Here is a 95,113-nt window from a genome sequence, read left to right on the forward strand (position 1 = left end):
GGCCAACGCCGGACCCACCCCCCGGCTCTACTTCTTCCTCGAGTCACCCGCCGGCCGGACCCTCACCGACTCCGTGCGGGTGATCAACCGCACCGACACCGAGCGCACCTTCACCGTGTACGGCGCGGATGCCTACAACACCGCCCGCGACGGCGGGTTCGCGCTGCGCCAGCTCACCGAGAAGCAGTCGGACATCGGGGTGTGGACGGTGGTCGGCGCCGGCACCGTGGTGCTCCCGCCCAAGGCGCAGGCCGACATCCCGTTCACCATCACCATCCCGACGAACGCCAGCCCCGGCGACCACATCGGCGGCATCGTCGCGATGGAGTCCGTTCCGGGCGGTCGGAGCGAGCAGAACGGCGTCGCCGTCGCGGTGCAGCGGGCCGTCGGCGCCCGCATCTACCTGCGGGTGGCCGGGCCGGAGACGCCCGGCCTCAACCTCGCCGACCTGGATCTGGACCACCCGACGCCCTGGCTGCCCACGCCGGTCGACGGTGCCCTGGAATACACCCTGGCCAACACCGGCAACCTGCGCCTCGCCCCCACCATCACGGTCACCGCCTCCGGCATGTTCGGACACCGGATCCACCAGCGTGGCGCCACCCCACAACTCGACCTGGTTCCGGGCGCCGAGTCGCGGATGCGTACCCGGTTCACCGGGCTGTGGCCGGTCGACCTCGTCACCGCCACCGTGACGGCGAAGGCCGACGGTGGCGTGCTCACGGTGCGGACCACCCGTACCGTCGTCGTCTCCTGGACCGGCGTCGCCGCACTCGCCGCGCTGATCGCCGCCGCAGTCGTGGCCTGGCGCAGGCGCCGCCGCGCCCAGGTGGCCCGGCCCCGGGGCGTCCGACGCGTCCGCGCGCACGCGGAGGTCGGATGACGAGGATCGGACGCACCCTGACCGCCGTCGTGTGCGGGTTGGTCATCGGGCTGGCACTGCCCACCGGGCCGGCGTGGGCAGCCGAGGGACTGACCCTCGACGCCCCGGCGGCGGCACCGGGCGACCGGCTCGGGGTGAACGGCACCGGCTGGCCCGGCGGCGCACTGGTCCAGCTCGTCACCTGCGGGCAACTCGCCGTCGGCGGTTCGGCCTCCTGCGACACACGGGCCGCCCTGGCCGTTCCGGTGCGCCCGGACGGCACCTTCGCGGTGCAACTCGTGCTCGGCACCCCGCCGGTGCCCTGCCCGTGCGTCGTGCACGCCACGCTCGTCGGCGGCACCGCGCGCGGCCAGGTCGACGCGCCGCTGGAACTCACCGGGCACACCATGGGGGAGACCCCCACCGTCTCGACCGCCCCGGTCCGCCTCGACCTGGTCGAGGCGAGGATCGCCGGCCGACCGGGCTGGCGGAGCCTCTTCGGCGCCGCCGCGACCCGGACCCTCGTCTACACCGTGCACAACCCCGGGCCGCACCCGCTGCCCAACCCGCCCCTCAACGTCCGGATCGGCCGCGACGGCGGCGGCGACCGGATCAGCACGCCCGGCACCGGCGGCATCCGGCCGGGCGAGACACGCACCTACCGGATACCCGTCACCACCCCGTTCGCCGCGTTCGGCCGGTACACCGTGCAGGCCGACCTGGGCGGGTTCGGACCGGCCGAGGCGACGCTCCGGACGTACCCATGGGGCCTGTTCCTGGTGCACCTGCTCGGCGGGACGCTGATCATCGTGGGCGTCGCCCGCCGCATCGCCAACCGCCGCGACCGCCCGCCGCTGCCCGCGATGGCCGCCGCCCCGACCGGCACGCTGCTGCCGTCCGTCGTGCGGGTCGGCTCACTCGGGGCGTACCTCGTCTTCGACGACGCTCCCGGCGCCGGCCGGCTACGTCGACGGGCCAACGCCCACCTGAGCGTTGCCGCGCTGCGGGACCTGCTCGGCGACGCCGGACTGCCGAACAGATCCGGCACCGAGGCCGCCGGCACCGCGGTCATCGACCTCACCGCCCTCGACGCGGTGCTCGCCGCCCGCCCAGGCGCGGCCACGCCGGCCGGAGCACGCGCCGGCAACCAGAGCGCCGCCGCCGTGATCGATCTGGCCGCGCTCGACACCTACCTCGGGAGCCCTCGATGAGCCGCGATCCTGGCACCCACACCACCGGCTGGGACCGGGCCCTGACGGTACGGGCGGCCGTCGCCACCGTCGCCGCGCTGCTCGCCTTCGTCGGCTGCGGCGCGGTGCTGCCCGGAGTGGGCGGCGCCGACGGCACCGGCGTCGGGCCCGGCGTCACCGCCGACGCGGTCACCGTCGTGTTCGTCGGCACCGACCTGACCAGGACAGCGAACCTGACCGGGTTCAACACCGCCTCAACCGGCGACCCGGTACGCCAGATGCGGGCGCTGGAAAGCCACGTCAACGCCAACGGCGGCATCGCCGGCCGGCGGATGCGAGCGATCTTCCGCAACTACGAGGCGAGCGACGACTCACCGGCCGCCGAGGAGAAGCTCTGCAACCAGATCACCCAGGACGACCGCGCGTTCGCGGTCGTGCTCACCGGCCAGTTGCAGGCCAACGCCCGCCCCTGCTACGCACAGCGGCACACCCTGGTGCTCGACGCCACCCTGATCACCATCGACCAGGCGACGAACGAGCGCCTCGCGCCATACCTGTTCGCCCCGGCCTATCCCGCGTACGACGACTTCGTACGCGCGTACCTGCCGGCGCTGGCCGCGCAGGGCTTCTTCGACGGTGCCCGGCAGGCGGGCATCGTCGCGGTCGACGCACCGGCCAACCGGGCGATGTACGAGCAGCACGTGGTGCCGTACCTGAAGCAGCGGGAAATCACCCCGACCGTGGCCTGGATCGACTCCACCGACCTGGGCACCCTCAACACGGGGCTCAACCAGGCCGCCGTCGACCTGCGGGCCAAGCGTGTCGAGCGGGTCTTCTTCCTCGGCGGGACCCGGCTGGCCTCCTTCTTCCTCACCTCCGCCTCCGCCCAGGGCTTCACCGCCCGGTACGGCATCTCCAGCTACGACAATCCCAGCTTCCTGATCGGCAACCCGGACATCATTCCGCGCGAGGCACTGACCGGGGCGGTGGGAATCGGCTTCAACCCCAGCCAGGACGTCGCCGACCGGGAGTACGCCTTCCCCGCCACCGACCCCGAACGAGCCTGCCTGGGCATCTTCGCCGCAGCGGGGGAGTCGTTCGGCACCCGCGAGAACGCCCGCGTGGCCTTCCCGTACTGCGACGCGGTTCTGCTGCTGCAGACCGGCGCGAAGGACCTCGGCGCGGACCTCAACGCGCACCGGTGGCTGGCGGCCGTGGGCAGGCTCGACACGCAGTTCCAGCCGGCCACCGGATTCTCCGGGCGGCTCGGCCCGGGCCGGTTCGCCGCCTCGAACGGCTACCGGGCGTTCGGCTACGACAGCGGCTGCGCCTGCTTCACCTACCGCGGGGAGGACGTGTCCTTTGCGACCCGATGACAACACCGGCCCCGGTGTCGCGCCGGGCACCGCCCGCGACGGTTCGAGGGCATGGCGTTCCCGTAGCGCGGGCTGGGGAGCGGGTACGGCCGGCGGCTTGCTGACCGGGGTGCCGCTGCTCGGCGCCGCGGGACTCGCCCGGAGTCTCGATGTCGACCTGACCAGCGTGCTGACCGCGGTGATCGCCTCCGCGGTGGTCGGCGCGGCCGCGACCGTCGCGGTCGTGCAGCGGGTACCGCACCGCCATTCGGTACGCGCCGCGCTGCTCGCCGGCGCCGGGCTGGGCGCCGCGCTGCTGCTGGTGGTCAACGTAGCCGCCCCGCTGCCGGGGCTGCTCGCGCTCACCGCGCTCGGACTGCCCTGGGCGGTCCTGGTGGTGTCCGGCCGCGCGATCGCCGCCGCGACGGCCGCCCTGCGCTACTGGCACGTGGGCCTGCTGAACGGGCTCGGCCTGGCCGCACTGCTCGCCAGCGGCACCGCGGGCGGATCCGGGTACCACTGGGCGGCAGCGGGCGTCCTCGCGGCGCTCGGCGTGCTGGCCGGGGCGACCGCCGCGGAACTGCCGGGCGATGCCGGCTGGCCACCGGCGCTCCGCACCCTGTTCGACAACGCCACCCGCCCACCCACCGCGCGTACCGCCGTGCTGGCCCAGGCCGGCCTCGGCATGATCGTGCCCGGCGCGCTGATCTTCGCCGCCGACGTGCTGCGCACCGGGTTCGGCCTCGGTCCGCGCGGCGCCGTCGGAGTCGTCGGCGACGCGCTGCTCGCCGGGGCCGCGCTTGCGGTGCTCCTGCGCGGCGAGCGGGCGCTGCGCCTCGCCGTCGCCGCAGCCCCGGCCGGGTTGCTCGTCGCCGCCGGTGCCCTGTTCGTCGAGGCCACCCCCGCCACGGTCGGCGTCGTGCTGTTCGCATCCGGCCTGGCCGTCGCCGTCGGTGCGCTGGTCGCGCTTGCCGTCTCGGGCGAACGCATCGCCGCCGAGGTGCTCCACCCCGACGCCCGCCCCGCGTTCGTGGCGGCGACATCGGTGTTGTCCCTGGCCGGTGGCCTGGGCGGCGCCGGCCTGCTCACCCTGCTCAATTCCCGGTACGGCGCAGGTCCGGCGTTGGCGGTGGCCGCGGCGGCGGTGCTGGTCGGCGCCGGCTACGCCCGACGGGTCCGGCGCACCGCCGCCGCCGACGCCGAACGGTTGGCCCGGGTGCTCGCCGACGAGGCGGAGGTCGCCCGGCTACGGCACAGCGGCGCACGTCCGGCCGCTCTCTCCTGCTCCGGCATCGACGCGGCGTACGGTCCGGTCCAGGTGCTCTACGACGCGGCCGTACGCGTCGGCGACGGCGAGATGGTGGCGATCTGCGGCCCGAACGGGGTCGGCAAGACCACGTTCCTGCGGGTGCTCTCCGGCCTGCACCGCCCCGGCGCCGGGGTGGTCCGGCTCGGCGGGGTCGACGTGACCGCGTTGACCGCGCCCCGCCGGATCGAGCTCGGATTGTCCACGGTGGTCGGCCAGGCGGTGTTCGGCTCGCTCACCGTCACCGAGAACCTGCGCATGCACGGCTACGCGCTGGGCCGGCGCAGCGACGCGGTGCACCGGGGGGTCGACGCGTCGTTCGCCGTCTTCCCCCGCCTCTACGAGCGGCGCGACCAGGTCGCCGCCACCCTGTCGGGCGGTGAGCGGCAACTGCTCGTGCTCGCCAAGACGCTGATCCAGCGCCCCCGGATGCTGCTGGTCGACGAGTTGTCGCTCGGCCTGGCCCCGGTCGTCGTCGGCGGCCTGCTGGAGATGCTGCGCCGACTCAACGCGTTGGGCACCTCGGTGCTGGTGGTGGAGCAGTCCGTCAATGTGGCGCTGTCGCTGGCCGACCGGATCTACTTCATGGAGAAGGGTGCGATGGTCGCCGAGCACACCGCGGGCGAACTGGCCGGTCAACCGGACCTGGTCCGGGCCCTGATGCTCGGCGGCCACGCGCCAGCCGAGGACACCGAGCCCGCGCCCCAGGCGCAGGCCGCAGAGCCCGCGCCCCAGGCGCAGGCCGCCGAGCCCGCGCCCCAGGCGCAGGACGCGCCCGCGTCGGAGGTCACCCCGGTGGACGGGGCGGTGATCCGATGATCGGCGGTTTCGACGTCGGCCCGGACCGCATCGTGCTGGGCCTGTTCACCGGCCTCACGTACGGGCTGCTGGCGGTCGGGCTGGTGCTGGTCTACCGGTCCAGCCGGTTCGTCAACTTCGCACACGGCGCGGTCGGGGTGTTCGGCGCCGCCGTGCTCGGCCGGCTGGTCGGTGACGGGGTGCTGCCGTACTGGCTCGCCCTGCCGGTCGGGATGCTCGCCGCCGCCGCGGTCTCCGGCGCGATCGAGCTGAGCGTGGTGCGCCGGCTGCGGCACCGGCCCCGGGTGATCGGCATGATCGCCACCCTCGGGCTGTCCCAGTTCGTGCTCGTGCTCGCCCTGCTGGTGAACAGCTCGGGGGCCAGCGGCCCGGCGTTCCCGGCGCCGCCCGGCATGCCGTCGTTCACCATCGGCAACACCCCGGTCGGCCCGGCGTTCACCGCGATGCTGCTGCTCACTCCGGTGCTGCTGGTCGGGCTCGCCATGTTTCTCAAGCGCAGCCGGTTCGGGCTGGCGATCCGGGCCGCCGCCGACGCCCCCGACGCGGCCACCCTCAACGGCGTCACCGCGGCCCGGATGGCGACCCTGGCCTGGTCGATCGCCGGTGCTGTGGCCGCCTTCTCGGCGATCCTCATGGCGCCAACCCAGGGCACCCAGTCGATTGAGTCGCTCGGCCCGGCCCTGCTGGTGCGGGGCCTCGCTGGCGCGGTGATCGCCCGGTTCTCCTCCGTCCCGATCGCGTTCGGCGCCTCGCTGGGCATCGGGGTGGGGGAGCAGATCCTGCTGTCCGGTCAGTCCAGCGGGGGCCTCGTCGAGCTGGCCCTGGTCGCGGTCATCCTGGTCGCGCTGCTGGCCCAGCCGGCCCGCGCGCGCCGCGACGGCGAGGACGGCGGCTGGGGCCGGATCGGCGCGCCGCCACTGCCCGCCGCGCACCAGCGGGTCTGGCTGCTGCGCAACCTGGGCCGGGTCGTCGCCGGGGTGGGCTTCGCCGTCGCCGCCGTGCTGGCCTTCGTGATCAGCAATGAGACCGCCTCGGTGCTCATCGCGATCATCGGCTTCACCCTGGTCGGCCTGTCGATCGGGCTGGTCACCGGCGTGGCCGGCGAGCTGTCCCTGGGCCAGTTCGCGTTCGCCGGCATCGGCGCCGCGGTGTCGGTGCAGGTCTCCGTGCGGACCGGCAACCTGTTCCTGGGGATCCTCGCCGGCTGCGCGGCGGCGGCGCTGGCCGCAGTCGCGGTCGGCGTGCCGGCGCTGCGCCTGCGCGGGCTCGCCCTCGCCGTCACCACGCTCGCCTTCGCGCTGGCCACCAGCACGTTCCTGCTGCGGCAGGGCTGGCTGCTCGGCGATGGCGCGCAGGTGCCCAAGCCGCGCATCCTCGGCCACACCTTCGACCTGGCCACCGACTACTACCTGTTCGCGCTGGTGGCGCTGCTGCTCGGCCTGTGGGTCACCGCCAACCTGCGCGCCGGTGCCTTCGGGCGGATCCTGGTGGCGCTGCGCGACAACGCCGACGCCGCCCGCGCGTTCACCGTCGCGGTGCCGGTGCGGGTCCTGCAGGCGTACGCGGTCGCGGGCGCGCTCGCCGGTCTCGGCGGGGCGGTGATCGGCCACGGGCAGACCCAGCTCACAGTGAACACGTTCCCGGCCTCGGCCAGCATCGACGTCGTCGCCACCGTGGTGGTCGGCGGGATCACGCTGCTGGGCGGCCCGCTGCTCGGGGCGTTCCTGATCGTCGGCGTACCCGGATTCCTGGAACTGGACATCATCGGCCAGGCCGCGCTGACCCTGGTCTGGCTGGTCGTGGTGATCGCGTTGCCGGCCGGACTCGGCGGGCCGGTGCTGTGGCTGCGTGACCGGATCGCCGCGCTGATCGCCCGCGGCCGCGACGCACCGGTACCGTCCGCCACCGATGAGATGGCCGGGCCGACGCAGGCCGCCAGCTCCGGTGGCCCGATCACGCTGCCGCCGCGCACCGTCCCGCTGCGGCCGGCGGCGACCGGCGAGCCGCTGCTCTCGGTACGGGAGGTGGCCCGCTCCTTCGGCGGCGTGCGGGCCGTCGCCGGGGCCAGCCTGGACGTCGCCGCCGGCGAGGTGGTCGGCATCATCGGCCCGAACGGCGCCGGCAAGACCACCCTGTTCGAAATCATTGCCGGCTTCACCCGCCCGGACCGGGGCGCGGTCCTGTTCGCCGGCCGCCCGGTCACCGGGCTGTCGCCGCAGCGGCGGGCCGGTCTCGGGCTGGTGCGCTCGTTCCAGGACGCCCGGCTCTTCGCCACCATGACGGTGCTGGAGACCGTCATGGTGGCCGGTGAACGGACCGCGCCGACCAGCCTCGTCGCCGCAGCTCTTGGTGCCACCGCCCCGGACCAGGCCAAACGCCGCCGGGCCGAGGAACTCGTCACGCTGATGGGCCTGGCCCCGCTCGCCGATCGGTTGGTCGGGGAACTGTCCACCGGTACCCGCCGGATCGTCGAGATCACCTGCCTGTTGGCGCTGGAGCCGGCGCTGCTGCTGCTCGACGAGCCCTCGTCGGGAGTGTCCCAGACCGACGGCGTCGCGCTGGGCGAGGTGCTGCGCCGGATCCACGACGAACTCGGGGTCACCATGGTCATCATCGAGCACGACCTGCCGCTGCTCGCCCGGCTCGCCGACCGGCTGGTCGCGATGGACGGCGGCCGGGTCATCGCCGACGGCACCCCGCAGGAGGTCCGCACCCACCCCGACGTGGTCCGCTCCTACCTCGGTACCGACCACGCCGCCGTCAACCGCTCCGGCGTGCCCGCTCAACGTACGACGGTGCCGTCGTGAGCCCGCTCCGCGTCGCCCCGCCACTTGCCCGTGCCGGCCTGCGCCGAACCTGTCAGGAGATCGCCGTGCGAACCTTCCGCCGCCGGGCGCTCACGCTCGCCGCCCTGCTCGCCACCAGCAGCGGCCTTGCCGTCGTGGCGGCACCCCCGGCCGCGTTCGCCGCGCCGACCCTCACCGTCAGCGCGACCACCGGGCTGACGGACAAGCAGCAGGTCATCGTCAACGGTTCGGGTTTCACCCCGAACCTGAAGCAGATCGCAGTCGGTCAGTGCGTCGCCGGTTTCAAGGGACCGACCGACTGCAACCTGTCCGGCGGGGCCGCGTTCGTCAACGCCGACGGCAGCGGGAAGCTGCCCACGGTCACCCTGAAGCTGGCCCAGAAGTTCGGCGCGTTCGACTGCACCAAGCGCGAGTGCGTGGTCGCGGCGCAGATCCTGCCCACGAGCGGCAACGCCGACCAGGTCGAGGCCAACAAGGTCTCGGTGTCGTTGACGTTCGGCAAGAAGCCCGCGCAGAAGCCCGCACCGGCAACCCCGTCCGCGACCCCACCCGCGCCGGCGGCACCCTCGGCCACGCCGGCCGCCACCACCTCACCCTCGACCGGGCCGGCGGGCGCCGCCGGCACGTCGGCCCCGACGCTGGTCAACGCCAACCCGGTGAACGCCGGTCCGGACCGGTACGCGGTCACCGTGCTGGTCGGCTCCGGCCTGCTGTTGCTCTGCATCGGCCTGCTCGTGCTGATGCCCTACCGGAACCGGAGGTCCTCATGACCCGACGTCGTTTCCCCGTCCGGATGGCAGCGCCCGCGCTCGTCCTGGCCCCGCTGCTGCTGACGATCCCGGCGGCGGTCCCCGCCCGGGCGGCACCACCGGCCGCGGCGATCGGTCCCACGGCCGCGACGCTGGGCTGCCGGCTGTACTTCAACGACGCCGGTACCGGCAGCTCGCCGACGGTCTGGCAGGACACCTTCACCCTGACCCAGTCCCCGGCTGAGCCGAAGGTCGGCGACACGGTGACCGTCACGCTCACCGCGCCCACCGGCCCCGACAACGGGCCGGTGGGGCTGAACGCCGGTGACGTTCCGGTGAACGTCACGCTGGCCCTGGGCGGCTCGCTCTCCGGCAGCGCGACGCTGCGGATGTCCTCGTACCCCGCGCGGGCCGTCGCCCCGGCGGAACCGCTCGGCCCGATCACCGCGACCGGCACCTACTTCGCCGCCGCCGCCGGAGCGGCGACGCTCACCGTCGGGCGGGTCACCTTCGCCAACGCCTCGGCCACGACGCACTGCTCGGCTGCCGGCGACCGCGACCACAAGGCCGCACCGGTGCCGACCTCCATCGTGGAGGACTTCACCGTCGGCGGTACCGGCACCGCGACCCCACCGCCGAGCCCGTCCGCCTCCGCAACGCCGTCGCCCTCCGCAAAACCGTCGCCGTCGCTCCCGCCGCCGGCGACGGACGACCCGCCGACGGCAACCGACGAGGTCGACACGCCGGCGCAACCGTTCGGCCCGAAGAGCGTGAAGCTGAACTGCAAGACGCTGAGCAGCCTCTCGGCGTGGACCGCCACGCACACGCTGAGCATGTCGCCCAGCAACCCCGGGCGGGGCGCCAAGGTGACGGTGAGCCTGAAGTTCTCGGCCGGCCCGAAGAGCGGACCGGTGCCCGTCGGCGCCGGTGATCTGGTGCCCAAGGCGACCGTCAAGGTCGGCGGGGTGGGCAGCGGCACGGTGAACCTGAGGGGCCCGGCGTACGGCGCGATCGACGCCTACGCCGCCCTGCCCGGCGCGACGCTGACCGGGACCTACACCACCGCGCGGGCGGGCCTGGTCAGTCTGACGGTCAGCAACATCGTCTTCGATCACCCGCAGGTCGACACCGAGTGCAACGCCGGCGCCGACCCGGTCACCGGCCCGAAGGAGACGTCGATCGTCGCCAAGTTCACGGTGAAGTCGCGGGCCGCGACCGACGACGAGGGCGAAGGCGGTGGCGGTGGCAACGGCGACGGTGGTGGGTCGTTGCCGACCACGGGCGAGGGGGGCGTGACGACGCTGATGCTGCTCTGGTCGAGCGCGGCGCTCCTGCTCGGTGTCGGTCTGGTCGTGGTGCTGCCGAGGCGACGCGGCATTCTGCGCAGCTGAGCCCGCAAATGGCGTGGGCCGGGGAGGTATTTCCGGCCCACGCCGTTGCGTATCGCCCGACAGCGCCGGTGTCTCTCCGCACGTCTGATTGGCGACTTCCCGCTGACGCATCGCAACAGTCATGCCTAGCGTTACGGAGTGCAGCCGAACGAGCCATCCCCCGCACAGGCCCTGACCGCGCGCCTGGCGCACAGGTACGCAGCCGACCAGGTGGTCGCCGATGTGGTGAAGGCCCTCAACACCGCGCACGGCACGCCGCTGACCGTGGCACTTCTCGACACGCCCGTCGGCAGCGACCACCTGCGGGAAACCAACACGATCGTCCTGTCCACGAAGTACGCCGAGCCAGGGCTCGCCACCGTCGCCGACAAGCTGATCCTGTACCGGTTGGCCACGGCATTCGCGCACCTCACTGTGGACACGCGCGATGCGGAGGCACTCCAGACATACAACGTGCGCCAGCTACGGCTGTGGCGGTTGGCGAACCCGCCCCAGGGCCCGCCGCCCGCGGAGGTGTACCGGTTCTACCACGGCACAAACCGTTGCAATTTCTACGGCGGCGGCATCCAGCTCACGGGCCTGACGCCGGGTAAGGCCGGCAGCGGCATCGGCTGCAAACGCTGGGAGAGACACGACATTGGCAGCGAGAGCAAGGACCAGGGCTGGAACACTGTCACCCGCGACTTCGACATGGCGCTCTCCTACGCCCGGCAGCACACCGAATGGGCCATGGGGAGAAAACGCAACGAGCCGACCCTGCGCGACGTTGCCGGAGAGGGCGGGCTCGTCCTCGCCTTCGACATGCCGAAGAAGGCCGTCGACGGCAACGACCGGTGGCGCCAGGACAAGAGCGGAGACCCGAACAACTTCCAGACCGAGGAAGCGATACCAGCGGAGTGGATTCGGGTGGTAGAGGAGCTGGGCATCCCAGGGCCCTTGACGGCTGTGGCGCCACCCCCGGAAACCACCGAGGCCCCGGCCAAGGCGAACCCGACGCCGAGCAACAGGCGACGTGTCTACCCGACATCGACACCTTGAGGATCGTGACCTCCTTCTCAGTGTTCGCGCAGCAGGGAACCGGCGCCGTACACCTTGTCGGTGATCCCGTTCTCGCGCAGCGCCATCCACCAGGTCGCCGCGTTGATGGCGATCACCGGCTTGCCGAGCCAGCGTTCGGCCTCGTCGGCCAGCCCGACCATCGACAGGTTGGTGCCGCACTGGACCAGGGCGTCCACGTCCGGGCCGTCCACGGCCAGCAGCGCCCGGCGCAACTCGTCCTCCGGAACGTGGGCGATGGAGACCGCGGTCGGGCACTTGAGCCCCTCGATCGCGGCCACCTCGAAGCCGATCTCGGAGAAGAACTGCACGACGTTCGTGTCGCCGATCGGTTGGTACGGCGTCACCACGCCGATCCGGCGCGCGCCGTGGAGGCGCAGTGCCCGCTCGCACGCCTCCGCCCCGGTCGCCACCTCCAGCCCGGTGGCCGCCCTGATCTGGGCGACAAATTCCCGGTTGCCCTCGACACCGCCCCAGAACGTCTCGGCGGACATCCCCATCACCATGTAGTCGGGCTCGCAGGTCAGCACCCGCTCGCAGGCCGCGCCGATCTCACCGCGGATCTGCGTCAGGAGGTTCTCGAAGTTGCTGTCGCTGGACAGGTCCTGGTTACGGATGTGGATGCGGGAGAAGTGCGCGGTCACCCCGGGCACCGTCATCCGGTAGAAGTCCGGCTCCACGATGGTGTTGGTCGACGGGGCGATGACGCCGAACTTGCGGCGCCAGCCGAGCGCGTCGGTCATGACCTCACGGCTCCTTCCTGGGCGGGGGTCGGGTGGGGACTGGCCGGGGCCAGCGTGCGGGCGCGCGCGGTCAGCCACGCCGCGGCCAGCAGCGCCGCCTGACCGAGGGTGTTGGTGCCCTGTTCCACCCACTGCATGACCAGCGTCTCGTGATCGGGATGGTTGCGCAGCGGCACCAGCAGCAGTACGCAGGCCAGCCCGGAGACGTAGAGCGCCACTGCGCCCCAGGCGCGCCGTCGGCCGGCGATGACCGCGGCCAGAACGCTGATGGCGGTCACGCCCGTGGTGGCGAGGGCGAAGATGGGGGCGAAGATGGCGTACGCGGCGGCCACGCCGGCGGTCACGGCCAGCACGGCGGCGAACGGCCACCACGGCACGCTGCGCCCGCGCAGCGCGCTTGCCAGGCCCCAGACCAGACCGACCGCGCCGACCGCCATCAGCGGGAACAGCGCCGCCTCCAGCCAGGGCAGGTCGATCGAGAACCCGGCCAGCAGCAGCTTCCAGGTCGACTTGGCCAGGCCGCCGAGGCCGATCAGGACGGCGCTGACGCGGGCGACCGGGCCCACTCGCGGCACGACCCGGGCGGTCACGCCGGCCAGGATCCAGAACCCGACCAGCGCCAGACCGGTCGGCACGAAGTCCTCCAGCGCGAGGACGACTGTGTAGTCGCTGCCGTTCACGACAGGTGCTCGCGCCCGGTCACGGCGGGGCCGCCGACGGACTCGCCGAAGAGGTCGCGCTTGCGGAAGCCGGCGACGGCGAACCGAGCGGCGGCCTTGCGGCTGGTCAGCCAGGCGGCCCGGCTGCCGTTGCGGCCCCCGGCGAGGACCCGGTCGGCCAGCCACGGGGTGACCGTCTCGACCCGGTCACCGAGGATGTTGAAGACCTTCTTGGCCTTCGCCAGCTCGTCCGGCGGGTAGTCGTGGGTGAGCAGGTCGGTCACGACGATGCCGGGGGAGAGGTGGTGCACGGTGACCCTGTCGGCGACCCCGGCTGCGGCGAGCTCCTTGGCCAGCCCGTCGGTCAGGTAGGTGACCGCGCGCTTGGATGCCCCGTACCCGGTAAGCCCCGGCCGGGCCTGCCCGTTGGAGCCGAAGCCCTCCATGTTCCACAGCGCGCCGCGACCCTGCTCGATCATCGCGGCGAGCACCACCGCGCTGGCCCGGGCCACCCCGCCGAGGTTCGCCGCGAGCACTCCGTCCAGCTCTGCCGGCGGCAGCTCCCACAGTGGGCGGCGGGCATGGTTCGTGCCCGCGTTGTTGATCCAGATGTCGACCCCGCCGAACGCCTCGGCGGCCGTCGACCAGAGCACGGACACGTCGTCGCGGTCGGTGACGTCCGCACGTACCCCGAGCACCTCGGCTCCGGCCGGCACCGAGGCTTCGGAACGCAGTGTGGCAAGCGCCGTTGCCACCGACTCCGCGCTGCGTCCGCAGAACGCGACCCGGGCGCCGCGGGCCAGCAGCGCGCGTACCAGGCCGGCACCGATCCCGCGGGTGCCGCCGGTCACCACCACCGCGGTCATCCGGCCGGCTCCCAGGCGAGCAGCCCGTGCAGGACGCTGTCCAGTACGTTGCCCCGGAACAGCTCGTACACCACGGCGAGGCGCCCGCCGGCGGACATGCCCGGTTCGGCGTCGATGGCGAACTCGCGGCCCTTGACCTTCCACACGTCGCCGCCGTCGGCGTGAAAGTGCCAGGACGGGTAGCTGGCCCGGCCGAAGCCCTGTGCGTTGCCCCAGGCGTCGGGGCCCTCGAAGAACAGCCGGTCACCGTCGCGGCGCTGCTCGACCACGTACCGCCGGTCCAGGCCAGCACCGGCCCAGCTGACCACCCGCCGGGTGCGCAGCAGGTCGATCGGCTCCAGGCCGAGGCGCACCGCGACCTCGCCGCGCAGCTGCTGGTCGGCGCCCCACAGCGCGCAGCTACCGGTGAACGCGCCGGCCTGCTTGGTCGGCAGGATGTACGGCACCGGACCGCGCCGCTCCTCGGCGGACAGGAACCGCGCCACCCGCTCGCGGGTGGCCGGGTTGGTGTCGTAGTCGAAGCTTCGGGTGTAGACGCCGTTGAAGCAGCCCACCACCGTCCAGCCCTGGTAGAGCATCGACGAGTAGACCTGGGTCTCGCCGTCGGGCAGCACCTGATTCCAGGTGTTCAGGTCGACCTGCCAGCCGGGGCCGTAGTAGTGCGAGTCCACGAAGGAGCCGTACGGCTGGCCGGTGCCGAAGAAGTCGGGGCCGGTGTAGACCCGGTCGGCGTCGGAGTCGATGACGCCGAAGGCGAACGGCGCGCCCAGCCGGTAGCGCCCGGCCAGCTCGCCCCCGCCGACCAGCCCGCCGTCCATGAAGTACGTGGTGACGCCGTCGGCGAAGACCGACGAGCGGCGGATCTTCTCGAAGCCCTGCCAGACGCCGGTGGCGGTGAACAGCGACGGCCGGCCGTGCCACTCGCCGGCGATCCGCTGCTGCCACTCGCTCGGTTCGGCGGCCGCCGGTGCGGGGGCCGGTGCGGTCGGTTCACCCATTGCCGATCAGCTCCGCCCGGATCCGGTCGGTCGCCGGCTCGCCGATCAGCCGGGTGACCCGGGCCCAGACCGGGTCGACGTCGGGACTGAACAGGTTGACCCGCACGGCGGCGTCCCGGGCGGCCAAATCGGTGTCGGCCAGGCCGGCCACGACGTCGGCCGGTAGGCCGTCGGTGACCAGCGCGGACCAGTGCTCGGCGTACGCGGAGACGGCGGCTCCGATCTTCCGGAACGCCTCCTCGGTGGCCCGGCCGACCAGCATCCACGGCGACATCAGCGCGCACTGGCGGGGCCCGATGTCGGCCCGGCTCAGCCCGTCCATCGCGCTGGCCTCGGTGAAGACCGGGGTGAGCGGCTGGTACGCCGCGTCCAGGTAGGGCAGGTGGCTGCTCAGCTCGGCCCGGGGAATCAGGTCGAGGTGGTAGGCGTAGTAGTCGCCGCCGTACACCGAGTCCAGGGTGAAGTGCGGGACCGCGCTGTCGGCGGCGGTGAAGGCGAAGACCATGTGGCTGTCGAGGCGGATCATCGGAACGACCAGCCCGACGTAGACCACCTTGGCCACCGGCTGGCCGGGTGCGCCCTGCCAGACCCGCAGCGCACCCACCGGGTCGGGCGACATCGGGCTGCTCAGCGGCTCGTCGATGACCGCGGTGAGCGGGTGCCGGGCGGTCAGGTGGGCCACCGCGTTCTCGCAGAGTTCCAGCGGGAGACTCATGCCTGCTCCTTCGTATTCGCGCTGCTGGTGGGCCCCGCCTGCGCCTCGGCTCCTGCGGCGGCGTCGGCGCCCTCTTCCTCGGTGATGCGCTTGAGCCCGATCCGCTGCGACTCCACCACGGTCGGGTGGTCGCCCTTGGCCTTGTGCACCCAGGCGCGGGCCAGCTCCGGGTTCTCCCGGCGGGCCGGCGAGGGGATGACGGTCGCCTCCCGGCGCGGCACGTCGCCCGTGATCCGGTCGGCGTCGGAGAGCATCCAGCCTCGTTCGGCCAGCTCCTGGCGGCGTCGCCGGTAGTGCACCGCGATGAGGTCGCTCTTGACGTGCAGTTCCGCGCCGAGGTCGAACGGGAGCAGCTCGGGGCGGACGTTGTTCACCACCTCGGCGTCCTGATAGAAGATCTTGAGGACGCGCTGTACGGCGTTGCGGTTGGCCCACGTCCCGGTGAAGAAGGTGCGTAGCGCGACCCACTTGACCAGCGTGGTCGTCTCGTCCACCGGGATGTTGGTGTCGTAGATGATCAGCTCACCGATCGGCAGCCGGACGTGCAGCTTGATCATGTTGGGCAGCATCCAACCGGCCGAGGTGACCACCGGCGGGCGGTTGGCCAGGTCCGCGTTGTTGCGGTTGACCAGCGACCAGAGGCCCTTGGAGCGCGGCGGGTGCAGGCTGACCGTGGCGAACGCCGACCACTCGTCGGGCATTTCAAGCTCGTACTCGGGAACCTCGGGCTTCTGCGGGTTGCCGAATGCGCCGCCGTGCACGAAGGGCGCGTGCGCGATGTCGCAGCCGTTCTCCAGGATCCGCTCGTAGTTGGCCTTCCACAGGAACTCGCCGGTCACCGCGCGGAACTTGCCACCGTTCTCCACAAGGTTGTCGAACTCCGGCCAGACCGGGATCGGCGGTCGCTCGGCCTCGGGCAGGTCGCCCATGAAGACCCAGACGAAGCCATAGCGCTCCTGCACGGGGTACGAGTCGACCCGGGCCTTGTTCGGGATGCCCCGGCCGGGCTGGTTCGCCGGGATCTTCGTGCACGCCCCACCCGGCTCGAACTCCCAGCCGTGATACGGGCAGACGATGTTCTCGCCGGCCGTCGAGCCGCCGGAGAGCGCCGCGCCCCGGTGCACGCACAGGTCGGACAGAGCCACCACGCGCCCGCGCGGGGTGCGGTAGAGGGCCAGGTACTGGCCGAGCACGGTGATCCGGGCTGGCTTGGTGGTGACCCGGTCGGAGAACTCGACCGCGTACCAGAAGTTCTTGAGCATGGTGGCTTACCTCCGACGGAACGAGGCGATCGAAGAGGTGGTGGCGAGCTGTGCCAGCAATCGGTCGAAGCCGTCGACCGGTTCGCCGCGAAGGTGGACGGCGAGGAACCCGGACAGCAGGTCGACCAGGAGCGCGCGGGTGGCTTCCGGCTCGGCGGTCGCCTCCTCGTCGAGGAAGGCGCGCGCCGAGGTGGGATCGAGCGGGTGCACGATGCCGAAGTGGTTGGCGCCGGCCAGCCGCACCAGCAGGTTGGCGCCGCCCGCGTCGGGCAGCGCCTCGTCGAAGGTGCGGGTGATCGGGTCGGCGCGGGTGGCCGCGTCCTCGCCGTACCGGTCGGCCGAGCCGTTGATCACGCCGTCGTGGGTGCCGGCGAGCAGCATGACCGGGCAGTCCACCTGGGCCGGCAGCACGGTGCCTGCCGGCCAACCGAGCATGGTCGCCACCATGGTGTGCGCCCCGTAGCTGGCCACCGCACGGACCTCGGGCAGGAACCGCGCCGACTGCAGGGCGACCGTACCTCCGGCCGAGTGACCCACCAGCGCCACCCGGTCGAGGTCGAGCAACCCGTCGAGCGGCCCGGTGAGCTGTGCCAGCGCGTCGAGCACCGGGCGCAGCGACGGGCTGGTCGGTCGGCTGCCGTAGCCGTCCGGCCGGGCCGCGTCCAGGTCGACGCCAGGAGTGATCCCGTGCAGGCCGGCGAAGAGCACTCCGACCCAGTCGTAGGTCACCGCGACGACGCCCCGGGCGGCCAGTTCCACCGCCAGCCAGCGGTAGGCGTCCTGCCCGACGTTGACGCCGGAGACCAGCAGGACCACCGGGTACGGGGCACCGGCCGGGTCGGCCGCCAGCACCCCGCTGAGCCGCTCGGCGTCCGAGCCGGTGGGCCGGGCCGGGTAGTAGACCCGCAGGTGCGCGGTGTCGAACGGTGCCGGCGCGCCGGGGACGCGTACGGCCGACCAGACCGACCGGACACCGCCTTCCTGCCCACCGCTCATACCGACGGCCGGGGGAGTTCGCGGTCGCCGCCCCAGAGTGCGCGGACGAGCTGATTGGTGGTCTCCTCGCCGAAGTAGCGCACGCCCATCACGTTCGCCGGGTCGCGGTCGGCGATGTTGCGGCGGATCCGCAGATCGGTCTCGGCGAGCGCGGCCCGCTCCTCGGCCGGCACCGGCTCGGCCTCGTCGACCCAGCGCAGCCAGCGGTCGACGTGGGCGTGGGTCACCTGGCTGACCTTCTCGATGTTCTCCGGGCTGCGGTCGAAGGAGTAGCAGTACGCCGTCGGCGACAGGCTGGCCCGGATGAACCCGGCCCGGCTGACGAAGTAGTCGAACGCCGGGTCGTTGCGCAGTTGCAGCCACTCTTCGTTGGCCGGCTCGTAGTACCGGTCGTAGTAGTCGCCGTGCTCGACCATGTTGACCCGGGGCACCGAGTCGACGTAGAACCAGCCGCCGGGCCAGACCAGCAGGGCCAACCCCAGGTGCGGCACCCTGACCTGCGGGCCCAGCCAGCACGTCAGGTGCAGGTTGGCGAAGCTGGCACCCGGGTTGCCCAGCCAGGAGTGCACGAGCCAGTCGACCTCGGGCCCGGTGTACGCGGCGAGCGAACCGCCCGGTCCGTTCGGGTAGTCCCCGTAGTTCTCCAGCGGCTCGGTGGACGGGTCGCGGGTCAGCGCGAACCGTGCGGTGATCTTGGCCTTCAGCTCACCCAGGAGTGCCTGGTACCGGTGGAACGTCTCGTGGACGTCGACAGTGGGGGAGTCGTCGAGCATCTCCTCGACGTGTTTCAAGGTGTCGGCCACGGGTCAGCGCCTTTCGGTAAGGGCCTGGACGAGCCGCCACGGGCGGCCGTCGACGAGGTCGGTTCGGCGGGAGACGAGCCGGTTCGCCGCCTGCGCCGGGGCCACGACGGCATGCGTGACGGACCGGTCGGCGGCGATGTCGGTGCGCAGCGGGCTGCTGATCCGGCCGGTGAACGGCCCGGCCCAGGTGGTCCAGAGGGTGAAGTCGGCGCTGAGGGCGAAGACCGCTGCGCCTGTGCCGAGGGGCCCGGCGGCGATCACGTTGAGCCGGTTCTCCGCGGCCCGCTCCGGCAGGCCCAGCGCCAGCTCCCAGGGCTCGCGCGGGGTGAACGGCACGGCGACCACATCGGCGTCGGCGAGCGCGGCGAGCCGGAACGTCTCCGGGAAGATCGCGTCGTCGCCGACCACGATCGCCAGCCGCCCCCAGGGCAGGTCGAAGGTGCGCAGCGCCCCGCCGGGCCGCGCGGCGTCGCGGGCCGCGCCGGCCCGATGCAGTTGTGGCTGCTCGCCGACCACGCCGTCGGGGCCGATGAGCAGCCCGACCGGGCCGTCGGCGCTGCGAGCGGTGGCCACGGCGTACCCGTCGGTGCCGCGCAGCGCCGGTGCCAGCGTCGCGGCCACCTCGGCCGGCCCGACGTGGGCGCCGAGGGCGTCCTCGGCGAGCACGGCGAGCAGAGCGCCTTCGGTGACCGACGTGCCGAGCAGGTCGGCCGCCTGGCCCGGGTCCCGCGGACGGACCACGGCGACCGGCAGGCTCGGCGCGCTGGGCGGCCGGCGGCGGCCGGTCGGCACGTCCCCGAGCGGGCCGTAGAGTTCCGGCCGGCGGGCCGCGAGGATGTCGGTGCCGTCCGGGCGGTGCTTGTCGTCGGCGCGCTCCGGAGCGATGTCGGCGATGACGACGGCCTCACCGGTACGCGGCCCCTTGGCCAGCACCGTGCCGTCCGGTGCGACGATCTGCGACTCGCCGGCCCCGTGCAGCCACTGCTCCGGCACGCCCAGACCGCGGCTCATGGCCGGCAGATGCTCGGCGGGCAGGAGCGGGCCGACCTTGTTGGCGGCGATCACCCAGGCCCGGTTCTCCGCGGCCCGCACCGGAATGTGCAGCGCGGCCTCATCGGTGGCGAACGAGTTCAGGCTGTTGAGCAGCACCTGCGCGCCGCGCAGCGTGAGCCCGCGGGTGGTCTCGGGAATGACGCCCTCCATGCAGGCGTACATGCCGAGCCGGCCGATCGGGGTGTCGAGCACCGGTCCGACCTCGGTCGCCGGGTCGAGGTGGTCGTTCTCGGCGCCCATCAGGACCTGCTTGTCGCAGCTGCCGAGCAGCGCCCCGTCCGGGCCGAAGAGGAAGTTGGTGCCGCCGGTGCGGCCATCGGGATAGGCGTGCGTGACATTGATCTTGAGGTACACCCGATGCTCGGCGGCGCTCGCGGAGATCGCGGTGAGGAAATCGTCGCCCGGCCGGGTGGCCAGGGCGTGCGCCTGGGCGCGGTCGGTGTACCAGGCCAGATGGTTGCAGAACTCGGGTAGCACCACGAGCTGTGCGCCCTGTCGGGCGGCGTCGGTGACCAGGCGCAGGCAGGTGGCCAGATTGGCCCCGATGTCCTGGCCGGCCTCGAACTGTACGGCGGCAACCCTTATGGTCATTCCCGCTCCGGTTCCCCTGGCGAAACGCTGTTTCCAGAACATACACTCGGGCGACGCCGGGGAACAGGGGGAAGAACAGGTGTTTACGCACGTGGTACTCATGAAGTTCGACGATGCGGCCGATGCTGCCAAGGCGAGGTCGCTGCTGGAAGGCCTGGCCAGCACAATTGATGAGATCGCGACGCTGACCGTCGCCCTGGACACGCTGCGGACCCCGGTCTCCTACGACCTGTGCATGATCAGCACACACACCGATGTGGACGCGTTGCGCGCCTACCAGTCCCACCCCGCCCACCTGGAGGTGGCGGGCTGGCTCAAGCCGCGCCTCGCGGCCCGCGTCGTCGTCGACTACTGACGGCAGCGCTCGACCGACGCGGCCCGGCCTCAGCCCGGGTACGCGTTGGCGGGCAGCCCGGCGCCACCGGGCCGGAACGGGCCGGGCGCGTGCACGACGCAGGTCTGCGCGTACTCGGCCAGCCCCTCCTCGGCGTACTCACGGCCGTAGCCGGAGCGCTTCACCCCACCGAACGGCGCCCGCAGCGACAGCCCGGTGCGGTTGTGCGTGTTGACGAAGACGAAGCCCGCCTCGACCCGACGGGCCAGCGCGAACGCCCGCTCCTCGTCGGCCGACCAGACCGAGCCGCCAAGGCCCAGCTCGTCGGCGTTGACCCGGGCCAGCAGTTCCTCCTCGTCGTCGTAGAGCAGCAGCGGCACCGTCGGCCCGAACTGCTCCCCGGTGATGACCTCGGCATCGTCCGGTGCGTTCAGCACGAGCGTCGGGGCCACGAAGTACCCGCCGGCCAGGTCGGTGCCACCGTCGACAGTGCCCAGCGGCAGCGCCGTGGCACCCCGGGCGACGGCTGCCGCGACGATCCGCTCGATCCGGGCGACGGCACCGGCCGAGATGACCGGGCCCATGCTCACCCCCGGCGTGAGCGCGTCACCGACGCGCAGCACCTCCGCCGCGGCGGCCCGGTACGCCGCCACGAACTCGTCGCGGCGGCTGCGGTGCACGTACAGGCGCTTGGCAGCCATGCACACCTGGCCGCTGGTGGCGAAACTCGCCAGGACCAGCCGGCGCATCGGCTCGGTGCCCAGGTCGGCGTCCGGAAGGAAGATCGCCGCGTCGTTGCCGCCCAGCTCCAGCACGACCGGTGTGGTCTGGGTGGCAGCGGTCGCCGCCACCTGCCGGGCCGCCACGCCGCCGCCGGTGAACGCCACCTTGCGCACCAGCGGGTGCCCGACCAACGCCGCACCGGCGGCGGCGTCGCCGTGGACGACCGCCAGCGTCCCGTCGGGCAGCGCCCCGGCGAGCAGGCGCAGCACCTCCGAGACCGCCAGCGGGGCCAGCGGCGAGGGCTTGACCACCATCGCGTTGCCAGCGGCGAGGGCCGGGGCCACCTTGAGCAGGGTGAGGATGATCGGCGCGTTCCACGGCGTGATCGCAGCAACCACACCGTACGGCCGGGGCAGCCGCAGCAGCCGACCGGCCGCGTCGTCGATCTCCCGATCCGCGTACGCCGCCGGGGCGTGCTCGACGACCCAGCGCAGGTACGTGCCGGCGAACCCGACCTCACCACGGCAGTCGGCGAGCACCTTGCCCGACTCCCGGGCCAGCAGCTCGGCCAACGGTTCGAGTCGCCCGGCGATTGCGTCGGCGCCAGCGGCCAGCGCCGCGAGCCGCCGCGCGATGCCGGTGGCCGCCCAGCTCCGCTGCGCGGCGTCGGCCCGCCGGACCAGGGCGTCCACCCGCTCAGGCCCGTCGACCCCGACCGTGCCGACCAGCTCGCTGGTCCTGGACGGGTTCTCCCGCTCGATCACCGTGCCGTGCCGGCCCACGCCAGGTGTCGTCATGCCCGTGCCACCGACTGCCCGGCGTCGGGCCGCAGGGCTGCGATCATCGAGCTGCGCAGCAGATACGCGCGGGCCGCCTTCGGATCCTCGGTCATCGCGCGCAGGCCGGCCAGATGCGCGGACCGCAACTGCGGATCGGTGGCCCGCATCCGGCGGTAGTTCTGGTCGGAGACCTCCTGCACGTAGGTCAGTGCGATCCGGCGCCGCTCGTCGGCCACCGCCGTCACCGCCCGGTCCAGCTCCCCGCCGTCCGGTGCCGGGCGGCCCGAGGCCAGCACCTGCGCGTAGGCGACCGCGTCGTGGATGCCCGAGTTCATGCCCAGCCCACCGAGCGGGTTGTTGACGTGCGCGGCGTCGCCGGCCAGCAGCACCCGCCCCTGCCGGAACGTCGCGGCGACCCGCTGGTGCACCCGGTACAAACTGGCGTGCGCCACCCGCCACGGCCGGCCCGGGTCGGCGATCGCCCGCAGCCGCCCGTCGAGCCGGCCCAGCTCGTGCGCGTCAGGGGTGCCCTCGGGGGTGGGCAGCAGCACCCGCCAGTGGTCCGGCGTGCGCAGCAGCACCGACCACTCGACCGGGTCGAAGACATAGTTGACGTACGCCAACGGGCCGAGCAACGCGGGCAGGTCCTCGTCGGTGGAAGCCACCAGGAACCGTTCCGGATAGGTGATCCCGTCGAACGGCAACTCCAGCGCCCGCCGTACGGCCGAACTGGCGCCGTCGGCCGCGATCAACCAGTCCCCGATCACTTCCCGGCCGTCCTCGGCGACCGCGACCACGCCGCCGTCGACCCGGTCCCCGGCCTGCCGTACCGAATCGACCGGCCAGCCAAAGTGGACCCGCGCCGCCGGATGCCGCGCCAGGTGGGCCAGCAGGATCACGCACAGCTTGGACTGCTCGCACTGCACCCGGTACGGGTACGGGGTGTCCTCGGCGAGCACCGAGAGGTCCAGCTCCGCGATCAGTCCCTCCCGGCGATCCCGGTAGGCGAACGTCGGCGCCACCAGCCCGCGCGCCAACAGGTCCGCGCCGACCCCCAACGCGTCGAGCATCTCCAGCGTCGGCGGGTGGAACGTGGAGGCACGGGACTCGGCGGCGAGGTCGTCACCGGCCTCCAGCACGGTCACCTCGCAGCCCCGGCGGGCCAGCGCGAGCGCCGCGGTCAGCCCGACCGGCCCCGCTCCGGCGATCAGCACGTGCATCAGGCGTATCTCCGATCGAGAGTCAGCGCATCGTCCTGGCCGACCAACGCGGTGAACGACGACCAGGCGAGCCGGGGCACCGCGTCGGCGTGACCGTCCCGGCCGATCGCGGCGTAGGCGGCGGCAGCCGCGCGCAGCGCGGCCAGCATCGGCGCGACCGGGTGCAGCACGACCCGGACCCCGAGCGCGCCGAGCGCGTCGTCGGGCGGGAAGGCGCGCACACCAGCCGCCTCCGAGCGATTCACCACCAGGGGTACGCCGGGCAGCGCGGTACGCACCGCCGCCAACTCCTCGGCGGTGTCCACACCCTCCAGGAAGACCGCGTCGGCACCGGCGTCGGCGAACCGGCCGGCCCGCTCGATCGCCTCGTCGAGGCCGGCCACCGAGTAGGCGTCGGTGCGGGCGATCAGCACCAGGCCGGTGCCCGCCTCGGCGATCGCCCGGATCTTCGCCGTCGCACCCGCGATGTCCAACAGCTCCTTGCCGGCCAGGTGGCCGCAGCGCTTCGGGCTGACCTGGTCCTCCAGGTGCAGCCCGGCGACTCCGGCCGCCGCGTACCGCTGGGCGGTCCAGACCGCGTGCAGCGGATTGCCGTAGCCGGTGTCCGCGTCGGCGATCAGCGGCACGCCGCCCAGTGCGGGGACCAGCCGCGCGGCCCGCTCCGCGACGTGTGTGCCGTGCAGGTATCCCAGGTCGGGAAGGCCCAGCTCGACCGCGGCGCAGACCGCGCCGGACAGGTGCACGACGCGGTGCCCGGCCCCGGCGGCCAGCGCGGCGGTGAGCGGGTCGTGTACGCCGGGGGCGTGCACCGGCGATGCGCCGCCCAGCAGCGCCCGCAGCACGTCGGCCGGGCGTGCGGTCACCGCGCCGCCGGCCGTGTTCGGGGGCGAAGCCTGCGCCGGGGCGGTCTCACCCGGGGTCATGACCGGCCGTGCAGCGCGAAGCCGCCCTCGACGCCGACGACCCGCGGGTTGGTGAAGAACCGCAGGGTCTCGGCGGTGCCCTCCTCGCCGTACCCGGACAGCCCGAACGCCGGGCGCGGGCTGAACAGGTGCAGGCTGAGCACCGAGGAGCCGTTGACCTTGACCTCACCGGCCCGGATCCGGCGGGCCACGGCCAGCGCGGCCTCCTCGTCCGCGCCGAGCACGTACGCCTCCAGCCCGTACGACGTGCCGTTGGCCAGCGCCACCGCCTCGTCGACGGTGGCGTACGGGTGCACCGCTGCCACGGGCCCGAAGATCTCGTCGCCGGTGTGCGCGGCGGCGACGCCGGTGACCAGCGTCGGGGCGAGGAAGTTCCCGCCGGCCAGCGGCCCGGCCGCCGGCAGCGTGGTGCCGGTGACCGCGGTTCCGCCGTGGGCCAGCAGGTCGTCGCGGGCGGCCACCACCCGGGCCAGGTGCCGGGAGTGCACCAGCGGACCGAGGTCGGTCGCGGGGTCCAACGGCGCGCCGGCGACCAGGCCGGCGAGCCGGTCGGCGATCGCTGCGACGATCTCGTCGTGCCGGTCGGCGGGCACGATCAGCCGACCGAGCGCCCGGCACCACTGCCCGTTGAGGGTGCTGAGCAGGTCGACCGCGGCCCGGGCGACATCGGCGACGTCGGCGTCGGGGAGCACGACCAGCGGGTTGTTGCCGCCGAGCTCGAGCTGCACCGGCTTGATGTCGTAGGCGCAGGCCGCCGCGACCGCCCGACCGGCGGCGAGCCCGCCGGTGAAGGAGACCGCCCGGATGCGGGGATCGCCGACCAGGGCCGCACCGGCCTCGGCCCCGCCGTGCACGAGCTGGAACACCCCGGCCGGCACGCCGGAGGCGGCGAGCGTGGCCCCGACGACGGCGGCGAGCCGTTGGCTGCCGTGCGGGGCGTACTCGCTGGGCTTGAGGATCGTGGGGCAGCCCGCGGCGAGCGCGTTCGCGACCTTGTGCGCGGCCATCGGCGCGGGCGCGTTCCACGGCACCACACAGGCGGCCGGACCCCAGGGCAGTCGTTCGGCGTACGCGATCCGGCCGTCCTCGCGCTGGAACTCCTGGCTCTGCGGGCCCTGCCGTAGCTGAGCGGCGGCCAGCCGGAACGAGCCGCCGAGGATCACGCCCAGCGGTGTGGTCTGCCGGATCGGCACGCCGGTGGTCGCCGACTCCAGCGCGCAGATCTCGGCCGCGACGCCCTCGACCGCCTCGGCGACGGCGTCCAGTACGTCGGCACGATCAGGGGCCGGTAGCGCGGCCCAGCTCCCGGCCTCGTGCGCCGCCGACGCGGCGGCGACGGCGGCCTCGATCCGGTGCGGCGGCGTGCCGGCAGCGGGTCGCCGCACCGCCCCGGTCGCCGGATCCTCCAGGTCGAACCCGAGCGGTGTGTCGCTGGGCGTCCAGACCCCGTCGACCAGGTCGGCGAGATCGGGCAGGTCCGGCTGGGTCACCCGGCCACCGCCGCGAACAGGTTGTTGGACCGGTCGCTGGTCACCGAACCGGCCGCCTCCAACCGGCCGCGCTCCGGCGGGAACGTCATCACCAGTCCCATCGCCAGATCGCGCAGCGCCCGGCCGACGGACCCGTTCATGGTGGCACCGGACGTGCCGGACGCCTTGAGCGCGCCGACCGCCACGTCGAAGCACGCCTCGCAGATCGAGCCCTTGGCCAACCGCCACTGCCGGTAGACCTCGGCGTGCGGGCGCAGCGGCGGCTCACTGGTCTCCAGCAGCAACTGGCGGCGCAGCCAGAGGTACGCCGTCTCCAACCGTTCCGTCATGTCGCCGATGATCACCTGGTGCATGGGGCTCTCCGCAATCGGCCGACCGGTGTCGGCGAAGGTCTTCCGGGTGAGACTGGTGAGCGTGTCGTCGTAGACACTCTGCGCCGCACCGACGTAGACCGCGGTGATGGCCAGCTGGTTGCCGACGAAGCTGCCCCGACTGCACTGCAACATCTTCACGAACGCGCCGGGCACGGTGAGCGCCTCGTCGGCCGGAATGAAGACGTCGTCGAGCCGGATGCCGTGGTTGGCCGAGCCGCGCATGCCGATGCCGTCCCAGGCCGGTCGTGAGGCGACCCCGGCGGCATCGCGGGGGACCAGGAACAGGGCCAGCCCGTCCGCCGTCTCGTGCCCGGCGAGCCGGGCGGTGACCAGGTAGGTGTCGGCGACGCCGGTGGCGCAGCCGAACGACTTCTCGCCGGTGAGCGACCAGCCGTCGACGCCGTCGCGGCTCGCCGGCGTGGCGGTGGTGGAGATGGCGATGTTGGCCGAAGAACTCTTCACCGCCTCGCTGGCGAAGTTGGCCAGCCACACCCCACCAGCCATCCGGGTCAGCACCTTCTCGGCGAAGGCCCGCACGGCGGGGACGTCGGCGTCGTCGAAGAGGCCGCGCTCGATCGCCTCCAGCGGCAGCAGGCCCCGGGAGGCACTGGTGTTGTGGAAGAAGAAGGCCAACGCCGTCGACGGGCACGCGCTGCCCATGGCGAAGGTGGCGGCGGCGAGGTCACGCAGGCCGCCGCCGAGGCCGCCGTACTCCTGCGGAACCACCAGGCCGAGCAGCCCGGCATCGCGCAGCAGCGCGACGTGCGCGGCGGGGAACACCCCGTCGGCGTCGGCCTGCGCGGCGGCGGCCCGCAGCGCGGGCAGCACCTTCTCCACCCGGGCCGCGCGATCCTGCTCGGCCGGGGTGAGGTCGTCGATGAGCCGTCCGCCGGTGGACATGTGGGTCACTCCTCTGGTTTGGTGGCGGGGAGCCGGGGACAGGACACCCCGAGTTGCCGGGCGAGAAAGACCAGGTCGCGGGTGCGCAGGGCGCTCGCTCGACCGCTGAGGGTGGTGTCGAAGCCGGTGACGCCGCTCTTCATCGCGACCATGGCGTTGACCAGGCCGAGCCCGCGCTGCGGCCGCAGCCGCACCCGGAGTGAGGCGCGGCGGGCGCGGACCGTGGCGTCGGCGAGCACGGCCCGCACCTGCACCGGGCTGGCGTCGGCCTTCTCGACCAGGGTGACGGCGGTGTGCCCGGCACGCAGCAACTGGTCCAGCTCGGCGAGGGTTGCATCCTCGCCGCCGGGCCGGAAGGCGTCGGCGATCATCGGGCCGGGGGTTGCCCGCACCGTGAAGCCGGCCGTCACCAGGGTGTTCGCGCGCAGGCGGGAGAGTCGGCCCCCGATCGCGATGTCGATCTTCTCCGGCAGCGGGTCGGCGAGCTGACTCCACGCGCTGGAGTGGAACAGCAGCGGGGCACCGACCCGGGGGGTGCTGGCCGCGAGCACCTCGCCGACGAAGATCGTGTGGTCGCCGCCGGGATAGGCGTGCACGACCCGGCAGTCCAGCCAGGCGGTCGCGTTGGCCAGGACCGGGCAGCCGGTCTCGGCGTGCGCCCAGTCCAGCCCGGCGAAGCGGTCGGTGACCTCGGGACGCATGCCGGCGAAGCGCTGGCCGATGCCGGCCTGGCCCTTGCCGAGAAAGCTGATCGCGAAGACGCCGGCCCGCTCCACCAGGGCGTGGCTGGGAAGGTGGACGCCCAGGCAGACGGAGACCAGCGGCGGGTTGAGGCTGACCGACGAGAACGAGCTTGCGGTCATGCCGTGCCGCTGGCCGTCGATGACCGTGGTCACGACACCGACGCCACTGGGCCACTGGGCGAGAGCCGAGCGGAACGTGATGCTGTCGACCGACACTGGCAGGGTCTCCGTTTCGCATGAGGAAACGTCGTTACCAGAAACGTAACGAGGGGTGGTGGCCCGTGTCAACCGCCGATCGGTCCGGGCGCCTCGCCGCCGAAAATCGGTGACCCGCCCAGGACACGGTGTTTCGCTAGGTGGAATCGAGCGCCCTACACTGCTCTGGAGACGGACGGACGAACAGCACTGTGGAGGCCCAACCATGCCCAGTCGGACATCGGAGGCGACGGCGCCGGCCGCGGAGGACGGCGACGGCCAGTCCCGCTCGATCGCGGCGGTCGAGAGGGCGATGGACGTGCTGCTCTACTTCGGGCGCAGCGGGCGCCCGGACCTGGGCGTCACCGAGATCGCGACCGCGCTGGGCCTGACCAAGGCCGCCGTGCACCGTATCCTCACGGCGCTGCGCAGTCGGGAGCTGATCACCGTCGACCCGAGCACCCGTCGCTACGCACTGGGCCACGCGGCCGTCACGCTCGGCCGGGCCTACCTGGCCCGCACCGACCTGCGCGCGATGGCCGGCCCGGAGCTGCGCGCGCTGGCGGCCGAGACGGGCGAGACCGCCACGCTGTCGCTGCGCCGGGGCGACACCCGGCTGTACGTCGACCAGGTGGTGCCTGAGCACGAGCTGCGGCTGGACGTCAACATCGGCATCCCGTACCCGCTGCATGCCGGCAGCTCGTCCAAGGCGTTCCTGGCCTTCGTCGACGACGACGAGCTCGACGTCTACCTGGAACGGCACCGGCTCGACGAGATCACCGACCGCACCATCACCGACCCGGCGAAGCTGCGCAAGGAGTTGGCCGCCATCCGTAAGCGCGGCTACGCCACCTCGCGCGGCGAACGCCAGCCCGGCGCGACGTCGATCGCCGCACCGGTCTACGACCACGACGGGCACGTGGTGGCGGTCGTCAGCGTGGCCGGGCCGGTGGGGCGGTTCAAGCCGGACTCGCCTGAGCTGGCGAAGTCGCTGCTGAAGGCGACCGGCCGAATCTCCGCTCAGCTTGGCTACAGCGGCGCCTGACCGACCTGTCCGGGTCACAGCGCCGCGAGCGGCTTCAGCACGCCGAGCGCCGCGGCCGCCAGCACGCTGCCCCAGATGCCCCACACGTAGGGTAGGCAGCCGTCGATCGCCCGCCGCATCGCGCGCTCCACCTCCGGCGTGGAGCCGGTCGTCATCAGCGCGCCGAAGGCCGGCCCGAACGGGCGCAGGGTGAGCCGGATGCCCAGTCCGCAGGCGATCGCGATGCTGTACAGCAGGATCTTGCCGCCCAGCCACCTCGGGTTGGTGTCCACGCCGAACGGTGCGGCGGCGAAGAGCGTGTAGAGCGCGGTCCCGGCCAGGCCGGCGATCAGCACGATCCGGACCGTCCAGTCCCCCCGGCGTACCCACCGACGGTGGCCCGGGCGGTGGTGGTCGGAGATCGTGGCGGCCAGCCACGCCGCCGCGAACACCCAGACCAGTGCGACGATCGGCCAGCCGAACGGGTTGATCCCGAAGACCCGCGCGCCGTGCGGGTCCAGCGCCATCAGCGTGACGCCGCTGGGCAGGAAGAGCACCAGGCAGATCTTGGGCCCCAGGTCGAGCCCGCCCATGATCTTCAGCGCGGTGGCTCGGGCGGCCGGAGTGAGGTCGGGCTTGAGGACGAACCGGCTCGACCAGAAGACCCCGAGATCTCCGCCCAGCCAGAAGACGAAGAGCACGATGTGCAGCAGAATCCACCAGCCGTGCGGGTGCGGTCCCATGGGGCCTCCTTGACGTCTCGACCACTAATGGAAACACTGTATTCGTAGTCGAAACAATGGCCGCATCGCCGGAGCATTGTCGAGCGGAAGGGCCCGAAGCCGTTGAGGTCGTACCTGTACGTGCCCGGGGACGCGCCCGACAAGCTGGCCAAGGCGGCGGGGCGCGGCGCGGACGCGGTGATCGTCGACCTGGAGGACGCGGTGCCACAGGCCGGCAAGGACGCCGCCCGCTCGGCGGTCGCCGCCTTCCTGCGCTCCGCACCACCCGGGGTCGCCTGGTGGGTGCGGATCAACCCGGGCCGGTTGGGCCACGTCGACGCGGCGACCGTCGTGGGGCCGGGGCTCGCCGGGCTCTGTGTGGCGAAGGCTGAGTCCGCCGCCGAACTGGTCGCCCTGGACGAGGTGCTCGGCGCGGCCGAGTCGGCGGCCGGGTCGCCGGTGGGTACGACCCCCGTGGTGCCGCTGCTGGAGTCGGCGGCGGCCGTGGTCGCGGTCCTCGACATCGCCCGCGCACCCCGGGTACGGCGGCTGCAACTCGGCGAGGCGGACCTGCGCGCCGACCTCGGTGTCACGCTCGGGCCGGACGAGCGGGAACTGCTCTTCGTCCGCTCGCAGGTGGTGCTGGCCAGCGCGGCGGTCGGCATCGAGCCTCCGGTGGGGCCGGTCAGCACCGACTTCCGGGACCTGGTCGCGCTGCGCGAGTCGACGACGGCGCTGCGGCGGCTCGGCTTCGTCGGCCGGGCCTGTATCCACCCGGCGCAGGTCGCGGTGGTGAACGAGGTGTTCACCCCCGCACCCGACGAGGTGGCGACGGCGGCGGACCTGGTGGCCCGCTTCGACGCGGCGGTCCGCGACGGCGTGGGAGTCTGCCTCGACGCACAGGGCCGGCTGGTGGACGAGGCGGTGGTCCGCTCCGCCCGACGCCTGCTCGCCCTGGCCGTGTAGACGCCCGCCCAGGACCCGGGCATTTGCCGGCACGCGCGGCGGCTGCGGTGGGCACGGCTGCCCGGGGCCGCCCTCAGCGAGCCGGGGCGGTCAGCGCGAGTAGCGCCGATGGCGTCACCCCGGCACCGGTGGCGCCGAGCACGGCGTCGCGCAGCGCGGCGATCTGCGCCGGTGGAACCGCCCGCTCGGCGTTGAGCTGGAACTTCGTCGCCAGATCGGCCGCGCTCAACGGATGCTGCGGCCCGCCGCGCGACGAGTCGACCCGGTGCTCCAGGAGGGCGCCGCCGCGGGTGCGCACCCGCAGCACCGCCGCGAACGCACGCGGGAACAGCTCCGACGCCCGGGGGTCGGCCACGCACCGGACCCGGGCCGCCAGCGCCAGCCGGTCGGCCGGCAGTTCGCCGGCGAAGTCGTCGAGCGACAACCCCAGGCCACCACCGCCGAGCAGCGCCGCCGCGATCGTGTACGGGCCGGAGAACTTCGCGTGGTACGCGCTGCGCGGGCGGGTCTTCTCGGCAGTGGGTTCGGCGATGGTGCGCAGCACCGGGGCGGCCACCCCCAGCTCGATCTCGGCGACGTCGGCCGGGTCGAGCCCGCCAGCCCGCAGCGCGAGGGCGCAGTCGACGCCGGGGTGGGTGAAGTGGTTCGACGGGTACGGCTTGTAGACCGTGCGCAGCACCTCCCAGTCGGTGCCCAGCCCGCGCAGCAGCGCGTCGGCGGTGAAGTCGCCGGTGTGCGCGGTGAAGAAGCCGAACCGCCCCTCCAGCACGGTCGGCGGGCCGGTCAGCCCGTCGGCCGCCAGCACCGCCGCGCTCACCCCGGCGTGGGCGGCCCAGCCGCAGTGGGCCTGTTTGACCGAGCCGCCGGTGCGGTTGGCCTCCAGGATGCCGGCGCCCATGCTCGCGGCGATCCCGATGGCATGGCCGATGCCCACGTCGTCCAGGCCGTAGAGCAGGCCGGCCGCGACGGCCGCGCCGATCGTGCCGCAGATCGAGGTGGCGTGCTGGCCCCGCTCGAAGAAGACGTTGACCCCTGTCGCGGGCAGGTAGCCGGCCATGCCGAGCCGGTTGGTGATCTCGATCCCGGCGGCCACCGCCGCGACCAGGGCCGCGCCGCCGGCGGCCGCACCGGTCTCGACCGCCTCCGCGGCGGCGAGCGCGGCCGGCACGACACTGGCGCTCGGGTGCAGCACCGAGGGCAGGTGCGTGTCGTCGAAGTCCAGCGAGTGGGCCAGTACCCCGTTGACCAGAGCGGCGGCCGGGGCGGGCAGCCGATCGCCGGAGCCGATGACGGTGGCCTCGCCGATGCCGCCCCAGCGCCGCACGGAGCGCAGCGCGGCCGCCGCGGCGTCGGCCCCCGGGTCGGCGTGCGCGGCCAGGGCCAGCCCCAGGATGTCCAGCACCCGGCCGGGGATGTCGGCGCGGACGGCGTCCGGTACTCCGTGGTCACGACAGTCGACCGCGAAGCGCGCCAGCCGGGCGCTGAGCGTGGGCTGGTCGCCCGGCGCGGCCGTGGTCCCGTCCGTACCTCCGCCCGCCGTCACGGCAGAACCGCCAGCGGGCGGACCGGGGCGCCGGTGGCTCCGACGATGGGCAGCGGGTTGAGCACGAACAGGAACTCCCGGACCCCGGTGTCCAGCAGCGCGGCCAGGTTCATCGTCTCCACGATGTTGATCCCGTGCTCCACCAGCAGGATCCGGTGCACCGGCAGGGTGGCGTGCCCGCGTCCGGGCGCGAGGTGCTCGAAGGCGATGGTCTCGCCACCGACCACCCTGGGCGCGCGCTCGGCGAGCCAGCGCGCGGCGGCCACCCCGGGGCCGGGTACGCCGTCGGCGAGCCCGACGAACGCCGCTCCGTCGCCCCACCGCCGTGACCAGCCGGTGCCGATCAGGACCGCGTCGCCCGGTGCGATCCGGGTGTTCCCGGCGGCCCGCTCCAGGTCGTCCGGAGTGATCTCGTAACCCGCCGGCAGCACGGCGGTGGAGTGCACGGCGGCGACGTCGAGCAGCACGGCCCGTCCGACGTACGGGTCGAACGTCTCGATGCCCAGCTCCGCGAAGCCTTCGTGGGACTGCGCTGCCGCGGCCGGCCGGCCGGAGTGCACGAGTCCGTCCTGCGAGACGTGGGCCAGCGCGTCGACGTGGGTCCCGACGTGCCCGCCGGTGATGATGACCTCGTTGGCGGCGCTGCCGCCGTCGGCGCGCACCAGGTCGCCGTGGCGGCGCTCGATCACCATCCGGAACGGCGGGTGGTTCGGTGACTGGGGCATTCCCTGGCGCATCGGCTGGGCCAGGTCGATGACCCGGGCCCCGACCAGCGCCGGCCACAGCGCGGTGACGCCGGGGTCGAGGTCGGGTTGCGGTGCACCGGTGCGTGGGCCCACTCAGATCACGCCTCTCGACTGCAGGTCGGCGAGCTCGTCGGCGCTGAGGCCGAGCCGGTCGCCGTACACGGACTGGTTGTCGGCGCCGCGTGGACGCCCGGTCCACGCGATGGCACCGGGTGTCGCGGACATTCGGTACAGCACATTGGGCATCCGTAGCGGACCGAGCACCGGATCCTCCACCGTGGTCACGGTGTCCAGGGCCTGGTACTGCGGGTCGGCGAAGACGTCGGCGATGTCGTAGATCGGGGCCACCGCAGCCTGGGCCGCCTCGAACTCGGCGACCACCTCGGCGAGATCCCGCTCGGCGACCCAGCCCCCGACGTAGCCGTCGAGCTCGTCGGCGTGCTGTGCTCGGGTGACGCCGTTGGCGAACCACGGTTCGTCGATCACCTCGGGGTGCCCGACGAGCCGCAGCACCCGTTCGGCGATGGCTTGGGCGCTGGTGGAGATCGCCACCCAGCGGCCGTCGCGGGTGCGGTAGGTGTTGCGCGGGGCGTTGTTGACCGACCGGTTGCCGCTGCGCTGCTGCACAGTGCCGAGCTGGTCGTACGCCATCGCCTGCATGCCGAGCACGGTGACCAGCGGCTCGATGATCGCCAGGTCGATGACCTGTCCGGGGCCGGTACCGGCGGGTCGCCCGGCGTCGCGGTGGTAGAGCGCTGTCATGACGGCCTGGGCGCAGGTGAGCGCGGCGATGCCGTCGGCGAGCCCGAACGGCGGCAGTGTGGGTGGAGCGTCCGGTTGACCGGTGATGGCCGCGAAGCCACTCATCGCCTCGGCCAGGGTGCCGAAGCCGGGCCGGTCACGGTACGGCCCGTGCTGGCCGAACGCGGTGACCCGGGCGACGACCAGCCCGGGGTTGTGCTCCTGCAGCGAATCCGGGGCCAGGCCCCAGCGCTCCAACGTGCCGGGCCGGAAGTTCTCGATCAGCACGTCGGCCTCGGCGAGCAACCGGCGGGCCAGCGCGGCGCCCGCGGGCCGGCCGAGGTCGAGCGTGACCGTCTGCTTGTTGCGGCCGAGCATGGTCCACCACAGCGGCACGCCGTCCTTGGCCGGGCCGTGGCCCCGCGCGGGGTCACCCTTGACCGGATGCTCGATCTTGATGACCTCGGCGCCGTAGTCGCCGAGGATGGTGGCGGCCAGGGGACCGGCGAAGAGCGTCGAGGCGTCCACCACCGTGATGCCGTTCAGTGCACCGGGCACGGGACCTCCACTGGGACCGACCGAGGTTGGGACGTCAATCTAACCGCCCTTTCTCAGCAATGGAAACCCCGTTACATTGTCCGAAACGCAGACGATGAAGGGGGTACGCGGTGGCGCGTTACGACCTGCTGGTCAAGGGCGGCATGCTGGTGCTGCCGTACGTGGGAACGGTCCGGGCTGATCTCGCCACCCGTGACGGCCGGATCGCCGCCATCGGGGCCGACCTCGACCCGGCCGACGCCGCCGAGGTGCTCGACGCCAACGCCAGGCTGGTCTTCCCCGGCGCGGTGGACGCGCACTACCACCTGGGCATCTACCGGTCGCTCGCCGAGGACGCCGCCGAGGAGACCCGATCCTCCCTGGTCGGCGGGGCGACCACGGTGCTGTCCTACTTCCGGACCGGGCAGCACTACCTCAACCGCACCGGCGCGTACGCCGACATCTTCCCGGAGGTGCTCGCGGCCGTGGGTGGGCGCGCCTACACCGACTACGGGTTCCACCTCGCGCCGATGGACACCGCACAGGTCGGCGAGGTGCCCACACTGGTCGATGAGCATGGGGTGTCGTCGTTCAAGTACTACATGTTCTACAAGGGCTTCAACCTCAGCGCGGACTCCCGCGACGCCAAGTCCTTCACGATGAGCGACGAATACGACCTGGGGCACCTCTACCAGATCATGGAGGCGGTCGCGGCGGCCAACGGCCCGGACCGGCGCGTGTCGCTGTCGCTGCACTGCGAGCAGTCCGAGCTGATGCGGCTGTTCATCGACCGGGTCCGGGCGGCCGGTGACCCGCAGACCCTCAAGGCATACTCCGACGCCCGCCCGCCGCTCACCGAGCGGGTCGCCATCGGCGAGGCCACCACCCTGGCTGGCGCCACCGGCTGCCCGGTCAACCTGCTGCACCTGTCGTCGGCCGACGCGCTGGACGCGGCCCGGGCGGCCCGCGCCGCGCTGCCCGGCGCCGACATCCGGGCCGAGGTCACACTGCACCATCTCTGCCTGTCCTACGACGCGCTGACCGGGCTGGGCGGCAAGGTGAACCCCCCGATCCGCACGGTGGCCGACACCGAGGCGCTGTGGGCCGGCGTGCTCGACGGTTCGGTCGACTGGGTGGCCTCCGACCACGCGTGCTGCACCGAGGAGCACAAGGGCGACGCGCTCTGGCCGGCCCTGCCCGGCTTCGGCGGCACCGCGCTGCTCTACCCGCTGCTGATCAGCGAGGGGATGCACAAGCGTGGGCTGTCGCCGGCCCGGATCGCGGAGCTTGCCTCGGCGAACCCCGCGCGGGCGTACGGCCTGTGGGGGCGCAAGGGCAACCTCGTGGTGGGCGCGGACGCCGACCTGGCGATCGTCGACCCTGACCTGGAGCGGGAGGTGACGACCGACCTGCTGCTGTCCGGGCAGGACCACTGTCCGTTCGAGGGGCGCAAGGTCCGCGGCTGGCCGGTCGCGACGGTGGTCCGCGGGCACGTCGCATACCGCGACGGCGCGGTCACCGGAGTGCCGCAGGGAATGTACGTCACCCGCTAGGTGTGACCGGGGTGTGACGCGGCGGCGGTCGTGGCCGCGTCACACCCGTCGCCATCACATCCCGTCGCCGGACCAGGGGCCGCGCGAACGGGACCGCACCGGCAGGGTGGAGATGACCGGCGCCTCGTCGTGCTCGTGGTAGTTGGTCGCCGTGCCGCCCCACTTGACCCACTCATCGGTGGTGTACCAGTTGATCAGCTCGCCGTCCGATCGGATGATCCAGTCGATGTCGGTCTCGGCGACGAAGTGGCCGTGCTTCACCCCGGCCGGCCGGAAGCAGTAGGTGCCCTCGTCGATGTCGCCGAAGTTGTACGCCATCTTCCCGCCGAGCGTGTAGAACTCCTCGTAGCAGGGGTGGTGGGCCAGCCGGTGGTCGCTCCAGCCCTTGTGGGCCCGGATCAGGCGGGTGTAGAAGTTGGTCACCGGGTCGCGGTGCAGCAGCTTGATGTAGAGCGGGGTGATCGGCCCGACCGTCGGGGCGGCGGTCCACTCCATGTCGTTGGAATCCACCACCGTCACCTCGCCGACGGCGGTCTCCCACCGCGCTGACGCCGGGCTCCACTGTGCCTTCTCGACGTCGAAACCGCAGTCGCCGTACTCGCGCCAGTGCAGCACCGACGAGCCCTCGCGGATCTTGATCCAGTCCATCGGTACGCCCCTGGGCACCTGAAGATAGCCGCCCGGGCCGATCTCCTGACCGCCGTAGATCAGCGAGCCGGACCGTACGAAGAACTCGGTGTCGGCGTGCGGCACGCCCGGCCCGCGCCCCCAGTCGCTGTCGAACCGCAACGCCAGGGAGGACGATCCGTCCTCCTCGTCTGTGGAGAGCCGGCGTTCGTGGACCCCGCCCTCGCCGTGCGGCAGCTCCCCGACGTGCCAGATGTAGTCATTCTCGTGAATCAGTTCCACGTGCGCTCGCACCCGCTGCTCCTCACTTCGCGTTTCAGGGTCTTCCCGGCGGCGTTTGCGGGCGGCGCCCCCAGCCGGAGGTGCAGGGCGCCCGGCAGTCGGCGATGGTGAGATCGGCGCCGTCCGGGACCAGCATGGCTGCAATGGAAACACTGTTTCCACGGGCACGGCAAGCCCGTCGTCCCGCAATGTTCCCCCTAGCGAAACGATGTATCCAGCGCATACGATGCGTCGAATGAATGGTGCCGAGTTGTCCGCCACCCCCGGCGGTACCGCGCGCGCTGGCAGGCTCGATGCCGACTACGCCGGTGCCGGGTTCGCCCGCCGGCTCGGCTGGGGCACCCGGCCCGCGCTCGTGCTGGTCGACCCCGTCGCCGCGTACGCCGTACCCTCGTCGCCGCTGTTCCTGGCCACCGCGGAGGCCGCGATGGCCGCGATGGCCGCGCTGGCTGCGGCGGCCCGCGCGGCCCGGGTTCCGGTGGCTTTCACCGCGGTGCGGTACGCCGACGAGTCCTGCGCCGAAGCGCCGCTGTTCGCCGCGAAGGTGCCGGCGCTGACCGCGTTCGCCGCCGGCAACCCACTCGGCGACTTCCCGACCCAGGTCACGCCTGCCCCGGGCGATCACATCGTGTACAAGCACTACGCCAGCGCCTTCGCCGGAACCGCCCTGGCCGCCTGGCTCACCGCGGCCGGCGTCGACACGGTGGTGCTCGGCGGCTTCTCCACCAGCGGCTGCGTCCGCGCGTCGGCGGTGGACGCTCTGCAACACGGGTTCCGCCCGATGGTGGTGCGCGAGGCGTGCGCCGACCGCGATCCCGGCCCGCACGAGGCCAACCTCTTCGACCTCGACGCCAAGTATGCCGACGTGGTGCCGCTGGCCGACGCGGTCGCCCGGTTGGCCGACCACTGACCGGACCCGTTCTCCCGACTTGAGTGGGCAGGAGCAGTCATGCGTAAGGCAGTCATCACCGGCAGCACCAGGGGGATCGGCTTCGCGCTCGCCCGCGAGCTGCTCTCGCGGGGCCACTCCGTCGTCGTCTCGGGGCGCTCGCGGACGGCCGTGGACGACGCCGTCGCACGGCTGCGCCCACAGGCCGCCGCAGGTGCCGCCGTCCACGGGTTCGCCGTGGACGTCACCGACGTCGAGCAGGTCGAGCGGATGTGGAGCGCCGCGGTCGACGCGCTGGGCGGCGTCGACCTGTGGATCAACAACGCCGGTGTCGCCAACACCACCCGGCCGATCGTCGACACCACGCCGGAGGACGTCCGGACGATGGTCACCACGAACATGCTCGGCACCGTGTACGGGTCGCAGGTCGCCGTCCGCGGCATGCTCACCGCAGGCGGCGGCCAAGTCTTCAACGTGCTCGGCGGCGGCAGCGACGGCCGGATCCGCCCCGGGATGGGGGTCTACGCGGCCACCAAGCGCGGTCTGGACTCCTTCACCCGGGCACTGGCCAAGGAGGTCACCGGTACCGGCGTGCGGATCGGCCAGATCCGCCCCGGCATCCTCATCACCGAGGGGTGGCTGCGCGAGGCCGCCGTCGCGCCGGAGCAGGTGGCGCGGCAGCGCCGGCAGCTGAACATCCTCTGCGACCACGTCGACGACGTCGCGCCGTACCTGGTCGAGCGGATGCTGGCGAGCACCAGGAACGGCGACGCGATCGCGTGGCTCACCACCGGCCGGATGACCCGCAAGTTTCTCATTCCCGGCAAGCGGGACGTGCTCGCCCGCTACGGGCTCTGACCGGGGCCGTCATGCACATCAATGACTCAGGGAAGGACGGCACCGGGTGAAGGGTGTGCAGCTCAACATGGCCGCCGGGATCCGCGAGTTCGGCCGGGCCACGCCGGGCCGGGTCGCGGTCGTCGACGGCGACCACACCGTGACGTTCGGCGCGCTCGACGAGCGCTCCAACCGGCTCGCGTCCGCGACGCTCGCGCACGGCGTCGCCCCCGGTGAGCGGATCGCGGTGCTGAGCAACAACCGCTACGAGTACTTCGAGATATCGGCGGCGATGGCCAAGGCCGGCATCCCGACCGTGCCGCTGAACACGAAGAACAACAGCTCGGACAACGCCTACATCCTCGCCCACTCCCGGGCGAGGGGGATCATCCTGGCCGACGAACTGGCCGGCAACGTCGACGGCCTGCTCGACGACCTGCCGCTCGTGCTCAGCTTCGCCGGCGAGGTCGGCCAGCGGTACGAGACGTTCCTGGGACAGGGCCGCGCGGTCGATCCGCAGGTCCCCGTCGACGAACTCGACCCGTTCTGCGTCACCTACACCTCCGGCACGACCGGGCGGCCCAAGGGCGTCCTGCTGACCCACCGGGGGCGGGTCCTCACCGCGTTCGGAGTCGGGCTGGACTACGGGCTCGGCCCCAACCGCAGCACGATCGCCGTCGCACCGATGTACCACGGCGCGGGGTTCGCGTTCGCCTACACCGCCCCGATGCTCGGCGGCTCGTGCAGCGTGCTGCCGACCTGGGATCCGGAGCGGCTGTTGGACCTGATGGCCTCCAGTCGCGCCTCCACGGTGTTCCTGGTGCCCACGCACGCCCAGCACCTCCGCCGGTTCTGCGAGGAGCCGGCCGCCCGGTACGACCTGTCGGCGCTGCGGACGCTCTACTTCAACGCCGCCGCGTTGCCGGTCGCGCTGAAGGAGTGGGTGATCGCCGCGTTCCCCGGCGTCGACGTGCACGAGCTGTACGGCTCGACCGAGTGCTCCATCGTCACCAACCTGCGCCCCGAGTTCGCCCTGGAACGGGCCGGCAGTGTCGGGCATCCCTGGTTCTGGAACGAGATCCGGCTCAAGGACGACGACGGCAACGAGGTCTCCCCGGGTGAGCCCGGCGAGCTGTTCGCCCGCTCGCCTCTGCTGCTGGCCGGGTACCTCGACGACGAGGAGGCCACCCGGGCCGGATACGACGCCGACGGGTTCTTCTCCGTCGGCGACGTGGCCGTGCGCGATGAGGAGGGCTTCATCACCATCTTCGACCGGAAGAACGACATGATCATCGCGGGCGGGGTCAACATCTTTCCGCGCGAGATCGAGGAGGTCATCGCCCGCCACCAGCCGGTCGACGAGGTCGCCGTCATCGGCGTGCCCGACGAGGTGTACGGCGAGCGCATCGCCGCGTTCGTGGTGGGCCGCCCGGGGACGCTGATCGACGTCGGAGCCCTGGAGGGCCACGTCCGGCAGCACGTGGCGCGCTACAAGGTGCCCCGCGAGTGGCACGTCGTCGACGCGTTGCCGCGCAACCCGAGCGGCAAGATCCTCAAGCGGATGATCCGCGACGGGTACCTCGCGCGTGGTCAGAAGGAGAGTGGCTGATGGGGCTCAAGCAAGGCTGGACCGGGCGGTTCTTCGAGGACTTCGAAATCGGAGATGTCTACCAGCACCCGCTGGGACGCACCGTCACGGAGACCGACAACACCTGGTTCACGCTGCTGACCATGAATACCAACGAGATGCACTTCAACGCCGAGTACGCCGCACGGTCGGAGTTCGGCAAGCCGCTCGTGGTGTCGACGCTCACGGTGGCCATCGCGGTCGGGCAGAGCGTCACCGACCTGACCCAGAACGCGTTCGCGAACCTCGGCTGGGACGAGATCCGGATGACCCACCCGGTGTTCGCCGGTGACACGCTCTACAGCGAGTCACTCGTGCTGGAGAAGCGCGAGTCTGCGTCCCGCCCGCATGCCGGCATCGTCACGGTGCGCACCCGCACGCTGAACCAGCACGGCGACGAGGTCTGCTCCTTCAAGCGCACGTTCTATGTGTACCGCCGGGGTGCCGAACAGCTGCAAAACCTCTTCCCGGTGGGGAAGTCCCCACTCTCCCTCGACGGCGACAGCAAGGAAACGGCATGAGGCTCACGTACCAGCCGTGGGGGGAGACGCTCGCGGAGCTGGCCGACGCCGGGCGCCGGGCGGAACGCGCGGGCGCCGAGGTGCTGTGGGCCTCGGAGCTGCACCGGAGCGCGACCGGCACCGCCGCGGCCCTGGCCGGGGCGACGTCGACCGCACGGATCGGCACCTCGATCGTCCTGGCGTTCACCCGCAGCCCGATGATCACCGCGCTGGAAGCGCTCGACCTGGACGAGCTGTCCGGTGGCCGGTTCGTGATCGGCCTCGGCTCCGGGGTGCGCCGGCTCAACGAGCAATGGCACAACGTGCCGTTCGGCAAGCCGGTCGGTCACCTGCGCGAGACGGTCCACAACATCCGGCTGTTCTGGGACGCCTGCACCACCGGCGCCGAGATCCGTGCCGACGGCGAGTTCGAGCCGATGCACATCCGCGGTTACGAGCGGCCGTACCCCGTTCCGGAGCGGCCGATCCCGGTGTACCTGGCCGCGATGGGCCCGCTGATGACCCGGTTGGCCGGCGAGATCGGCGACGGCTGGATCAGCCACGAGCTGTGCTCACCGGGGTACCTGCGGGAGCACATCCTGCCCGACCTCACCCTCGGCATCGACCGCGCGGACGGCAAGACCCGCCACGACGTCGACGTCGTCGTCTCCGCGTGCTGCTCGGTGGCCGCCGACCCCGCGCTCGCCCGCCGCCGCGCCGCCGGTGTGGTCGGCTTCTACGCCACGGTCCGCACCTACGCCGACTTCTTCGCGTTCCACGGCCTCGCCGAGGACCAGCAGGCCGTCATCGACGCGTTCCGGGCCGGTGCCGGCGCGGACCACCTCGCGGGCAGCGTCAGCGACCGGATGGTCGACGCGCTCACCATGGCCGGCACCCGCGACGACGTCGCCGCCCGGATCGCGGCCTATGACGGCATCGCCGACACCGTGAAGCTGAGCCCGCCGACCCACGGGCTGCCTGCCGTCGAGATCCGCGCGGCCCAGGACGAGATCATCGCGCTGATCGGCGAGCTGACGGGAGCGACCACGTGAGACCGCTGGAGGACCTGCGCATCATCGCGGTCGAGCAGTACGGCGCCGGGCCGTTCGGCAGCGTGCACCTGGCCGACCTCGGCGCCCAGGTCATCAAGATCGAGGACCCGCGGGCCGGCGGCGACGTCGGCCGGTACGTGCCGCCGTACGCCGAGGACGAGGACTCGCTCTTCTTCGAGACGTTCAACCGCAACAAGCGCAGCGTCTCTCTCGATCTGGGTACCGCCGCCGGGCGCGGCGTCTTCGAACAACTCGTCGCGGTCTCCGACGTCGTCTACTCCAACCTGCGCGGGGACGTGCCGGAGAAGCTGCGCATCCGGTACGACGACCTCAAGCACCTCAACCCGCGCATCGTGTGCGTGTCGCTGACCGGGTTCGGGATGACCGGGCCGCGCAAGCAGGAACCCGGCTACGACTACGTGTTGCAGGGTCTCGCCGGCTGGATGGAGCTGACCGGTGAGCCGGACGGACCGCCCACCAAGTCCGGACTGTCACTGGTGGACTACTCGGGCGGCTTCGTGGCCGCGATCTCGCTGCTGGCCGGGGTGCACGCCGCCCGCCGCGACGGCGTCGGGATGGACTGCGACGTCAGCCTCTACGACACCGCGGTGTCGATGCTGACCTATCCCGCGACGTGGCACCTGAACACCGGGTTCCAGCCGGGCCGCACACACCACTCGGCCCACCCGTCGCTCGTGCCGTTCCAGGCGTTCGAGGCCAAGGACGGCTGGATGGTCGTCGGCTGCGCGAAGGAGAAGTTCTGGGCCCGGCTGTGCCAGATCGTCGGCCACCCGGAGTGGGCCGAGGCCGGCTCGCCGTACGCGACCTTCGCCAGCCGGCGGGAGCACAGCGCCGACCTGGTGCCCCGGTTGGAGGCGATCTTCCGGCAGAAGACCGTCGACGACTGGCTCACGCAGCTCTACGCCGGGTCGATCCCGTGCGGCCCGATCAACGACGTCGGCGCGGCCCTGGTGGACGAGCACACCGCCGCCCGGAACCTCGTGGTCACCACCGACCACCCCCGCTACGGCGAGGTACGGCAGCTCGCGTCCCCGGTGCGGGTCGGCGACGAGACGCCCACCTACCGCCGGGCACCGCAGCGCAACGAGGACCTCGCACTCGTCACCGAGGAGATCCTGGGCCTGGACGCGCAGCAGGTGGTGGCGCTGCGGGCGGCCGGCGCGTTCGGCGATGCCGAGCCGGCACACGGCGCGAACACCCCCGACACCCCTGACGGCCTCGACACCACAGCCATGTCACGATGATCGCCGAGGAGCTTGCCGAGTGGGGCACGGGCCACGTCGAAGTGCCGGCCGCGGTCCGGGTCGCAGCGCTGCGGCACCTGCTCGACGGGGTCGGAACGGCGTTGGGTGGGCTGCGCGCCAGCCCGACCACGGGGGAGCCCGGTGGGCCGTCGTCGATACCGGCCGTCGTCGTCGCCCGGGGACTCGGCGGGCCGCCGGAGGCGACGATCATCGGGTCGCGGGGCCGCGTCGGTGCGCCCGCCGCCGCGCTCGCCAACGGCACCCTCGTGCACGCACTGGACTTCGACGACACCCACGCCGGCGGCCTCGTGCACGCCACAGCCGTGGTGCTGCCGGCCGCGTTCGCCGTCGGCGAGCAGGTCGGCGCGCCCGGCCGGGCCGTGCTCGAGGCCGCCGTCGTCGGCTACGAAACCGTGTGCCGGGTCGCCGCCGCCGCGTCGCACGGCTTCCACGCCCGCGGGCTGCACGCCACGATGGTGGCCGGCGTGTTCTCCTCGGCGATCGTCGCGTCCCGGCTGCTCGGCCTCGACGCCGCGCGGACGACCGACGCGCTCGGCATCGCAGGCAGCCAGGCCGGCGGGCTCCTCGCGTTCCTGCACAGTGGAGCCTCGACGAAGCAGCTGCACCCGGGATTCGCCGCGCACGCCGGCATCCTCGCCGCCCGGCTGGCCGCGGCCGGGGCCGGCGGCCCGGCGAACGTCCTCGACGGCCCGCACGGTGTCTACGACGCACTGGCCAGCGGCGCGGTCGACCTCGCGTCCATCACCGCCGAGCTCGGCACACGCTGGGAGACCACCCGGATCGGCATCAAGCCGTACCCGGCGTGCCAGCTCTCCCACGCCGCGATCGACGCGGTCCGCGACGCGGTGCGCCGCGGCGGTGTCCGTTCCGGCGACGTCGCCGCGATCGACGTCGACGTGCACCCCGACTCGGTGCCCACGGTCTGCGACACCCGGCGGGACCTGGCGCGGCCGGTGTCGCCGTACGCGGCGAAGTTCTCGCTGCCGTGGAGCATCGCCGCCGCCGTCGTCGACGGTGACCTGACCACCGCAACGTACGAGCCGGACTCGCTCGCCCGACCCGAGGTGGAACGCGTTGCCCGGCTGGTGCGTTGGCACCTTGCCCCCACCGGCGGCCCCGCAGCCGACGCGCCCGGCACCGCCCGCATCACGCTCGTCGACGGCTCGGCCGTTCCCGGCAGCGTGCCACGCAGCGCCGGCGGCCCGGACAACCCGCTGACCGACGAGCAGCTCGTCGCGAAGTTCCACGGCAACGCCGGTGGCGACACCACAGACGTCGTCGACCTGCTGTCCCGTCTCGACGAGCTGGACACCATCGAACCGCTCATGGCGGCGCTGGCCGCCGCCGGTACAGGCAGGGACCGCCCGTGACGCCACACGCCATCAAACCGCCCTCCTTCCGCTGGTTCCCGTACGACGGCTTCACGTTCTGCCTCGGCCTCGCCGAGGGCGACGCGGCCTGGACCTCCGGCCACACCTCGGCCGCTTTCGACGAGGCCGTCGGCAGGATGACGGTCACCGGGGAGATGGCGGCGCAGGCGCGCACCGCGTACGAGAAGGTGCTGACGATCCTGGCGGCCGCCGAGTTCGGGCCGCAGGACGTCACCCGGGTCACCGAGAACGTGACGGTCGCCGGGCTCGCCGAGTACGAGGCGGCCGCGGCGGTCCGACGGGAGGTCTTCGGCGACCACGAGCCCGTGCTGCGGACGGTCGTCGTCGAGCGGCTCGTGCGGCGTACCGCGCTGCTGGAGGTCGAGCTGCACGCGGTCCGCGGCGGCGGCGAGGTGCTGGCCGCCAGCGAGCCCCGGCCGGCCGGCGCGTGGCAGGCCTCCACCGTGCGGACCGGCCACGACGGCGCGGTGTACCTACCGACGATGCTCCCGGTCGACGCCACCGGCGCCGTGGTCCACCCGGGGGATTTCGCCGCGCAGTACGCCTACTGCCTGGACCGGGCGGGCGACCTGCTCACGGCGGTCGGGCTGTCCCTCGACGCGGTCGTCACGACCTACGACTACTCGACGCCGGAGACCCGCGACGTGTACCGCCGGACGCACCGCGTGCGGCGGGAACGCCTCGGCGGCGCCGGCGTGTACCCGGGCGCGGGCGGCATCCTGATGAGCCGGCTGCACCACCCGGACGCGCTCGTCGCGATCGACGTCACCGCCTCCCGGCACCGGTTGGAACTGGTCAACCCCGGCTGGTCCCGCTACGACACGCTCACCTACGCCCCCGGGGTCAGGGCCGGCCGGACCCTGTACATGTCCGGGTTCGCGGCGCTGGACATGCAGACGCAGCAGGCCCTGCACCCCGACGACATCGTGGCGCAGGCCGAGGCGACGTACGGCGCGATCCTGCACCTGCTGCGCCACGCCGGCCTCGGACCGGAACACCTGCTGGAGACGACCGAATACTGCGTCGAGTCCGCGCTGTCGGCGTACCGGGGCGTGGCCGGCGTGCGGGAACGGCTGCTCAGCCCGCCCTGGCCGGCGTCGACCGGAGCGATCTGCAAGGCCCTGCTGCGCCCCGAGTTCCTGCTCGAGGTGTTCCCGACGGCGGTGTATCCGAATATCAGCGGAGCGGAGGAGACGGCGTGAGCCTGCTGACCGACGACCTGCGCGCACTGCTGGGCACGAGGAAGGTCTACACCGCGCCCGAACCGCTCGGCGCCGCGGCCGGCCGGTACTTCGGCATGGCCGTCGGCGACGACAACCCGCTCTACTCCGACTCCGAGTTCGCCCGCGCGCAGGGCCTGCCGGGCGTGACCGCCCCACCGACGCTCATCTGCGAAACCAACCAGTACGCGAACCTCCCGATGGACAGCGACGGCTATGCCGGGCACTCCTGGCACCTCGACCTCCCCGGTACCCGCCAGGTTCGCGGCGGCAACAGCTACACCTTCCACCGCCGGGTACGCCCCGACGACGTCATCACCGCGACCTGGGAGATCCACGACCTGACCGAGAAGCAGACCCGCACCGGCGCGGACATGCTCGTGGTCTCCTCGCGCGCGACGTACACCAACCAGGACGGGGAACTGCTCGCCGTCAACGAGGAGACGATCATCCTGGTCAGCCTGGACGGTGCCGCATGACACCTCGGATGCCACCGAACGTCGGGGCTGCGCTGCCCACGCTGGAACGCACCATCACGCTCACCGACATGGTCGCCTACGCCGGCGCGACCTGGGACTGGTACCGCCTGCACTTCGACCCCGAGTTCGCGGCCGCCGCGCGGGTCCCGGGCCCGGTCGTGGACGGGCAGGTGTTCGGGGCGCTCTTCGTCGAGCTGCTGCAGGACGCGCTCGGCCCGCGCTGCTTCGTGCACGAGTTGTCGTTCACGTTCCGGAACCTGATGTTCGCCGGCGAGACCGTGCGGTGCGAGGCGACCGTGGTCGAGGTCGGCGCCGACCGCGTCCGGGTCGAGCTCTCCGCCACGATCCTGGCCAGCGAGTACGGCCCGCAACGGCCCGCCGCCAGCCCTGCCCACGCGACGGTTCTGCTCGGCGCGGCCGACGGGCCGGCCGCGCGGTGACCGGCGTCGCGATCGTCGGTGCGGCCGAGTGCGATCTCGGCAACACCGGGAAGTCCACGCTCACCCTGCAGACCCAGGCCGTCACCCGGGCGCTCGCCGACGCCGGGCTGACCCTCGCCGACGTCGACGGACTGGCCACCACCGGAGTGTCCCGCTTCTCCACCACACAGCTCGCCGAGTATCTCGGGCAGCAGCCCCGCTGGGTCGACTCGACGTTCGTCGGCGGGTCGGCGGCCGAGATGATGGTCGCCCGCGCCACGCAGGCGATCGACGCCGGCCAGGCGTCCACCGTGGTCATCAGCTTCGCGTCGAACCAGCGCTCCGCGCGCTCGCGCAGCCTCGGCGGCATCGTCGAGGAGCACACCCCGGAGGCCCAGTTCGAGGCGCCGTACGGCCCGTTGTACCCGCTGTCGTACTACGCGATGGCGGCACAGCAGTACTTCCACCGGTACGGCGGCACGCGGGAGAAGCTGGCCGAGATCGCGGTCGCCGCCAGGGAGTGGGCGCTGCTCAACCCGGCCGCGTTCCGCTACGGCGCCGGGCCGCTGACCGTCGACGACGTGCTCGCCGCGCCGATGGTCTCCAGCCCGCTGACCGTCGCCGACTGCTGCCTGGTGACCGACGGCGGCGGAGCGGTCGTGCTCACCACGCTCGACCGGGCCCGCGACCTGCGGCACCCGCCGGTACGGGTCCTCGGGTACGGCGAACGGTCGACGAACACGTCGATGACCGCGGTCGAGGACCTGACGGTCACCGGCGCGCGCGAGTCCGGCCGGGAGGCGTTCGCCCGGGCCGGCATCACACCGGCTGACGTGGACGTGCTGGAGGTGTACGACTCGTTCACCATCACCGCCGCGCTCAGCATCGAGGCGCTGGGCTTCTGCGGCCCGGGGGAGGTGCTCGACTTCATCCAGGACGGCCGGATCCGTCCCGGCGGTGAGCTGGCGCTGGACACCTCCGGCGGTGGCCTGTCGTACTGCCATCCCGGTCAGTACGGGGTGCTGCTGCTGGTGGAGGCGGTCCGCCAACTGCGCGGCGAGGCGGGAGCCCGGCAGGTGCCCGACGCCCGGGTGGCCGTGGCGCACGGCACCGGCGGGATCCTGTCCACGCACGCGACGGTCGTGCTGGGGGTGCGGTGATGCATGTGCCGCCACCCGACGACGTGACGGCCGGCTGGTGGGACGCCACCCGGGAGCACCGCTACACGCTGCAGACCTGCGGGTCCTGCGGGCACGTCCAGCATCCGCCGCGTGCGCTGTGCACCGCCTGCTCGTCGATGGTGGATCTCGGGCTCGTCGAGGCGTCCGGCCACGGCGTCGTGGACACGTTCACCGAGGTGCATCGGGCGCCCGTGCCGGGGGCTGCCGTGCCGTACACGATCGCCCGGATCCGGCTCGCCGAGGGACCGTTCGTGCTGTCCACCCTCGACGGGCAGGACTGGCGGATCGGCGACCCGGTCCGTGTCGGTTGGCTCGACCTCGACGACGGCCGGGCGCTGCCGGTCTTCCACCGCTGACGGAGGCTACCCATGGACTTCACGCTCACCGAGGAGCAGCAGGACTTCCGCGCCCTGCTCCGCACGTTCGTCGACCGGGAGATCATCCCGGTCGCGCGGGAGTGGGAGCAAACCGGGCGGTACCCGACGGAGATCGTGCGGGGGATGGCCGAGATGGGGCTGTTCGGCATCACCGTGCCGGAACAGTACGGCGGCCTCGACCTCGACCCGGTCTCGTTCGCGCTGGTGTTCGAGGAACTCGCCCGCGGCTGGATGGGCATCGCCGGCATCCTCGGCAGCCACTCCCTGGCCTGCCGGATGATCGCCATACACGGCACCGAGGAGCAGAAGCAGGCCTACCTGCCCGACCTCGCCACCGGCGCCCGGCGGACCGGCATCGGCCTCACCGAGCCGGACGCCGGTACCGACCTGCAGGGCATCCGCACCACCGCCCGCCTCGACGGCGACCACTACGTCGTCAACGGCACCAAGATGTGGATCACCAACGCGCGGTACGCCGACCCGCTGCCGGTGCTGGTCAAGACCGACCCGCAAGCCACGCCCGCGCACACCGGCATGAGCGTGCTGCTCGTCGACGCGACGCTGGACGGCTTCCAGGTCCTGCGGGACATCCCGAAGCTCGGCTACAAGGGCACCGAGTCCTGCGAGATCCTTCTCGACAACGTGCGGGTACCGAAGGACCGGTTGCTCGGTGGCGTCGAGGGCGTCGGCCTCAAGCAGGCGTTGTCCGCCCTGGAGTGGGGCCGGGTCAACATCGCCGCGCGGTCGGTCGGCATCGCGCAGCGCGCCCACGACGAGGCGCTGGCCTACGCCCGGCAGCGTAAGGCGTTCGGCAAGCACATCGCCGAGTTCCAGGCGATCCAGCTCAAGCTCGCCACCATCGCGATCCAGCTCCAGGCCGCCCGCCTGATGGCGTACTGGGCGGCCGACGCGGTCCGGCGCGGTCGCGCCGACGGGCAGACCGGGATGGCCAAGGTGTTCTGCTCGGAGGTGGCCCTCGAAGCCGCGATCGACGCGATGAAGGTGCACGGCGGCTACGGCTACTCCACCGAGTTCGAGGTCGAGCGCCTCTACCGGGACTCGATCCTGATGAGCATCGGCGAGGGCACGAACGACATCCTGCGGACCGTCGTCGCGAAGGCGCTCGTACGCGGCGACGTGACGGTCTGACACTGCTCAGGCGGGAAAACCGCCCGCCCGGAGCAGAGCGCCGGGAAGTTGCTTGCCGAGTCTCCGTTCCAACCAGGAGACGGCCGAGGTCAGTTCCTCCACATTCAGGCCGGTGGACCGCCCCATCCGGTCGAAGAGGTAGACGAGATCCTCGGTGGCGACGTTTCCGGTCGCCGCCGGTGCGAACGGGCAACCGCCTGTTCCACCGATGCTGGCGTCGAGGGTGGTGACGCCCGCCTGGACTGCCGCGACCGCGTTGGCCACGCCGGTGTGCCGGGTGTCGTGCAGGTGCAGCCGCAGCGGTGTGCGGGACTGCGTGACCTCCCGGGCGAGCGTCAGCCGATCGGTGACGTCGGAGGGTACGGCCACTCCGATGGTGTCGGCGAGGGCCAGTTCGTCCGGACCCGCGTCCCGCACCCGGGTGAGTACCTCCCGCAGCCGATTCGGCGGGACCTCGCCTTCGAACGGGCATCCGAACGAGGCGCCCACGGTCACCGTCGTGAACACCCCTGCCTCGCGAGCCGCCCGCACCAGTACTGCGGCTGTGTCACAGGCTTGGGCGGTGGTCATGCCCTGGTTGCGGCCGCAGAAGGTGTCCGTGGCCACGACGACGACGTTGATCTCGTCGACGCCCGCGGCCAGAGCTCGGTCCAGGCCGCGGCGGTTCATCACCAGGCCCGCGTATCGGACGCCGTCGCGGCGGGGGAGCGCGGCCATCAGCTCGTCCGCGTCCGCCATCTGCGGAACGCGGGCGGGGTTGACGAAGCTGGTCACCTCCACTCGCCGGGCTCCCGCGCGTACCGACCGCTCGATGAGCTCGATCTTGTCGGCGGTGGTGAGGAGCGTCGCCTCGTTCTGCAAACCGTCGCGGGGCGAAACCTCCACGATGTCGACCATGATTGTCATCGCTCCTCCGACAGGTACGCGACGGCCCTGGCCTCGCTGATCACCTCGGCGTACTTGGCTTGCAGGTCGTACAGGCTCGCCTCGTGCGGGCCGGGGGCGCGGTCCGCCACCGCTTCGGAGACCACCAGCGGGACGAAACCGTGCTGGATCGCGTCCACCGCCGTGGCACGGACACAACCGCTCGTGCTCACGCCGATCAGCACGACGGTGTCGATGCGCTCCGCCCGCAGGGTGGAGGCCAGCGACGTGCCGAAGAAGGCGCTGGCGTACTGCTTGACCAGCACCAGTTCATTCTCGGCGGGGGAGACCTGCGGCATCAGCTCACCCATCGCGCCACCGCCGGAGAAGAGCTGCCGAAGGGCGGTGACCTTCCGGACGAAGAGGCCTCCGTCGACACCGCCGGGCCCGTACGCGACGCGGGTGTGCAGCACGGGAACCCGGTGGTCGCGGGCTGCGGCGATGACCCGGCCAGCCGAGGGCAGGCAGTCCGCGGACGGCAGGCACAGGGGGCTGGCCGGGTCGAAGTAGGCCCGCATCAGGTCGATGACAAGCACCGCGGGACGGGCGCCGGGCAGGAGTGCGCCCCCGAATCCGTCGTCGCTGCTGTCCGGCACGGGGCTCATCGGGCGACAGGCGGCCGAGGAGCAGGAAGACCGGTCTCCTCCAGGCACCGGTCCAGGATGGTTTCCATCGGCGGTCCCATGTCGAACGTGGGCAGTGGGTCCGGACGTCCGTGACGCAGCTCGGCCCGTACCTCCTCGGTGGCCGCGACGTCGACGGCGCCGGCCTCGTCGCAGACCACGCCGTAGCGGCGAGCCCCCGTGGGGCTGACCAGACCCCGGCGGACCTCGAGGCCGACGAGTTCCGGGTCGCGGGCGAGCGGGTCGCCCCAACCGCCGCCACCCCAGGTGACGAAGTGCAGCACGTCCCCGGGAGCTACGGGCACGTCGTGCACCTTGCTGCCCAGGATCTCGGTGCCGCCGTCGGCGCGTTCGAGCCACTTGCGGCCGCGCGCACCGGGCTCGCCACCGTTGACCCCCCACGGATAGGTGAGCCAGCGGTCGTCGTGGATCGCGATCGTGCCGGCCTCCAGGAACCGGTAGGCCACGTCGACGCCGTTCCCGCCGCGATGAAGCCCGGCGCCACCGGTGTCCGCGATGGTCTCCCAGCGTTCGATCCGGAGCGGGTAGTAGGACTCCAGGTACTCGCACGGGATGTTGACGAACGACGGCCACAGCGAGTGGCCGTCCGGGCCGTCCCCCAGCGGTCGGCCGGGAATCCCGCCGAATCCGATCGAGTACAGCTGGAACCACTCGCCCTTGCGCTCGCCGGGCCCGTAGGTGCCCGAATACATGAAGTGCGGCGATGACGAGAAGCCGGCGGCGTTGAGCAGCCCGGGGTTCGTCTGACCGAGCAGGCCGCCGAACAGGTCGAAGACGCGACCGATGCCGTGGTTACGCGCGTTGAGGGCGGCGGGGTACGTGGGCTTCCAGAACGAATCGTCGGGGATCGTGACGTCGACCAGCGGGTAGAAGCCGTCGTTCCAGAGGATCTGCGGGTCGGCGACGGTGATCATGTAGATGCCGAAGAACATCCGGACGAGGTTCTCGTTGATGTAGTAGTTGATCGGGCCCTGCGCCTGCGGGCTGCTGCCGGTGAAGTCCAGCAGCACCTTGTCACCGGTACGGGTCAGGCTGAGCTTGAGCTCGTAGGGGCCGTAGCCGAGGCCGTCGTCGCAGATGTAGTCGGTGAACGACAGCGTCTCGCCCTCCTTGAAGACCGCGTGGAGCAGGATCTTCATGGCCCGGTAGTTGCGGTCCAGGAGCTGGTCGAGCGCAGAGTTGTACGTGTCCACCCCGAACCGGGCGCACATCTCCTGGACCCGACGGGAAGCGGTCCGGCACGCCGCGACGATGCCGTTGAGGTCGGCGCGGTTCCAGTCGGGCTTCCGCACCTGGTTGAGGATGATCCGCAGGGCGTCCTCGGCGAGCACGCCCTTGCGGTACAGCTTGAAGGGCGGGATCACCACGCCCTCCTCGAAGATGGTGCGGGCATCGGTCGGCATCGACGCCGGTGTCTTGCCGCCGACGTCGGACATGTGCCCGAACATCGCCGCCCAGCCCACGATGCGGCCCTCGAAGAAGATGGGCAGCACCACGAGCCAGTCGTTCGCATGGCTGATCGCCGCACCGCAGGAGTAGGGGTCGGACGTCAGCAGGACGTCGCCCTCCTCGATGTCGCCGTCGAAGTTCTCCAAAAAGTCGGGGATGGACAGCCCGAACTGTCCCACCATCATTTTGCCGTCAGGGTTGGCGATCAGCGGAAACTCGTCGTGCTGTTCACGGATCCCCGGCGACAGCGCGGTCCGGAAGAGCACCTCGTCCATCTCGTAGCGGGCGTTGCGCAGCCCGTTCTCGATCAGGTCGATGGTGACCAGGTCGACATCCACGGAGCGAAGTGGTCCGGTAGCGGTCTCGATGAGGCGTGCCATGGTCAGTTCTCCCGGTGGGTGTCGACGGGGCGGATGAGGAGGCTGCCGCTGGGATGCACCGCCGCCGTGTGTCCGGGCAGCACGAGGGTCGTGGAGTCCATTTCGGTGATGATCGCCGGACCGGGCACGACGTTGCCCGCCCGCAGCAGGGTCCGGTCGTAGATGCCGGCTTCCACTTCGGCGCCCTCGACCCAGATGCGGTGGTGGGCCCGCAGTGCGGGGCTCGGGTCCTCGTCACCATGCTCCAGCTCGGGCGCGGCGACCTGGGGCCGGGGACCGTGAGCGGTGGCCCGGACGGTCACCAGCTCGTGTTCGGCATCGAGAACGAAGGAGAACAGTCGTTGGTGATCGGCGTCGAACGCCGACCGCAGGGCCGCGAGCCCACCGCCGTTCCCGTCGAAGGTGTCGATGTCGACGGCTACCGGGATCTCGAAGCCCTGTCCGTGGTAGCGCAGGTCGGCGGAGTAGACGACGTGCTGCTCATCCTCGGGGACGCCCTGCTCGCTGAGCGTGGAGCACGCCTTGCTCGCGAGTTCGGTGAGTACCGCGCGAAGGCTCTCGTCGGTCATTTCGTTGAAGCGGCGCACCAACGTCCGCACCGACTCGTCGCGCAGGTTGGTCGTCGCGTCGCCGTAGGCGCACAGCACTCCCGGCGACGGCGGAATGATCACGGGCCAGGCCCCGGTCAGTCTGCCGAGAGCGTTGGCGTGCAAAGGGCCGGCGCCACCGAAGGCCACCAGCGCGTAGTCGCGCGGGTCGAAGCCCTGCTGCACCGACACCAGCCGCAACGCCCCGAACATGTTCTCGTTGACGATGTCGATGATGCCCGCGGCGGCGGCCTCGACCGACTCCAGCCCAGTGGCGTCGGCGATCGACTTCACCGCCGCTCGTGCCGCCGCACGGTCCAGCGTGATCTCGCCACCGGCCAGGTCGGTGGGCAGGTAGCCGAGCACCACGTTCGCGTCGGTCACCGTCGGTTGCTCACCGCCCGCCGCGTACGCGGCAGGACCGGGTGCGGCACCGGCTGACTGCGGCCCTACCCGGAGCGCCTGGGTCAGCGGCGGTACGTGGGCGATGGATCCGCCGCCGGCACCCACGGTTCGTACGTCGACGGAGGTGGCGCGGACCTTGAGGTCCCCGACCGTGGTTTCCCGACCCACCCGCGGGGTGAGCCCCTGAACCAGGGCGACGTCGGTGGAGGTGCCGCCCATGTCGAAGGTCAGGAAGTCCGGGTAGCCGGCCTGCTCCGCCACCCAGGTCGCGCCGGTAACCCCGCCGGCGGGGCCGGACAGCAGCAGGTTCACCGGGTTGTCCGCGGCGACGGCCGCGGAGACCAGACCACCGTCGCTGCGCAGGATGCACAGCCGGCCGTCCACCCCGGACTCGCGCAGCTGCGCCTCAAGGTTGGCCACGTAGCGCGCCACCTGCGGCTGCACGGCCGCGTTCGCGACGGTGGTGATGGTCCGCTCGTACTCGCGAAGCTCCGGCAACACCGAGGACGACAGCGACACCGGTACGCCCGGAAGCTCCTCGGCGGACAACTCGGCCACCCGGCGCTCGTGCTGCGGGTTGGCGTAGGAGTTGATCAGGCTGACGCTCAACGCCTCGATGCCCTGCGCCCGGAGTTTGCGCAGCTTCGTACGGACGTCAGCCTCGTCGAGTTCGGTCACCACCGCGCCGTCGGCACCGATCCTGCCGACGACCTCCACGGTGTCCTCCAGCGCCGCCAGCGGCTCCGGCTTCGGCCAGATGATCCAGCCGGCCAGGCCACCTGGCACGAAGGAACGGGCGATCTGGAGCACCTGCCGGAAGCCGTCGGTGGTGACCAGCCCAACCCGGGCGCCCTTGCCCTCGAGGATCGCGTTCGTGGCGACCGTGGTGCCGTGGAACACGTCGGTGATCTCCGACATGGGCACGCCGGCGGCCTCGCAGGCCCGCTCGATGCCACGCAGCACCCCGATGGACTGGTCCTCGGGCGTGGAGGAGGTCTTGGCCCGGTAGGTCTCTCCGGTCGCCTCGTCTATCAGCAGGATGTCGGTGAACGTTCCGCCGACGTCCACGCCGAGTCGGTAGGTCATGGTTCCTCCTCAGATGACGCCGGCAGAACGCAGCGACGCCATCGCGTCGTCGCCGAGCCCCAGCAGGTCGCGATAGATGTCCTCGTTGTGTTCACCGAGCTCGGGACCGACGTGCCGGACCCGGCCCGGGCTGTCAGAGAGCTTGGGTACGACGTTGTGCATGGCGAACTCCCCGAGACCGGGGTGGGTCAGCCGGACTATCGCCTCCCGCGAGGCGAAGTGCGGGTCCTCGAGCATGTCCCGGGCCCGGAAGATGCGGCCTGCCGGAACGCCGTGGGCGTGCAACCGTTCGAGCAGATCGTCGGCCGCGAGCGTCGAGCTCCATTCGGCGACCAGGCCGTCCAGCTGCTCCATCCACCGGCCTCGGGCGCCGTGGGTGGCGTACTTCTCGTCGGTGGCCAGCTCCACCCGCCCCATCGCCTCGGCGAGCCGGCGGAAGACCGTGTCCTGGTTCGCCGCGATCAGCACCATCTCGCCGTCGGCCGTCGGGTAGACGTTGCTCGGGGACACGTTCGGAAGTGTCGTTCCGGTCCGCTCCCGCTGGTAGCCGGCGATCTGGTACTCGGGGATGAGCGACTCCATCATCGCCAGCACGGCCTCGTAGATGGCCGAGTCCACCACCTGGCCTCGACCGGTACGTCCGCGCTGGTGCAGTGCCACCAGGGTGCCCAGGCAGGCGAACGTCGCCGCCAGCGAATCGCCCAGAGAGACGCCGGCCCGGGCCGGAGGGCGATCGGGGTCGCCGGTCACGTACCGAATTCCGCCCATCGCCTCGCCGATCGATCCGTATCCGGCACGTGACGAGTACGGGCCGGTCTGCCCGAAGCCGGTCACGCGGGTGACGATCAGGCCGGGGTTGATCTCCCACAGCCGCTCCGGGGCCAAGCCCCAGCGCTCCAACGTGCCGGGCCGGAAGTTCTCGATCAACACGTCCGCCCGCGCGATGAGCTCGCGAACCAGATCCTGACCCTGCTCGGTCCGCAGGTTCACGGTCACGGACTTCTTGTTCCGCGCCACCACCGGCCACCAGAGCGACTTGCCGTACGGCTTCTCGCGCCCCCACTGTCGCATGGGGTCGCCCCGACCCGGATCCTCGACCTTGATCACCTCGGCGCCGAAGTCACCCAGGAGTTGACCGCAGAACGGCCCCGCCAGCAGCTGGCCGAGCTCGATCACCCGGATGTCGTCAAGCGGCAGTGGAGTGCTCATGAGCCTCTCAATCAACGTCTCTTTGCATGCAATTCACAGGTCTGTGACTCTCGTTACAGCAGCTTGTGCAGGGAAAGTAGGCCTCTGCTCCTCGGGTGTCAATGCCCCGTAGAGAGATTGCATACAACCTGCCGTGTTGCTACGGTGCCGAGCATCATGAGCGACCACACGCCACCGCGGGAGGCCGACAACGGCCACGCCGCCGACGACGCCTATCGGCTGATCCGGGACCAGATCCTGTCCGGGCAACGGTCGGCCGGCGCGTGGCTCCGCGAGGGCGAGTTGGCCGAGTCGATCGGGGTGAGTCGGACGCCCGTCCGGGAGGCGCTCAGACGGCTGACCGCGGAGGGACTGGTCCGCCACGAACGCAACCGTGGCGTGCAGGTCCAGGCCTGGAGCATCCACGACCTCGACGAAATCTTCAGCCTGCGGGCCGTGCTCGAGCCGTGGGGCTGCCGACTGGCGGCGACCACGGGCACCATCGACGTGGACGCGCTCGACGCGCTGGCCCACCGGATGGACGAGGTGGCACCGGACGGACGACCGACCGATGTGGACGAGCTCACCGAGCTGAACAATCGGTTCCACCGGATGATCCTTGAGGCGTCCGACAACAGCCGACTGGCCGGCGTCGTCTCATCGGTGATCCAGATGCCGCTCGTCTGGCGAACCTTCTCCCGCTACAGCCCGGACGCGCTGCGCCGTAGCCTGGTTCACCATCACGAACTGGTGGCAGCCCTGGCCGCGCCCGACCCCGACTGGGCGGAGTCGGTCATGCGCAGCCACGTACGCGCGGCATGGCATTCCATCCGGCTGCGAGACGGCGGCGACCGGGCGTCTGGCCCGGACCTGCCGGACCAGGTCAGCGCAACCACAGGTCAACCGCCACTCTGATCATGTGGGCGGGTTCAGCGATCGCCATTGCACGTACGCGGTCGGGGCGCTCGGCTCGGCCCGAGCCGGTCACACCTGCTGGGATCGGGCGCGGTGACGCACTGGGCGCCCGGTCGCTGCGGCGGTGAGCTGGTCCGCGACGGGCATCGGCTCGCGGTGCGCCTCCCTGGCCGGCCGGGCGGGCCGATCCGCGTTGACGTCACCGGCGAGTTGGCCGAGCTGGATATGGTGCGCTCATCGCCTGCTTCGCGCTGCTGACCCGAGAAGCTCTACCGCATCAATCCGCTGCCCGCACCGGGCCGCCAACACGGCGGGGACATCATCGCGCCACCGCAGCTGGAAGCCGTCCGATGTCGGCCACTCTGGCCTCCGGGTCACGTCGATCGAGTTCCACGTGATCGACAGATCGTCGAACTTCTGGTGGTTGACTTCCAGGCGTTCCCCTGCGAAGTCGAGCACTACCGGGCAGTCAGCGAACCAGTCGTCGCGGTCGTCATCCCACACCAGCCAGGTAGAAGTCAGTCGGCGGCCGACAAGGCTCTGCAGCCGGTGACCGTGACGGTCGGCGATCTCGTCGACCCCGTTGAGCCAACCCGGCTGGTAACCAGCGATACCAAAGTCGAACACCACCGGGAGATTGTGCCCAATGCCGGCGCCTTCGCGTGACCCACACGGCCATAGTGCGACGGCACAACCGACCTGCTCCCCGTGTTGGTTGCCTGGGGGCAAGGGGCGCCGTTCCAAAGCTCCGGTGCCTGCTACTGGGCGTCCCCTTCGTCGTCTCGCATCAGAGAGTCGAGGTCCTCAGGGCGTAGCCGCTTGATCTGGGTTTCCAGTTTGCGGCTGTACTGGCGATCGTTGGGATCCATCCCGTTACGGGATCGAGAACTGCGGCCGTACTGCTTGAGGAAGCCGCCCAGCTCTCGACGTATGCGTTCCCGTCGGCCCGACATGGATCGCACTCTAGGACCAAAGGGCGAGCGTCGCCCTCCCATTACCGCCGTCGACAGCAGGCCCAGATCGGCCGTCCGGCGGCGTCGGCGAGGACTTGGACGTTCGCGCCGTGGCGTCCTCGCCGGAGCATTCCAGCCTCACCCTGGCGACGCAGATTCGTCGGGCAGCCATCAGTTATCGTCGGACAACGACCTGAGAAGGAATCGACATGCCTCCGTCTCCAACGCTGCGATGACCCGGTCCCGACGACAACAGATACTGCGTTGGACGGCCGCTGTGCTCACAGTGCTCGTCGGCGTAGTTCTCGTGGTCACCGTTATCCGGTTCATCCCGGCCTACCGGGCCGAGCCGACGCCTTCCGGCCAGTCCGGCTACCTGGGCACGATCCTTGGCGCGGTGGCCCTGCTTGTCGTGATGGTGCAGTGCCTGCGCTGGCTGGCCCGTCGAGAGGAGCCACTCGGGCTGCTCGCGCGACTGCAACTGAAGGTCGCCAGCGACGTCGCCGCCCGGGCCGCGCAGATGCGCCGGACCGCGGAGGACATCGACCTGGCGTATGGGGCAGGCGGCGAACCCGATACGACGCTGCGGGCTCTCGCCGACGGGCTGCGGCACCGGCAGACACGGGCGGTCCTGGTCGCCCACCCCGGTCGCGGGAAGTCGTACAGCACGCTGCGGATCGCGCTGGAGTTGGTCAACGACGATCCGCGGGTACTTCCACTGGTCGTGCCGTTGAGCCGCTGGACCGGTCAGAACGACATCACGACCTGGCTAGCCGGCTTCGTCGCGGTCGAACTCAACGTATCCCGCCGATCCGCCCGAGAGCTGATCGAGTCGGGCGACGTGCTGCCCCTGCTCGACGGACTCGACGAACTCTGCAGCACGGAGGAGGCCGTGGAGCCGGCCGAGTGGTTTCTCCAGCGGCTCGTCGAGTGGCGGCTGCGCGGCAAGCGGCCACCGTTCCTACTCACCTGTCGCCAGACCACCTGGCGGGCGATCCGAGTGGACCTGCGCGAACATCACACGTTGACCGCGTACACGGTTCGGCCGGTCGGCTACGCCGACGCCACAACCTACCTGTCGCGCTCCATCGGAGGCACCGACCGCTTCCCGGTGGCGGAAAGCCTGGCCGAGTCGTTGCGGGATGCCGGCCAGGTGAAGGCGCTGAGAAGCCCGTGGCAGCTCAGCATGGTGGCGGAGCTAGCCCGCAACCGGCGGGAGGTTGGCGGTTCCTCCGGGCAACTGGTCACCGGCGCGGAGGCGGCTGATGTCAGGTCGCTGGTGGCGCGCTACGTGGAATCAGTGGTCCTGACAGGCCCAATGTGGCGCCGCCTCCGCAACGTCGCAGACCTGTACTGGCTGTCGCGGTACGCGCGCCACTTGGAACACAATCGCGTGACCCAGGCCAGCTTCGCAGGACGGACCTTGCCGTCCCGCGACATCGTGCTGCACCGACTTTGGCCGATCGCAGGCCGCCGGGCACCACGCATCGTGGACTTCGCCATGTGCGTACTGTTGTCAGCGCCCGGCTTCGTCTGGCTGGCTCTGTTCCTGTGGCCACGGGGGTGGCTCGGCCGCGGTGTCCTGCTTGTCGGCGCTCTGACCTGGGCGGCGATGCTGGCGCGGACGAGCACGAAGCCGTGGGTGCCAGCGGCCACCCCAGACTGGTCCCGGCTAGGCAATCCGCGGTTCTTCCTACCGCAGGCAGCAACGGCCCTGCTCATCGGCGTGGCCGCCTGGTTGCTCCTTGGCCCGTTGGTCGGGCTGATCGGATTCGCCACGTCGTGGCTCGCGATCGGGCTGACCGTCGGGTTTGGACAGACTTTGGCTACCGATGCCCGCCCGGAGATCGTCGGTCCGCTCGGCGTCCTGCGCCACGAGCGCACGGTGTCCCGGCTCTCCGCGGCAGTCGCCTGCCCGGCAGTGGTGTGGGCCTTCAGTTACACCTGGGGTCTGTGGCCCGGCGCCGTGCTGGGTCTCGGCTATTGCGTAATCGTCGGCGAGACGGTCGCCTGCGCGCTCTGGCGGCGCTACCTCGCAATGATCGTCGCCTCGGCGTTCCGGATGCCTCCGGCACCGGCCCGCTGCCTGCAGCGAATGTGCGCGTTCGGCTTCTTGCGCCCAGCTGGCATCTCGTATCAGTTCCGCCACGACGACCTGCTGTCGCACTTCGCCCACCGGCACGACGCCCGTGAACACCTGCGCCGCGTGAGAGCCCGGACGGGCGCTCGTCAACAGGCCAGATCGCCAGTCGAGTGAGCCAGCGAAAATATTAGGAGTTGGTCCCAGGTGTGCCACAACGCCCACCCCTGGGGCGCGCCTCAACGCCCAGCCGCGCGCAGATGTCGGCTCTTACGGTCTGGGCTTCTTCCCCATCACGTGAACAGACGCAGTGTCACGCCGGGCGAACGATGCTCAGCACCTCGGAGACCAGCGGGCGCAGCTCTGGTGGGTTGTCGTCTGCGCGAAGGTTCAGCAGGGTGATGAAACGGGCGCGGACTCCCGGGTGGTCGTTGGCCAGGAATATGCGCAGGCCGGTTGCCTGGAAGGCATGCCGCAGGTCGGTGCACGGATCGTTCTCGGCGTCGCTGCCCGTGACGCGCGTGTAACTGCAGTACCAGGCGTCGGCAGCGCCGATGATCTCGTAATCGGTTCCCGTTCGAAGATATTCGAGCAGCCGGGTCTGGACGCGTCGGCGGCCGAAAGCAGCGAGTGCTGGTCTGATGAGTCGTAGGGTGTGACTTGGGTCAGGTTCGTAGACGCCCGCGAGCATCAGCGGTTCGAACAACTCCTCGGGCTGCGGCGGTACCGCCTCCTGCATGATCATCCAGGCCACGGTGCATTGCCAGCTCCGTCGGGCCTGCGGGTCGTTCCGCTCGTCGCCGGAAGGTGCGAGCGGCGCTGCGAGGTTGAGAAGGTTGAGTACGTCAACAAGAGACCGTTCGTACCGGTCATAGCGCTCGAAACGACTCTCACCCACGGCCGAGAATCTACATCGGTGTACGTGGCGACCGCAGCCCTGCGCAAGCAAGCAGTGGGCGCCCGAGACTGTCAGAATCGTGTTGACGGAGCTGGTGCGCGGGGCGAGGAGAAGGCATGAGCGACTGGAACGACAAGATCATCGCAGAGTTTCGCGCCAACGGTGGGCAGGTCGGCGGTCAGTTCGCCGGCGCCCCGCTGCTGTTGTTGCACACGGTCGGTGCCAAGAGCGGCCAGCCTCGCGTGAACCCGATGATGTACCAGAAGGTGGACGGCGGCTATGCCGTGTTCGCGTCCAAGGGCGGTGCGCCCACCAACCCCGACTGGTACTACAACCTGCTCGCTAACCCGAAGGCCCAAGCCGAGATCGGTACGGACAAGGTCGAGTTGGTCGCCAGAGTTGCCGCCGGGGACGAACGGGAACGGATCTGGAGCGCGCAGAAGGCCGCGTATCCAGGCTTCGCCGACTACGAGCGGAAGACCACCCGTCAGATCCCAGTCGTCGTATTGGAACCCGGGCAGTAGGGGGACTTCAGGCAGTCGTCGTCGGGGCGGACCTTTGTGCTGTTCCCGCTCGGGGGCCCATCGCTGATCTGTAGCGACCGGGTGGTTCAGCCCTGCCTCGGATGGGCATCAGCAGGTCGATCCGGTCGTGGCGGCGGTAGTACTCGATACTGGGGCGAGTGTCGTCTCGATCGCCGAAGCCCGACAACTGTTCAAAGGTCGGGGTGAGCAGGGCATAGGCGGCGGGTTGGGGACCCCGCACGGTTGCGCTCAGGTAGTGGCCTCCTGGAACGACGCCGGACTGCAGCCCGAGTTGGTCAGGTTCGTCGCCGACGCGGACCTGCACGCAGCAGCGGTAGATGCCGGAGTCGTCGAACACCCCGAGGAACTTGCGCCCACGCAGCGATCCGAGCACGGTCTCCAGGTGGTCCCAGGCTGGCCCGATCTCGGCGGACCCGTCCGTGGCGGCCACGAACATGACCGGCGTCTCGGTGCGCTCGACTCGCCTGACCGGTAGTCGCATCTTTGGCCGTCCTTCGGCGTGTGGTCCGCGTTGCATAGAAGCTACTCAAGGCCTATGACAAAGCGTGACCCGCAGGATCAGGTTCCTACGGTCCGGCCGCCGCGTGTCGATGGGCCAGGTCGACGTACGAGGTGGGCGGCTCACGCCGTACTCGTGCTGGCAGGTTGAATGGGCGACCAGCCGGCAGGCACGGGCGATCACTACCTGTTGCTTCTTGGCGGGTGTGCGGTGACCGTCCACGGGCGGTCATGCCGATCTGGAGCTGTGGTGGCTGCGGCCTGCCCTGGCCCTGCCAGACCCGGAAGCGCGAGCTGCGGGCCGGGTTTGCGGATCCTCCAAGATCGAGCACCAGCGGAGGGGCCATCCTCCCGGGGCGACCGCAAGTTGGTCGCCCCGGGGTTTCGCTCGGCGGATGGCCGGCGTATTCCTAGATCGACGTGGCCGGAGTCAGCTCGACGACGTTGCCGGTAGCGCGGGACCGTTCCGCCGCCCAGACGACTCGGTGTGAGGAGATGCTTTCCTCGGGTCCGGAGGTGACCAGTGAGCGGTCTCCGGTGGCGACCGCCGCGATGAACGCCTCGATGAGCGCCCCGTCGGCGCCGCCGTGTCCGTCGGCGGCTGAGGCGTCGCCGTCGGGATCGAGGTCGATGGTCTCGACCGTGTCGGTGAGGAAGTCGTGGACGCGCAGGGTGCGGCCATCTCCCTCGATGCTGCCGAGCGTGCCGAAGATTCGCGTCTTGCGGAAGTCGAGCGCGGTGAAGGCCGTCACCGTGAAGGCGACCGTGACGCCACCCTCATATTCGAGGTTGACCACCTGGTGGTCGACGACGTCGTTGCGGCCTGTGTAGACGCAGACGCCGTACGGCCCGTCCTCCAGGGCTTTGCGGACGCCCTCCGCGCTGACGTCGTCGGTGAGCACGCCCAGCGGCCATGCCTCGTGGACGGGGTCACCGAGGAATCGTTCGTAGATCCGGATCGCCGAGTAGGCACACGATCGTTCGACCGGGCAGTCGACGCAGCGCCCGGTCGCTCCGGCCGGACGGTTCTCCGGCCGGAAGTGGGCGAGGCCGCCGAAGGAGGAGACCCGTCGGACCGGTCGGCCGATGAGGTGGCCGAGCCAGTCGACGTCGTGGCAGGCCTTGGCGAGCAGCATCGAGGAGGATTCGGCCTCCACCGCCCAGTTGCCGCGCACGTAGCTGTGGGCGTGGTGCCACCAGCCGACAGGCTCCAGGTGGTCGATGCTGACGATCGCGCCGATCCGCCCGGAGTCGATGAGCCGCTTGAGTGTCTGGGAATAGGGCGTGTATCGGAGTACGTGACAGACGGCGAGGAGGACGTCGTTGTCGACGGCTGCGGCGACGATGCGTTCCGCCTGCTCGGGCAGCGGCGCCATCGGCTTCTCCAGCAGGATCGCGTAGCCGCGCTCGGCGAAGGCCACCACCGGCTCGACGTGCGCGCGATCGGGGGTCGCGACGATCACCGCGTCGGCGAGCCGGGGCTGTGCGGCGAGGTCTTCCCACGAGGCGAACCGGCGCTCCGCGGGTACGTCGAACTCGTCGGCCAGGGCGATGCGACGGGCGGGATCGGGATCGGCGACAGCTGCGATCGTGGCTCTGGTGGTGGCGGCGGCGAGCCGCGCGTAGGCCGCACCGCGCGCTCCGGCACCGGCGATCGCCAGTGTGATGGACATCAGGTGTCTCCTATTTGATGGCGCCGGAAAGGATGCCTTTGACGAAGTGGCGCTGGAAGAAGAGGTAGAGGATGACCACGGGCACGATGACGATGATCGTTCCGGCGCTGAGCAGCGGGATGTTGCGGCCGTAGGCCTGGATGAACTTGCCGAGCCCGGACGGCGCCGTACGCATCGCCGGGTCCTGGATGAGGATCAGCGCGAGCAGGAACTGGTTCCACGCCCACATGAAGTAGAGGAGGCCGAGGGTGGTGAGCGCCGGCCGTGCGGTGGGCAGCAGGACCTCGCGCAGGATCTGCCTGCTGGACGCGCCGTCCATCTCGGCGGCCTCGGTGAGTTCCGGCGGCAGCGACTCGAAGTGGCTCCGCATCCAGAACACCCCGAACGGCATGAATGCCCCGATGAGCGGCAGGATGACGGCCCAGTAGGTGTTGAGGAGACCGATCGACTTGAGGTCGTAGTAGAGCGGGATGACGATCGACTCGTACGGCAGGGCCAGACCCAGCATGAGCAATGCGAAGATCGGCCCCCGGACGGCGAGCCGCATCATCGCCAGCCCGTATCCGGCGAGCGTAGCGAGCACCAGTGCGAGGGGTACGACGCCGAGCGCGATGATCAGACTGGACCGCATGAGGTCCGCGAAACCGCCGGTCGACCAGGCGTCGACGTAGTTGTGCCACTGCGGGTCCGACGGCCAGGCCAGGCCCGGGCTGAGATTGTCCTGTGGTTGCAGCGACGCGGCGAGGATCGCGTAGAAGGGGACGAGCACCGAGGCTGTGGCAGCCAGCAGCGACAACCGGGTCAGCGACCGGATCATGGCTTCTCCCGGGTGAGGCGGTTGAGGGCGAACATGACCGCGCAGGTCAACAGGGACAGGACGACGGCGAGCGCACAGGCGGTGCCGACCTGCCCTGCGGTGAAGGTCAGCCGGTAGATGGCGACACCGGGCACCATGGTCGACTCGCCGGGGCCGCCGCCGGTCATCACGTAGACGACGTCGAAGCTGGCCAGGGCGGCGATCACGGTGACGGTCGCCGCCACCGACAACTCCCGGCGCAGACCCGGCACTGTGACGTGCCAGAACTCGTGGATCGCGCGGGCGCCGTCGAGCCGGGCGGCTTCGTACAGGGCCGGATCGATCTTGCCGATTCCGGAGTAGAGCAGCAGGAAGCAGAGCCCGGTCGAGACCCAGGTCCCGACGACTCCGACCGCAGGGTAGGCCCAGGTGAAGTCACCCAGCCAGGCCCGGGTGAAGTCGGACAGGCCGACCGCGCGCAGCAGCGCGTTGAAGGGTCCGTCGTCGTCGAAGAACAGCTTCCACACGCTGCCGACCGCGACCAGCGGAAGGATCTGCGGCAGGAAGATCACGGTACGGACGAAGGGCATGCCCTTCCAGGGCACGTTCGCGACGAGCGCCGCCAGCACCAGGCCGAAACAGATCGGGATGACCGAGTAGAAGAGGATCAGCCCGAAGGCGTGGACCAGGGAGAGCCGCAGCGCCGGGTCGGCCAGGATCTCCCGGTAGTTGTCGAGCCCGGCCCAGGTGGCGACGCCGATCCCGTTCCAGTCCCAGAACGAGATCCACAGGCTGTGCAGCCAGGGCGCGATCACGAAGGCCGCGTAGAAGAGCAGCGCCGGTGCGGTGTAGAGCAGCGGTACGAGTCGTGCCCGCGACCGCCGGGCCCGCACCGGCGTCGCGGGTGCGACGACGGTGCGGTCCCGGACGGCCACGCGATTCGCGAGGCTGTCAGCCATGCGTCCTGGCCCAGTCGGACTGGACGGCCCGGATGAAGGTGGCGGGGGCGACCTTGCCGGCGATCAGCTTCTGGGTCTCGGCGACCAGCGTGTCGTTCATGGTCGCGGTGGCGTTGTTGTTGAACCCGATGAGCCCGTCATCGGCGTTGACCTTGTTCCACGCGGCGATCAGGTCGGCGGAGATGGTGCCGGGCTCAGCGGTCACCGTCGAGGTGTCCGAGGGCAGGAAGCCCTGGGCGAACGAGGCCTTGGCAGCCTCCGGGCCGCGCAGGAAGTCCAGGAAGGCGGCGGCGGCCTGCGCGTTCTTCGACTTACGCGAGATCCCGTATGCCACCGAGGTGCCGATGGCGGTGGCCTTGGGGCCGGGGAAGGGCACGAAGCCGGCGTCGCCCTTCAGCGCATCGCCGATCTTCTTCGAGTCCCAGGAACCGTCCACGAAGAAGACGCCGTCGCCCTTGGTGAACTTGTCCACCGCACCCTGGAGGTCGATGCCGTTGGCGTCCTTGGAGTAGTAGCCCTTCGTACCCCAGTCGGTGATGCTCTGGGCGCCCTTGGTGTTCCCAGCGGTGTCGAAGGTGGCTCCGCCTTCACCGAAGACCCACTTGGCGTACGCGGCCGGGCCGTCCGTGGACTGACCGATGAGCTGGATCGGGAAGGAGGCGTGGCCCTCCTTGTTGCCCAGTTGGAGTGGGGTCTCACCGCTGGCCTTTGCCTTGGCAAGGGCGGCTTCCAACTCCTCGATCGTGGCCGGAGCCGCGGCGATGCCGAGCTTCTTCAACTTGGCCTTGTTGAAGTAGAGCCCGACCTGGGAGAAGGACGCGGGTGCCGCGTACAGGTCGCCTGAACCAAGGGTGGTGCCGTCCGTGGCGACCCGCCACTGGTTGAGCTGTCCGGCCGGGTAGGCCGACTCCCAGCCGTACGCCTTGGCATAGGGCTGGAGGTTGAGGATCAACTGGTCCTTGACCGTGGTGCCCACCGCGTTGAGCAGCACGATGTCTGGCGAGGTGTCGCTGGACAGCGCGAGGTTGAGGGACTTGTTGTAGTCGTCGTACGTGGTGTCGACGTACTTGATCTTGACGTTGGGGTGCTTCGTCTGAAACGCCGGGATGATGTCCTTCATGGCGGCACCCGACTCGGGGGTGGCGATCAGGTTGAGTTCCACCTGTCCGCTCGGAACGCCGGTCTGGACGGGCGCGTTCGCGTCGGCGGCCGGTTCGTCGCCGGAGGAACTGCCGGGTGCGCATGCGCCGAGCGCGAGAAGCACGGCTGCCGCGCTGAGCGCACTCTTCACGGATGTCATGGACTTCATAAGGTCTCCCAGGGCAGGAGTGGTTTCGAAGGAAACTTGCGTTCGCTATAGTGAGCCGTCTACGAACGCACGTCAAGGGGCAGCGAATGACCGTAGGTGATGCTCTTCCAGGCGGGGACCAGAGCGCCTTACGGCACCTGAACACGCGTCGTGTGCTGCGGCTCCTCTACGAGGGGCCTTCGCTGACCATCAGCGGTGTCGCCCGGGAGACCGGGCTGTCCCGCCCCACCGTGCAGGGCATCCTGACCTCACTGGTGGAGTCTCGACTCCTGGTTCTGGACGGATTCGACAACGCCCCGACCGGAGGACGGCCCGCGCAGCGGTACCGCTTCGCCGCGGACGCGGGCATCCTGGCCGGCCTCGACATCGGGGCGCACGCGGTGTCGGTGCGGATCACCGACCTCGCCGGCGCGCAGGTGGCGGCTGCACGGGCCGCCATCCACCCGGACCTGGACCCGGCCGGGCGCATCGACGCCGCTGTCAACCTGCTGCGACGGACGATGCCGGCCGACTCGCCGCGGTTGTGGGCGGCCTGCGCCGGCTCCCCGGGCATCATCACCGACGGTGTCGTACGGCTGAGCGTGGCCATTCCGGACTGGACCGGCACGGCACTGGCCAAGGAACTCACCGCCCGCCTTGACTGCCCGGTGAGCGCCGTCAAGGACGCCAACCTCGCGGTCCTGGCCGAGCACCGGGTCGGTGCCGCGCAGGGGGTCGACCACGTCCTGTACGTGCATGCCGGGCACCGCCTCGGCGTCGGCGTCCTGGTGGACGGCAGGCCGTTCGGCGGCGGCCGGGGGGCTGCCGGCGAGATCGGCCGGCACCCGGGCCTGGGCTGGGAGGCGGCACCCCGCAAGCTGCTTTCCGACGCGGGGGTCGCCCCCGGCATGAATTCACGCGAGTGGGTCTTCGCGCAGGCCAGGCGGGGGGACAAGCGCGCGGTCGAGGCCGTCGACGACTACGCGCGGGCGCTCGCCGAGGGAGTGGGCGCCATGGTTCTCGCCATGGACCCGCAGTTGGTGGTGGTGGGCGGCGGCGTCGCGCGCGCCGGTGAGACGGTCATGGAGCCGGTGCGGCGTCACCTCGCCGAGATCCTGTACGAGTTGCCAGGTCTGGCGATCTCCGCGCTGGGAGACGACGCGGTGGCCATCGGCGCTGTCGAGACCGCCCGGGACGCGGTGCGCGCAGAGCTCTTCACCGATGGCTCTTGACAGCGCCAGAGCTCACCGGCATATTCCGAAAGAGCTTTTCTTTCGTTTCCCCCGGGAGTGCCTCATGGCGCATCGCTTTCGAAGAGTTCTAGCCGCAGCGGGCTCGATGATCCTCGGCGTCACCCTCGCCGGCGTCGTCGCCGCCCCGGCGGCCCAGGCCGGCGACACCCCTCCCAGCCCGCTCGCCAAACCGGGCTACACCCTCGACTTCGCCGAAGAGTTCGACGTCAGCACCCTCAACACGAATCGCTGGCTGCCCTACTACCTGCCGCACTGGACCTCCCCGGCCAACCGGGAGCTGGGTGCCAAGGCGCGCTACACCATCGCCGACGGTGTGCTCACGCAGCGGCTCGACGCCGACACCCCGGCCTGGAATCCGCAGTACGACGGCACGGTGAAGATTTCCTCGTTCCAGACCTACAACAAGGACTACTGGCACAAGTTCAACGCCTCGATGCCGTTGAACCACCACGAGCCCGACTTCAACGGCTACACGTTCCAGTACGGCTACGTCGAGCTGCGCGCCAAGAAGTCGAACGTCGGCGGAGGCGGCCACCAGGCCCTCTGGCTGGTCGGCACCGGGGACACCTCCAGCGCCTCGCGCAACCCCGAGGTCGACATGGTCGAGACCTTCTTCAACGAGCCGAACAACTGGCGGATCGCCGCCCACGGCTGGGGCGACCCGAACTTCCTGTCCAGCTCGTACGCGTCGATCGCCCCCGTTCCCAGCGGGTCGCCGACCACCGAGTTCCACACGTATGGCATGGAGTGGACGCCCACCGACATCAAGTTCTACTACGACGGCCAGCTCTACCGGACGATCAACGACGCCCCCAACATGCCGATGGGGCTGATCATGGGCATCTACACCGACGCCGGCTCCGGTCGGCACAACGACGTCTGGCCCAAGACCTGGAGCGTCGACTACCTCCGTGTCTACAAGAAGGACGGCGGCTACCCGGTGTCCTATCAGCGGCTGAAGAACCGGCAGACCGGCCAGTACGTCAAGGATGACGGCAGCGGCACCGCCAAGTACGCCGCCGCTTCCACCACCGACCAGTCCGCCCAGTGGGCCGTCGAAAACGTCGACGGTTACGTCCGGCTCAAGAACCGTGCCACCGGCAACTACCTGCACGTGGAGAACCAGACCGGCAACGTGCAGACCGGTGCGGTGCCCGGCACCTACTGGTCGGCGCAGTGGACCCAGGAGCCCGTCGACGGTCGCCTGCGCCTGAAGAACCGCTGGAATGGCACCTACGCGCATACCGAAAACATGACCGGCAGCATCCAGTACGGCGCCGCGCCCGCCGGCTGGTGGACCAGCCAATGGGACCTCGAACCCGCCTCCTGACGAACCGCGACCTACCAGCGTCACCCGCTCTCAGTTTCCGCAGGTCGAAGGCCGCCTCCCGGGTTCGGGAGGCGGCCTTTCTGCTGCCGAACAGCATCCTGCCCTGGCCCTGGGCGAGCTCTCGCCGATGGGCCTGAACGGAAGGCGGAACGCCTACGGTTTGCGGGCGAGGAGCCCGACGAAGGTGTGATAGGTGTCGGTCTGCACCGCAGCCGGTGCATCCGGCTCTGGACGCCACTCGGCCAGCGGCACCAGCCCCGGCTCCAACACCGTCAGCCCGTCGGCGAACGAGAGGATCTCCTCGTCGGTACGCCAGCGGCCGGTGCCCAACGATTCGTTGAAGACCCGCTCGACCTCGCGGGCCTTGCGGGAGCCCTCTGGGTCTCGCTCGCCCGGGTCGCGGAAGTGCGAGATCGCCACGTAACTGCCGGACGGCAGCGCGTCGATCAACGCGGCCGCCACCGCCTTCGGGTCCTCGTCGTCGCCGAGGTGGTGCAGGATCGCGAAGAGCAGCAACCCGATCGGCCGGTCGAAGTCGAGGAACCGACGTACGTCCGGATGGTTGAGGATCGCCTGCGGCTCCCGGATGTCCGCCTGGATCACCGTCGCGGTGCCCTCCGCGGCGAGCAGGGCCCGCCCGTGCGTCAGGACGATCGGGTCATTGTCCACATAGACCACCTGAGCCTTCGGGTTCTGCTCGGTGGCGACCTCGTGCACGTTGCCCTGGGTGGGCAGCCCCGATCCGATGTCGAGGAACTGGTCGATGCCCGCCTCGCTGACGAGGAAGCGAATCACTCGACGCAGAAAGGCCCGGTTCGCCTGGCCGGCTGCCGGCCCGTCCGGTGTGATCCGCAGGGCGTGCTCGGCGACCTTCCGGTCGACCTCGAAGTTGTCCTTGCCGCCCAGGAAGAAGTCATAAACCCGGGCCACGCTCGGAATGTTGGGGTCGATACCGGGGGGTGCCGCCTTGTCGCGGGTCACAGGCGTCTCCATTCGATGGGGGCTGGCGCAGGCTGATGTCTGCGGGCGGTGCCGGCGTTGCGGCGAGTTTAGCGATCGCGAGAGTGAAATTTTGCCCCACTGGTATCGCTCCCAGCGAATCGCTGCCTCACCAGCACGCTCATCGAGCGACGTAGTGCCGGCGTAGGAGGAGAGGCGTGGCGACGATCCACCAAGAGCCGGGCCAGCCGCCGGCCGAGGCGTGAGACACGTTGGCGTTCATCGATATCTTGCGGCATCGTCGACGTATGACAGGCGTTCGCTCGTCCTCGCTGTTCCGCCGTCTGCGGCCGGGTCTGCTGGCCGCCGTCGTGCTGTCGACGGTGGTGCTCGGCACCGCTCTGAGCGCCGCACCGGCAGCTGACGCCGGCACCGCTGCGCCCGCCGCGTACCCGGGCGTCGCCCCGGCGCCCGGTGGGGCCGCGATGTCCATCGCGGCGCCGACCGGCACCGCCCCGCCAACGCCGACTACGCCGTCCAGTACGCCAAGCACCTCGCCCGTCCCGCCGAGCGCGCCCACGAACCTGACCGCCAGCGAGGTCCGGACCGGGTCGATCACCCTCACCTGGACGGCCGCCACGTCCGGCTGCTGCGCCATCACCGGCTACGACATCACGTACTACCAGGAGTTTGGCGATATCGTCCTCAGCGCCAGCGCCGGCGCGGTCACCACCACCACGATCACCGCCCACGTTGGGCCCGGCATGCAGTTCTCGTTCCGAATGATCGCCCGGGACAGCCTCGGGCAACGCTCGAACTGGTCGGACGCGCTGACCGTGGTCACACCGGTGACCGACACCGGCCCGGACACCACGCCGCCGAGCGCGCCGCAGAACCTGACCGTCGGCGAGGTGACCGCCTCGACCGGCGCGTTGTCCTGGTCGCCGTCGACGGACGACGTCGGCGTGCTCGGGTACTACATCTACCAGTTCGACGGCTGGTTCACCTCGGTCCTGGTCGCCACGGTGCCGGGTACGGCGTACACGACACCGCTACCTGCGTCGACGCCGCTGCGAAACCGGTACTACGTGCGGGCCCGGGACGCGGTGGGCAACCTGTCGATCGCCTCCAACACGGTCACTCTGCCCACGATGACCGACACGCCGACGCCCCCGCCGCCCTCGACCTGCCGGGTGACCTACCGGAACCAGTCCGAATGGCAGGGCGGTTTCGTGGCCACTGCGACGGTCCACAACGCCGGGGCGGCACCGATCGAGGGTTGGGCCGTCACCTTCAGCTTCCCGGGAGACCAGCAGGTCACCTCGGGGTGGAACGCCACGATCGACCAGACGGGCGCCGCCGTGACCGCTCGCAACGTCGACTGGAACCGCGTCCTCGCGCCGAACGGCTCTGCGACCTTCGGCGTCCAGGGGCGGTGGAGTGTCAGCGACGCGCCGCCGACCGGCTTCTCGCTCAACGGCGCCCCCTGCACGGCGGGCTGAAGGAGCATCGTGAACACACATTCGGCCACACCCCACCACCGCCTCGCCAGGGCCCTGATCGGGGCTGTCGCGGCCGGCATCCTCGCCGTCGCCGCCACGCTCGGCGGCGCGCCCGCGCCCGTCTCCGCCGCGAACACGCTCACCATGCGGGGGGCCGACGTCTCCTCGTTACAGCGCAGCCTGGATCTCGGCGCCAGGTACTACGACGCCGGCGGGGTCGCCCGCGACCCACTGGACATCTTGAAGTCCGTCGGCGTCAACTACGTCCGGCTACGGGTCTGGAACAACCCGATCAGCGGCTACAACAACAAGAGCGCGGTGCTGGGTCAGGCGAGGGCGGCCAGGGCGAAGGGCCTCAAGGTGCTCATCGACTTCCACTACTCCGACACCTGGGCCGACCCCGGCAAGCAGTACAAGCCGGCCGCCTGGGCCGGCCACAGCCTGAGCCAACTGCGTACGGACGTCTACACCTTCACCTACGACGTCTGCTCCAGCCTCCGGGGGCAGGGCACCCCACCGGACAGTGTGCAGATCGGCAACGAGATCAACGTCGGAATGCTGTGGAACGAGGGCAAGGTAGTCAACAACGACTTCGCCCCGCTGGCCGGCCTGCTGAAGCAGGGCTACAACGCGACCAAGGCGTGCGGCAGCGGCATCCCGGTGATGATCCATACCGCCAACGCCGACAGCAACGCCAACGCTCGATGGTTCTACGACGGCATCCGTGCCCAGGGTGTGCAGTGGGACATCACCGCCCAGTCGTACTACTGCATGTGGCACGGCAGCCTGGCGAATCTCTACAACAACATCGTCGACCTGCGGGGGCGCTACGGCAAACCGGTGGTGATCGTGGAGACCGCGTACCCCTTCACCCGGAACAACGCGGACAGCGAGCCGAACGCCATCGGCGACGCGACCTGCGACGGCATCAGCGCGACCTGGTCCGGGCAGGCCCAGGAGTTCGACTGGGTGCAGAACACCGCCCGCAACGCGGGCGCCATCGGCGTCTTCTACTGGGAACCGACCTGGTACGCCGTCCGCGGCAATGGCTGGGACCCGGCCAACATCAACGGCACCGGGAACCAGTGGGACAACATGGCCGTCTTCGACTGGTCCGGGCGGGTGAACCCGGGCGTGCGGTGGACGCCCTGACCTCCTTCCGCGCGTCCAACAGCCACGTGCGCGCGGCGGTCAGCACGTGGGCGACGTCCAGGCGGGGAAATGCCGCCCTGTGCTGTTACGTTGCCGGCCGAAAATGATCAGTAGACGGACCAAGCCTCCCCAACGGCGCTGTTGCTGGCCAGCAGGTTGTTGACGGGGTGATGCAAGCAGTGGGGCGCTGACGTTCAGCGGCTCGCGCGTGGGTATAAGTTATGGCCGTGAAGTTCGTGATGGACGTGAGACAGGGCTAGCTCCCGCGGGTCTTTGAGGCGCGCGGGCGATCGATGCTGCCCTGTTCACCTCCTTCCCGAAAGTCTTCAATGTCTGTCCACTCGGGGCGCCGCGCTGTTGACGCGTCGCTTACTGCTTCTCTTGTCTTCGTTTCCATCGGAAGCGGAATGTTCCTGCCGCTCTCGCTGGTGTTCTTCGTCGAACTCACCGACATCCGCTTGAGCATGCTCGGCGTTCTCGTGGGGATCGCGGGTTTCACGTCCGTGCCGGTGCCCGCCGTGGCCGGCCGGTTGGCCGACCGATACGGTGCACGCCGACTCGTCCTCGTCGCGCAGGGCATTCAGGCGTTCGCCTATCTCGGCTATGCCTTCGCCCGAGACCCGCTGAGCGTGTTCGCCGTCACCGCGATCATGTCGATCGGCGGTCGGCTGTTCTGGTCGACGATCTTCGCGGCCCTCGCTGATCATGCGCAGGACGGTCCCAGGCAGCAGCACTGGTTCGCGCTGGCGAACATCGCCCGCACCGCGGGGATTGCCGCCGGCGGGATCATCACCGGCATCGCGCTGACAATTCCGGGCACGCGGGTCTATATCGTGCTCGCACTCCTCTCCGCCGGCTGCCTGGCGGCATCCGTACTGCTCATGCTGCCTGTCGCACCGTCACGAGCGCGCGCGCGGGTTCCCGGAGAGTCGCACGCGCAGGGGACGGTGCTGCGTGACGGGCGTTTTCTCGGTCTGCTGTCGACCAACGTCGTCTTCGCGATCTCGACGCTCCTCTTGGGCCTGACTGTGCCGGTGATCATCAAGATGGCGCTGGGTGGCCCGGGATGGGTCAGCTCCGTCGTGCTGGTCGGGAACGCGTTGCTCATCTCCGGCTTCGGCATTGTCGGCGCCCGCCAAGCGGGTCGCCGCGAGCCGTTCGCCGTGCTGCGGACCGCGGCCGTCGCCTGGGCTGCGGGCTGCACACTGCTGGCGTTCGCGGCATCCTCAGCGCTTCCGTTCGCGGTCGCTCCTCTCGCCGCGGCGGTCCTCGCGTTCAGTCTCGCCGAGATCCTCCATGCGCCGACCTCGGTCGCGATCGTCAGCAACATGGCTCCGGAGGCGAAACGCGGGGACTACCTGGCCATGTGGCAGTACTCGTTCATGGCAGCCGAGATCGGCGGCCCCATCCTTTTCGGCACACTGTTCACGCTCCAGCACAGCGCCCCGTTCCTCGTCGTGCTCGCGCTGAATCTCGTCACGATCCCCGCGCTACGCATACTGGGCCGCGGACGTGACCACGTGGCGCTGGCGTGGACGGGCTCCCGCGATGATGATTGATGCCGCCGCGTGAGCCACCGCAATGCACCCCTGACCCTCGAAGAACGCAGACGACTGATCGAGCGTTGCCGAACGCCGATGCGCGATCTGTTCGACTGCTGGCGCTTTCGGGTCGGAGACCGACGCCTGCGGCGCTCTCGCGCGCGATCAGCGGTTGAGGTAGGCGGCCAGGCCGCCGAGCTCCTCGCTGGCGATGAACACCGACCGCACGTTGAGGATGGCCTCCTCGACGTGGGCGGGGCAGCCCCACGCCGCGTCCCCCCACGAATCGGCGATCTTGACCTCGGCTGGCGCGGTGCACCCTGCGGCGCCGCCGAGCTGGCAGTGCTCGGGGTGCGGCGCGGCGGCCTGCGCGGCGGCGGCGGCACGCATCTGGGTGGCGAGTTCAGCGGCGGTGGCGGCGCGCTGCTCAGCCTCGGCGCGCAGCTCCCGCTCCACGCGCAGCACCTTGGCCAGTTCGTCATTGGCCGACTTGGCGCGTGCCTCGGCGGCGAGTTTCGCCTGCTCGATGTGGTGGCGTTCGATGGCCAGGGCTGCGGTGCCGGCGAAGAGCCGGGTGAGGGCGAGGTCGGTGTCCTGCGGGACGCGCGGGGTGCGGTGGTACATCGCGAAGGTGCCCAACAAGCCGCCGTCGCGGGCCAGGATCGGCGTGGACCAGCAGGCCGCCAATCCAGCCTGGTCGGCCAGGTCCCGGAAGTGGTCCCAGAACGGGTCGGTGGCGATGTCGGTGACGATGACTGGTTCCCGCCGGTGGGCGGCGGTGCCGCACGAGCCGACACCTTCGCCGGTCGCGATGCCGTCGATGGCCTTGTTGTAGAAGTCGGGCAGACTCGGCGCGGCGCCGTGGCGCAGGTGCCGGGCGTCGGGATCGGCGAGCAGGACGGAGACGAGCACCTCCTGCGGTGCGAGGTTCTCGATACAGCGGGCCATCCCGTCGAGCACCTCGGCCAGGGGTGCCTGACGGGCGATCTGCTCCAGCAGGGCACGGTGTTCGGCCATCAGCCGTTGGGCATGCTTGACCTGCGTGGTCTCCACGCCGAGCACACGGATCCCGGTCACGTTGCCGTCGGCGTCCCGACGCGGCTCGTAGGTGAAGTCGAAGAACGCCTCCCGCGCCTGCGGGCCGCTGCCCAGCACGACCCGGACGTCACGGCCGGTGTGCGGCTCACCCGTGCGGAAGACCCGGTCCAGGAGCGCGATGAATCCCTGGTCGGCCAGCTCGGGCATCAGCTCGGCGATTGCCACCCCGACCCGTGCCCGTTCTTCGCCGATGGTGGCGAAGAACGCCGGGTTCGCCGTCTCCACCCGGTGCGATGGCCCCGCCAGAGACGCGAAGACGGCGATGGACTGCCCGAACAACGCCCGCAGGTCCTCCTCCGCTACTTGCTCGGCAGCCGCCGAACCCGCAACAGCAGTAGACCGTTGGCCTAGTACTGCGGTCATGGTGTGGGTTCGCCTCTCGTCTGCGGGATACGGGCAACGACCGACGGTGCCACCCGTCGGTGCGGGTGGCTGCGGTGCGGCGGAGTTGGTTGGGGCCACCGCCGGTGCAGCGTACCCATGTGTGCCCGACATTCAGGTATTACCCAGCAACCACGCACCGCAACCGGTCGCCCGAACAGCGCGTCGCATAGGGGTTCAGATCCGCTGCTCCCACCAGGGGGCGCGGGGATCGGCCCAGGGGTTGGCCAGGGTTCGACTGAGGAACAGATCATCGGCTGCACCGACGACCCGCCGCAGCTCCCGCGCCGTTTTTCCGGTCAGCGATCGCAGGGCGATGTCCAGCACCGCCCGATCCCGATAGTCCGAGGTGCAACCGCAGGGGCACCCGCCAAAATCGTCCAGCAGGTCACGGGCAGGGCTTCGTACCTTGTCGGTCCAGCCCCGAAGTGCGCGGCCGATATCACCGGGATACAAGCGGTTGTTGTGGCGCTCCAGCCGAACGACGTCGGCGACGGCCTTGCCGGAGATGCCGTGAAAGTGTGCACGGGATTCGGGCACCTGTCGACGACTGGGTTTGGCGGCGCGTAGCGCCCCAGGTCGCCTACGCGGCACGGTCCCTTCGCTGTGCGGTCATGCCGGGAAGTATGCCAGAGTGGACGACGATGGTCCGGCGCCGGCCAACGCCTCGACGGCACGCGCGGTTCCTGCGACGGCCGACAATCAACCCTGAAGCGCCGCAGTCAGCAGTTCGTAGGTGGCGTCGTCGAAGGCGACCAGGCGAACACGCTCAACCCTTGTCGGCGTTGCCCTGATGGTCGAGATTGCGATCCTCGCTGCCCGGTCGGCCGGGAATCCGTACACGCCAGTGGCGATGGCGGGGAAGGCGACGCTGCGAGCGCCGATCTCATCGGCAACCTCAAGGCTGCGCCGATAGCACGACGCCAGAAGGTCGGCCTCGCCGTGGCCGCCGCCTTCCCAGACCGGGCCAACGGTGTGAATGACGTGACGTATTGGTGGGTCCAGGTCAAAAGCTGGCGTGGCAACCGCATCGCCGGGATCACACGGAGCCAGCGCTGCCCCCGCCTGGGCCAGACGCGGCCCCGCCGCACGGTGAATCGCCCCGTCGACACCGCCGCCACCCAACAGCGACTCGTTCGCCGCGGTCACGACGGCGTCGACGCCCTCACTGGTGATGTCGCCACGAACAACGTCGACCACAGGCATGGCTCGATGATGCCACCAGCCCGTCAGCCCCACCTTTCCGAGGTCAGATCAGTGCTGCGGCGAGGGCGCGGAACGCGTCGGCGGGGAACGTCGTGTCGTCGCCGCCGTTGAGCACCTGGATCGCCACCTCGTCCGCGCCGGCCTGGTAGTGCTTCTCCAACCCGGCCACCACCTTCTCGACGCTGCCCCACGGGATCAGGGCGTCGACGAGGCGGTCACTGCCGCCGTCGGCGAAGTCCTCGTCGGTCCAGCCGAATCGCCGCAGGTTGTTGGTGTAGTTCGGCAGTGCGAGGTACCCGCTCGTGTACTGGCGGGCGGTGGCGCGCGCGGTGGTGGCGTCTCCGTCGAGGACCACCGCGACCTCGGGGGCGAGCAGCCGGTCGGGTCCGATTGCCGCCCGGGCTTCGGCGGTGTGCTCGGCAGGGACGAAGTACGGGTGCGCCCCGGTCGAGCGGTCGCGGGAGAGTTCGAGCATCCGCGGGCCCAGTGCGGCCAGGATGCGCCGCTCGGGCGGGAGCCCGGCCGCGTCGAGGCCGTCGAGGTACTGCACCATCCGTGAGTACGGCTTGCGATAGTCGGTGCCGCCGCTTTCCACCACCACTGCGTGGCTGGCGCCGAGACCGAGCAGGAACCGGCCGGGATGCGCCTGCTCCGCGTCCTTGGCGAACGCCGCCGCCTCGGGTGGCGACGAGTGCCAGATGCTCACGATCCCGGTGGCGACCCCGATGCGCGTGGTCCCGTCCAGGATCTCCCGGAAGCGGGGGGCGACGTTCTCGCCGAAACCACCGGAGAACCAGATTCGTGAGTAGCCGAGGTCCTCCAACTCGGTCGCGGCGTCGATGGCCGCGCCCTGACTCTCGCTAGCAAGGAAGAACGGTTGCCATACGCTGACGAGTCGTTGTGCCATACGGCAACCCTACGACCGATCGGCCGCTGACCGCGTCAGCTTGCGCTCCCCAGGCCCGATGTGAGCGGGCCGACGGGGCCGCCGGCAGAGTCTGTGGGGTGCCAAGACCGAGCCGATCCACGGTAGCGTCGCGGCATGGGTTCAACCTGGTCGATGACCCTGCGGCTCAGCCTGATGTGGATATCGACGGTGCTCCTGCTTGCGCTGGTTGCGCACGGACTGCGCGTCGAGTACCTGCCGATCGAGGCGCTCACCGGCATCGACCAGACGGCGATCACGGCGGGCGATTTCGAGTGGCAGGCGGAGCACGTCGCTCCTGTGGCCGTGGTGCTGACCATCGCGTCGTCCCTCTTCATCGCCGTCCCGGCGAGGGCGCTGTTCGGGGCTTGGCAGGCCAGCCCGCAGTGTCGGCTGGTACGCACCGATCCCTAGCTCACGGTGCGAGCCCCGTCACCGCGGCTGGCAACTCGCAGCCGACGTGCGACGTCGAGCAGAGCCGCAAAAGTGTCCTGGTCCGTCTTGCTCGGCGCTGGGAGCGAGGTGTTGACGTGGTGATGACGACGGACGTGGTCCGCAGCGGCGGCGATGATCCCACTCGCTCCCCAACCCTTCGCCTGGTCCGCGGCGAAGTATCGCTCAAGGGCTTCGATGGCCTCAGGGCCGGCCAGAACAACGGCGGCTGTCGCGAGCGACGGTGCGTCGAGGGCACCCCGCGATGTGGCGAGGGCGTGCAGAACGGCGGTGGTCACCTCGGGTCCGGCAACTGTCACCGAATACCAGGCACCCATGACCTGCGGACGCCAGCCGTCCCGCAGGAGCGCCGTCACCTGGGCTGGGGTGACACCTCGGCTCGCATCGCCGAGTGCCGTTGTCAGCGGTTGCCCGTACCTGATGGCATTGGTTCCCATCATGTCGAGGTAGAACGGCACGACGCAGCGGTCGATCACGTCGTCGATATCCCCTTGGTCCACGTCCGCAACCTAGCGGGCGAGCCTGCTCGGCGACAAAGACGCCCAGGTCGAGCCAGCCGGCTGGTTCCGGTCATGGTGCGAGGCCGGCCTGGATCGCCAGGATGGCGGCTCGTACGCGGTCGCGGCTGCCGGTCTTGGCCAGCACGTTGGTCACGTGGGTCTTCACGGTACTCATGGACAGGTAGAGGCGTTCGGCTATCTCGTTGTTGTTGAGTCCGGCGCCGATCAGGGCGAGCACGTCGATCTCCCGGGCGGTCAGCTGGTAGGCCGCCAACTCCACGCGGGAGGCCGGGCCGGTCGCGCGGACCCGGTCGAGTACCGCGCCGGTGACCTCGGCGGAGAGGACCGCCTCGCCGGCCGCGACGGTGCGCACCGCGGCGATCAGGTCACGGGCGCTGGAGCGTTTGAGCAGGAACCCTCGTGCGCCGGCGGCGATGGCGTCCAGGACGTAGGCGTCGTCGTCGAAGGTGGTGACGACGATGACGGCCGGGGCGTGCGGGATCGTGGCCAGCTCGCGGGTGGCTTGCAGGCCGTCGAGCACCGGCATGCGGATGTCGACGAGGGCGACGTCGATGCGGGAGTCTCGACGTACGGCGTCGAGGAGCTGTCGGCCGTCCGCCGCCTCGGCCGCGACCTGAATGTCGGGTTGGGACCGCAGGATCAGGCTGAAGCCGTCCCGGACCAGCTCCTGGTCGTCGGCGATCGCAACGCGGATCATCTGTTCGCCACCGGCAGGTTGGCCTGCACCACTGTGCCGCCGCCGGGGCGCTGGCTCAGCTCCCAGGTCCCGCCGCGCGCGGAGACGCGTTCCCCGATGCCGAGCAGGCCCGAGCCGCTCGTGGGTGCGCGGGGCGGCCCGATGCCATCGTCGCTGATCCGCAGGCGGGCGTGGTCGCCGACGCGGACCAGTTCGACCCAGGCCGCCGTGGCTTTCGCGTGGCGGGCGATGTTGGTGAGGGCCTCCTGGGCGATGCGGTAGGCGGTCAACACGCCGATCTCGTCCAGGCCCGGCTCGGGGTCCAGCTGGACCCGCACCGTCACGCCCTGCTGGCGCAGCGGCTGGGCGAGCAGCTCGTCGATGTCGGACAGGCGCGGTGGCGCGCTCACCGCGATCGACGCGTCCGGATCGCGCAGGTGCACGACGAGCGTGTCCAGCTCGCTCAGTGCGGTGCGGCCACTGCCCGCGATCGCCCGCAGCGCCGCCCCCGGGTCGTCACTGAGCTGGCCCGCCTCGGCCTGCACCACCATCGCGGTGACGTGGTGGCCGACCACGTCATGCAGTTCGCGGGCCAGGTTGGTGCGCTGTTCGAGCCAGGCGGCCTGGCCGCGCAGGTCGGCTGTCTCCCGGGTCAGGGCGCGACCGCGTGACCACGATCGCAACAGGACCGCCAGGAGATAGCCGGCCGTCACGAAGAAGAACGGCTGCTCGTACAGCCCTCGTCCGTTGAGCAGCGCGTTGGTGAGGGCACCTGCCGCGCCGACCAGGCCACCCACCCAGCCCAGCCACGGGTGGCGGGCCGGGTCCTCGCAGACCGAGACGAACACCAGGCCGGCGGCCGCGAGGCCCAACTGCACCGACTCGCCGGTGCTCACGATCGCCACGAACCCCGCGCAGACCGCGAAGACCAGGGTTCGGTAGCGGGGGCGCAGCGCCGTGGCCCCGAGGCCGACCGGCAGCACCAGCCACGCCCAGCCCGACGGCACGGACACGCCGTCCTCGACGGTGGTGACCACCGCGGCGATGATCAAAACCACCGCAGCGTACGCGAGCCGGCGCACTCGCTCGGGGTCGCGCAACCGTTCGCGGATTCCAGGCATCACCCGCACAGTCTCCGTGACCAGCCGGAAGGCCGGCCAGTACCCAGGTACCGGATCGGCCGGCACCCCGGTACCGCCCTCGGGACCAGATCGGCACCCCGGCACGTTCCGCGAAAACGTCCGCCGGACGACTCTGCGGAGGTGACTCTCGTCGACTCCCGCGCCGCCATCACCGTCGGCCCGCTTCGTACGGTTCCCAACTACATCACCGCCGTTCGCACGGTCGCCGCTGTCACCGTCGGTATCGCGGCCCTCGTCTCCGGGTCGGTGGCGTTGATGGCGGTATCGTACGGTATCTACTGGATCGGTGACGTGCTCGACGGCTGGGCTGCCCGCCGGCTCGGACAGGAGACCCGGGCCGGGGCCGTCTTCGACATCGTGAGCGACCGCGCGTGCACCGCCGTACTCTGCGTGGGCCTTGTCTCCCTCGTGCCGGACGTCGCGGTCGTGGCAGTGGTCTTCCTGCTCTCGTTCCTGGTGCTGGACACCATGCTGTCGCTGGCGTTCCTGTGCTGGCCGTTGCTGAGCCCCAACTACTTCCACCTGGTCGACCGGCGGGTGTGGGAGTTGAACTGGTCGCCCCTGGCCAAGGTCGCCAACACCGCCGGGGTCATCGGCGCCATCGCGTTCGGGCAGTACCTCCTCGCGCTGGGCGTCGCCGTCGCTGTCGTCGCGGTGAAGCTGTGGTCGGTCGCAGCGGTGGTCCGGCTGCTCGAACGGGACGGCCGGGCATGAGCAGCCTCGCCGAGACCGTGGTGGCGCTCGGCTACGGTGTCGCTTCGGCGCTCGTCCCGATCGTCAACGCCGAGGCCTATGCCGTGGTCGCCGGGCAACGCGGCGGCGGCCATGCTCTCGTCGCCGTGGTGGTCGCCCTGGCGCTCGGGCAGACCGTCGGCAAGCTGCTGCTGTTCGAGTCGGCGCGTCGCGGGTCGGGGCGACTGGCCCAGAAGGTCGCGAAGCGGGCAAAGTCAGGTCGAGCGGCGGCTCGGGCCGCGCGGTGGACCGAGCCGATCCGACGCTGGCTCTCCCGCCGCCGCACCGCCCTACCGACCGTGCTGGCCTCCGCCGCGGTCGGGGTTCCACCGCTGGCCGTCGTCAGCCTTGCCGCCGGCACCGCGGGCCTTCGACGCTGGGAGTTCGCCGTCGCCTGCCTCTCCGGGCGGGTGATCCGTTTCGCCCTGCTCGTCCTGCCAGCGGTGCTGGCCTGACCTCGACTCCCCGTCAGAGGAGCCGACCGTCGTGAGCGAGCAGGGCGATCTGGGTGCGGTTGTCGAGATCCAGCTTGGTCAGGATGTGCGAGACGTGGGCCTTCACCGTCGTCACGCTCATCAGCAGCTCGCTGGCGATCTCGGCGTTGGAGCGACCCTGCGCGATGGCCAGCACGACGTCGCGTTCCCGGGGTGTGAGCAGGGCAAGCCGCTCGTGCGCCTGCTCGTAGGACTCGGCCCCCGACGCGACCCGCTGCATGAGGCGGCGCGTCACGCCCGGAGACAGCATCGGGTTGCCGGCCGCCACCGCGCGGACCGCCTGACTGATCTGCTCGGGCGGGGTGTCCTTGAGCAGGAAGCCGCTAGCGCCGGCTCGGAGGGCTCGCACCACGTGCTCGTCGGTGTCGAACGTGGTGAGCACGATGATCTCGGGTGGTCGGTGGCGGCGGCGCAGGCGCTCGGTGGCGGTGATGCCGTTGACGCCGGGCATCCTGATGTCCATCAGCACCACGTCCGGCAGGTGCCGGTCCACCGCCGTGATCGCCGTGGCGCCGTCGGCGGCCTCGCCCACCACGACGATCCCGTCGGCGCCGTCGAGCATCAGCGTGAGCATTCCCCGTACGAGGGCATCGTCGTCGACGATGACGACCCGGATCGGACCCGTCACGTCGGCCACGGCAACCATGCGGTGAGGTGGAACCGACCCGCTGCGTCGACGTGGTGCGCGACCCGGCCGCCGGTGAGCGCAGCTCGTTCGGCGAGGCCGATCAGGCCGGTACCGGCGCTGCCGTTGGTGCCGCTGTCGGGCGTGGTCGGGTTGCTCACCGCGATGCTCAGGCCGGAGCCGGGTGCGCCGCCGAGCACCAGCCGGACCGGCTGGCCGGCGGCGTGCTTGCGGGCGTTGGTCAGGGCCTCCTGAGCGATCCGGTACGCGGTGCGGCCGACCGTCGGGGGGATCTCGACCGGCGGGCCGAGCGGGTCGTCGACCTCAATCTGCTGTCCGGCGGCCCGCGCCTCGTCGACCAGGCGCGGCAGGTCGGCGAGGGTCTGCCCGGGTGGTGCGTCGGTCGGCGACTCGGTGTCGTCGCTGCGCAGCAGGGTGATGACCTCGCGCAGCTCGTCGAGGGCGTGGTGTGCGCTGGCCCGGATCACCCCGGCGGCGGCGCTGAGCCGCTCGGGCGGCGCGTCCGGCCGGTACTCCATCGCGCCGGCGGCCGCCGCCAGCAGGGACAGCCGGTGGGCCAGCACGTCGTGCATCTCCCGCGCGATCCGGTTGCGCTCCGCCGCCCGCGCTTCGTCGACCCGTCGTTCCTGCTCCTGCTCGGCGCGCCGGGCCCGGTCCCGCAGCGCCGCCAGCAGGGCGTTGCGGGCCTGCGCCCAGGTGCCCCAGCCGAGCAGGGCCGCGTAGGCGATCGTCATCAGCACCAGCCGCCACCCGTACGGCAGGCTGGGCACCGGCCGCCAGAACGCCTGCACCGCCTCGCCCGCGACGCCGACCGCCGCCACCGCCGCCGCCTGCCGAAACGGCCGGTTGCGGGCGATGAACAGCACCGCGAAGCTGGCCACCGGCGTGGCCACCGGAGACAGCGCGACGAGCAGGCCGGCCAGCACGCCACCGATCCACGGTCGGCGGAGGACCACCGGAACGAGGGCCAGGGCGGCCACCGCCAGCGCGACGTCGACGCCGACCAGGCCGGCGGAGCTGGACCGGGTGGCGGACCACAGCATGGTCGCGACGAGGACGCCGACCGCCACGGTCGTCACGACCACCGGGACGGAACGCCACGTCCGCGGCGGCTTGACCTCGCACGTCGCCGCATCCACACCGCGCACGCTACTGGCCTCGCGGCCGGCCGGACCACCTCCTTTGGTAGTACGCCGAGCCGCCATCGGACGTACCCGCCGCGGCTTCTGGACCGACGCGTCCGACCCGGCCCGGTCCACAGACTCAGAGCATGACGAACAACCTTCTCCTGGGACGGGCCGCGGTGGCGGCCGGCGCGATCGTGGTGGCGGTGGTCGAGTTCGCGCTTCTGCGCTCGGCAGCCGGTGTCGACCTGGCGGTCAGGTCCGCAAACTCGACCCGGCAGATCACGGTGGCGGCGGTCATCGTGGCCGCGGCCGTCGCGGCGCTGGCCGGTTGGGCGCTGCTCGCGGTGCTGGAACGCCGCACCAACCGCTCCCGTGTCTGGTGGACCTCGATCGCGGGTGCCGTCCTGCTGCTGTCGCTCGTGGTCGGGCCACCGAGTGGCGTCGGCGGGGGAGCGAAGGCCACCCTCGCGCTGCTGCACCTGAGCGTCGGCGTCATCCTCATCCTCGGTCTGCCCCGGTCGCGTCCGGAAGGGGCGAACCGATGACCACGCTGACCGTACGCAAACAGGACGGGACCTTCGTCCTCGACTCCGGGGCGCGTGCTTCACTGCGTACCGGCTGGACCTGGCGGTGCGGCGAGATCCGCACCGGCGCCGGCCGCTGGACGGTCACACCGACCGACCGCCGACGTATCGGGTTCGCCGCCCGGGGCGAGCACGGCGTGCCGGTACGGCTCGACCCGGGCCGGTCGCACGTGCCGGGGCCCGGCGGGGTGGCCCGCTGGGCGCCCGGTCGCTGCGGCGGTGAGTTGGTACGCGACGGGCACCGCCTCGCGGTACGCCTCCCCGGCCGACGCGGCGGGCCGATCCGCGTCGACGTCACCGGCGAGTGGGCCGAGCTGGAGTTGGTGGTGCTCACCGCCTGTTTCGCGCTGATGAGTCAGCGGCGGCGACGCACCCTGATCATGATGGCGGTCGTCAGCGGGGCGAGTGGGTGACCGCCCAGGCGCGTGCTCAGACGAGGCGACGGAGCACCGTCTCCACGGCGTCGATCAGCGGATCACCCTCGGTGCGTGGATGCCGGGCGAGACCGAACTCGACGTCCGGCAGGACGGGCAGGGCAGCAGTGTCCCGGCAGATCATGACCGGTTCGAGGTTCGCGGGCATGAGCGCCGCCACGCCGAGCCCGGCCCGTACCGCGGCGAGCACCCCGACCAGGCTGTTGCTCTCGAAGGCCACCTGCCAGCGCCGATCGGCACGCTCCAGGGCGTCCAGCACCGACGTACGCCAGGAGCACGGGTTGGAGAAGAGCACCACCGGCAGCGGATCGGCGGCCACGTCCACGCCCTGCGCGGTCGCCCAGACCAGCGGGGCTCGCACCGTCCAGCGCGGCGGCCCGGGAATGTCCGGTACCGCGTCGAGCACGAGTTGGACGCGTCCCGCGTCGTAGGCCTCCCGCATGGCGGCGTTGGAGCAGCTGAGTACCTCCAGCGTCGCGCCGGGATGCAGCCGGGCGAGGTCGGCGAGGGCCTGCGGAAGGTGGGACGCGGCGAGGTCTTCGAGCAACCCGACGCCACAGTGGCCGGTGAGCGCGCGTCCGGTTTCGGCGAGTGCCTGTGCGGACAGCGAGAGGATGCGTTCGGCGTACGGCAGGAGCTCTTCGCCCGCCCGGGTCGGCGAGACGCCAGATGACGACCGGTGCAGCAACGGACGGCCGACGATGCTTTCGAGCTTGCGCAACTGCTGGCTGAGACCGGGCTGGGTCTGCCCGAGCGCTGTCGCGGCACGGCTGATGCTGCCCTCCCGTACGGCGGCGACGAACGATCGCAGCAGGGCGGTCTCCAGGTCCCTTGCCATAAGGATTCATTATGCCGGCCTCAATAAGATGACGTCTTCTTATGGCACCCGGGCGGAACTAGCGTCAACCGGGTGACCAGCTACCGGCAGGTGCTCGCCGTGCCAGGAATGGCGCCGCTGCTGGGCGTCTCGTTGCTGGCCCGCACCGCCATTACAGCCGATGTCATGGCGCTGACCCTCTTCGTCGTCCTCGGCTTGGAGTTGAGCTATGCGGCAGCGGGTGGGGTCGCGGCGGCCCTGACCGCCGGAGTGGCACTGGGCGGGCCGCTGCTCGGCCGCATGATCGATTCGCGGGGCCTGCGCCTGGTCCTGCTGGTGACCGTCACCGCGCAGGTCGTGTTCTGGCTGGGCGTGCCGGTCCTGCCGTACGGGTTCCTGCTGGTCGCCAGCTTCGTGGCGGGCCTGCTGATGGTGCCGGCCCAGGCGGTGAGCAGGCAGGCGATCGCCGCGATGACGACGTCGGAGCAGCGCCGGGCCGCGTTCGCGCTGGAAGCCGTGCAGGGCGAGCTGTCGTACATCGTGGGGCCGGCGGTGGTGATCCTGGGCGCGGCGACGGTGTCCCCCGACGTGGTGGCGTGGGGGGTCGGCGCCGCGATCCTGGCTGGCGGCGTCGGCATCGCCGTGCTCAACCCACCGATGCACGCCCGGGACGAGGCGGAGGCCGCCGCAGCGGAACGACCACCACGGCGGCAGTGGCTGAGCGCGAGGATGGTCGCCGCGCTGACGATGGCTTTCGGGACGACGACGCTGCTCAGCGGCGTCGACCTCGCCATCGTCGCCACACTGCGGGAGGCAGGTCAGGTGTCCTGGGCCGCGGTGGTCGTCGTGGTGTTCGGCGTGTCGTCGGTCATCGGTGGGCTGGTCTACGGCGCGCTGACCCGGCCGCTGCCCACCTGGCTGCTGCTCGCCCTGCTCGGGCTCGTGACGATTCCCGCCGGACTGGCCCACGACTGGGCCTGGTTGTGCGTGGCCGTCGTGGGCAGCGGCCTCCTCACCGCGCCGACCCTCGGCTCGGTGGCCGACGCGGTGAGCCGCCTGGCGCCGCCCCGCGCACGCGGCGAGGTGACGGGTCTGCAATCGTCGGCGCAGAGCGCCGGTTTCGCGCTCGGATCCCCGCTCGTCGGCGTGGCGATCGACCTCTCCGTGCCGGCGGGCGGTTTCGCGGCGGCCGGCCTTGCCGGCCTCGCCGCCGCGGGGACCGGATACGTACTGTCCCGCCGTTCGAGGATCTGCGCGATGCGAAGCGGGCTCACCGGCCGACTCCCGTGGTCGAGCCAGGTCGGTAGATCATCAGCACGACGACGATCGCCCACAGCAGGTTGAACACGCCCGTCAGCATCCCGAGTCGGCGTGCGGCGCCATCGGGCACCAACCCGCCGGCGTCGGGTGCGCCCCTGTCGAGCGCACCGACGACGCGCTTCTGGCCAGGCAGAATGAAGGCGACCAGAATGGTGGCGGCCGCGACCGTCAGGATCATCGAGACGATCAGCCAGAGGTCGCCGAGCACGCCGATACTCGCGGCCGTAGCGAGGCCGAACACCGGAACGAGCACGCCGATCACCGCGTAGACACGGGTGATGCGGTGCAGGATGAGGGCTGCGGCAACCCTTCCCGGCTCGTCGGGCGTGGCGAGGGCCAGACGCGCGAAGCGCGGGAACATGCTTGCGGCGATGGCGACCGGGCCGATGGTGAGAATGGCCGCGAGCACGTGGATCGACAGCAGGAACGCGCTCACGCGCTGGTCCGTTCGCTGGTCACGCCCGTCCGCGGCAGCCGCCAGGTGGTTCCGCGTCGCTCGTACTCGAACAGTTGCTCCACGGCGTGCGCCGTCTGCGGGTCGAAGTCGCGTTCGAGCAGGTAGAGGGCTACGTCGAGACCCGACGTAACGCCACCGCCACTGATGAGGTCGCCGTCGTCCACCACGCGAGCGCGGACGGCGTTCACCCCCGTGGCCCTGAGCAGGTCGATGCCGAGCCCGTGCGTGGTGGCGGTGCGGCCCGCCAGGAGACCAGCCATCGCGAGGGCGAGTGATCCGCCGCAGAAGGCCGCGACGGTGATCTCCGGGTTGTCGAGCGCGCGACGGATGAGGGGCATCGCGTCGCTCGACGCGAAACGGCCCAGGAGTACGGGGATGGTGTCGTCTCCGGCGTCCGGGTCTCCGTCTACGGGGCCGACCGCCCCCGGGACAACGACGTAACCGGGCGCGTCCGGGTCGAGCGTGCCGGTTGCGGTGAGGGTGATCTGAGGATTGCCGGATCGCACGACGCGGGGGCCGCTCGCGCAGACGAGTTCCACAGCGAGCGTGCCGCCGAGGAGTTGGCTTCCGGCGGTCAGCACCTCGAACGGGGCGATGACGTCGAGGGGATCGAACCCGTCGAAGAGTACGAACTGGGCGTGGAGTCGAGGCATGGGTGATCTCTTCCGGTGTGGAGGTGTCCTCCCATGTTCGCGCTATGCCAGATGGAATGGCGATGGCATTCAAGACAAGCTTCGCCTGTATCTGGCCACGTACCGAATGCCTTATTCTGTTGGGATGTACACGGTAGTGGTGCTCGCGCTCCCGGATGCGATTGCCTTCGATATGGCCACCGCCATCGAAACCTTCGGGCGCGTTCGTCTACCCGACGGCCGCCCGGGATACCGGCTCGTCGTCGCCGGCCACGAACCGTCCGTCCAGGCCGGTCCGCTGCGCCTGGCCGTCGACGAGGAACTGGACGCGATCGAGCGGGCCGACCTCGTCGTGGTGCCGGGCAGGAACGACCCGTTTCAGCCCTCGCCACCCGCCGTTCTCGCAGCCCTGCGGGCCGCAGCGCAACACGGAACGCGGATCGCCTCCATCTGCGTCGGCGCGTTCACCCTGGCCGAGGCGGGCCTGCTCGACGGGCGGGACGCGACGACACACTGGCTCGCCGCCGACGAACTCGCCCGACGGCATCCCGCTGTCCGAATGAACCCCGACGTGCTCTACACCGACAACGGGAGCATCCTGACGTCCGCCGGAGCGGCCTCCGGTCTCGACCTGTGCCTGCACATCGTTCAGCGCGACTACGGGGTGGCCGTCGCCGCGGATGCCGCCCGTCTCGCCGTCGCACCGCTGCACCGCCCAGGAGGGCAGGCGCAGTACATCGTTCGGAACCGTGCGACCTACCGGACGTCGACTCTGCAGCGGGCGCTCTCGTGGATCGAGGCGAACGCGTACCGCAACCTCACCCTCGCGGACATCGCCGCCGCAGCCGACATGAGCGTGCGTACGCTGACGCGTCGGTTCAACGACGAGACGGGGCAGAGCCCCATGCAGTGGGTGTCGGGGGTACGCATCCGGCACGCGCAGGACCTGCTCGAAACCACCGACCACACCGTCGACCGGATCGCTGCCCAGACCGGGTTCCCCACGACGAGCAACTTCCGATCTCAGTTCACACAACTCCTCGGCGTCACGCCCGGCGCGTACCGGAAGGTTTTCCGACCGCAGGCGAGTCAGACCGGCGCGTAGCTGGGGGACTGGTGGATGGAGGCGCGACGACGCGGCCGCGACGGGCGTCCACGGCGAGCAACGTGAGGGCGGCCAGCGTCAGCAGCCCGCCGGCGAGCGCCAGCGGTAGTGCCCCCGAGGTGGGCAGGAGGGCACCGCCGAGCAGTGATCCGCCGGCGATGCCGGCATTGAATGCGGTGCTGACCCCGGCCGACGCGATGTCGGTGCTGCCCGGGGCCAGTTGCAGCATCCGGTTCTGCACGGCGGAGCCGAACGCCGCGTACGCAAGACCGATCCCGGCGAGAAGCGCGACCACGCCCGGCTTGAGCGCGCCGAGCCCGTAGAGCCCGAGCAGCGAGGCCGTGCCGATGGCCAGCGGCGTCAGCAGCGAAGCGACCGGTCGGGTGTCCAGGGTTCGGGCCGCGACCAGGGTGCCGACGACGCCGGCCGCGCCGGAGACGAACAGCAACGGCGCCAGCACCGCGTCGGCGAAGCCGCTGACGTCGAGCAGGAACGGTGTCACGTAGGTCTGCAGGGTCATGAACCCGCCGATGCCGAGAGCGGTGGCGATCAGCAGGACGGCGAAGCGACGCCCGTCCGGTGCACTGCCCCGGGCGGCGCCGCCGGCGGCCGGGGGATAGGAGGGGAGAAGGAGCAGCACCGCGGCGGCGATCGCCACACCGATCCCGGCCAGCACCGCGAACGCCGCGCGCCAGCCGGCTTGCTGCCCGATCCAGGTGCCGAAGGGTACGCCGAGCACCGGGGCGAGCGTCGCTCCGGTCGCGAACAGCGCCACCGCCCGACCGCGCACCGCGACCGGGAACGGCCCGATCACGGTCGCCGTGGCGACGGACCAGAACAGCGCCTGGGCGAGGGCGGTCACCAGGCGGGAGCCGGCCAGCACGGCGTACGTCGGCGCGAGCGCGGCGGCGGCGTTCGCGACGGCGAACAGGAGCATCGTGACGCCGAGCAGGTGCCGCCTGGGGACGCGCTGAGTCAGTCGGGTCAGCGGCACGGACGCCAGCACCACCACCACGGCGTACCCACTGACCAGCAGACCCACCTGTGAGCGGGACCGGTCCAGATCGGGTGCCATGCGGGTCATCAGACCGACGGGCAGCAGCTCGGTCGTGATGAACGCGAACGCGGCGAGGGAGAGCGTGACGAGCACAGCCCTGGCCCTTCGCGGCGACACCTCCGGTGCCATGGTCCACCCCCCATTCCCGCGGGTCACCGTAATCGAGGGTGGACCCCCGCTCCACCGCGGGTCTCGGCTGCTGTCGAACGGATCACCTGGCCGGGCCATCCGCCGCGCTCGGCGGCCGGCCCTCCGTGTCAGGATCGCGTCCGGAACGGGGCCAGGACGGCGCGGATCTGATCGGCCGCGCCCCAGTCGTCGTCGAACTGCGCCAACACGGCGAGGTGTTGTCGCAGCTGGATGACCGGCATCCGGGCCTCCCAGCCGGCGTCGAGCGAGGTCAGCTCCGCGTAGACCTCGAACATCCGTCGCGCCTCGGGCGGGGGCGAGGTGGACCACACGTGCGCGAGGTCGACCTCGGCCCACAGGTACGACACGGCCGGGTCGATCAGCGCCGGCTCTCCGTCCGCGGTGGCCAGGACGTTCTGTGCCCACAGGTCGCCGTGCGTCAGACACGCCGGACGCTCCGGCAGCAGGTCGGGCAGCCGGTCGCAGAGCCGTTCCAGCGCCGAACGGTCTTCCGCATCGAGCGCCGCCTCGACGCGGGGCTCGTCGAGCCAACGCAGCAGCCGGTGCTCTGCGAAGAAGGCGAAGCCGTCGTCGTTCCACGTGTTGACCTGGCGGCGACGGCCCAGCCAGTTGTCGTGGTGCCAGCCGAAACGGGGGTGGGTCGTAGTCAGGTGCAGGCGGGCGAGCAGGTGTGCGAACTGCTCCCAGAAGGCCTCGCTGCGCGGCCTCTCGCTCAACACCGACAACACCAGGACGTCCCGATCCGCCAGGATCACCTCGGGTGTCGCCACACCGCCCAGCTCGCGCAGGGCGGCCAGCCCTTCGGCCTCGGCGCCGAAGACGTCGCCGTCCGGCGGGTCGGCGAATGCCTTGACGAACACCGACGGGGCATCCCGGCGGGTGGCGATGCCCGCGATGGCCGCGAGCCCGCCGGTCACCGGCTGCACCGCGACGACCTCGCGCATACCGGCCAGGTGCAGGCGCTCCAGCAGGGTCACGGGACACTCCTCAGGTCCGGCGAACGAGGTCGCCCGATCCTATGCGGCTGGTCACGACTCGCCCTGGCGGCAGCGGCGGTGGTGGACACTGCGGGGCATGCGTCACGTGTCGGTGGATCAGCAGCGGCTGGAGCGGACCGTCCAGGAGTTCGGTGCTCGGTGGACCAGAGACGCCGCCGACATCGAGACCTACCTGGCCGCACAGGTCTCCGACGCCAGCCATCGTGAGGTCGTCGGCCCGCTGCGTGCCGCCAGTGGAGCCAGTGGTGTCGTCCGGGTGGGCGGTCGGGAGGTCGCGGCCTGGGGCGACCCGGACGTCCCGGAGATGGCGTTCAGCGTCACCAAGTCGGTCGTGTCGGTGGTGGCCGGCCTGGCCTTCGACGACGGGCTGTTGGTGCCGGACCAACCGGTGCACCAGGTCGTCGACGTTCCCGAGTTCCGGGGGCCGCACAACGAGCAGATCACCTGGCGTCATCTGCTGCAGCAGTCGAGCCAGTGGGAGGGCGAGCTGTGGGGCAAGCCGACGAGCGTCGACGCGCAGAGCTTCCGCGAGCGGACCGAGGTGCACGGCACACCCCCGGGCCAGGGGTGGGCGTACAACGACGTGCGGATGAACCTGCTCGCGTACGCGCTGACGCTGCTGTTTCGCAGATCGCTGCCGGAGGTGTTGCGGGAGCGGGTCATGGACCCGCTGGGTGCCTCCGACCGGTGGTCGTGGCACGGGTACCGGACGAGCGTCGTCGACCTCGACGGACGCCGGGTCGAAGCGGTCTCCGGTGGCGCGCACTGGGGCGGGGGACTGATCGTCCCGGCCCGGGACCTGGCCCTGATCGGGCAGCTCTTCCTGGACCGGGGGACCCATGCCGGGACCCGGCTGCTCAGCGCCGAGTGGGTTGACCAGTCCTGGGCTCCGTGCCCGGTCAAACGGGAGTACGGCTATCTGTGGTGGCTCAATGATGAGCAGGTGCCGTGGCGCGGAGCCCCGGCGACCGGCCGCAGCGCTCGGGGCAACGGCGGACGACATCTGCTGTGGGTCGACCCGGCCCGGGAACTCGTCCTCGCCTCCCACTGGACCGAGGAACCGCTCGATGTGATCCGGGAAGTCTCTCGTACCGTCACGACCGCGCGGGTTGACGAGGGTTGAACTGCGGGGGGACCGTATCGGTCAGGGCCGGTTGTGGACGAACCACGCGTCACCGGCCGGTAGGGCGACGGCGACCTCCCATCGGCTCAGTTCGAGGTTCGGAGCGAGCGCCTTGAGCTGACCGGCGGCAGCCCACGCCTCGTCGCCCGGCGTCGGGCGACGACCCACCTGAAACTGGAGCATGGTGCCCCACGAGGCGACCAGACGGGCGTCCCACCGGTGCCGCCACTGCGCCAGTACCTCGGCGAGCTGCTGCTGATCTTCCTCGGTGAGCGCACCGTAGAAGTCCACCCAGTACGCCGAGCCGTGGACGTCGCTGGTGGGCAGCAGCATGAGCAGGACGCTGTCCGGCGTGAACCAGTAGTCGGTCTGCGTCACGAGCCGCACGTTGCCAAGCACCTGGGCGTGCAGGTCGGCGTCGGCGAGCAGCCGGTCGTACAGCGCTCGCTCCAGCACCGAGACTGGTGTCGGCAGCACCACATCCGGCACCAGGTCGGTCAGGTCGACGCCAGTCGTGCCACGCGCGTAGAACCCGATCTCGTCCTTGTCGACGTGTTGGTCCTCGCTGTAGTGGCGGTAGGTCAGCCAGGGTTCGGAGGATGCCGCCGCCTCGACGAACGCGCGTAGCTCCGACTCCGACGGACCCTGCTCGGGCTCGGACCGGATCGTCAGTGCGTCGTCGAAGTCGTCGGTGACCATGACGGGCCGGCGTCCGATGACCGGCACCAGCGCCTCGGCGGCCTGCCAGACCTCGTGCAGACGGTCGGGGTCGACGTCGGCGACGAGGATGGTGCCCGACGGGCCGTGCCCGACCGGCAGGCCGGCCAGTGGTGTGCCCAGGAAGGCCGCTTCGATCTGGTTGAGGTCGGCTCGCACGTCCGCAGCTTTCCCGGTCACCCGAAGTGGTCGGCCAGCTTCGTCAGCTTGCTGACGTACGCCGGCCAGTCGTAGTCGTCGGGGATGACGCTGTTGTTCCGCCGGAGGCCGACCGCCGTGTCGTGCTGTTCGCGCATGATGTCGGCGTGCCCGGCGTGCCGGGCGAGATCGCAGGTCACGTGGATGATGATCCGCTGCAGCGTCACGTCCTGCCGATCTGGCCACCACGGCACCTGCCCCGGCGCGTCGAGCGGCAGCTGGTCGATCGTCTGGTCGGCGAACGCGCCGACCCGGCGATACAGGTCGATCAGCCCGTCCTTCGTCTCGTCCTCACGGGCGTACCAGTCTGCCTGCGGGTCCTCGTCGAACGCCGTCAGGGGGACCAACTCGTCGGGCGTCGGGAATTCGCGACCGAAGGTGGGCCCGAAGTAGCCGGCTTCGACATTGAGGCAATGCTTGACCAGGCCCAGCAGGTTGTTGCCGGTCGCCGTGCGGGGCAGCCTGACCTCCCGTTCGCTGAGCCCGTCGAGCTTCCAGATGAGGTCTTCGCGGTTCCCCCGGAGGTAGGCGTGCAGCGCGGCCTTCGGATCGCTCAGATCTGCCATGCGCGCCAGTCTTCCCTATCCGCCGCGCCCAAGCGGACCCTCGGTGGGCCGGCGCCGGGGCGCCGGCCCACCGAACGACTCGATCTGCCCGGGGCTGTCAGCTTCCGGTGCAACTCGCTGTGGCCCCGCTGCCGCTGCCGGTGCCCTGGAAGCCGAAACTGGTGGCCTGACCTGCGGCCAGTCGCCCGTTGTAGCTCTGGTTGGCGACCGTGATGGTCCCGCTGGTGCCGCTGCTGACCCCGTTCCAGAGCGAGCTGACCGACGCGCCGCTCGGCAGGATGAGGGTGACCCGCCAGCCGGTCAGCGCCGTTGTTCCCGCGGTGACGCTGACGTTGGCGACGAATCCGCCGTTCCACTGGTCCTGGACGGAGTAGACCGCGGTGCAGCCGGTGGTACCGGTCGGCGGCGGTGTGGTGGGAGGCGGTGTGGTGGGAGGCGGCGTGGTGGGCGGCGTGCCGTCGTCGAGCGTCAGGTTCTTCTGCTGGACGCTCCACTGGCTGCGGCACAGACCGCAGTCGGCGCCGACGAAGTTGCGCCCGGCGGTGGTGTCGCCCTTCAGGCGCCACTTGAGGTAGAGAGTCGCCACCCGGCCGAACTCGCCGCCGTTGGCCTGGTCGTAGGTGCCGCCATGCCCGACGTTCAGGTTGCCCATGAAGGCGGGCAGGCCCGCGGGCAGCTTGCCCCAGTCGTCCATGGCGTTCGGGTAGGCGATGTCACTGGGCCCGCCGACGAAGTAGGCGATCGGCTTGGTCAGTCTCCTGAGCTGGTAGTCGTCGGCGTCGTTGAGCAGACCGCTGCTGAAGATGCCGGTCGTGGTGACGCGCGGGTCGTTCGAGACGGCGTACGCCTCCAGACCTCCGCAGGAGAAGCCCGCGACGGCGACCTTGCTCGTGTCGATCTTGTTGTAGTACTTGCTGCCCTGCCTGGAGTTCTCCGCGACCGCCCAGTCGATGGACTGGGTGAGCATCTGGGAGGTGGTGGAGCCGGATCCGTTCGGGGCGCCGTTGGCGATGGCGAGGAAGCCGTGGGAGGCGATCTCGCGGAGGAAGTTGCCCTGGGACAGGCCGTTGGCCGAACAGCCGCCGTTGCCCCACACGACGATGGGCAGGCGTTCGGACGGGAGGGTCTGCGGCCGGAAGATGGTGTGGTTGGCCAGGGTGGCCGAGGTTTCGTAGTCGGCGGGATAGGGGCCGGAACCGCCGATGGCGGCGGACGCCGGTGTCCCGCCGAGCGCCATGATCACGGAGGTGACCGGGACGATGGCGGCCGCCAGCCCCGCGTAGATCTTTGCTCGTCTTCTCATTGACCCTCCAGCACACGTCACGGTGGTGCTCCCGGCGGCGGTCGTTCATTCACGCCTCGACGAGGGTGGTCAGCGCTGGCCACGAGTCGGGTCGACGTGGGCGCGAAGGCCATTCGGCCGCGGTCCGCACAGACGATCCGATGGGAGCTGGATGCAGTTACTATCATCGGTCGAATGACGAGTGTCAATGTCTGGTCTGTCCTGACCAGCCGGGAC

90 protein-coding genes and 1 pseudogene are annotated in these 95,113 nt (G+C 71.2%); 41 read left to right on the top strand and 50 right to left on the bottom strand.

The genetic code is table 11. The features are described from left to right. From DLJ58_RS03230 to DLJ58_RS03265, 8 genes and pseudogenes are all read left to right on the top strand, one after another. Positions 1–883: pseudogene (locus tag DLJ58_RS03230) on the top strand (WxL protein peptidoglycan domain-containing protein); the annotation flags it as partial. Further along, complete coding sequence (locus DLJ58_RS03235) at positions 880–2,073, top strand: hypothetical protein (protein WP_124853776.1); 1,194 nt, start codon at positions 880–882, stop codon at positions 2,071–2,073. The pseudogene DLJ58_RS03230 and the gene DLJ58_RS03235, both read left to right, overlap by 4 nt. Then, complete coding sequence (locus DLJ58_RS03240) at positions 2,070–3,428, top strand: type 1 periplasmic-binding domain-containing protein (protein ID WP_124853777.1); 1,359 nt, start codon at positions 2,070–2,072, stop codon at positions 3,426–3,428. The genes DLJ58_RS03235 and DLJ58_RS03240 overlap by 4 nt, the downstream gene beginning before the upstream one ends. Further along, entirely contained in the window at positions 3,415–5,532 is a 2,118-nt protein-coding gene (locus tag DLJ58_RS03245) for an ABC transporter ATP-binding protein (RefSeq protein WP_124853778.1), read from the top strand. The genes DLJ58_RS03240 and DLJ58_RS03245 overlap by 14 nt, the downstream gene beginning before the upstream one ends. Continuing rightward, entirely contained in the window at positions 5,529–8,339 is a 2,811-nt protein-coding gene (locus DLJ58_RS03250) for an ABC transporter permease subunit (protein ID WP_124853779.1), read from the top strand. Before DLJ58_RS03245 ends, DLJ58_RS03250 begins: the two co-directional genes overlap by 4 nt. After that, the gene (locus DLJ58_RS03255; protein ID WP_124853780.1) at positions 8,336–9,109 is read left to right on the top strand and encodes a neocarzinostatin apoprotein domain-containing protein; all 774 of its coding nucleotides are present in this window, start codon (positions 8,336–8,338) and stop codon (positions 9,107–9,109) included. Before DLJ58_RS03250 ends, DLJ58_RS03255 begins: the two co-directional genes overlap by 4 nt. Then, complete coding sequence (locus DLJ58_RS03260) at positions 9,106–10,479, top strand: hypothetical protein (RefSeq protein ID WP_124853781.1); 1,374 nt, start codon at positions 9,106–9,108, stop codon at positions 10,477–10,479. Before DLJ58_RS03255 ends, DLJ58_RS03260 begins: the two co-directional genes overlap by 4 nt. A gap of 138 nt (positions 10,480–10,617) precedes the next feature. Continuing rightward, the gene (locus tag DLJ58_RS03265; protein WP_124853782.1) at positions 10,618–11,517 is read left to right on the top strand and encodes a hypothetical protein; all 900 of its coding nucleotides are present in this window, start codon (positions 10,618–10,620) and stop codon (positions 11,515–11,517) included. Positions 11,518–11,534: 17 nt separating this feature from the next. Here DLJ58_RS03265 and DLJ58_RS03270 read toward each other — a convergent pair whose 3' ends face one another. From DLJ58_RS03270 to DLJ58_RS03310, 9 genes are read right to left on the bottom strand one after another with little or no spacing between them, the layout of a single operon-like run. Continuing rightward, positions 11,535–12,278: a maleate cis-trans isomerase family protein gene (locus tag DLJ58_RS03270; protein ID WP_124853783.1), complete on the bottom strand. Its 744-nt coding sequence runs from the start codon at positions 12,276–12,278 to the stop codon at positions 11,535–11,537. Continuing rightward, complete coding sequence (locus tag DLJ58_RS03275) at positions 12,275–12,958, bottom strand: hypothetical protein (protein WP_124853784.1); 684 nt, start codon at positions 12,956–12,958, stop codon at positions 12,275–12,277. The genes DLJ58_RS03270 and DLJ58_RS03275 overlap by 4 nt, the downstream gene beginning before the upstream one ends. Beyond that, positions 12,955–13,803, bottom strand: coding sequence for an SDR family NAD(P)-dependent oxidoreductase (locus DLJ58_RS03280; RefSeq protein ID WP_124853785.1), 849 nt, complete (start codon positions 13,801–13,803; stop codon positions 12,955–12,957). The genes DLJ58_RS03275 and DLJ58_RS03280 overlap by 4 nt, the downstream gene beginning before the upstream one ends. Beyond that, positions 13,800–14,801 carry a hypothetical protein gene (locus DLJ58_RS03285; RefSeq protein ID WP_124853786.1) on the bottom strand — a complete coding sequence of 334 codons (1,002 nt, stop codon included), beginning with the start codon at positions 14,799–14,801 and terminating at the stop codon, positions 13,800–13,802. Before DLJ58_RS03285 ends, DLJ58_RS03280 begins: the two co-directional genes overlap by 4 nt. Beyond that, positions 14,794–15,516 carry a hypothetical protein gene (locus DLJ58_RS03290; protein ID WP_124853787.1) on the bottom strand — a complete coding sequence of 241 codons (723 nt, stop codon included), beginning with the start codon at positions 15,514–15,516 and terminating at the stop codon, positions 14,794–14,796. The genes DLJ58_RS03285 and DLJ58_RS03290 overlap by 8 nt, the downstream gene beginning before the upstream one ends. Further along, positions 15,513–16,778: an aromatic ring-hydroxylating dioxygenase subunit alpha gene (locus DLJ58_RS03295; RefSeq protein ID WP_124853788.1), complete on the bottom strand. Its 1,266-nt coding sequence runs from the start codon at positions 16,776–16,778 to the stop codon at positions 15,513–15,515. Before DLJ58_RS03295 ends, DLJ58_RS03290 begins: the two co-directional genes overlap by 4 nt. Before the next feature lie 6 nt (positions 16,779–16,784). Then, positions 16,785–17,774 carry an alpha/beta hydrolase family protein gene (locus tag DLJ58_RS03300; protein WP_208740828.1) on the bottom strand — a complete coding sequence of 330 codons (990 nt, stop codon included), beginning with the start codon at positions 17,772–17,774 and terminating at the stop codon, positions 16,785–16,787. After that, positions 17,771–18,577: an oxidoreductase gene (locus tag DLJ58_RS03305; RefSeq protein WP_124853789.1), complete on the bottom strand. Its 807-nt coding sequence runs from the start codon at positions 18,575–18,577 to the stop codon at positions 17,771–17,773. The genes DLJ58_RS03300 and DLJ58_RS03305 overlap by 4 nt, the downstream gene beginning before the upstream one ends. Positions 18,578–18,580: 3 nt before the next feature. Continuing rightward, positions 18,581–20,221, bottom strand: coding sequence for a nitrilase-related carbon-nitrogen hydrolase (locus DLJ58_RS03310; protein ID WP_124853790.1), 1,641 nt, complete (start codon positions 20,219–20,221; stop codon positions 18,581–18,583). Between DLJ58_RS03310 and DLJ58_RS33745 the strand changes: the two genes are divergently transcribed. Then, complete coding sequence (locus DLJ58_RS33745; protein ID WP_279635830.1) at positions 20,214–20,576, top strand: Dabb family protein; 363 nt, start codon at positions 20,214–20,216, stop codon at positions 20,574–20,576. The two genes, DLJ58_RS03310 and DLJ58_RS33745, sit on opposite strands and share 8 nt — an antisense overlap. 29 nt (positions 20,577–20,605) lie before the next feature. On the opposite strand, the gene DLJ58_RS03320 is transcribed toward DLJ58_RS33745, so the two are convergent. Genes DLJ58_RS03320 through DLJ58_RS03345 form a run of 6 tightly spaced genes read right to left on the bottom strand, consistent with a single transcriptional unit; the run spans position 20,606 to position 27,923 of the window. Continuing rightward, a complete protein-coding gene (locus DLJ58_RS03320; RefSeq protein ID WP_124853792.1) occupies positions 20,606–22,075 on the bottom strand; it encodes an aldehyde dehydrogenase family protein in 1,470 nt (489 codons plus the stop codon). Next, positions 22,072–23,277, bottom strand: a complete 1,206-nt coding sequence (locus DLJ58_RS03325) for an FAD-dependent oxidoreductase (protein ID WP_244218764.1) — start codon at positions 23,275–23,277, stop codon at positions 22,072–22,074. The genes DLJ58_RS03320 and DLJ58_RS03325 overlap by 4 nt, the downstream gene beginning before the upstream one ends. Beyond that, on the bottom strand, positions 23,277–24,200 hold the full coding sequence (locus DLJ58_RS03330) for an isocitrate lyase/PEP mutase family protein (protein WP_244218765.1): 924 nt from the start codon (positions 24,198–24,200) through the stop codon (positions 23,277–23,279). The genes DLJ58_RS03325 and DLJ58_RS03330 overlap by 1 nt, the downstream gene beginning before the upstream one ends. After that, entirely contained in the window at positions 24,197–25,690 is a 1,494-nt protein-coding gene (locus DLJ58_RS03335; RefSeq protein WP_124853794.1) for an aldehyde dehydrogenase family protein, read from the bottom strand. Before DLJ58_RS03335 ends, DLJ58_RS03330 begins: the two co-directional genes overlap by 4 nt. Beyond that, on the bottom strand, positions 25,687–26,964 hold the full coding sequence (locus DLJ58_RS03340) for an acyl-CoA dehydrogenase family protein (protein ID WP_124853795.1): 1,278 nt from the start codon (positions 26,962–26,964) through the stop codon (positions 25,687–25,689). Before DLJ58_RS03340 ends, DLJ58_RS03335 begins: the two co-directional genes overlap by 4 nt. Positions 26,965–26,969: 5 nt before the next feature. Continuing rightward, positions 26,970–27,923 (bottom strand): flavin reductase, encoded by a 954-nt coding sequence (locus DLJ58_RS03345; protein WP_158629540.1) that lies wholly within the window; start codon positions 27,921–27,923, stop codon positions 26,970–26,972. 205 nt (positions 27,924–28,128) lie between these two features. Here DLJ58_RS03345 and DLJ58_RS03350 point away from each other — a divergent pair, with 205 nt between their 5' ends. Next, the gene (locus DLJ58_RS03350) at positions 28,129–28,947 is read left to right on the top strand and encodes an IclR family transcriptional regulator (protein ID WP_124853797.1); all 819 of its coding nucleotides are present in this window, start codon (positions 28,129–28,131) and stop codon (positions 28,945–28,947) included. Positions 28,948–28,961: 14 nt separating this feature from the next. On the opposite strand, the gene DLJ58_RS03355 is transcribed toward DLJ58_RS03350, so the two are convergent. Then, positions 28,962–29,669, bottom strand: coding sequence for a hypothetical protein (locus DLJ58_RS03355; RefSeq protein ID WP_124853798.1), 708 nt, complete (start codon positions 29,667–29,669; stop codon positions 28,962–28,964). Positions 29,670–29,771: 102 nt separating this feature from the next. Between DLJ58_RS03355 and DLJ58_RS03360 the strand changes: the two genes are divergently transcribed. After that, positions 29,772–30,614, top strand: coding sequence for an HpcH/HpaI aldolase/citrate lyase family protein (locus DLJ58_RS03360; protein WP_124853799.1), 843 nt, complete (start codon positions 29,772–29,774; stop codon positions 30,612–30,614). 73 nt (positions 30,615–30,687) lie between these two features. Here DLJ58_RS03360 and DLJ58_RS03365 read toward each other — a convergent pair whose 3' ends face one another. The 3 genes from DLJ58_RS03365 to DLJ58_RS03375 are packed head-to-tail and all read right to left on the bottom strand — an operon-like array spanning position 30,688 to position 34,202. Then, positions 30,688–32,157, bottom strand: a complete 1,470-nt coding sequence (locus DLJ58_RS03365) for an MmgE/PrpD family protein (protein ID WP_124853800.1) — start codon at positions 32,155–32,157, stop codon at positions 30,688–30,690. After that, on the bottom strand, positions 32,154–32,996 hold the full coding sequence (locus tag DLJ58_RS03370; RefSeq protein WP_244218766.1) for a cyclase family protein: 843 nt from the start codon (positions 32,994–32,996) through the stop codon (positions 32,154–32,156). The genes DLJ58_RS03365 and DLJ58_RS03370 overlap by 4 nt, the downstream gene beginning before the upstream one ends. After that, positions 32,997–34,202 carry a CaiB/BaiF CoA transferase family protein gene (locus tag DLJ58_RS03375; protein ID WP_124853801.1) on the bottom strand — a complete coding sequence of 402 codons (1,206 nt, stop codon included), beginning with the start codon at positions 34,200–34,202 and terminating at the stop codon, positions 32,997–32,999. A 110-nt stretch (positions 34,203–34,312) separates the two neighbouring features. Here DLJ58_RS03375 and DLJ58_RS03380 point away from each other — a divergent pair, with 110 nt between their 5' ends. Beyond that, a complete protein-coding gene (locus DLJ58_RS03380; protein WP_124853802.1) occupies positions 34,313–35,734 on the top strand; it encodes a dihydroorotase in 1,422 nt (473 codons plus the stop codon). A 54-nt stretch (positions 35,735–35,788) separates the two neighbouring features. Here DLJ58_RS03380 and DLJ58_RS03385 read toward each other — a convergent pair whose 3' ends face one another. Then, entirely contained in the window at positions 35,789–36,655 is an 867-nt protein-coding gene (locus tag DLJ58_RS03385) for a DUF4437 domain-containing protein (protein WP_158629541.1), read from the bottom strand. Between the two features lie 223 nt (positions 36,656–36,878). Here DLJ58_RS03385 and DLJ58_RS03390 point away from each other — a divergent pair, with 223 nt between their 5' ends. The 13 genes from DLJ58_RS03390 to DLJ58_RS03450 are packed head-to-tail and all read left to right on the top strand — an operon-like array spanning position 36,879 to position 49,050. Next, positions 36,879–37,553, top strand: a complete 675-nt coding sequence (locus DLJ58_RS03390; protein WP_124853804.1) for an isochorismatase family protein — start codon at positions 36,879–36,881, stop codon at positions 37,551–37,553. A 39-nt stretch (positions 37,554–37,592) separates the two neighbouring features. Next, a complete protein-coding gene (locus tag DLJ58_RS03395) occupies positions 37,593–38,390 on the top strand; it encodes an SDR family oxidoreductase (protein WP_124853805.1) in 798 nt (265 codons plus the stop codon). A 46-nt stretch (positions 38,391–38,436) separates the two neighbouring features. Then, positions 38,437–39,978 carry a class I adenylate-forming enzyme family protein gene (locus DLJ58_RS03400; protein WP_244218767.1) on the top strand — a complete coding sequence of 514 codons (1,542 nt, stop codon included), beginning with the start codon at positions 38,437–38,439 and terminating at the stop codon, positions 39,976–39,978. Next, a complete protein-coding gene (locus DLJ58_RS03405; RefSeq protein WP_124853806.1) occupies positions 39,978–40,517 on the top strand; it encodes a MaoC family dehydratase in 540 nt (179 codons plus the stop codon). Before DLJ58_RS03400 ends, DLJ58_RS03405 begins: the two co-directional genes overlap by 1 nt. Beyond that, positions 40,514–41,548 (top strand): LLM class flavin-dependent oxidoreductase, encoded by a 1,035-nt coding sequence (locus DLJ58_RS03410; RefSeq protein WP_124853807.1) that lies wholly within the window; start codon positions 40,514–40,516, stop codon positions 41,546–41,548. The genes DLJ58_RS03405 and DLJ58_RS03410 overlap by 4 nt, the downstream gene beginning before the upstream one ends. Then, positions 41,545–42,813: a CaiB/BaiF CoA transferase family protein gene (locus tag DLJ58_RS03415; RefSeq protein ID WP_124853808.1), complete on the top strand. Its 1,269-nt coding sequence runs from the start codon at positions 41,545–41,547 to the stop codon at positions 42,811–42,813. The genes DLJ58_RS03410 and DLJ58_RS03415 overlap by 4 nt, the downstream gene beginning before the upstream one ends. Then, positions 42,810–44,204 carry an MmgE/PrpD family protein gene (locus DLJ58_RS03420; protein ID WP_124853809.1) on the top strand — a complete coding sequence of 465 codons (1,395 nt, stop codon included), beginning with the start codon at positions 42,810–42,812 and terminating at the stop codon, positions 44,202–44,204. Before DLJ58_RS03415 ends, DLJ58_RS03420 begins: the two co-directional genes overlap by 4 nt. After that, positions 44,201–45,427 (top strand): RidA family protein, encoded by a 1,227-nt coding sequence (locus DLJ58_RS03425; protein WP_124853810.1) that lies wholly within the window; start codon positions 44,201–44,203, stop codon positions 45,425–45,427. The genes DLJ58_RS03420 and DLJ58_RS03425 overlap by 4 nt, the downstream gene beginning before the upstream one ends. After that, on the top strand, positions 45,424–45,924 hold the full coding sequence (locus DLJ58_RS03430) for an FAS1-like dehydratase domain-containing protein (protein ID WP_124853811.1): 501 nt from the start codon (positions 45,424–45,426) through the stop codon (positions 45,922–45,924). The genes DLJ58_RS03425 and DLJ58_RS03430 overlap by 4 nt, the downstream gene beginning before the upstream one ends. Next, on the top strand, positions 45,921–46,364 hold the full coding sequence (locus DLJ58_RS03435) for a MaoC family dehydratase (protein WP_124853812.1): 444 nt from the start codon (positions 45,921–45,923) through the stop codon (positions 46,362–46,364). The genes DLJ58_RS03430 and DLJ58_RS03435 overlap by 4 nt, the downstream gene beginning before the upstream one ends. Continuing rightward, positions 46,361–47,503: an acetyl-CoA acetyltransferase gene (locus tag DLJ58_RS03440; protein ID WP_124853813.1), complete on the top strand. Its 1,143-nt coding sequence runs from the start codon at positions 46,361–46,363 to the stop codon at positions 47,501–47,503. Before DLJ58_RS03435 ends, DLJ58_RS03440 begins: the two co-directional genes overlap by 4 nt. Then, complete coding sequence (locus DLJ58_RS03445; protein ID WP_124853814.1) at positions 47,503–47,880, top strand: Zn-ribbon domain-containing OB-fold protein; 378 nt, start codon at positions 47,503–47,505, stop codon at positions 47,878–47,880. The genes DLJ58_RS03440 and DLJ58_RS03445 overlap by 1 nt, the downstream gene beginning before the upstream one ends. Positions 47,881–47,892: 12 nt before the next feature. Continuing rightward, positions 47,893–49,050 (top strand): acyl-CoA dehydrogenase family protein, encoded by a 1,158-nt coding sequence (locus DLJ58_RS03450; RefSeq protein ID WP_124853815.1) that lies wholly within the window; start codon positions 47,893–47,895, stop codon positions 49,048–49,050. 6 nt (positions 49,051–49,056) lie between these two features. On the opposite strand, the gene DLJ58_RS03455 is transcribed toward DLJ58_RS03450, so the two are convergent. Genes DLJ58_RS03455 through DLJ58_RS03475 form a run of 5 tightly spaced genes read right to left on the bottom strand, consistent with a single transcriptional unit; the run spans position 49,057 to position 55,734 of the window. Continuing rightward, a complete protein-coding gene (locus DLJ58_RS03455) occupies positions 49,057–49,956 on the bottom strand; it encodes a hydroxymethylglutaryl-CoA lyase (RefSeq protein ID WP_124853816.1) in 900 nt (299 codons plus the stop codon). Beyond that, complete coding sequence (locus DLJ58_RS03460) at positions 49,953–50,579, bottom strand: isochorismatase family protein (RefSeq protein ID WP_124853817.1); 627 nt, start codon at positions 50,577–50,579, stop codon at positions 49,953–49,955. Before DLJ58_RS03460 ends, DLJ58_RS03455 begins: the two co-directional genes overlap by 4 nt. Further along, positions 50,576–52,447, bottom strand: coding sequence for a hydantoinase B/oxoprolinase family protein (locus tag DLJ58_RS03465; RefSeq protein ID WP_124853818.1), 1,872 nt, complete (start codon positions 52,445–52,447; stop codon positions 50,576–50,578). The genes DLJ58_RS03460 and DLJ58_RS03465 overlap by 4 nt, the downstream gene beginning before the upstream one ends. Positions 52,448–52,449: 2 nt before the next feature. Next, a complete protein-coding gene (locus DLJ58_RS03470) occupies positions 52,450–54,525 on the bottom strand; it encodes a hydantoinase/oxoprolinase family protein (protein WP_124853819.1) in 2,076 nt (691 codons plus the stop codon). 9 nt (positions 54,526–54,534) lie between these two features. Then, entirely contained in the window at positions 54,535–55,734 is a 1,200-nt protein-coding gene (locus DLJ58_RS03475; RefSeq protein WP_124853820.1) for a CaiB/BaiF CoA transferase family protein, read from the bottom strand. A gap of 156 nt (positions 55,735–55,890) precedes the next feature. On the opposite strand from DLJ58_RS03475, the gene DLJ58_RS03480 reads away from it, so the two are divergent. Beyond that, complete coding sequence (locus tag DLJ58_RS03480; RefSeq protein WP_124853821.1) at positions 55,891–56,628, top strand: GntR family transcriptional regulator; 738 nt, start codon at positions 55,891–55,893, stop codon at positions 56,626–56,628. Positions 56,629–56,862: 234 nt separating this feature from the next. Here DLJ58_RS03480 and DLJ58_RS03485 read toward each other — a convergent pair whose 3' ends face one another. Then, a complete protein-coding gene (locus DLJ58_RS03485) occupies positions 56,863–57,258 on the bottom strand; it encodes a hypothetical protein (RefSeq protein WP_208740830.1) in 396 nt (131 codons plus the stop codon). 600 nt (positions 57,259–57,858) lie between these two features. On the opposite strand from DLJ58_RS03485, the gene DLJ58_RS03495 reads away from it, so the two are divergent. Continuing rightward, positions 57,859–59,838: an NACHT domain-containing protein gene (locus tag DLJ58_RS03495; RefSeq protein WP_124853823.1), complete on the top strand. Its 1,980-nt coding sequence runs from the start codon at positions 57,859–57,861 to the stop codon at positions 59,836–59,838. Between the two features lie 136 nt (positions 59,839–59,974). Here DLJ58_RS03495 and DLJ58_RS03500 read toward each other — a convergent pair whose 3' ends face one another. After that, on the bottom strand, positions 59,975–60,559 hold the full coding sequence (locus tag DLJ58_RS03500; protein WP_124853824.1) for a hypothetical protein: 585 nt from the start codon (positions 60,557–60,559) through the stop codon (positions 59,975–59,977). A 116-nt stretch (positions 60,560–60,675) separates the two neighbouring features. Here DLJ58_RS03500 and DLJ58_RS03505 point away from each other — a divergent pair, with 116 nt between their 5' ends. After that, a complete protein-coding gene (locus tag DLJ58_RS03505) occupies positions 60,676–61,083 on the top strand; it encodes a nitroreductase family deazaflavin-dependent oxidoreductase (RefSeq protein ID WP_124853825.1) in 408 nt (135 codons plus the stop codon). A gap of 7 nt (positions 61,084–61,090) precedes the next feature. On the opposite strand, the gene DLJ58_RS03510 is transcribed toward DLJ58_RS03505, so the two are convergent. The 5 genes from DLJ58_RS03510 to DLJ58_RS03535 form a co-directional block, all read right to left on the bottom strand. Then, the gene (locus DLJ58_RS03510) at positions 61,091–61,585 is read right to left on the bottom strand and encodes a GyrI-like domain-containing protein (protein WP_124853826.1); all 495 of its coding nucleotides are present in this window, start codon (positions 61,583–61,585) and stop codon (positions 61,091–61,093) included. A gap of 427 nt (positions 61,586–62,012) precedes the next feature. Then, the gene (locus tag DLJ58_RS03520) at positions 62,013–63,275 is read right to left on the bottom strand and encodes a Gfo/Idh/MocA family protein (protein ID WP_124853828.1); all 1,263 of its coding nucleotides are present in this window, start codon (positions 63,273–63,275) and stop codon (positions 62,013–62,015) included. Positions 63,276–63,285: 10 nt separating this feature from the next. Continuing rightward, positions 63,286–64,092, bottom strand: coding sequence for a carbohydrate ABC transporter permease (locus tag DLJ58_RS03525; RefSeq protein ID WP_124853829.1), 807 nt, complete (start codon positions 64,090–64,092; stop codon positions 63,286–63,288). Beyond that, complete coding sequence (locus DLJ58_RS03530) at positions 64,089–65,006, bottom strand: carbohydrate ABC transporter permease (RefSeq protein WP_244218768.1); 918 nt, start codon at positions 65,004–65,006, stop codon at positions 64,089–64,091. Before DLJ58_RS03530 ends, DLJ58_RS03525 begins: the two co-directional genes overlap by 4 nt. A gap of 16 nt (positions 65,007–65,022) precedes the next feature. Beyond that, positions 65,023–66,339, bottom strand: coding sequence for an ABC transporter substrate-binding protein (locus DLJ58_RS03535; RefSeq protein WP_124853831.1), 1,317 nt, complete (start codon positions 66,337–66,339; stop codon positions 65,023–65,025). Positions 66,340–66,425: 86 nt separating this feature from the next. On the opposite strand from DLJ58_RS03535, the gene DLJ58_RS03540 reads away from it, so the two are divergent. Further along, entirely contained in the window at positions 66,426–67,550 is a 1,125-nt protein-coding gene (locus tag DLJ58_RS03540; protein ID WP_124853832.1) for an ROK family transcriptional regulator, read from the top strand. Between the two features lie 64 nt (positions 67,551–67,614). Next, the gene (locus DLJ58_RS03545; RefSeq protein ID WP_158629542.1) at positions 67,615–68,901 is read left to right on the top strand and encodes a family 16 glycosylhydrolase; all 1,287 of its coding nucleotides are present in this window, start codon (positions 67,615–67,617) and stop codon (positions 68,899–68,901) included. Between the two features lie 153 nt (positions 68,902–69,054). On the opposite strand, the gene DLJ58_RS03550 is transcribed toward DLJ58_RS03545, so the two are convergent. Further along, a complete protein-coding gene (locus DLJ58_RS03550) occupies positions 69,055–69,882 on the bottom strand; it encodes an SAM-dependent methyltransferase (protein ID WP_124853834.1) in 828 nt (275 codons plus the stop codon). A 266-nt stretch (positions 69,883–70,148) separates the two neighbouring features. Here DLJ58_RS03550 and DLJ58_RS03555 point away from each other — a divergent pair, with 266 nt between their 5' ends. The 3 genes from DLJ58_RS03555 (at position 70,149) to DLJ58_RS03565 (ending at position 74,053) form a co-directional block, all read left to right on the top strand. Further along, entirely contained in the window at positions 70,149–71,342 is a 1,194-nt protein-coding gene (locus DLJ58_RS03555; protein ID WP_124853835.1) for a cellulose binding domain-containing protein, read from the top strand. Positions 71,343–71,399: 57 nt separating this feature from the next. Next, on the top strand, positions 71,400–72,494 hold the full coding sequence (locus tag DLJ58_RS03560; RefSeq protein ID WP_425271290.1) for a glycoside hydrolase family 53 protein: 1,095 nt from the start codon (positions 71,400–71,402) through the stop codon (positions 72,492–72,494). Positions 72,495–72,823: 329 nt separating this feature from the next. Continuing rightward, positions 72,824–74,053: an MFS transporter gene (locus DLJ58_RS03565; RefSeq protein ID WP_279635831.1), complete on the top strand. Its 1,230-nt coding sequence runs from the start codon at positions 72,824–72,826 to the stop codon at positions 74,051–74,053. A 147-nt stretch (positions 74,054–74,200) separates the two neighbouring features. Here DLJ58_RS03565 and DLJ58_RS03570 read toward each other — a convergent pair whose 3' ends face one another. From DLJ58_RS03570 to DLJ58_RS03585, 4 genes are all read right to left on the bottom strand, one after another. Continuing rightward, complete coding sequence (locus DLJ58_RS03570; RefSeq protein WP_124853838.1) at positions 74,201–75,496, bottom strand: GAF domain-containing protein; 1,296 nt, start codon at positions 75,494–75,496, stop codon at positions 74,201–74,203. A gap of 195 nt (positions 75,497–75,691) precedes the next feature. Next, positions 75,692–76,054: a hypothetical protein gene (locus DLJ58_RS03575; protein ID WP_124853839.1), complete on the bottom strand. Its 363-nt coding sequence runs from the start codon at positions 76,052–76,054 to the stop codon at positions 75,692–75,694. 162 nt (positions 76,055–76,216) lie between these two features. Continuing rightward, on the bottom strand, positions 76,217–76,720 hold the full coding sequence (locus DLJ58_RS03580) for an O-acetyl-ADP-ribose deacetylase (protein ID WP_124853840.1): 504 nt from the start codon (positions 76,718–76,720) through the stop codon (positions 76,217–76,219). A gap of 43 nt (positions 76,721–76,763) precedes the next feature. After that, a complete protein-coding gene (locus tag DLJ58_RS03585; RefSeq protein WP_124853841.1) occupies positions 76,764–77,627 on the bottom strand; it encodes an LLM class F420-dependent oxidoreductase in 864 nt (287 codons plus the stop codon). A 153-nt stretch (positions 77,628–77,780) separates the two neighbouring features. Here DLJ58_RS03585 and DLJ58_RS03590 point away from each other — a divergent pair, with 153 nt between their 5' ends. Beyond that, positions 77,781–78,059, top strand: a complete 279-nt coding sequence (locus tag DLJ58_RS03590; RefSeq protein WP_148097974.1) for a hypothetical protein — start codon at positions 77,781–77,783, stop codon at positions 78,057–78,059. Here the strand turns inward: DLJ58_RS03590 and DLJ58_RS03595 are convergent. The 3 genes from DLJ58_RS03595 to DLJ58_RS03605 form a co-directional block, all read right to left on the bottom strand. After that, complete coding sequence (locus DLJ58_RS03595; RefSeq protein WP_124853843.1) at positions 78,056–78,598, bottom strand: DUF6000 family protein; 543 nt, start codon at positions 78,596–78,598, stop codon at positions 78,056–78,058. The two genes, DLJ58_RS03590 and DLJ58_RS03595, sit on opposite strands and share 4 nt — an antisense overlap. A 70-nt stretch (positions 78,599–78,668) precedes the next feature. Continuing rightward, positions 78,669–79,316, bottom strand: a complete 648-nt coding sequence (locus DLJ58_RS03600) for a response regulator transcription factor (protein ID WP_124853844.1) — start codon at positions 79,314–79,316, stop codon at positions 78,669–78,671. Then, positions 79,313–80,416, bottom strand: coding sequence for a sensor histidine kinase (locus DLJ58_RS03605; RefSeq protein ID WP_124853845.1), 1,104 nt, complete (start codon positions 80,414–80,416; stop codon positions 79,313–79,315). The genes DLJ58_RS03600 and DLJ58_RS03605 overlap by 4 nt, the downstream gene beginning before the upstream one ends. 141 nt (positions 80,417–80,557) lie before the next feature. Between DLJ58_RS03605 and DLJ58_RS03610 the strand changes: the two genes are divergently transcribed. Both DLJ58_RS03610 and DLJ58_RS03615 read left to right on the top strand, forming a co-directional pair. Continuing rightward, a complete protein-coding gene (locus DLJ58_RS03610) occupies positions 80,558–81,151 on the top strand; it encodes a CDP-alcohol phosphatidyltransferase family protein (protein ID WP_124853846.1) in 594 nt (197 codons plus the stop codon). Continuing rightward, positions 81,148–81,624, top strand: a complete 477-nt coding sequence (locus DLJ58_RS03615) for a hypothetical protein (RefSeq protein WP_124853847.1) — start codon at positions 81,148–81,150, stop codon at positions 81,622–81,624. The genes DLJ58_RS03610 and DLJ58_RS03615 overlap by 4 nt, the downstream gene beginning before the upstream one ends. Positions 81,625–81,637: 13 nt before the next feature. On the opposite strand, the gene DLJ58_RS03620 is transcribed toward DLJ58_RS03615, so the two are convergent. Next, complete coding sequence (locus DLJ58_RS03620; RefSeq protein WP_244218769.1) at positions 81,638–82,300, bottom strand: response regulator; 663 nt, start codon at positions 82,298–82,300, stop codon at positions 81,638–81,640. Next, the gene (locus tag DLJ58_RS03625) at positions 82,288–83,448 is read right to left on the bottom strand and encodes a sensor histidine kinase (protein WP_244218770.1); all 1,161 of its coding nucleotides are present in this window, start codon (positions 83,446–83,448) and stop codon (positions 82,288–82,290) included. Before DLJ58_RS03625 ends, DLJ58_RS03620 begins: the two co-directional genes overlap by 13 nt. A gap of 131 nt (positions 83,449–83,579) precedes the next feature. Here DLJ58_RS03625 and DLJ58_RS34410 point away from each other — a divergent pair, with 131 nt between their 5' ends. Together DLJ58_RS34410 and DLJ58_RS03635 are read left to right on the top strand one after the other, a co-directional pair. Continuing rightward, a complete protein-coding gene (locus DLJ58_RS34410) occupies positions 83,580–83,981 on the top strand; it encodes a DUF6069 family protein (protein WP_124853849.1) in 402 nt (133 codons plus the stop codon). Then, positions 83,978–84,433, top strand: a complete 456-nt coding sequence (locus tag DLJ58_RS03635) for a hypothetical protein (RefSeq protein ID WP_124853850.1) — start codon at positions 83,978–83,980, stop codon at positions 84,431–84,433. The genes DLJ58_RS34410 and DLJ58_RS03635 overlap by 4 nt, the downstream gene beginning before the upstream one ends. Positions 84,434–84,449: 16 nt before the next feature. Here the strand turns inward: DLJ58_RS03635 and DLJ58_RS03640 are convergent, their stop codons facing one another. Beyond that, a complete protein-coding gene (locus tag DLJ58_RS03640; protein WP_124853851.1) occupies positions 84,450–85,292 on the bottom strand; it encodes a LysR family transcriptional regulator in 843 nt (280 codons plus the stop codon). Positions 85,293–85,364: 72 nt separating this feature from the next. Between DLJ58_RS03640 and DLJ58_RS03645 the strand changes: the two genes are divergently transcribed. Next, positions 85,365–86,615 (top strand): MFS transporter, encoded by a 1,251-nt coding sequence (locus tag DLJ58_RS03645; RefSeq protein WP_124853852.1) that lies wholly within the window; start codon positions 85,365–85,367, stop codon positions 86,613–86,615. Here DLJ58_RS03645 and DLJ58_RS03650 read toward each other — a convergent pair. Both DLJ58_RS03650 and DLJ58_RS03655 read right to left on the bottom strand, forming a co-directional pair. Next, positions 86,542–87,027 (bottom strand): hypothetical protein, encoded by a 486-nt coding sequence (locus DLJ58_RS03650; protein WP_124853853.1) that lies wholly within the window; start codon positions 87,025–87,027, stop codon positions 86,542–86,544. The genes DLJ58_RS03645 and DLJ58_RS03650 overlap by 74 nt on opposite strands. Next, positions 87,024–87,701 (bottom strand): DJ-1/PfpI family protein, encoded by a 678-nt coding sequence (locus tag DLJ58_RS03655; RefSeq protein ID WP_124853854.1) that lies wholly within the window; start codon positions 87,699–87,701, stop codon positions 87,024–87,026. The genes DLJ58_RS03650 and DLJ58_RS03655 overlap by 4 nt, the downstream gene beginning before the upstream one ends. 106 nt (positions 87,702–87,807) lie before the next feature. Between DLJ58_RS03655 and DLJ58_RS03660 the strand changes: the two genes are divergently transcribed. Continuing rightward, positions 87,808–88,785: a GlxA family transcriptional regulator gene (locus DLJ58_RS03660; protein WP_208740838.1), complete on the top strand. Its 978-nt coding sequence runs from the start codon at positions 87,808–87,810 to the stop codon at positions 88,783–88,785. Here DLJ58_RS03660 and DLJ58_RS03665 read toward each other — a convergent pair. Next, entirely contained in the window at positions 88,727–89,971 is a 1,245-nt protein-coding gene (locus DLJ58_RS03665) for an MFS transporter (RefSeq protein ID WP_124853855.1), read from the bottom strand. The genes DLJ58_RS03660 and DLJ58_RS03665 overlap by 59 nt on opposite strands. Before the next feature lie 128 nt (positions 89,972–90,099). Beyond that, entirely contained in the window at positions 90,100–90,969 is an 870-nt protein-coding gene (locus DLJ58_RS03670) for a fructosamine kinase family protein (protein WP_244218771.1), read from the bottom strand. 97 nt (positions 90,970–91,066) lie between these two features. Between DLJ58_RS03670 and DLJ58_RS03675 the strand changes: the two genes are divergently transcribed. Then, entirely contained in the window at positions 91,067–92,113 is a 1,047-nt protein-coding gene (locus DLJ58_RS03675) for a serine hydrolase domain-containing protein (protein WP_124853856.1), read from the top strand. Between the two features lie 21 nt (positions 92,114–92,134). Here the strand turns inward: DLJ58_RS03675 and DLJ58_RS03680 are convergent, their stop codons facing one another. The 3 genes from DLJ58_RS03680 to DLJ58_RS03690 all read right to left on the bottom strand — a co-directional run bounded on the left by DLJ58_RS03680 (position 92,135) and on the right by DLJ58_RS03690 (position 94,897). Beyond that, a complete protein-coding gene (locus tag DLJ58_RS03680; protein ID WP_124853857.1) occupies positions 92,135–92,989 on the bottom strand; it encodes a DUF4253 domain-containing protein in 855 nt (284 codons plus the stop codon). A 17-nt stretch (positions 92,990–93,006) separates the two neighbouring features. Continuing rightward, positions 93,007–93,594 (bottom strand): DinB family protein, encoded by a 588-nt coding sequence (locus DLJ58_RS03685; RefSeq protein WP_124853858.1) that lies wholly within the window; start codon positions 93,592–93,594, stop codon positions 93,007–93,009. A 97-nt stretch (positions 93,595–93,691) separates the two neighbouring features. Further along, the gene (locus DLJ58_RS03690; protein WP_124853859.1) at positions 93,692–94,897 is read right to left on the bottom strand and encodes a cellulose binding domain-containing protein; all 1,206 of its coding nucleotides are present in this window, start codon (positions 94,895–94,897) and stop codon (positions 93,692–93,694) included. Positions 94,898–95,113 lie beyond the last annotated feature (216 nt).

The sequence above is a fragment of the Micromonospora arida genome (genome assembly GCF_003857035.1).
Lineage (GTDB): Bacteria > Actinomycetota > Actinomycetes > Mycobacteriales > Micromonosporaceae > Micromonospora > Micromonospora arida.

Coding starts and splice junctions, on each gene's coding strand:
- DLJ58_RS03565 (WP_279635831.1), top strand. CDS start 72,824: ATGTCTGTCCACTCGGGGCGCCGCGCTGTTGACGCGTCGCTTACTGCT.
- DLJ58_RS03260 (WP_124853781.1), top strand. CDS start 9,106: ATGACCCGACGTCGTTTCCCCGTCCGGATGGCAGCGCCCGCGCTCGTC.
- DLJ58_RS03340 (WP_124853795.1), bottom strand. CDS start 26,964: ATGTCCACCGGCGGACGGCTCATCGACGACCTCACCCCGGCCGAGCAG.
- DLJ58_RS03605 (WP_124853845.1), bottom strand. CDS start 80,416: ATGCCTGGAATCCGCGAACGGTTGCGCGACCCCGAGCGAGTGCGCCGG.
- DLJ58_RS03480 (WP_124853821.1), top strand. CDS start 55,891: ATGAGCGACCACACGCCACCGCGGGAGGCCGACAACGGCCACGCCGCC.
- DLJ58_RS03410 (WP_124853807.1), top strand. CDS start 40,514: ATGAGGCTCACGTACCAGCCGTGGGGGGAGACGCTCGCGGAGCTGGCC.
- DLJ58_RS03690 (WP_124853859.1), bottom strand. CDS start 94,897: ATGAGAAGACGAGCAAAGATCTACGCGGGGCTGGCGGCCGCCATCGTC.
- DLJ58_RS03545 (WP_158629542.1), top strand. CDS start 67,615: ATGGCGCATCGCTTTCGAAGAGTTCTAGCCGCAGCGGGCTCGATGATC.
- DLJ58_RS03510 (WP_124853826.1), bottom strand. CDS start 61,585: ATGCGACTACCGGTCAGGCGAGTCGAGCGCACCGAGACGCCGGTCATG.
- DLJ58_RS03405 (WP_124853806.1), top strand. CDS start 39,978: ATGGGGCTCAAGCAAGGCTGGACCGGGCGGTTCTTCGAGGACTTCGAA.
- DLJ58_RS03240 (WP_124853777.1), top strand. CDS start 2,070: ATGAGCCGCGATCCTGGCACCCACACCACCGGCTGGGACCGGGCCCTG.
- DLJ58_RS03615 (WP_124853847.1), top strand. CDS start 81,148: ATGAGCAGCCTCGCCGAGACCGTGGTGGCGCTCGGCTACGGTGTCGCT.
- DLJ58_RS03505 (WP_124853825.1), top strand. CDS start 60,676: ATGAGCGACTGGAACGACAAGATCATCGCAGAGTTTCGCGCCAACGGT.
- DLJ58_RS03585 (WP_124853841.1), bottom strand. CDS start 77,627: ATGGCACAACGACTCGTCAGCGTATGGCAACCGTTCTTCCTTGCTAGC.
- DLJ58_RS03325 (WP_244218764.1), bottom strand. CDS start 23,277: ATGCACGTGCTGATCGCCGGAGCGGGGCCGGTCGGGCTGACCGCGGCG.
- DLJ58_RS03655 (WP_124853854.1), bottom strand. CDS start 87,701: ATGCCTCGACTCCACGCCCAGTTCGTACTCTTCGACGGGTTCGATCCC.
- DLJ58_RS03590 (WP_148097974.1), top strand. CDS start 77,781: ATGACCCTGCGGCTCAGCCTGATGTGGATATCGACGGTGCTCCTGCTT.
- DLJ58_RS03310 (WP_124853790.1), bottom strand. CDS start 20,221: ATGACCATAAGGGTTGCCGCCGTACAGTTCGAGGCCGGCCAGGACATC.
- DLJ58_RS03350 (WP_124853797.1), top strand. CDS start 28,129: ATGCCCAGTCGGACATCGGAGGCGACGGCGCCGGCCGCGGAGGACGGC.
- DLJ58_RS03660 (WP_208740838.1), top strand. CDS start 87,808: ATGCCTTATTCTGTTGGGATGTACACGGTAGTGGTGCTCGCGCTCCCG.
- DLJ58_RS03535 (WP_124853831.1), bottom strand. CDS start 66,339: ATGAAGTCCATGACATCCGTGAAGAGTGCGCTCAGCGCGGCAGCCGTG.
- DLJ58_RS03435 (WP_124853812.1), top strand. CDS start 45,921: ATGACACCTCGGATGCCACCGAACGTCGGGGCTGCGCTGCCCACGCTG.
- DLJ58_RS03295 (WP_124853788.1), bottom strand. CDS start 16,778: ATGCTCAAGAACTTCTGGTACGCGGTCGAGTTCTCCGACCGGGTCACC.
- DLJ58_RS03475 (WP_124853820.1), bottom strand. CDS start 55,734: ATGAGCACTCCACTGCCGCTTGACGACATCCGGGTGATCGAGCTCGGC.
- DLJ58_RS03635 (WP_124853850.1), top strand. CDS start 83,978: ATGACCACGCTGACCGTACGCAAACAGGACGGGACCTTCGTCCTCGAC.
- DLJ58_RS03685 (WP_124853858.1), bottom strand. CDS start 93,594: ATGGCAGATCTGAGCGATCCGAAGGCCGCGCTGCACGCCTACCTCCGG.
- DLJ58_RS03235 (WP_124853776.1), top strand. CDS start 880: ATGACGAGGATCGGACGCACCCTGACCGCCGTCGTGTGCGGGTTGGTC.
- DLJ58_RS03395 (WP_124853805.1), top strand. CDS start 37,593: ATGCGTAAGGCAGTCATCACCGGCAGCACCAGGGGGATCGGCTTCGCG.
- DLJ58_RS03465 (WP_124853818.1), bottom strand. CDS start 52,447: ATGGCACGCCTCATCGAGACCGCTACCGGACCACTTCGCTCCGTGGAT.
- DLJ58_RS03420 (WP_124853809.1), top strand. CDS start 42,810: ATGATCGCCGAGGAGCTTGCCGAGTGGGGCACGGGCCACGTCGAAGTG.
- DLJ58_RS03540 (WP_124853832.1), top strand. CDS start 66,426: ATGACCGTAGGTGATGCTCTTCCAGGCGGGGACCAGAGCGCCTTACGG.
- DLJ58_RS03285 (WP_124853786.1), bottom strand. CDS start 14,801: ATGGGTGAACCGACCGCACCGGCCCCCGCACCGGCGGCCGCCGAACCG.
- DLJ58_RS03665 (WP_124853855.1), bottom strand. CDS start 89,971: ATGGCACCGGAGGTGTCGCCGCGAAGGGCCAGGGCTGTGCTCGTCACG.
- DLJ58_RS03600 (WP_124853844.1), bottom strand. CDS start 79,316: ATGATCCGCGTTGCGATCGCCGACGACCAGGAGCTGGTCCGGGACGGC.
- DLJ58_RS03320 (WP_124853792.1), bottom strand. CDS start 22,075: ATGACGACACCTGGCGTGGGCCGGCACGGCACGGTGATCGAGCGGGAG.
- DLJ58_RS03570 (WP_124853838.1), bottom strand. CDS start 75,496: ATGACCGCAGTACTAGGCCAACGGTCTACTGCTGTTGCGGGTTCGGCG.
- DLJ58_RS03280 (WP_124853785.1), bottom strand. CDS start 13,803: ATGACCGCGGTGGTGGTGACCGGCGGCACCCGCGGGATCGGTGCCGGC.
- DLJ58_RS03555 (WP_124853835.1), top strand. CDS start 70,149: ATGACAGGCGTTCGCTCGTCCTCGCTGTTCCGCCGTCTGCGGCCGGGT.
- DLJ58_RS03520 (WP_124853828.1), bottom strand. CDS start 63,275: ATGTCCATCACACTGGCGATCGCCGGTGCCGGAGCGCGCGGTGCGGCC.
- DLJ58_RS03355 (WP_124853798.1), bottom strand. CDS start 29,669: ATGGGACCGCACCCGCACGGCTGGTGGATTCTGCTGCACATCGTGCTC.
- DLJ58_RS03445 (WP_124853814.1), top strand. CDS start 47,503: ATGCATGTGCCGCCACCCGACGACGTGACGGCCGGCTGGTGGGACGCC.
- DLJ58_RS03640 (WP_124853851.1), bottom strand. CDS start 85,292: ATGGCAAGGGACCTGGAGACCGCCCTGCTGCGATCGTTCGTCGCCGCC.
- DLJ58_RS03290 (WP_124853787.1), bottom strand. CDS start 15,516: ATGAGTCTCCCGCTGGAACTCTGCGAGAACGCGGTGGCCCACCTGACC.
- DLJ58_RS03250 (WP_124853779.1), top strand. CDS start 5,529: ATGATCGGCGGTTTCGACGTCGGCCCGGACCGCATCGTGCTGGGCCTG.
- DLJ58_RS03470 (WP_124853819.1), bottom strand. CDS start 54,525: ATGACCTACCGACTCGGCGTGGACGTCGGCGGAACGTTCACCGACATC.
- DLJ58_RS03300 (WP_208740828.1), bottom strand. CDS start 17,774: ATGAGCGGTGGGCAGGAAGGCGGTGTCCGGTCGGTCTGGTCGGCCGTA.
- DLJ58_RS03580 (WP_124853840.1), bottom strand. CDS start 76,720: ATGCCTGTGGTCGACGTTGTTCGTGGCGACATCACCAGTGAGGGCGTC.
- DLJ58_RS03455 (WP_124853816.1), bottom strand. CDS start 49,956: ATGACAATCATGGTCGACATCGTGGAGGTTTCGCCCCGCGACGGTTTG.
- DLJ58_RS03270 (WP_124853783.1), bottom strand. CDS start 12,278: ATGACCGACGCGCTCGGCTGGCGCCGCAAGTTCGGCGTCATCGCCCCG.
- DLJ58_RS03450 (WP_124853815.1), top strand. CDS start 47,893: ATGGACTTCACGCTCACCGAGGAGCAGCAGGACTTCCGCGCCCTGCTC.
- DLJ58_RS03460 (WP_124853817.1), bottom strand. CDS start 50,579: ATGAGCCCCGTGCCGGACAGCAGCGACGACGGATTCGGGGGCGCACTC.
- DLJ58_RS33745 (WP_279635830.1), top strand. CDS start 20,214: ATGGTCATTCCCGCTCCGGTTCCCCTGGCGAAACGCTGTTTCCAGAAC.
- DLJ58_RS03330 (WP_244218765.1), bottom strand. CDS start 24,200: ATGACCCCGGGTGAGACCGCCCCGGCGCAGGCTTCGCCCCCGAACACG.
- DLJ58_RS03675 (WP_124853856.1), top strand. CDS start 91,067: ATGCGTCACGTGTCGGTGGATCAGCAGCGGCTGGAGCGGACCGTCCAG.
- DLJ58_RS03525 (WP_124853829.1), bottom strand. CDS start 64,092: ATGATCCGGTCGCTGACCCGGTTGTCGCTGCTGGCTGCCACAGCCTCG.
- DLJ58_RS03390 (WP_124853804.1), top strand. CDS start 36,879: ATGAATGGTGCCGAGTTGTCCGCCACCCCCGGCGGTACCGCGCGCGCT.
- DLJ58_RS34410 (WP_124853849.1), top strand. CDS start 83,580: ATGACGAACAACCTTCTCCTGGGACGGGCCGCGGTGGCGGCCGGCGCG.